We start from the raw sequence: 115,343 nt of genomic DNA, 5'->3' as shown, positions 1-115,343 counted from the left end.
TGCGCCGGGTCTCCGAATGGGGCGGGGACAGGTTGGATGCGGCGGCGGTCGAGCGGCTGACCGACCGATTCCTCGCCGATCCCCGCGTCGTCGTGCTTGTCGACGCCGCACCCGGCCAGCGCCGCCGGCAGGAACCAGAGCCGATCTACACGGTCGAAGGACTGCTCGCCGCGGAGGAGCGGCTCTCCGGACTGGTCCGCGCCGGCCAGGTCGCGTTTGGCGCGGCCCCGCGCAGGCTCGTGGACCGGCGCACGCTCACTGCTCACCTTGCGGCCGTCGGCGCAACCGCTGCGAGAGGCCCGGGTAGGGGCCGAGCCAGCGTGGAGGGCGCTCCTGTCCGCGCCGCGACGCCCGGCTTCCAAGGCGCCGACGCGCACGGCGACGCGGAGCCGCTCCTGTCGGGCGAGCAGGTGGCGCTGGTGCGCCGGCTGCTGGTCGGTGAGGACCTGGTGCGACTGGCGGTCGGTGCGGCCGGCACGGGGAAGACCGAGGCGATGCGGCTGCTGACCCGCATCGTGCGGGCCACGGGGCGGCAGATCTTCGCGACCGCGCACGGCGGGCGGCAGGCCGAAGAGCTGGCCGAGCGGATCGGGATCCCGGCGCGGGTCGTGGCGAGCTGGCTGGAGAAGCTCGCCCATGTCGACGACCCGGCCACGGTGTGGCCGCCGGGCTCGGTGCTGATCGTCGATGAGGCGACCCAGGTCGGGACCCGCGACGCCGAACGGCTTCTTCACTTCGCCAGCCGGACGGGGACGGTGGTCATCCTGCTCGGTGATCCGGCGCAGCTCGGTTCGGTCGCTGCCGGCGGCTGGTTCGCTCACCTCGTCGCCCAGACAGCCGACGTGCCGACGTTGACGACCGTGCGCCGGCAGGCCGGCGCGGACCTCACCGCGGTGCGCGCCGCGCTCGGCGCGCTACGCGCCGACACCGCGGCAGGCACCCGCGTGGCCCTGGAGCGGCTCGCCGCCGATGGCAAGATCCGTCTCGTCGACGACCCGGACGCGCTGCTCGCGCAGGCCGTTGCCGACTGGTACACCGAACGCCGCCAACACAGCCGCGCCGTTCGCGCCGACCGCGGCGCGGCCGGCAACGCGAACAGCGCGGATCTGGCGGCGGCCGCGAGCCGCAGCGGCGCCGTCGGCGCGAACGCTGGCGGAGCCACGCCGATGCCTGGGCACGGCGCGCCCCGGTCGGGCCGGCGCGGGCGCGCTTCCGGTCCGGCGGCGGCGCGGATGATGGCCGAGCGGCACCGGGACGTCGAGATGCTCAACCAGGCGGCCCGCGCGCTGCTCGCCGCCGACGGAACACTCACCGGACCGGTGCTGACCGTGGCGGGGAGGGACTTCCAGGCCGCCGACGAGGTCGTGACCCTCACCCAGACCGGCCACACCCTGGTACCCGACGGCCGACCCGGCTCGGCGTACATCCGGACCGGAACGACCGGGACCGTCACCGCCGTCCACAACGATCCGGATCACCCGGCGGCGCAGTCGGTCACGGTGTACTTCCCGAGCAAGGGCACGGTCCAGGTCCCGTGGGAGTACCTCACGCACCAGTTCGCCGACGGCCGCGACGGCGGCCTCGCCCACGCCTATGCACTCACCGCCGCGAAGGCCCAGGGCGCCACGATGGACACCGCCCGCGCCATCGTCCCCGACGACACCAGCCGCGCCGGCCTGTACGTCATGCTGTCGCGCGCCCGCAGCGACGTCGCGGCCTACGTACTGCGCCGCGACGACCTCGACGCTCGCGACGACGACGAAACCTGGCTACCCGCCGAACCCAGCGCGACCGGAGATCCACTCGACCGGCTYGCGGACCGGCTCGACCGATCCGAACAGGAACGACCGGCCGGCGCGCGTGACCCGATCGCGGCTGCCGCGCACCAGCTGTCCCGCCACCACGCTCTCGCGGAGCTCACCGCCCTGCGCCTCGGCGCCCTGCCCGGTCACGGCCAGGACGGGCCCGAGTCAGCGGCGACCGGCATGGGCGAGGTGTCTGGCGCGAGCGGCGCGCGCAACGCGCCGAGCAGCACCAAGCCGACAGCGCCCGTCGCGCCGTTCGCGCCGATGCGCGCCGCGCCGGACCCGCGGTCCGCGCCGGACGCGCCGACGCCCGAAGGCCCGGCGACCGCGGCGGGCCCGGCTGACGTTCCGCGCCAGGTGCTGCTGCGCCGCGCCGAGCTGGGCGCGGAAGCGGCGCTACGCAGCGCCGCGCTCGCGGACCCGCCCGCCGGCCTGGTCGCGCGGATCGGCCCCCGCCTGGAAGCCGGCCCGGACCAAGCCGTCTGGGACGACGCCGTCGCCGCTCTCACGATCTACCGCGCCCGCCATCAGCCCACAGCTCCCGCGCATCTGGCCGGGCCGCCGCCCGGCAGCCACGCCGACGACCAGGCGCGCGATCCCTGGCTACGGCATCGCGCGCAGGCAACCCGGCTCGCCGACGACTGGGCCGCTGCCCTCCCCGCCGCGATCCGGGCTCGATTCGCCGGCCCTGGCCAGGCCGTTCCCCGAGCACGCGCCATCGCCGGGCTGCACGCCCTCCTCGACGCCGGACATCCACCCACCGCGCTGGCTGACGCACTTCGCGCTGACTCTCTTGACGGGATCCGGGCCGGCGCGCCCGTTCTCGAGAGGCGTGTCAGCGACCTCTGTCAGCAGACCGGCATCGACCCGTCCCTGTACGACCTGCCCGCACCGCGCACCGCGCAGGAGGAATGGAACGAGGTCACCGACCTGCTCGCTCTCGCCGAGACCAACCACCTCGCGACCAGGCCGACAATGGATCTCACCGCCGAGCGCCACACCCTCACCCACGCGCTCGCCGCGGCCGTGAGTGTCCCGGTGACCATCACTTCGGACGGCGTTGCCGTCTTCGCGCCAGACTCCCCAGCCCCGGAGCGATTCGAGCAAACGGCACGGCTCGCGCGGCTCGACGCGGCGCTCGACCGCCAAGCCGTCGACGCGATGGCCCGTGCCAAGACCGAACCCGCCCGCTACCTGACCGCACTGCTCGGCCCCCGCCCCACCGGCCCGGACGCAGAGACCTGGGATCAGGCGGCCAGCCGGGTCGAGCGCTACCGCCACCGCCTCGCTGGCCTGCCCTACGGAGCTCCCGCCGCTCCACACGCGGCCGATCCCGCCCGCTACGCCCTCGGCGACCGGCCTGCCGACTCCACAGCTGCCGCTGACTACGACGAAGCCTGCGACGTCGCCAGCCTGCGCGACGGGCAGCTGACCATCTGACAAGCCCTCGAACCAGCGCCACTGGCCCCGGCCGGCGGACGGCGAATCAACTGCGAGGTCTGCCTCCTGGATGACCTGGCGGACGATCGTTTCAAGATGCCGTCCGCTGCCATCAGCACAGCCGGCCCGAGCCCAGGCTGAGCGAGGTTGTCACTCGCTCACCGGGCGATACGCGCGCGGCCCGGAGCCGGGAACGCGGGTACCTGAAACCCCGAGACTTGGGCTGCCCGCTGTCATCGCGGATGGCATCGCCGGGGACATCGCGAATGACACCGCGCCGTATTCGTGCTGGTGCACGCATCGCGCGGGACATCGTCAGGGACATCGCAGACCTGGAGATGGCACGGTTGCCCGTCGGCCGGCACCGAAGCGCCGAACGAACGGCCAGCCCAGCACGCCGCGTCAGCCTGCGCGCGCCACGACCATCCCGACGGCGGCCTCGGTCGCGTCGGCACGCCCGTCGCCACCATCGATGGCCAGGTTGACGGTGGTGTCGAACGCCAACGGGCTGACGAGGCTGTGCGCCAAGCCTCGGCGAAGCGCGTACGCACGAGCAGCGGCGGGCGACTCGAACGGCAGATGCACCGCCAACGCCCGCGTGCGGCCGGGGTCGGCGAAGCTCACCACCCCGAACAGACACCCCTCACTTTCGACGCCGGACACGGCGGTCTCAGCGGCGGGCTGCTCACTGAGGAGGACCTTCAAGAGCTGGTCGCCCGGCCAGTCCAACGCCCGGGACAAAGCGGCCAGGGTGTCAGTACGGGCGCGACGGCCGCCAGCCCCGCGCTGAAGGAGACGGATCGTCGCCACCGAGATCCCCGACACCTCGGCCAGCCGTTGTTGGCTCATCCGGCGGGCCGCCATCCGCTTGTTGAGCTCCGCAGCGACCGCGGCCCAGTCCTCACCGCCGGGCACGTCAGCGGCCAGCTCTCGGACGGCCACGCCCGCCGGGGCCGGCGTCACGCGGCCACCGCCGCTGGCAAGGCATCGGCAGGGACAGCAGCGGACCGCATGCTTGCGACCCGAAAACGGTCTGTCAGCTCCCACACGACCCGCAACTGCGCCGCCTGCGGCGTCACGACCGTGATCAGGTGCGGCAGAATGATCTCGCCGGCCTGCCACGCGCACCGCGGCCGAACCCCGCTGACCACGACCGGCACCGGACCAAGCCGGCCCGCCTCCCGCGCGCCGGCGAGCAGCCGACCCACCGCGAGCGCCAACCTCGTCAGCCCCGGCGAGACCAGCGGCGGACACGCCACCAGCACCCGCTCGCCGCCCATTGCCGCCAGCGACCGCGCCGCCGACTCCGCCGGGAACGGATGCGAGGCCACGAAGGCCGGCTCTATCTCGGGCAGCCGGTCGCAGACCACCCCCGGCCGCGCCGGCAACGGGAACGGCTTCAGGTCCACCGTGGCCAGGCCGCCTGGCCCGCCGTCCACATCGATCATCACCTGCATCGGGGACCTCCCGTTCCCGCGCCAGCGAGCCTGGCCGGGCCCGCCGCCAGGGATCGACGCCGGCCGACGGCAGGCCCGCACCGTCACCGTCGCCGCACCCGGCCCGCGCCCTTCCCAGCGACTCCTGCCCGCCGGCCATCCGACGCCAGGTCGACCCTGACGTAGTCATGCGGACGACGACCTTCGGCCTGCCGTCTTGGAGACGTCCGAGTGCCTTTCCAGGGACATCAGTACGCCGACTTGGCGACGTTTCGACACGCCGCGCAGCGGAGCCGTGACAGGACGTCCGAACATCCCGATCCTGGAGATGTCCGGATCCGCCCGATACCGAGGAGGCGCGGCATGACCCAGCCGCCCGCCCCCAGAACCCGTCTCGCCGAGCTTCTACGCGAACGGCACTGGACCGTCGACGACTTCGTCCGCGAGTTCAACCGCGCCGGCCGCCACTCCGGCCCGGACCGCCGCGACCACGCGATCAGTCACCGCCAAGCCACCCGCTGGCTATCCGGCCGCCTTCCCTCCCAGCCGCACCCGGCGTCGTGCCGCGTCCTGGAAGCGATGTTCAGCCTCGACGCCGCGAGCCTGTTGAATCCACCGACAGCCACGCCGGACCGTGACCTATCGGGCGACCCGGGTGACGATGAGAACGTCCCGCCGGCACCGCTGGAAGAGGTGAGTCCGACGCGTCGCCGAGATGTCCTGTCCGCCGGCGTACTGCTTACAGGCACCGCCGCCGTCGCCAGCCCAACAGAGCAGGCCGCGCGGATCTCCCGCGCGATCGCCGCGGCTACCCCCGACCCGCTCACCCTCGCGCAACTGCAGCACGGCATCCACGAGCTGACCACCCGCTACGCGCTCACCCCACACGCCGACCTCGTCGCCCCAATCGAACGCGCCTGGACCGACGCCGAAGCCCTCCTCGACACCCGGATCACCGGCCCCACCCGCACCGACCTCGAACTCGTCGCCGGTCAATACGCCTACTACCGCGGCCAACTCGCCTTCGACATGGGCGACAACAAAACCGCACTCACGTTCCTCGTGCTGGCCGCCCAGCACGCCCACGCTGTCGGCGACACTCTGCTCGCCGGCTCGGTCGCGGTGATGCGTTCCGCAGTGGCGTTCTTCGCCGGCGACTTCGCGGCGGCCGCGACCCTCGCCGGCCGAACCCTGCCCGGCGCCCACCCTTATGTCGTGCCCACCCTCGCCAGTTCTGTGGCCCGCTCGCTCGCCCAGACCGGCGACACCGAGGGAGCCCTCCAAGCACTGCGAACCATGCACGACAACATCTGGACCGGCCCATTCCTCCCCGGCCCCGAACCAGGTGACGAGGAGACCTATGAAGCCTTCAGCGCCGTTACCCTCGGCTACGTGGGCAGGGGCGAAGACGCCGAGCGTCACGGACTTCGCTCGCTCACGCTGCTCGCCGGTACAGGCCGGTTCGTCCAGCAGGCCGGCACACAACTCGCACTCGCCCGCGCCTTCCTGCGCCGCCAGACACCAGACCCCGAGCGGGCCGCTACAGCCGTTCAGGCTGCCCTGCGTGCGGCAGCCGGCAACAGTCATCCGCGCACCACATACCGCGCCGCAGCGATCTATCGCCACCTGACTGCCAACCCGGACTGGTCTCGCCTCTCGGTTGTATGCAACCTCGCAGCCCAACTGCCTGCCGGCCCGCGCGCTCTGCCCTCGACTTCGGTGATCTGAAACCTTCAGACGCGGCAGCCCCCGTGCTGCGACGGCTGCCCGGACTCGCTGGTAAGCAAAGAATCGCGCCCCGCACGCGAACGCCATCGGCTGTGAGATACCACAGGATCGATGCAGCGTGGACGGTATGGCAAAGAGCGTCGGCGGCCGACCCGAAATCAAGATCGTAGCGGGCCTTGGACCGGCCGTGTTCCCCAGGTCGGCACCGCCGCGTGGCACGCGACGACCTAGTCGTGGGACCGACCGCGGCCCATCGTGGATCTGTGGAAAGGAGGCATCTGGACCCGTGGATCTCGCTAGAATTGGCTCCGTTACCTAGCGTAAGGGTGGCCAATGACACCAAGTCACGGGGGTCCGTCGGACTGGCAGCGACGCCAGCAGGCTGCCGCGAGAGACGCGGAGCGCCAGCGCAAGGAGCAAATCCGCGCCAGGGCGAACGCCACAAAAGAGCGCGAGCAGGCTCGCCGGGAACAGCGTGCCGCGAAGGTCGCGCAGAAAAACGTGCGTCTGAACGAGACGGTTGACGAACTCCGCGAATTTCTGCGCCGCGGCCTCGACCGTTCCGCCCGGATCGACCTAGAACGAGATCGACGAACGCTGAAGGTAGAGCCGCTCAAGCTCGGAGGCATCGCTCAGCCCGTGCCTCAGCCGCGCTGGGAGGATTTCAAGCCGGCCGAACCATCGGCGCTTTCTCGCATGGCTGGTGGAGCGGCCCGCTATGAGCGTCGAACGGCCGAATCCAAGCAGAAGTTCGAAGAGGCCGAACGCCGAGCCAAGCAAGCCGAAGAAGCGCGATTGATACAAGTAAATGCCGCTCAAGTCGAGTACGCCGCACAGCTTACGAGCGAACGAGCCGAGGTTTCGAAGCACAACGCCGCGCTCAACAAGTACATGCAGGAGCTCAGCGAGCGAGAGCCGGCCAGCGTCGAAAGATACCTGCTGCGCGTACTGCGAGAGGCGCCACTCCCAGGCAATTTCCCCCGAAACGCGGAAGTATCCTTCAGTCGGCGCGCGGAACAAGCAGTAATCAGGTTCGAATTACCTCCACCAACTGTCGTTCCGACCGTGGCCGCGTATAAGTACCTGCCAACCAAGGATGAAGAACGCGAGACCCAGCGAAGCAAGTCTGATGTAGCCGACATATACCGAGGCGCAGTCAGCCAGACGGCGCTGCTCTGCTTGCGAGACCTCTTCGACTCTGATCCGTCGCTAAATTCTATAGGGTTCAATGGGCATGCCCATGTGATAAATCCCGCAACAGGCGTGCAAGAGTACCCGTGCTTCATCAGCTTGAACGTCGGGAGATCCGCGTTTCCTCGCGACGACAATCTCCGCAACGTCACGGCGGAAAAATGCGTTCGCCACCTTCGCGCAATCGTTTCAAATCATCCATACGAACTTGAGCCGATCGAACCGATCATCGACTTCGATCTGACCAAGTTTTCTTTCGTCGAAGGGCTGGATGCAGTCTCGACTCTCGACTCTCGCCCAGACCTGATGGACATGTCGTACACCAATTTCGAACATCTCGTGAGACAAATATTTGAGGCGCAGGGAGCTGAAGGCTGGACTACACAGCAGAGCAACGATGATGGCGTGGATGCTGTGATAGTTCAGCGTCGCGCCCTCATGGGTGGCCTAACGATAGTCCAGGCAAAGCACTACAGCAAAGTGATCGGAGTCAGCCACGTACGCGAACTTGCCGGTGCCATGGAAGAAAAGAAGGCTGGGTGGGGAATACTAATCACCACATCCTGGTTTACTTCGAACTGCTGGGACAAGGCGCGCGACCATGGCCGCATGGAGCTGATCGACGGAGAGAGGCTGATCTACCTGATCAAGGAATATCTCGGCAAGGACGTTCTAATCGGTATTCCAAACCGCCCTCGTCCTCGTCCCAACCCGTAGCCTCTACGCTGCCGCGTCGGTGCAGGTAAACGGGCTGCTACCGCGGCGAGGGCGTCAGTGCCGCACAGTCGAGGCAATTCCGGCGCGGCCCCACGGGTCGACTTGTCGTCCATCGCGCGTCAGTTCGCGCGGCGGTCGGCGAGCCGGCGGGCGGCGGACGCCATGCTCTGTTTCCAGGGCTGGGGGTCTGTTTCGGCGATCTCCGTCCACATCTGGGCAAGTGCTCCGGTGAAGGCGGTGACAGCCTCCGCGCGCGCGTCGCGCCAGCTGGAGAACTGTTCGCGGCCCCAGGCGTCCGCAGCGGCGGCCAAGTGGCCGGCGTCGATGAGCCTGATGAGGAGTGCGGCGGGGTCGGCCCAGGCGGGGCCGATGGTGGGCCAGGCCCAGTCGAGGAGCAGCGTCCGGTCGGCGCTGATGAGGATGTTGTCCGGGGCGAAGTCGGTGTGGAGCAGGTGGGTGCCGCGCAGGTGGTGGCGCTGCGTCGGCGGCACGTAGGCGGACCAGCGTTGCTCGACGGTCTTGATCGTCGGAACCTGCGGGCAGGGAAGGGCTGCGAGGTCGTTCAGGAGAGCCGCGACCCGCGGGAGGTCGGCCGATCCAGGCGTGTAGTCGGCGTGGCGCCCAGGGGCGTGTTCGAAGCAGAGCAGGCTCCAGCCTGCGGTTTCGAGGTCCCACAGCAGCCGTGGGGAGAGGGTGCGAACGGTCGGGTTGATGTCTCGTTCGCGCCGCTGCGAGCCGATCTGCGGATGGTCCAGCGGGATGCCCTTGACGAAGACCGGGCCGGCGGCAGTGTGCAGGGTCGCGGCGACCGCGGAGTTCACTCCGCCCGCCACCGAGGCGTGGGCAAGTACGGGCCCGATCTTGTCCTCGACCGCGGTCTGGACCTCGTCAGGCAGGTCAGCCCAGCCGATTCGCGCCATCGACACCGTTGTTGGATCCCTCTCGGTTCGCATGGTTCGGCCCGCCCGGGCGGCGCGGACGGGCGCCCGGGCGGGCCGGTTGATCGTCTCTAGTAGGGGTTGTTGTCGCCCGCGCTGCAGCTGCACATGTCCGACGCGGACAGTACGTCCAGGTCCTCGACGAGCTGCAGCTCGGTGCTGTCCTCGTCGACAGTGGCGGGACGTGGTCCGAGTTCGACCATCACGGCCGTCATGGTGTCACCTCCCTTCGGTGTGCTGGCAGTAGGCGGACGGGGATGCCGCCGCCTTGCGGTAGAGCGTCACGAGCGGCATGCAGGTACCGCAGGTGCCGCTGAGCGTGCAGCCCGAACAGCCGCCCTGACGGGCCAGCAGGCCGTCGGCGATGCCGCCGAGGCGGACGAGCCCGTYGACGCCCTCGGTCAGCAGGTCGACGTGCGGATCGCGGCCGACCTTGCAGATCGACGCCTTGCCGTGCGGGTCGACGTGGAAGAACGTGTGGCCGGCGTTGCAGCCGGTGAACGGCTTGCGTGCCCGCAGATGGGCACTGGACTGCGCGGGCAGTGTCTCGGCGCCGCCGTAGATCGTCGGGGAGATGTTCGTGTACTCATCGAACGGCAGCTCGTAGCCCTCCGCCAAGGCGCGCATCTCGTCGACCTCGTCGGCGTTGTGCCGGGCGACGATCAGGTTGAGGTGCAGCGGCAGACCGGCTTCATGCGCGGCGGCAATGCCTTGGCGGAACTTGCGGAAGGAGCCTGGGCGGCGGGTCAGGCCGTCGTAGCTCGTCTCGGTCGCGCCGTAGACGCTGACGACGATCTCGTAGGGCCGCGCCGAGGTGAACAGGTCGAGGATGGCGGGGTTCGCGAGCCTGAATCCGTTGGTGGAGATCGTGAGCATCATGCCCAGCTCGCTCGCGAGCCGGTAGACGTCCGGGAACAGTTTGTCTATCAGTGGCTCGCCGCCGGTCAGCTGCAGCCAGAGCACCCCGGCGTCCCGCAGCATGTGCAGCATCCGTTCCCGGTCCGGCCAGGCGAGACCCTCGAATCTTTTCAGGCCGAGGTAGCAGTGCTCGCAGTCGTAGTTGCAGCCGAGGTTCAGCTCGTAGGAGGCCCGGCCGAAGCCGTAGGCGGTCTCCCGCCGGACGAGTACCGCGTCGCGGACGCGTCKGCCGCCCAGGTCGACCTGCCAGGTCTGACGGGCGGCGACCGCCAGCCAGTCCGGGCAGATCAGGCCACCCGCAGACGCCTCCGCGAGTTCGGCGTACTGCTGTCGCGGAGCTTTGAAGCCCCGCCGGGAACCGGGGCGGACGAGAAGGAAATTGCCCAAGAACGGGCTCGCGATGACCTCGTGCATCCGGCTTCCTCCGTCTATGGCCAGGACAGCACGATGCGACTGTGCCGCCTGTCGATCACGCGGCCTGCGGGTAGCTGGCTGTCCTGGGTGTTTCTCGGGTGCAGGGTGACGCGGGGACCGGGTCCGTCGCGGTGGATGTCGTTCCAGTGGCGGACCTGTGCGGCGAACTCCTCTGCGAGCGTGGCGGCCTGCGGGCCGAAGCCATGGACTTCGAACCGGAACCAGTCGTGGTCGATCTTGTGCCCACCGAGGTAGGCGAGGGTGGTGCCGTCGACCGCGGCGTGGCCCATGCCGACCGGTGGCGGAATCAGGCCGGTCGTCTTCTCTTTGTCGACGGTGAGGTGGCAGTAGCCGTCGAAGGCGGTCGCCAGCCACAACTGCAACGTCTCGAACGACACCCGATTCGGAAAGATCACCCCCGTGTCGACATCAACCCGGGGCGTGCCCAGAACACCTGCCAGCTGGTCGGGATTGTCGGGAAGGTCGTCGTCGAAGACGAGCGTGATCCGTTCGCCGTCAAGCGCCAGGGTCGGTTTGTCGTGTGCGCTGGTTCCGCGCATCGGGACAAACCCGGAGTACAGCACCGACGTGCTCTCCAACCGGTCGCCGCGGAACTCGAAGGTGACGGTGCGGTTGAGCCCGCGCAGTCGCAACGGCACGACCAGCCGCCCACCTTCGACCAGCTGGTCGGTCCACGCGGGTGGTACGTCCCAGGCCTGGGCGGTGACCAGGACGACGTCGTAACGGGCCGACGTCGGTAGGCCGTCCTCGGCGTCGGCGAGGACGACCCGCACCTGGTCGTAGCCCGCGGCGGCCAGGCAGCGGCGGGCACGGTCGGTCACATCCGCGTCGATGTCCACGGTCGTCACGGCGCCGGCCGGGCCGACGAGCTCGGCCGTCAGCGCCGCGTTGTATCCGCCGGAGCCAATTTCCAGGCAACGCATTCCCGGGCCGACGCGGGCAGACTCGAGCATCCTGGCCTGCAGCCAGGGAGCGGACACCGAGCTGAGCGTCACCCCTTGATCGTCCAGCTTCGTCCGCACGATGTGATCGGCGTACGCGGCCTCCAGCGACACCTCCGGGGCGAACAGATGCCGCGGCACCGCGCGGAAAGCCGCCTCCACCACAGGCGTTGTGATCATCCCGTCCGCGAGTAGCTTGCCAACCAACGCCCTGCGGGCCTCCCCCGCCCCTTGCTCGTCATCCAGGACATCGACGCTCTCAGCCATTCCAGCCATGCACGTCCTCCCTTCCACTGGCATGGTTCCGCCGGGGATTGCCGAGAGGAAGGAGTTCGCTGTCCGGCGCTGTCCGCGGACACCAACGGACACCCGTCGCGATGGTGGCCGTGGCGCATCGCCGGGATGATGGCGGAATGGAGACCTTCGGCGAGGCCCTGCGCCGCTGGCGAGGCGAACTACCAATCCGTGAACTGGCCCGCCGGGCGCACTGCGGAAAATCCCACATCTCGACACTCGAAAGCGGCCGCAGCTTCCCCAGCCTGCGCATCGCCGCGGCGCTCGACAAGACGCTGAACGCCGGCGGCGAACTCGTCGAACTCGCGGGCAGACCCCCAGCCGCAGACGCCACGGACATCAGCACGTCCGTCGCCAGCCCCGCCCTGGCAGCGGGGCCGGTCACCGCCCGATCCGTCGATCCGGCGGTGACCGGCTACTTCGAATCCCAGCTCGAAGGGCACTACCGGGCCGACATGTTGCTCGGCCCGCGCGACCTCATCCGCATCGTCGCGACCCAGTTCGAACTCATCGACCGGCTGGCCCGCGCCGCCGCCGCGGACATCCGCCGAGACCTCCTGCGTATCGGCACCGCCTACGCCGCCCTCGTCGGCTGGCTCTACCAGGACGCTGGCGACCTCGCCGCCTCAGCCTTCTGGCGCGGCATCGCCCAGGAGTTCGCCCTGCGCTCCCGCGACCCGCACCTCACCGCCTACGCGCTGATCAACCACGCGTCGGTCCGCACCGACCTCGGCGACGGCGCGGGCGTACTCGATCTGTGCGACGCCGCCCTCGCCACGAGCGACACCCTCACGCCCAAGGTCCGACTCATGACGTTGCAGCAGCGGGCACACGGCGCTTCGCTACTTGGCGACCGCGTCACCGTCGACACCCTGCTCGACACCGCGAACACCCTCACCGACCGCCTCGACGACGACCTGCCCTGGGGCAACGCCTGCCGCCGCACCCCCGGATACCTTCAGATCCAACGCGCCACCTGCTACGGCCGCCTCGGTCTCGCCCACGAAGCCGCAGCACTCTGGGCGCAACTCCTCATGGACATCCCAAGCACCGCCCGCCGCGACCACGGCGTCTACCTCACCCGCTTCGCCACCGCCTGCGCCCAGGCAGGCCAACCCGACCAGGCTGTCCACCTCGCCCGCCAGGTCGTCCCCATCGCCGCCGAGACCGGATCCGCACGGCTACGACGAGAACTCACCGCCCTCCGCCACGGCATGCGGCCATGGAAAGATGCCCGCATCGCCACCGACCTCGCCGAGGTCCTCGCCGCAACGGAGGCGTGACCATGTCCGACGTGCCTGCCCTGCTCACCGACGACGAGATCACCACCCAGCTCGCGGACCATCCCGGCTGGACCCGGACCGGCGACGAAATCACCCGCACGTTCCGGCTCCGTTACCACGGCTCCGTCGCACTGATCGTCCACGTCGCCGACGTCGAACGCCTCATCGGCCACCACGCCGACATCGACCTACGCTGGGACACCATCCGCTTCGCCATCACCACCCACGACGCCGGCCACCGCCTCACCGCCGCCGACTTCGACCTCGCCACTCGCATCGACGCCATCGCCACCGCCCACGGCGCTTCGCCCATCTAACTCAGCAGAACGCCCTGAGTCCCAACGATTCTCAGCTGGTGGCCAAGAGGGAGCCGTTCGCCAGGATCGGCGGACAGCAGGCCCGCAGGCTGAGCGGTAGGCCTATCCATCCGGGCCACTAAATGCGAGCGGAACTCGGGTGATGATGTCCCAGTGATAGGACCTGCCTGCACGGCGTAGCTCAACCAGCGCGACAGCGTCCACTCGGACCGTCGCCGGGGGCAGGCGGCGTAGCCTCGCTACTTCGGAGACGATCGGCTGGGCCTCGTTGGCCCCGTTGCTGTAGGCGATGCCGATGTGTGGCCGAAACCCGGCAGACCCGGCGGCGAGCCGAGAAGGGCCGAGTACGACGCCCGTGACGTCGAGAACAGCCTCGCGGACCGCGATAACTGGCTTCCACGGCTGGACGCTGAAACGGACGGCACCCGGCGACCCCGCCAGTGGACCGACCGTCAGCGTGAAAGCAGAGAAGGACGCGAGGCGCCGATGTGTCTCCAGGACGGCCGCGTCGAGGTCAGCCAGGGTGATCTGGTCAGTGAACGCGAGGCGTTGCAGCGTGAGGTGCAACCCGTCGGCCGGGACCGGGTCAAGAACGGACAGGTGAAGCCGCTCCTGGCAGCGCGCCGCAAGGGCGTGCAGCTCCGGGGCTTCTTCAAAGGTCAGCATCCAGTGGTAGGAGCGGCGGCCCGGTGTCCAGCCGGGACGGTCCCAATGATCAACAAGCCGACTGAGCCTCGCGAACCGATCCCAGTCCTCGGCGACCTCGGAAGCCATATCCGCATATTCCGTCACCCGGCAATTCTTACCTGCCGAGACATAGAATGTGTCGGCGTTCACGACCACGGCAACTCGCCCGCCTACCTTGAAACCAGCTGCCTAACCGCCAGACGGACAAAAGGACGCGCGTGCATCCCCTCGCCGCCGAGGCCAGCCTCGCCGACCTGCAGCGCTACGTCGCCGCGATGGAAGTCGAACGAGGTTTCAGCGACCAATCCGTCTACGAGCAGACCTGGCGCCTTCTGGAGGAGGCGGGCGAACTCGCCCGCGCCGTTCGCAAGAACAACGGGCAACGCACTTTGACGGGCGAGCTGATCGGCAGCGTCGACGAGGAACTCGTCGACGTCCTCATCTTCGCCTGCTCGATCGCCAACCGCCTCGGCATCGACCTCACCGACGCCATCCGGGCGAAAGAAGCCCACAACGAGACCCGTACCTGGCCCGCCACGCCACGGGAGGCCTCCACGGCAGGCTCGTGACGACGCCGGACTGTCCGCGCCAGCCGTCAAGCTGTCAGCCGGCCGGATAACCCCAGGTCCGAAGTGTCCTCGCTCCGTGCCGGTCTCATCTCGGCACCGCCTCCACTTCTCCAGAGGAATAGCCAGATGATCGAAAACGTCCTGTTGATCACAGGGAACGAAGGCAAGGCCGCCGAGTACGCCACCCTCCTGGGCATCGACGTGCAGGCCGTCAAGCAGGACCTGATCGAGATCCAGTCCCTCGACGTTACGGCCGTCGTCGAACGGAAGGTCGCCGACGCCTACGCCAAGGTGCACGGCCCCGTACTCGTCGATGACACCGGCCTGACGGTGAACGCCTGGAATGGCCTGCCCGGCGCGCTCGTCGCCTGGTTCCTCGGCTCAGTCGGTACCCAGGGCATCCTCGACATGGCCGCCGGCCTGGCTGACCGGGCCGCGACCGTCACCGCCGCCCTCGGCTACGCCGACGCGAACGGCATCCGGGTTGTCACCGGCACCCTCCAGGGCACGCTCGCCACGGAACGGCGTGGCACGGGCGGCTTCGGCTACGACGAGATCTTCATCCCCGCCGGCGGGGATCTGACCTTTGCGGAGATGTCCAGCGAGCAGAAGAATCTCGTCTCCCACCGCCGACTCGCGGTCGACGCCCTGCGCGCCGAACTCGGGCTCTCTGGCGCCTGAGGGGCATCACACCGCATCGCGACAGGCACGGTGACATGTGATCCTGCGACGAGAGTTATCCAGCCGCCGGGCCTGATAGGCCGGTGATGCGACCGGCTTGGTGTCTCGCGATGCCTTCGGCGATGCGTTCCGGAGCGGCCGGCTTTCAGCGGTGTCATGCCCGGTGACCGGCGCGGTGTGCTCCGAGGTGCGCGTCCGCGACCGCCCCGCCGGCAGGAGACCTACGCCAAGATCCTCAGGAGTCCTGCTCGGCTGGTGGCTCGGGACGTTGGATGTATGCGGCGAGGCTGGCCAGCGCATCGTCGCGTGCGTGCTCGGCAGTCTGGCGAGTGGCCTCTGACCGTGCGGCGCGGTCGATGGCGTCGCGGGCTTCGGCGCGTGCCGCGTCGAGGAGGGTGATGGCCTGATCGGCGCGGGCCTGCTGCGCGGCGGCGGTTTCTCGGGCGGCGGCGAGGAGCTGTTCGGTGGTGGCGGCCCGTAGCTGTGCGAGTTCGCCGGCCTGGCGGGCGGCGGCTTCGTCTTCCCGGGCCGTGAGGAGTTGCCGGTCGGCATCCATACGGGCCCGGTTCGCCTTGTCCCGGCTCGCTTCGGCGGCGGTCATGCGCTCCGTTGTCCGATCGAGATCGGTTTGTAGGTGCGCCCGCTCGGTCTCGGCGATCTCGGCTCGGTGAACAGCCGCTTCTGCCGTGCGTTGGGCCTGATCGCGGTCGGCGAAGGCGGCGTCCCGGTCGGCGTCGGCGAGCTGCACGCGTCGCATCGCCTCGGCTGCGCGTTCGTCGGAGGCCTGCGCCCGGAGGGTCTGCTGAGCGGCTCGCTCGGTCGCGGCGGCGGCTTCCCGGCGTGCGTCCGCAGCGTCCGCGCGGACCCGTTCGAGCTCGGCCTGCATCTCGGCCGCGGCGTCCTCGGCGGTGAGCCGGGCCTGCTGCTCGGCGGCCAGGGCGACCTCGGCGTCCGCGACCGTCTTGAGCGCCTCGGCGCGGACCGCGGCGAGTTCCGCGGCAACCGCTTCCGGGTCCGTCGCGGTCCCCAGCAGTGCCCGGGCCGCACCGGCTGCCGCCTCGAATTCGGCGAGCAACTCCGCGAGACGGTCGACCGTGACCCGCAGCGACACGGCGGCCAGGCTCGCCGGCCGGCCGGCCTGTCCCGCTGTCTCGGCCGGGGCAGCGCTGGCGGGCTTGCGTGCCCGGCGGGCACGGAACGCGGTCTGCGCCGTGTGATCCTCGCGCACGCAGTACMGCGGCGCCGGCCCGCCCGTCGCCGGCGGTGCTGCCGCCGGTTCCTCGCATCCCGGGTAGGCGCATACCTCCCGGCTCGCTTCGACCATTCGTTCGTTCATTCGTCGATGATATGTACGGACATCGCCCGAGGCGCCGAGTCGTCCACAGCCGCGCCTACGCCGGGCTCGATCCGCCGAACACGGGCACCGTGGCTGGCCCTCTCCTGGCATCACGGCGTTCTGGGGCATCAGCGTGCGGAAGCCCGACATCCCTGCTGTCCTCGCCAAGGGCATCGCTGAAGCCTCCCGATTGCCTCGCCGACAGGGATGTGCTCGCTGATGGCGTGCTCGTGCACGCAGGCGTTCGGGTGAGTCCCCGGTGACGCGGTGATCGTGGCGGTGACGTCGGCGGTGGGCCGAATGGCGTCGATGCGGTGCCCGATGGCGTCCAGAAGGCCCGGGGCGATGACAGCGATTCGGAACGTGCGTTTCCATGACCACGATCCGGCCAAACGCGGGCGTCGGTACCGGCCGGCCCGCAAGGGCGCCACGATCTGATCGATCAGCAACAGGCAATGATCAGCGAGTTCTACTGACCCTCGACCAGGTCCTCGCCGAGCTCGGCGGTCCGGACTCGCCGCTGCCCCGATCGACCTGGCGTGACTGGCAGGCCAAGGGAACCGGTCCAAAGGTCATCAAGCTGCCCAACGGGCAGATCCGGGTAGCCCGCGACGACCTGAACGCCTGGCTCGACCGCCTGACCCGCGACCCGAGCGCCCCATGAACCGCGACGCGGTCGGGACAAGCCCCAGCAACGAGGAACGCCGAACGACCTTCGACGTCCGGGTCTGGTCACTCCGCGAGGTCCCGCAGAAGAAGGGCACAAGCTGGCAGGTCCGGTGGCAGGTCGCCGGCCGGCCGAGCGCGAACACCCGTAACTTCGCGTCGAAATTCGCTGCAGACTCACGGCGCGCCGAAATTCTGACCTCGGTCCGCAAGGGCGAAGCGTTCGACGTCGAGTCCGGCCTGCCGCTCTCGGAATGGCGAGCGCTGCCGAAGCCTGCGCCGGTACCGGCGCAGGTGCGGACGTGGCTCACGGTGGCGCGCGAGTTCGCCGACGCGAAATGGGCCGAGCATCAGGCGCCAGGCACTCGACGCACGATCGCCACGACGCTCGGCATCGTCACCCCTGCCCTTTTCGACGAGCGGCCGCCGGCCTCGCTCGCCGATTTGGTCCGCGAGTCCCTGGTCGGCTGGGTGTTCCTCACCGGGAGACGCACCACGCTGGGACCGGACGGCCGATTCGTCGAGAACGAACCGCCGGCCCAGTGGACCAACGTGCTCGCCTGGATGGAAGCGCACAGCCGACCCGTCGCCGACCTCGCCAACGCCGACATCRTCCGAGCCGCGCTGCGGGCGCTGTCGCACCGCCAGGACGGCAAACAGGCCGCACCGAATACGATCAGCTCCCGACGCATGTACTTCAGCCAGGCCCTGAGCTTCGCTGTCACCCGCGGCGATCTTGAGACCAACCCGCTGCCGAGCGTCCAGTGGACCCCACCGCGCAAGATCGTCGTCGTCGACCGGCGGGCTGTTGTCGACTACCGCCGGGCGCAACGGCTGCTGGCCGCGGTCGCCGAGATCCGCCCCGACCTCGAAGCCTGGTTCGCCTGCATCTACTACGCGGCGACCAGGCCCGGCGAGACCAACGAGCTGAACATCAACCAGCTCGTACTTCCCAAGACCGGCTGGGGCGAGGCCGCGCTCGAACGCAACAACCCCGAGATCTCCCCGCGCTGGTCCGACGAGCCCGACAAACCCCGCCAGGCCCGCCAGCTCAAACACCGCGAGAAGGGCGAAGTCCGGCCTGTCCCGCTCCACCCGAACCTGGTCGCTCTGCTACGCCGGCACATCGAGGAATTCGGCACAACGCCCGATGGCCGGATCTTCCGATCGACGACCGGCGKCCCCGTCAGGATGTCGACCTACCTCACCATCTGGCGCAGGGCTCGCCAGCAGGCACTCACCCCGGCCGAGGCCGCATCGCCGCTCGCCCGCCGACCCTACGACCTGCGGCACGCCGCGGTGTCGCGCTGGCTGAACGCCGGCGTGYCGCCCACCCAGGTCGCCGAATGGGCCGGGCACAGCGTCCGAGTCCTTCTCACCGTCTACGCGAAGTGCATCGTCGGCGAGGAACAGCGCGCCCTCCGCCTCATCGACGCCTCGTTCGCCGCCGAGCAGGACGACGCCGAGCCACCGGAGACCCCGGCGGCCACGCTCAGCGACGACCCGGCTGATCATGATCGGGTCCATGCCGAGTCCACAGACACCCGGCCAGAGCTGCCTCTAGCCGGCCGCGACCGGACACCCAGCGTCACCGACGCTGCTCCCGTCACCGAGCTTCCCGACGACGATTTCGGCCTCTGACCCGACAAACGCGCCGCCTGTTCACTCTTCGGCAGCTGACGGGACATAACTACCCGCTGTATCTGGACACGCCAGACCTCCAGCAGCCGCATCGGCGTCTCCGCCGGCGCAGCCCAGCCCTCGCGCGCGACGCCGTGCACGCTCTGTTGCCTGCCGGAAACACCGCCATGTCAACCCACACCGATGATCGACGCCTTCAACTACGAGCGCGCTGACGATGCCGCCCGCGGTGACCCCAAGGATGCCGGGACCGCACAGGCTGAAGGGTTGCCTCGACCTGCTCCGCCCTGAGGTACGTCGGTACCCTGCTGCCGGAGGCGGGGAGGCCATGACAGTCATGGGACCGAGCCGTCAGGCGCCGTTGAAGGTCGACCCGGCGACCGATGAGCTGATCTCGCAGGCGGCGCACTTCTTCGACATGTCGAAGAAGGACCTCGTCGCTGAAGCGGTCAAGGTCTACGTAGAGCAGCGCCGCGAGGAGATCGGTCGAGGAATGATCGCCTCCATGCAGGTCCTCGGCGGTTACCTCTCGGCGAGCGTCTCGGCGCTGACCGGGCTTTCCCCGGATCGGATCGAGCACCTGGGCGGCGCCGGAGACTGGGAGACCTGACCTCCATGCCCGTCCGATGCCCGGGCGGCTATTACCCCGGAGCACTGTTATAGCCGACTGCGCCTCACCCAGAAGTATTCGCCAAGGGGCGCGCGCCTCGCTCGACCGGGCGACGCTCCGCATTGTGAAGGCACCGACCGCAGGCGCTCGTTCCGGTAGAAATTCACACGGCCGCGTTGACGATTGATTGCAGAGCGATTCCGGTCCATCCGCGGGCGACAGGCTCGGCTTGAGCATTGCTGACGATGGTGCCACGGCCGCCCGGATGATAATGTAGACCGGTGTAACGTACTGTTTGATACCGCCCACCCTCGCGGGAAAGCTCGACGATGTTCCCGGTGCCAGGTGCATCGACGAGCTTCTTGTATGCCTGCGCACTGGCCTCGTCAGGCATCTCTACCCAGGAGATAGCGATGAGCACCGTGTCGCCTTTCCGATTCTTCAGCTCAAGCTGTGCTCGGTAAAGATCCGTGCACGGCTGTCGCTCGAAGAACGTCTGTACCAGACCGTAGGCGTGCTCGGCGCACGTAGCACCGTCATGCTCCAGTCGGCCATTGCCGTGCAGGCCTCTACGGGCGAGTTTGGTCTCGATAGACTGGAGGTCTTCCGTGCTGATCTCCAGGGTGGGACGCTCCGCGGATCCCCGTGAATTTCCTCGACCAGCTCTGTCTGCAGAAGTCGACGAGCCACCCGCGGTTCCGCTGGCCGTGACTGTGCCCGTCGTGGTGATCCCACCGACAGCTACCGCTACAGCCACCGTCACAGTGACGGCGACCCCCGGCCGACCCGCCCGTTCACTTCCCCCGTCGGGCCCACCTATTCGCCTGCCAGCCATGCTGACCCCCGTTCTGGCTTCGCTAAATAATACGGCCCGGAACTGAACGCCCCGGACCGGCCCCCGCCGCGACTGCCCGCTCTCGGGCCGCGTCGCCGGTCGAGTCCGTTCGCGAATCTCGGGTACTRCAGGACGAGGTCAGCACTCCTACTCGTCGGAGTGCTGGGGCGGTCCGGCACCGGGCCCGATCGTTGGGCCCACTCACGGAGGTTGGCTAGCTCGTTTGCCACTGCGACTGGCGGCCGGTTGACGTTCTCAAGCTGGCGGCGTGTCGACGGGCTAGCGAGGCAGAAACGGTGAGGGTGCGCCGGTCCAAAGGACGACGAGGGCGTCGCGGGCGCGAGACGCGGCGACATAGAGCAGGAAACGTTCGCGGGCCTCGCGGTCGGCGCGTTCGTCGGTTGTCTCGCCCGCCAGCGCCTGGGCCGAGGGGAGGTTGTCGCGGTCGACGCCGAAGAGGATGACTCGGCTGAACTCGAGGCCCTTGGCGCGGTGCATGGTCATCAGACGGGGGGCATCAGCGCGGCCGCTGTCCTGACCGGCGACTACCTGCACAGGAATTCCCCGGTCCCGCAGGCCCTGGGCGACCGTGTCCCGCTGCGCTGCGCCACGGGTCAGGATCCCCAGACTGCCAGGCTCGACCGCGGTCCCAAGGGCAGAGTCATCGCCCGCGGCCGCGTCGGTGCGCAGGCTCAGCCAGGCGCGCAGCGTGGCAGCGGCGAAGTCGAGTTCATCGGTCAGGCCGGTGCAGGCGCGGAGCACCGGGGCCGGGCCGGACATGGCTGACCGGTATCCGGCGACGCTGTCACTCTCGTCGTCGAGGTCGGTGACGGGCGCGTCGCCGAGGATGCTGACCGCTAGGCGCAGGTTCTGCGCAGTCGTGCGGTAGTTCAGGGTGAGCCGGCGGCTGCGGCCTCGGACCTGGATGCCGTAGCGCGACAGGACGACCTTCTCGCCGTAGATGCGTTGATGGGAGTCCTCGGCGATGAACAGGTCGTCGCCGCCTTCGGCGACGAGCGCGCGCAGTAGGCGCCAGTGGCCGGGGTGTAGGTCCTGAGCCTCGTCGACAACGACATGATCGGCAGGGCGAGTGCCACGGGCTTCTGCGACCGTGTCCGCGCAGCGGGCGGCGAGTACTGCGATCTCGGCGAAGCTGGCTTTATGACCAAGGGCTAGTTGGCGGCGGTAGGCCTCCACCGCATCCCAGATCGCCATCCGCTGTGCCCGCGAGAGCCGCGTGCCGCGCCCCGGACGCGGAGCGCGCGCGTAGTCAGCCCGCGTGGTCACGTCGCGGGCGAGGATGACCATCCGGTACTCGCCGAGCAGGAAGCTTGGGCGGCCGAGGTCGCCGGTCAGCCCGGCGACGCGGGCGGCGTCGGCCCAGGCCGCGCGTTCCTCGCGCTCGGTGAGCGGCTCGGGGATGGCGCCGCTGGACAGCAGGTCGTTGTCGGCCTTCGCCCGGATCTCCAGCGGGGTGCTGCTGAGGATCTCCAACGCCAGCTGGTCGATCCCGCGAACGGCGATGCCTGGCTGGCCGAGATGGACCTGGGGGACCGCCGGGTCGAGAACGCGCAGGTCGCGCACGAGGTTGTCGGCCAGCGTGCGGGTGAAGGTCGTCAGCACGACTCGCGGATCACGCCCGGCGGTGGCCAGGTGGCGAGCCCGGTGTAGTGCCACGACGGTCTTTCCGGTGCCGGCGCCGCCGGTCAGCCGGTAGGCACCGCCGGTCCGCAGGTAGGCATAGTGCCGCTGTTCGGGATGCAGGAAAACCCGCCAGTCCGCGAACGTGCCGTCGAGGACGCGGCGCAGCTGCTCGTCGGTCTGGATCCGGACGAAGTCCATCAGCGTGCCCGGGCGTTCGAGCGCGGCTTCGACCTCGGCGTCGCTCGCCGGCCGCGTGCCAGGCTCCGGTCCGGCCGCGGCGTTCTGGATGACCGCGTTCTGAATCACGGCGTTCTGGATGACCGCGTGCTCGATGACGACGTTCTGCATGATGCTGCGCGCTGGCGGTGCGGACGTGGCGGGCTCGTCCGGCTGAAGCTGTGCCAGGACCTCGGCGACCGAGGCGCCCGTGGCCAGCGACAGCAAGGCGTCGGCCTGCCACGAAGGAACGTGCTGATCCCCAGCAATGGCGATCAGCGCGTCCTCATCAGCGCAGGCGAGCGCGCGTCGCGTTAGCTCAGCGGGCAGTCCGACGGCTTCCAGATCCATGGCGGTGAACCGTGCCAGCGGCGGCTCCGCACCGCCTGGCGGAAGGATGTCGCGGTCCGCCGTCTGGTCGGCGGCCGCGCCTCGGATGGCTGGCGCGGGCGGCGGCTGGACCGGTGCCGCCGACGCCTCCTCGTGGACCTCAAGGATGCCGGTGACGGGGTTGGTGGTCAGGACGATCCGCTCGGCCAGCGCGTTCGCCTCGTCGTGCTTGGCGACGGCGGCCAGAACGAAGTGTGGTTCGGGCTGCTGGGCGACGAGGAACATGACCGCCCGGAAGTTGTCGTTGACCCGGCCCGTCCGCACCCGCGGATCCCGGGAGCCCTTGATCGGCTCGATGTGCAGCCCGGGGCTCGTCGGGTCGGTCATCAGCTTCGTCAGAAAGTCCCAGGCCCGCTGCTTCAGCGACCCGTCGATGTCGAGCCGCTTCCGGAACTGCCGAGACATCGTGATGTTGCTCATCTACGCCCCCGTCTCCCGTCCACCATCGGCGCCTCGCAGAGCCGATCTCGGCAAGGCGGCGGCGTGCCGAATCCCTCAGGAGAACGGCTCGGGCGGGCTTTGCGGCGAGGCAGGACGTCCATGTCAACGCTCCACGGCGTTCAGCAGGTCAACGAGGCGATCGAGATCGGGGCCGGTGACCTGCCAGCCGGCGTCCGCCAGGGTCGCGGCCAAAGGCGCGTCGGGAGTGATGAGGACGGCAACGTGGCGGTCGGGCCAGGCGAGATCGAGAGGGTAGCCGTCGTCTGTCTCATAGCCCTGTTCGGGAAGCGGGACGCCTGCGCCGGCGAGGCTGGCGAGCAGGGCCCGTTCGTCGTCGTCGGCGGCCGTGTCCACGAGCGCCTGCCAGGCGGGGGTCAGCGCCGCCGGGGTGGCGGCGCTCCCCTTCGCCCCGATGGGCGGTGCCGGCACCTTGGGGGCCGGGGCGAGGGCCTGGGAGAGCGCCAGCGGCCGGGCGCCGGCGGCATGGCCGAGGATGTTCGACAGGGCGAGCCACGCACGCCAGGCGGCGGCGCCCTCGTCGGTGCTGAGGGTGTCGTCGCGGTCGTCGACGACAATGAGCGATCCGACGTCGTAGGGCTGGGTCGCGCGGGCCGCGGTGGCGACCGCGAGCGGGCCGTGCCGCCAGCTCCAGCCGAGAAGGCCGGGACCCGTGGTGCTCGGGGTCGACTGCGGCGAGCCGGCGGTACGCGGCGCGGGTGCAATAGGCCGGGCACCGAGAACCTCGGCGGCGATCGGTGCCAGGTCGGCTCGGTCGCCGATGGGCACCGGTCGCGCGGTGATCAGGGCGAACGGCAGTCCTTCGGCGAGGGTCCGCCAGGCGTCGGGCCTGGGATCCATGATCCAGTCGACAAGCTGCGTGACGGCGTCGGCTGTCGCCGTCGCATCGGACATCGAACCGGCCGGGATGCGCTGCTGACGCAGTGCGGCGAGCCGTCCGCGGACCGCCTCGGTGTACCAGGATGCGCCGGCGGGGTGGGCGTGGTCGCCGCGGGCGAGCGCCTCGAACGTGGCGACGTCGTCGTCGGTGACCGCCCAGACGCGGTTGCCGGCGGAGCGCAGCACCGCCCGCTTCGCCGCGTCGTCGGCGAGCCGGTTGTGCGCGGGGCTGGCGTGCCAGAGCCGGCCGTCAGCGAAGATGTAGACCCGCGGAATCGCCGGGTCCTCGCAGAGCAGCTCGAAGTCGGGCCGGGAGCCGTGGGCGTGGACCTGGGGCCGCAGCGTCCAGCGGCGGTGGACCTGGCCGGGGACGCCGAACCGGACCTCGGTGCCGACGAGCTGCGGGATCTCCTGGACGGCGGCGCCGCGGGCCCGCAGCGCCTCGGTCAGCACGCGCCGGAACCGCAGTTCGAGCGCGCTGTCGAGCGAGGGCAGCGGAATGTCGGCGATGGAACGCAGGCGTTCGGGATGCCAGCCACGGCCGGCCTGGTCATCGGCGTCCGGGCTGGCGCCGACGCCTGCGATCGGCAGGCCGAGCAGCTCGCGCAGCACCTGTTCGGCGCGGGCGCGGGAGGTGCGTTCGACCTGCCTGGTGAACGGCAGGAGGCAGCGCGGGCAGGCGAGCAGCCCCTCGCCCCGGCACGGGCAGGCGGCGACGACGTCGAGCGCGGCGGTGAGGATCTCCCGGACCCGGCTGGGGCGGGCCAGGTCGGCCAGGTAGCCCGTGCCGCCGGGAACACGGTCGTGCAGGAGCAGGGCGGTGCGGTCTTGGCCGTCGACCGGCAGGTGCGCCTCGATCAGGTCGAGGTGGTCAGGGTTGCCGCCGAGGATCTCGCGCAGGCCGAGCAGCAGCGCGGCGCGCAGCGACGGGACGCCGAAATGGTCGTAGGTGACGTGCGGCGGCAGCAGCACCCGCACGGCCTGGGTCCGCAGGGTCCGGCCGAGGGCGAGTTCCGCCCAGGGAACGGCGATCGCGGCGCGGTACTGGCACCAGGCCCGGTGCCGCGCGCCGGGCAGGTCGCGCACGCCCGGCTGGGCGGCGGGGACGACCCCGCAGCCGGGGCAGACGGTGAACAGCGGGGCGCGGACCTCGACGCCGGCGAGCACCCGGGGCGCGCCCTGCTCGACGGCGCGGCCGGCGTTGACCCAGCGGATGTCGATCTGGCGGACGTATTCGGCACCGAACGGGTAGCCGCGCAGCTGCCACGCGTCGGTGACCTGGTCGGGGTCGACGTCGGCGGCCGGGACGACGGTGAACGCGAGCCGGTCGCGTTCGTCACGGGAGTCGGAGATCGCCGCGTTGTCCCGCGAGACCTGCGCGGAGACCCGTTCMAGGGGCAGGACGGGAAGCGCCTGCCCCGTGTCCGCGAGGCCGGTGTGCCCGCAACGCGGGCAGCTCGCCGGGACCGGCGGCGACGGCTCGGAGCTCCGAGAGGCCTGCGACCAGCCGCAGGCGGAGCACAGCCGCCAGGTCTGCACCAGCGCGTCGAGGTCGCGCCCGACGTCGACGGCGTCGATGCGGACGGCGAGGCCCTGTGCGTAGAAGGTGGAGCCGGGTGCCCATTCGGTGAGCGCGATGGCGCTGCCGCGTTGGTAGGCGCGGGCCTCCTCCCGGTACTCGGCGGTCTCGTGGTCGACCCAGCGCAGGGTGACGTCGAGGCTGACGGTGTCGTCGAGGAGGGTGTAGTTCGGCAGGACGCCGCGTTCCTCCAGCGCAGCGACCCAGAACTGGCCGCCGAGGTCGTGGCGGCGCTTCGCCAGGAACTTCAGCTCGGCTCCGGCGAGCCGGGCGGCGAGCCGGTCCTCGTCGGTGGCGGTCGGCCGGGCGGCGGCCTCGCGCAGGCCCGGGACCTGCTCGCTCAGCGCCGCGTGCCGGTGGCCCAGCTCGTCGATCTCCCGCCGGTAGTCGACGGCCGCATGGCGCACCAGCCGGCCCAGTCCCGCGGCCTCACCGTTGGCGAGGCCGGCGCCGGCCCAGCCGCGCAGGTCGTCGGCGGTGTCGGGACGGACCAGATCGCCGAACAGGGCGAGGAATGTCTCCACGTAGTCCGCCGCGTGCGCGGTGGCGTCGTCGAGAAGCTCGCCGAGCCAGGTACCCGGGCCGGCGTCGACGTCGGGGAAGACCCCGGCGGCGTTCGCCGGGTCCGGCACGCCGGCGCGCGCACGCCGGTCGACGAGCCAGGCGACGTACTGCCGGCGCAGGATCTCGATCGCGTCGAGGTAGGTCGCCGGCGGGCGGACCTCGCCGTCGAGCAGCGCCAGCGGGTCGTCGAGCAGCGCGGAGTTGCGGGCCTGGCCGGGGACGTAGGCCAGGATCAGTGCGTTGCCGGTGAGCCGGCCGGCCCGGCCGACCCGTTGCAGGTAGGACGCGACGGATCGGGGCAGCGAGCCGAGCAGCACCGTGGAAAGATCGCCGATGTCGATGCCGAGCTCCAGCGTCGGCGTCGCGGTGAGCACGTTCGGCACCGCGGGCCCGGTGCCCTCGCGGAAGGCGGTCTCGACGTCGAGGCGGACCTTGTCGGGCAGCAGCGAGGTGTGCTCGTGGGCGACGACCCGGCGCATGTCGCCGCTGCTGTAGAGGGCGCGGTAGTAGTCGTCGCCGCGGGGCGCGCGGCGCAGCGTCCCGGGGCAGAGCTGGCGCAGGCAGGCGGCGCCGTCGAGGTCGTCGATGGTCTGGCGCCGGCCGGGGGTGACGGTCTGGCAGACGTCGCAGCGCAGCGCCAGCGACCCGTTGGCCAGGCCCGCGTCGTCCGTGGTGGCGAGGGTGATCCGCTCCGGGTCGAGGGCGAACACAGTCGCTCCGGAGTTCGTCCGCCGCGTCCGCAGCCAGCCAACCGCGGCCGCCTCCTCCAGCAGCGCCCGCGCGACTAGGCCGCCGTCCCTGTTCGTCAGCCGCAGCTGCCGGGCCGACCAGCGGGCGTACCAGGCCCGGGTGCTGGTGACGGCGGCGAGCCGGTCGGCGCGGGCCGCCGTCGTCGGGAACGCGGGCGCGGGCCGGCCTGGCGGGAACGCGGGCAGGCCCTCGTTGCGGGCGCCCCCGCGGCCCCCGGTGAGGAACCAGCGGTTGCCGTCGTCGTCGACGTACCGGTCAAGCCAGTGGTGCGCGATCCCGCCCTGGGTGCGAACCCGTTCGAGCACGCCGCGAACCCAACCGGCGAGGCGCGCGTCGTCGAGGGTGGCGCCGAGCGCGTCGTCGATGTCCTGGGCAAGGCTCTGCTGCTCCCGGGCCTTCGTGATCGCCCGGCGGCCGACGTTGCGCAGCGCCCGTGTGGAGTCGGTGTCGACCTCGGCGACGACAGCGCCGGTGAGTTCCAGGGTGCGGCCGGTCCGGGCGTTGAGGCCGAACTCCAGGGCCGCGTCGAACAGCAGCCGGCGTTCGACCGCCCGCCGGGCGCCGGCGCGGTCGCGGGCGTTGCCGGCGGGATGCCAGTAGCGGTGGAAGGCCGCCCAGTCGGCCACCGCGGGCGGGACGAGCCGGTAGCGGCGGACGGGGTCGTCGCCGGCCCGGTTCATCGCCTCCCGGGGCAGGTCGGCCAGCGCCAGCGGCCCCTGGGCGTCGATCGTCTCGAACAGCGCGGCACGCAGGCTGAGCGCGTGCGAGCGGGCCTGCACGAAGCCGGCCATGTAGGCGGCGTCCTGCACCGAGTCGGTGAACAGCAGGCTCTTCTTCTCTGCCCGGTCCAAGTGCGTCGAGCCGAACAGCGCCGACAGGCTGACCGACGTCAGCGTCGACACGCCGGTGCCGAGGAACCGGATGCCGTCGGGCTGCTGGCAGGACGGGCAGGTCTGGTCGCGGGCCGCGGCGTCGTCATCCCAGTCGACGAGCACCGGTACAGATACCGATTCGTCGGCTCCGCCCTCGGCCGGCGGGGTGCCGAGGAGCTGGAGGCTCGCCACGTCCAGCCAAAGGAGGCCTTCGACGGGCGCCGCGTCGTCATCGGCGAGCGACGCTGCTTCGCCCGGGGCGTGCAGAAAGGCCCGGAACCGCTGGTCCCCCGCGCGGGACGCCTTGCGGATCGACGCGTCGGACACCTCGACGGACCGGCCGAGCACCGAGCGCAGCGCCCCCCAACCCGAGCGGCCGCAGTGCCGGCAGTACAGCGCCGGCAGGAACAGCTCCGCGTCGGCGTGCGCGCCGTCGTCGGACCAGCGAAACGCCGGCACCGCGCCGACCCGCCGGTCAACCCGCGTCACCTCTCGGATCCACAGCTGCGCGTCCACGCCGAGCAGCCGCCGGCCGGCGTCGCCGGCCGCGTCGCCACGGGCAGCGTCGGCGCGGGCCGCCGAGAGCAGGCCGAGGAGCGCCTCGACGACGAGCACGCCGTCGGCCCGGCCAGGGCTCGCGTCGTCCGGCAGGACCGCGGCGGCCAGCACCCGCGGCGGGGCCGGCCGCAGCGCCGCCGGCAGCAGACGTTCGACGAGCGGGTGGGCGGCCAGCAGCGCCGGTAGCCGGCCCCGGCCGCGCAGCCTTCGGATGTCCGCCGCCGACAGGCTCTCGCCGTCGCTCTCCCGGACGAACAGCTCCGCGAGCAGCGCGTGCGCCACGGCATCCGGGCCGCCGGTGGTCGCCGCGCGGACCGCGGCCGCCAGCAGCGCCGCCGACGCGACCGGCCGGGCCGCGATCCCCGGCGCGGTGCCGGCCGTCGCCGCCTGCCACTCGGCGGGCGACATCCGGTCCTCGACGACGACGGCCTCCGCGTCGAACGGGCAGCCGAACACCGTCTCGGCGAACGTCCGCATCGCCGCGAACGACGCCTCGTCGCCACCGCCGAGCGTCGCCGACGTCGCCACCGGCACGACATCGCCGAGCGGGGCGCCGTCGCGGGCGACGCCGAGCATCGAGCCGAGGCGGCGCAGCAGCATCGCCACATCGGTGCCCTGCGCGCCGTCGTAGGTGTGGAACTCGTCGAGCACGAGGTAGGTCAGCGACTCCTCGGCGCCGGCCCACAGGCCGCGGTCGTTCGCCCGCAGCAGCAGCTGGTCGAGCATCTTGTAGTTCGTCAGCAGCAGGTCCGGCGGGTCCGAGCGCAGCACCTCGCGCGACGTGATCAACCCCGCTGACGTCACCTGGGTGCGCTGCGGCTTGTCGTCTCCGGTATAGAGCCCGGCGGTCAGGCTCTTGAGGCGTTCGTCGCCGGTCAGCAGTTTCGCGAGCCGGCCCGCCTGGTCGTTCGCCAGGGCGTTCATCGGGTAGAGCAGCAGCGCCTTCAGCCCACGCTGGCCCTGCTGGCGCATCCGCAGGGCGTGGTCGAGAATCGGGATCAGGAACGCCTCGGTCTTACCCGAGCCGGTGCCGGTCGTGACCAGCGTCGGACGCGGTTTCGCGTGTTTCGACGACAGCCGCTCGAACGCCTGCGCCTGGTGGACGTACGGGGTGAAGTCCTGCTGCCACCAGTCCAGCGCGACCGTCCACGCGCCGTCCGCCGGGCGGAACGGCAGCCGCAGGCGAGCATACGGGCCGCGGAAGATGCCGGCGTCCGGGTCGGTCAGGAAGTCGGTCAGCGCCGCGCGGACGTCGTCGTCGGTCAGCGCGAACGTCGTCGACAGGTAGTCCGTCAACGCGCGGCGCAGATCCGCTGCCTGGAGCGAGGGCAGCAACGGGCCGCTCATGCCGAAGCGCCCCCGGCCGCCGGTCCGGTGCGAGCATCGGGGATCCTCGACGGAGGCTCCTCCGTGGCCGCCCGCTGCCGTTCGGCCGTGATCCGGGAGAAATGCTCGTGCGCCAGGCGCAGGTCCCGTTCGCGGTCGACGGTGAAGAACGGGCCGACATAGGTCCGCGTCGGCCCTTGGAGCGTGTGCACCGCCCGGCCGAGCGAACGCTGCTTGTCCAGCTCCTTCGCGAGTTCGGCCGGCAGCTCCCGTCCGAAGCTGTCGTACCGGGCCTTGCGCTCGTACTGCTGGAGCACCGGGAACTGCGTCCGGTAGACCGTCACCAGCTCCTCAGCCGTCAGCCCGAGCATCACGGCCACGATCGCGTCAATCTCCACCAAGGCCTGCCGCCGATCCGCCGCCCGCCGCAGCGGCGTCGCCCACTCCCAGACCGGAGCGACCTCCCCAATCTCTGGCCGGTCCCGGTAGTCAACGCCAACTCCTAATGCCCACGCGTCGATCGTCCAATCCGGCGAAAAAAGCTCCAGCCACAGCGGCGCATAGTCTCGGACCAGGCAGTTCAACCGCAGCGTCCGCAAGGCAAGCCGCGACTCCAACACATGTTGCCGAATGTGTGGCAGCTTACTGAAGACACCGACCGTGACGTCCGCGATCCCAGCAGCCTTGATAAAGAAGTCGGACGTTAGCGCACTCCAGAATCCAGCCGCGACTACGAGATCAAGATTATGGCCCACGGTGAGAGTATGGATCTGATTCATGTGCGTGGGCCCAGGCGGAAGGATCGCCGAATGAAGGCTGCGAACGGTAGCGGGATCGACTCTTCGACGCCACGCCAGACGAAAGTCATCACTACTGGGGTGAGAATTCCATTGGGGATAGGCAGCCCGAAATTCTTTCATTGGTCGACTGCGCACATAATTTGACTTCGAAATAAATCCCTCATCAATCTTCTCGAGATCTAGAAGGCTGTAATCCATCTGATTGCGGGCGGTCGGATTCGGMTGCTGGAACAATGGATTGCCGACGGTTAGATGTGGACCTTGCAATATTGCTTCGTCCCACGATGGCGGGGTCGATGGGCGACGCTCGAACCATCCGCGTTGACGGTCCGCCGTCTCGTGCCACCCCGGAACCCAAGAATAGGCAAGTCGCCCAAAGCGTGGCGCCCGCGCCATCTGCCCTAGCACGCCGGCGCTTGATCGGTTGACCGGGAAGAGCATTCTTGTACTTTCAGGCGACGCCTCAGGACCTTCGAGAAGGGCCGCCCACTGCCGAAGAACGTTCGTATCTACGGATGTAATTCGTGCCCGATGCGGTCGAGTGTCCCAGCGCCCGCCCTCGTCCCGCAATCCAGGCTCCGGCCCAGAGCCGTCGTGCACGAGGGACCGGTCGATAATGTCAGGCTGGTAGATCCATCCCGCATGGAAGAACGAAGGCTCCCTCATCCTTCCGTAGACATGGACCCCAAATCCCTGCTTGTGGCTAATTTCCGAGAAGATTTTCATGCTGTTCTGGAATCCCCAGTGCCGGCGCAGCCGACGGTAGGACTCCAGGCGAAGATCCGCCGCCCGAGACTCTGTATAGTGCGACTCGGGATGCAATAGGGAAACGACGCCATTCGAAGCGGCGGATCTCCAGGTTTGGTCCATGAAGCATCGATACAGATCTGGCTGAAGTCCATGCAGGCGCGGTCGGTCAACTGCGCTGCCAAAGTGCGCATTGGCGCCTTGCTGGTCAGCCCGCTGATCTATATACCAGGTTGCGGCGTCAGCCAAGGAAAAAGTGTACTCGCGACGCTCGATCTTCGTCTGCTCCGATGCGTCGGGAGCAAGAACCCACCACGGGTCGAACTCTGCCAGCACCCCGGCCTCGTCCCAGTCGGGGCGGACCCAGGGTGGGTTTCCAACCTGGAGGTCGAAGCCGCCCCGGGTGAAGACCTGGGGGAACTCCAGCTCCCAGTGGAAGAAGCCCTGCGTCTGAGCGATATCGGCGGCAACCGTCAGCCAGGGGTACTTGGCCAACGCCTCGTCGACGGGCAGTGAGAACGTGAATCCCAGGTCGAGCCTTTCGGCGGCGTCGAGGTCGCGCCAGGAGACGTCGCCGGTGAAGGTGGTCTGGCCGGCCTTCTCGGCGGCGAGCGTCCGGCGGTCCGCGGAGGTCACCCCGAGCAGGGCCTCCAGGCCGCCGAGCCAGGCTTGCCAGTCCGGCGGCGCGGTCGTCGTCGTCAGCGGCCACGACCAGAGCGCGCACCAGGCGTCCATGACCCGGCGAAGCCGCCGGTAGGCGTTGTCCTCGTCGCGCAGGAACGCCTCGACGTCCTCCCGGCGCACGGACTCGGCGGCGGTCCATTCTTCCCGGCGCTGCTCGTCGACGACCCGCGCCATACCGGTGAGCGCCGTCGGCTCGTCGGCCGTGCTGTCCGCTCCCCAGACCGCGGTGTCCCGCTGGATGCCCGCCTCGGCGAGGAGCAGCCGCCGGCGGGTCAGGTCCCAGAGCGCCTCTACTCGGAGAGCCAGTCTGCCGAGCCGCCCGCGGGTATGAGTGTCCGGGCTGCTGAGAATGCCCGAACGCCATTTCCGCAGCTCTTCGCGCTTCTCCGGGGCGTAGGTCTTCGCTTCGGGGGTGTCGATGACGGCGCCCCAGCCGGCGGCGGGGAGGAGGAAGTGGTGGATGCCCTCGCCAACGGAGGGAACGAAGCCGGGCGCGGTCGGGTCGTGCAGGCCGACGTCCTTGGGGACCGTCGTGAGCCATTTCTTGGCCTTGAGCAGGCCAGGGTCGTAGACGGCGCGGCGGGCGCCGATGAGGCTGTTGCCGCGGCGCAGGTGCAGGCCGAACCAGGGGGCGGCGAGGCCGGCCTGCATGGTGTCGAGCCACAGCGACACCTCGGCGAGCTCGACGGCGGTGGCGTTGAGGTCTACGCCGTAGACCTGGTGCAGCGCAAGGTAGGCCTTCACGCGTTGCAGCTCGGCTGGGTAGTCCTCCGCCGGGATGCGGACGCCGGCCTCGTCCTGGGCGCGGCGCAGGTATTCGGCGGCGAGCTGGCGGACGGYCTCGATGGCGAATGCGCCAGACCCGAGCGCTGGCTCGCAGATCGTCAGCCGCAGAATGTCGGCGGCCTTCGTCTGCACGCCGTCCTGGTCGAGCAGTTCGGCGAGCGCGTGGTGAAYGACGGAGCGGGTCAGCGACTCGGGCGTGTAGTAGGACGCGGACTGCTGGCGTTCCCGGCCGGCGAGGCGGAACACGAACGAGCCGCKCCGGTGCAGCACCGGCTTCGGCTCGCCGGTCTGCTCGTCCTTCTCCCGGACCAGGGAATCGGCGAGGACTTTGTCGTCCCAGACCCGGTCGGCGGGGACGAGCCAGGTGCCGCCGGACGGGTCGCCGCCCTTCGCGACCTCGTAAAGGTCGGTCTCGGCGATCATGCCGGACCAGGACATCAGACCCTCGTAGACCGCGCCGAGCTGGTTGATGCCCAGCTCGCCGTAGGAGATGAAGCCGCGGTCCTCGTTCTTCTTCACCGGGGTGAGCAGCAGATGGCCCAGCACCTGCTGCAGCGCCTCGTTCCCGAGCCCGACCTCGTCGATCAGCGCCGTCGCGGCCGGCGCGAACAGGTCGGACCGCAGTGCCTGGAACACCAGCCGATCCCCGACACTCACGGCGTCGTAGCCGCCGTCGTCCTCGGCCAGCTCGTCGGCGCCGGTGAGGAGGCTGCCGGCGCCGGCGGGGCCGCGCTCGGCGGCGCCGCCCGCGTGCCGCGCCGCGGAACTGTTGATCTCCGCGTTCCGCGGAACGCCACCGCCACCCGCGACGCGCCGGGCGACCGGGCCGTCGATCTCCGCGTTCCGCGGAACGCCGCCAGCGGCATTCCGCGCGGCGGCGCGGCGGGGGTCGAAGCCCTCCTCGACGAGGCGGAACAGCAGCGCGAGCGAGTCGTAGAGGTAGGTGCCGTTGCGGGAGCGGTCGCTGGACAGGTCGGTGAGGATCACGTCGCGCAGCCGGTCGAGGCCGTAGCCCGCCTGATACTCGGGCGCGCCGACGGGCAGCACCTCCAACTGCGGCGACGCCTCGGCGTAGAGCAGGAAGAGGATCCGGTAGAGGAAGCGCAGCGCCTGGCGGGCAAGATCGCGGCCGAGGCCGGGCACGCCCAGCACCGGCAGGCCGCGGGCGGCCCGCCGGGCGACCACGTCGTTCGCGAGGATCGAGATCGACAGCCGCACGCCGGTCCGCAGCCCGGCGGAGACGCCGACGGTGTGCTGGACGGACTTCTCCAGCAGGCCGAGCCACGGCGCCTGGCCGTCGTCGGCGGGCAGCAGCAGGTCGGGGCCGAGCATCGCGGCGGCGTGCTCCAGCTCGCCGGCGCGTTTCGTGTCGCGCCGGTCGGCGACGACGCCGAGGTCGACGGCGAGCCAGCGGCCCTCGGCCCAGCGGGCCCGTTCGGCGAGCATCAGCCAGCGGCCGGCCTGGACGAGCACGAACGGTGGCGCGTCGTCGGTCAGGAAGATCGTCGAAACGGTCTTCGCCAGTGCGTCCTGGGGCTTGCCGTCCACCGTCGCCGGGTCGAATAGCAGCCCGCTCGCCGCGTCGAGGAGCTCTTCGACGGCGGAGACAGGCCGGGCCTCGACGACGAGCAGCGCGGTTCCGGTCGCCGACGGGTGGACGACGGCGGTAGGTAGTCGCACCTCGTCGCCGGACCGGTCCGACTTCCAGGAGACCGGATTGCGATCCAGCAGTAACGCGCGCCGGACCTCGCGATGGGTCTCGCGGACCGAGTCGTCGGACGGGTCCTCGCCCAGCGCGCCGAACCGGCGGGCGAGTGTCGTCGCCGCGTCGCGCAGCGCCGACCGGGCACTCGGATGGCCGGCCGCCTCGGTCTCGTCCCAGCGGTCCCGCAGGGCGAGGACCTCGGCGAGGAAGGTGCCGCCGCGCCCGTCCGAGGTGAGGTAGTGCTCCGAGATCCAGGACTCGCCGACGACGATGGCGTCGAAGCTGGGCATCAGTTTGGTTCTCCCAGGGGCATGGGGATGACGACGGCCAGGGGGCGTAGCAGCCGCTGACTCGCCTTCAGGGACAGCGCGATCTCTTCTTCCAGGCTGACCCGGCGGGCGAGGCGGCGGACCTTGGCCCGCGCGGCGCCGGTGAGCTCCAGTTCGAGCTGCGCGGCCTGCGCCCGCCACCGCCCCTGCCGGCCGGACCACGCCTGCAGCCGGCGGTCGAGGTCGGCGTGCTGGGTCTGCTCGGCGAGGTCGAGCGCGGCGGACGCCGCGTCGAGCGCGGCAGGTACCAACGCCGCCAGTTCGGGGGTGACGGTCGCGGCACCTGGGTTGACCGGTGCCTGGTCGGTCAGGCCCGTGCTTTCGAATAGTTCCAGGCCGTCGACCACTTGTGCGAACGGCAACGCGGCGCTGCCGGTCGGGAACTCGACGGACACCAGCTGACGGGTGACGACCTGGCCGCGCCGGTTCATGAGCGTCGCGAGGACCAGCACCCGCGGGATGTCGACCGTTCCATGGACGAGGGGCACCTCGTTACGACCGGATGCGGCCAACACCTTGTCCGCGGCCCAGTCGAGGACGGGGTGCAGCGGGGAGAGGAAGTGCGCCTCCGGCCAGGTCGACCCATGGGGTGGGACCACCTCGCGCACGGTGACGGTGTCGCCCTTGGTCGACCTGGCCGCCGGCCGGCCGCGGCGTTTCGGCGCGGCGGCGCCTTCGCGGGCGGTGCGCAGGCTGTCGAGCGCGACCTCCGGCGCGGTGGCCAGCAGTAGCTGCTGACGGACGCCACGCTCGGTGACGTACGACGCGGGCAGCGCGTCGAGGCGGGTCCGCAGGTCACGCGGCGGGGTCAGCGAGACGAGCGCCGCGCCCTGGTGCACCGTCCAGCCGACGCCGCCGCTGCCCGGCGGGGCGCCCCGCTCCTCGGTCGGCGGGCGCGTCGGCTGGTCGTAGACCTCGGCGAGGGCGTCCTGCAAGAACGCGAGGTCGGTCGGGTAAAGCGATTCGCGCGCCCTGGTCGGCGGCGGTGGCGGCAGCTCGGTGGTCGCGGCAGCGGCGGCGAAGTCGGTGTCGAACTCGTCGCCGAACATCGCCATCAGGTCGTCGTCACCGGCCGCGGCGCCAGCGTCGGGGATGAGGTCGTCGAGATCGCGGTGGCGGGCCAGCGCGTCGCGGATCGCACCCTCTTCGGCCTTCGGCGAGTGCAGGTGCATCAGCGTCGCCGCGTCGCCGAGCGTGCTGTGCGCCAGATGCTCCTTGGCGAGCAGCTTTTCGAGCACGCGGACGTCGCCGCTGAAGTGCTCGTCGGACGGGGTGAGCGCGAGCGCGGCGATCTGCGGCGGGTACTGCTGGCCGTAGCGATCGATCCGGCCATTTCGCTGCTCTATGCGTATGAGCGACCACGGGATGTCGATGTGCACGAGGTGGTGGCACTGGGCGTGCAGGTTGACGCCCTCGCTGGCCACATCGCCGGTGATGAGGACGCGTATCGGGCTCGCGGCAGTCTTGAAATCGTCGACGATGCGTTCCTGCTCGATGTCCGGCAGCGCGCCGTGCATGACGGCGATTTGGTCACGGGTGAGGCCGAGCAGCGGCGCCAGGTTGGTCGCGAGCCAGCCGAGAGTGGCGACCCGCTCGGCGAACAGCACCGCCCGGGTCGGCGAGCCCGCACCGACGCCCACCTTGCGCAGATAGTCCGCGAGAACGGTCAGCTTGCCGTTGGTCTTGGTGCCCTGCCGGCTGACGGCGGTCTCCGCCAGCTCGCGTAGTCGTTCGAGCGCTTGGCGTTCCCGTTCGGTGTCGCGGTCGGTCAGCGCGCTGATCCGCTTCAGCCTGCCTTCGGTCGTCTCCAGCAGCGCGGCCGGGGACGACAGGAACGCCTTCGCCAACGTCCAAGGGAACAGTGCCGCTCCCTTGCCGGACACCGGGGAGGTCGCGCCGGGGCGCGGATAGAGCCACGTCGTCGACAGCTCGGTGGCGATCGCGTCCTCGGCCGGCGACGGGGTCACCGGGATGACCAGCGGTTCCGGCCGCGGCGCCCAGTCGGCGCCGACCTCCGCGGCGACCTCCGGGGAGTTGCGGTGCCGGCGGACGAACAGCCGGGTGACGTCCTGGACGTCATACTCGCCGTCCGGGCCGACCGCCGTCGGGTCGAGCAGTCGCAGCAGCTCGGCGAACGAGTCCTTCTTGCCGTTGTGCGGCGTTGCCGAAGCGAGGATCAGCGCCTCGGCGTTCGGCGCCAGCACCCGGGCCAGCTCGTTGTTCAGCGTGCCGACATTGGTCAGATTGTGGGACTCGTCGATGACGACGACGTCCCAGCGGTGCTTCTCCAGGAACGAGCGGTACCGCGGTGACTTCAACGTGTCGATCGAGACGATGATCCGCCGGTAGAAGGTGAACGGATTGCGGTTCGCCGGCAGCTTCTGGCGGACTCGCTGCAGCCCGTCGGAGTCCAGGCGGACCAGCGGCAGGCCGAACCGGCACCACAGCTCGTGCTGCATCTGCTCCAGCACATGGCGCGGAGTGACCACCAGGACCCGGTCGGCGCGTCCCCGCCTCGTCAGCTCGGCCAACAGCATGCCGATCTCCAGCGTCTTCCCGAGCCCGACCGCGTCGGCGATCAGCACCCGAGGGCGCAGGTTCTCCGGCGCCAATGCGTGCGCGACCGCCTGACGCTGGTAGTTCAGCCGGTTGACCAGCATCCCGTCGGACACGGTCAGCGCCGGGTCGCCGAACGGCATCGGCGTGCGCCGCAGCGTCGCCTCCAGCCACAGCCGGGTCCGGCGATGCTTCGGCGACGCGTCCGACCGCAGCACGGCCTTGCGCGGGTCGAGCACGGTGATGTCCCGGTCGAGCGCGGTGAAGAACGTTGCGGCTGTCTCGCGAACCAGCTCGCTCAGCCCGACGACGTCCAGCCGCCAGTCATCCCAGGCGGCCCGCTCCGCCGCCGTGACCAGCCATTCCTCATCCCGGGCAACAACCACACACCCCGGCGCAAACGTGACCATGCCCCCGCCCCCCTGGCCCAGGGGGTAATCAGCCCGTCTGCGCCGAAGCGTGAGCGTACTGCTACCTAGGCGATATTTGTTAGCGATGCGGCAATATTGTCCGCATCGTGCGCCGGTCTCCGGCTACACGCTGCGCCACGTCCATGAGCACAACCGGCCGGCTTGCCCAGGACAAATCCAAGCCGGCCAAGCACGTCGATGTTGATGATGAAGGTGTGCGGATAGGCGAGAGGGTAGAAAAGGCCGTAGCAGGGCTCGCCTTGCTGGTCGGCTCGGCAGTGGCGGTAGTCGTCGCGTGGCAGGCGGGGCAGGGTGTCGCGGCGACGGCGGTCGCGGTGCTGGTCGGAGCCCCAGGACTGGCCTTGGCATGGGCGACCTTCAGAGCCGACCGTCGGGACGCCGCTGCCGCGGACACCGAGGTTGCCGGCGTGGCGGATCGACTAGCCGACCAGACTCGACGGCAGTGGTCAGCAGAGGCGGGTCGACGCGATCTCAACCAGCCGACGCTGGACGTCGCGTGGGAGCCCGCCAGCACATCCCTGTCCCAGCCGTGGGCCTTGCTGCAGCGGCGGGCCCGGGCCAGCGTCGGCTGGCGTCCGCCAGAACAACCGGCTGAGAGCCCAGCGCAACTCGCCGGCGTCGGGAGCGAACTCGTCCAGGTGTTGGCCCGAGTGCCCACCGGCCGGGTGATCGTGCTCGGCGAGCCTGGAACAGGCAAGACGACGCTCCTCATCCGCCTCGTCCTGGACCTGCTCGACCGGCGCATGCCGGGCGGACCGGTGCCGCTACTCATTCCGCTCGCGTCGTTCGATCCCGACCGGGACACGTTCTCCCGCTGGTTGGAAGCCCAGATCATTCGTGAGAATCAGTGGCTAGAAACGCGCTCGGCCGCCAGGATCAGCCGCGCCCGTGCCCTCCTCGACGCCAGACTGGTCCTGCCAATACTGGACGGTCTTGACGAAGTCCGCGCGACTGGCCGCGATCGGGTCATCGCCGCCATCAACACCGCCGTCGCCGACGGCCAGCCACTCGTGCTTAGCAGCCGAGTAAAAGCATTTCGTCATGCCATTCGCCCAGGCCGAGGCCGGCTTATCCATGTCGACGGCGCCGTCGCGATCCGACTGCGCCCGCTGGATCCCGCACAGACAGCTGCATATCTCATCGACTCCGCTGGCGGCCACGGTCCTGAACGCTGGGCCTCTGTCCTCACTGCCGTGACCACCAGTCCGGCGTGTCCAGTTGCCGAGGCTCTCTCCACGCCGCTGATGGCCAATCTGGCCCGCGCCATCTACAACCCCCCGCGATGCGAGGCCGCTAGCGGCCTTCCCGACCCAGCCGAGCTGTGCGACGCGGCTCGTTTTCCCACTCGCGCCGCCATCGAGGAGCACCTCCTTGACGGACTCGTCCCCGCCGCCTACCGACCGCACCCAGAGCAGGCACGGCAGTGGTCAGCTGACCAAGCCATCGACTACCTTAGATTCTTGGCCCGCCATCTCGAACATCGCCAGCGCACCACCGGYCTCGCCTGGTGGGAAATACATCGCGCTACACCAAAAACATACATTTCCCTCACAGCCACCACCGCCTTCGGGCTCGCGCTCGGGCTCGCCTTTGGCGMTGTATGTGGACTCCAATACGGCTTCCTCTTCGGATTCCCATTTGGATTCACGACTGGACTAACATTCAGTGTTCCCCTCGGGCTCGCAGCCAGGGGGCGCAGCATGACTCCGAGAGGGATATTTCTACACCGCCCACGACTAGTCGATCTTTGCGGCAGGCTCGGGGGCCTGCTCACGGTTGGACTCGGAATCGGGGTCGCGGTGGGAATCGCGCTCGGAATTGGGGCCGAGACAGAGCTCGGACTCACGTTTGGAATCGTTTTCGGAATCGCGGGCGAAATCGCGTTTGTGCTGGCATTTGGACTCGGGCTCGACACAACGATTGATACCCCACGATCCGCAGACCCGCGATCCGTACTCGCCAAGGACCGATCGAATGCGTTCGCGTTAGGGCTCACAGTCGGCATAGTGTTCGGGCTTGCGATTGGGATTGCCTTCGCGATCATGTTCGGGCTTGCGACCGGGCTTGCGGCCGGGCTTGCCGTTGGGCTCGCATTCGGACTCACTATCCCACTCGCCTCAGCGTGGGCCCGGTTCCGTATCGCCTGTCTGTGGTTGGCCTGGCGCGGCCATCTACCCGTCCGGCTGATGGCTTTCCTGTCCGATAGCCACAAGCGGGGAATTCTCCGACAAGCCGGAGCAACATGGGAATTCCGCCATGCCAACCTTCAACATCGCCTCGCGACCCAGCGCTGAATCTGCCAAATGCTGGTCGCGGACGCTGATCCAGCTGCGAAGGTTCGTCCCGCCCGCGGATGCAAGGCACGTGCAGGCTGAAGCGTTGCCCGACTGGCACTCCGTGAGGTACTTAGGTACCCTGGTGCCGGGAGGTGAGCGGTTATGACGACCGCGGGACCGCGCCGTCAGGCGCCGCTGAAGGTCGACCCGGCGACGGACGAGCTGATCTCGCAGGCGGCGCACTTCCTTGGTATGTCGAAGAAGGACCTCGTCGCCGAGGCCGTGCAGATCTACCTGAAGCAGCGCCGCGAGGAGATCCGCCTGGGGATGGTCGCCTCGATGAGGGTCCTCGACGGCTCCCTCTCGGCGAGCGTCGCAGCGCTGACCGGGCTATCCCCTGAGCGGATCGAGCAACTCGGCGGCGCCGGAGACTGGGAGACCTGACCCCGATGCCCGTCCGACCCACCCTGCGCTGCCTCCGCGAGGATCTGCGCCTGCCCGTCCCACCGGCCAGCACACCGCTCGACCAGGTCGACCATCCCCTCCTGGCCAAGGCGACCGAGCAGTTCGCGGATCCAGACACCCCGCATGAACGGATCCGGGCCGTCGACGATGTCGTCCTGTTCAAGGTCAAGATCGGCCGTTGGCGTGGCGCGGCCTATTCCGATGACGCCACCGAGGTCCACGCTTGGCTGGTCGCGGCCGGCATCCGCGAGGACGGCTCATCCGAGGACTTCTACACGGCCCTGCACGCCCAGGCCCGCGCCGCTCGGCAGCGCTTTAACGCCGACCACGACAAACCGCTCACGACCGACACCCACAGCCACCACCTGCTCCCCGGACCCGACGACGAGGACCGCTACCGCCTCGAAGCCGGCACCCGGCTCGCACTCCGCCTCGACGCCACCGTCCGCGACCTCACCCGCGGCTCCCTACGCGACGGCCACGAACACGCCGCCGACCTCGCCGGCTTCCGCCTCGGCATCCTCATCCGCGCCGATCACGGCCACGAGACCTACGTCGCCGTCCGGATCACCGGCTCCGTCCCGGCCAACCTCACCGCGGTGATCCTCGCCCGCGTCCCCGGCTGCGCCCCCGACGGCTGGTTCCCCGAGTACGCCCTCCCTGAACGCCACCTGCTCCCCGCCGAACAAGCCTGGTCCAACCTCATGGACCCCAAAGCCGCCGCACACCTCCTCGACGACTAGCAATAGCCAGGCTCGACCTCCGCAGGGACGAACTGCCGGTCGCGCTCGCCCGGTCTACGGGGTGCTGGCGTCGCTGGGTTCCCGCTCGCCGACATATCAGCAGTACTGAGCCGCGCGGCGGCGCGTCGATCGACCCAGATCGCCACGCGGCTCTGTCGGCGTGGCCAGCCGATGGCCACGCCCCAGCAGCCACGCTCAGCGACGACACCCCCGACAATGATCGAGTCCACGCCGAGTCCACAGACACCCGCTCACAGCCACCTCTAGCCGGCCACGACCGGACACCCAGCGTCACGGAGATCGCTCCAGCCGCCGAGCTCCCCTACGGTGATTTTGGCCTCTGACCAGCACAGACGCCCCGCCAATCAGCCCTTCAGCAGCTGCCGGGCCATCACTACCCGCTGGATCTGGTTGGTGCCTTCGTAGATCTGGGTGATCTTGGCGTCGCGCATCATCCGTTCGACGGGGAAGTCGCGGGTGTAGCCGGCGCCGCCGAAGAGCTGGACGGCGTCGGTGGTCACCGACATCGCCGTGTCGGAGGCGAAGCATTTGGCGGCGGCGGTGATGAAGCCGAGGTTCGGCTCGCCGCGCTCGGCCCGGGCGGCGGCGACGTAGACCATGTGCCGCGCCGCCTCCACCCGCATCGCCATGTCCGCGAGCATGAACGCCACGGCCTGGTTGTCGGCGATCGGCCGGCCGAACTGCTTGCGGTCCTTCGTGTAGGCGATCGACGCGTCCAGCGCTCCCTGGGCGATGCCGACCGCCTGCGCGCCGATCGTCGGGCGGGTGTGGTCGAGGGTGGCCAGCGCGGTGCGCAGGCCGGTGCCGGGGGCGCCGATGATCCGGTCGCCGGGGATCCGGCAGTCGGTGAAGTGGATCTCCCGGGTCGGCGAGCCCTTGATACCGAGCTTGCGTTCCTTGGAGCCGACCTCGAAGCCCGGGTCGTCCTTGTGCACGACGAACGCCGAGATCCCGTCGACCTTGCGGGCCGCGTCCGGATCGGTCACCACCATCACCGTGTACCAGGTCGAGATCCCGGCGTTGGTGATCCAGCACTTGGTGCCGGAAAGGATCCAGTCCGACCCGTCGCGGGTGGCGCGTGCCCGCATCGAGGCGGTGTCCGAGCCGGCTTCCCGCTCGGACAGGGCGTAGGAGACCATCGCCTCGCCGGCGGCGACCGACGGCAGCACCTGCTTCTTCAGCTCCTCCGATCCGGCGAGCAGGATCGGCATGGTGCCGAGCTTGTTCACCGCCGGGATCAGCGAGCTCGACGCGCAGCCGCGGGCGACCTCCTCGATCACGATGCAGGTCGCGACCGAGTCCGCACCCTCGCCGCCGTACTCGGCCGGGACGTGCACGGCGGCGAACCCGGCCCGGTTCAGCGCGTCGAGCGCCTCCTGCGGGAAGCGCTCGTGCTCGTCGACGTCCGCCGCATGCGGAACGATCTCGGACTCGACGAGGTCACGCACCGCCTCGCGCAGCGCGACGTGCTCGTCCGGCAGCCGGTACAGATCGAAACCGGAGTCCACCTTTGGCCTTCTTCCTGCCTCGCTCATGAAGCGCTCGCCGTGCCACCCGGGCGGCCCCCGCGACTCACGTCCCGCGGCGCCAGCCCTGGCCTTAGCCGCGGTAGTCGTGGAAGCCGCGACCGCTCTTCTTGCCAAGCAGACCCGCGTCCACCATCCGTGCGAGCAGCGGCGGCGACGAGTACAGCGGCTCCTTGAACTCGTCGTACATCGACTCGGCGACGGCCTTGACCGTGTCCAGGCCGATCAGGTCGGACAGCCGAAGCGGGCCCATCGGGTGGCTGCAGCCGAGCACCATGCCGTTGTCGATGTCGTCAGCCGAGGCGAAGCCGGACTCAAACATCCGGATCGCCGATAGCAGGTACGGGATGAGCAGCGCGTTCACCACGAAGCCGGCCCGGTCCTGCGACGAGATCACCTGCTTGCCGAGCAGGCCGGTGACGAAGGCCCGCGCGCTGTCCTTCGTGGCCTCGGTGGTCAGCAGCGACGGGACCAGCTCGACGAGCGGCATCACCGGCACGGGGTTGAAGAAGTGGATCCCGATGACCCGGTCGGGCCGGCTCGTCGCCATGCCCAGCTTCATGATCGGGATGGACGACGTGTTCGACGCGAAGATGGCCTCAGGGGTCGCGATGACCTTGTCGAGCGTCGAGAAGATCTCGGTCTTGAGCTGCTCGTTCTCGGCGATCGCCTCGATCACCAGCTGCCGGTCGCCGAAGTCACCCAGGTCGGTCGTGAAGGCCACCCGGCCCCAGGTCGCGTCCCGGTCCTCGGCGGACAGCTTGCCCCGCTTGACCGCCCGGTCCAGCGACGTGGCGACCCGCGACCGTCCGGCCTCCACCGCGCCGGCGTCGACCTCGCGTACCAGCACGTCGACGCCAGCCCGCGCGGCGATCTCGACGATGCCGGACCCCATCAGGCCACAGCCGACGACCCCCAGACGATCAACCGCCGGCAACTCGACCTGCTCGCCGTCCACCACGAGTCCTCCTCCGCTCGCGCGCCCTGCCTCGGGTTTCCGCGCTCATGCCGACCTGGCCCGGTCGTCCATCTTCCCTGTTAGGAAGACCGACTTTAGGACGTCCAGCCAAATGGGCTCGACGTCACCCCAGGGTGACCGTCCGGCGCGACCCGCCTGGTCCCATCCCCTCGAGAACCTGGTCCCATCCCCTCGAAGACCTGGCGCCCAATCCACCCTAGCCCCGGTCGACAGGACCGTCAGCCGCGTGGGCGAGCGCCCGAGGCTCCCCGCTCCGCGCCGCCGGCGTTTTCTCCGCCGCCGCCTCCGAAATCGGCGCGGGAGCCGGCGCGGGGGCGGAAGCCGGGTGTTCCAGCGCCCATGCGCAGATGGCGGCCAACGGCTCACGCAGGGTCAGGCCGAGGTCGGTGAGGGCGTACTCGACGTGCTGGGGCGCGGCCTGCCGGACCACGGTGCGGGCGACCAGCCCGTCCGACTCCATCCCGCGCAGCGTCTCGGTCAGCACCTTCTGGGTGATGCCCGGCAGCCGGCGGCGCAGCTCGGCGTGCCGCTGCGGCCCGGCGAGCAGGGCGTAGACGACCAGCACCCGCCACTTCGCCGCGAGCCGTTCCAGCGCCTGCCTGGTCGCGCAGGACTCCTCCAGCACGTCCGGGACCACGAGGGCCATTGACCGCTCCTCCGCCTTGGATCTGGGGCTCGACGTGCTCCAGCATCGCGCGGGCGCCGCGCCGGCGAGAAGCCGCACGGCCGCCACCGACGTCCGGCCGCTCCTGGTCCCACCGAGCCCGGCCCATGGGTACTTGAAAGTTCCGTATGGCCCGCGCCACCCGCCGCGTCCTACGGTGACGCCGCGGCGACTCCCACCGCTGATCCATACCGCCGCTTCCCAGCAGTTCGCGCCGGGTTCCGCCGGCCGCGTAGACGAGGACGCTGATGAGTTCCGCCCCGAGCACGGAGACCACCGACACCGCCCGCGTCGACACCGAGCTCATCGACGCCGAGCGCGTCGAGTTCGCCAGCGAGGGCCTCCCCCTCGTCGGCGAGCTTCGCCTGCCCGCCGCCGCTGCCGCGGGCGGCGATGCCGGCGATGCCGGCGGCGCCGGCGGCGCCGGCGCAGACCGTGCCGTTGGAGTCGTGCTGACCGGTCCGTTCACGGGGGTGAAGGAACAGGTCGTCGGCCGGTACGCCGATCGGCTCGCCGCCGCCGGATTCGCCACGCTCGCGTTCGACCATCGGGGATTCGGCGAGAGCGGCGGACGCCGTGGCCACGAGGACAGCCAGGGCAAGCTGGCCGACCTGCGGGCGGCCGTGGACCTGCTGGCCAGCCGGCCGGAGGTCGACGCGAAGCGGATCGCCGTCGTCGGCGTGTGCCTGGGTGGTGGCTACGCCGTCCGGGCGGCGGCGACCGACCCGCGGCTGCGAGCCGTGGCCGGCATCGCCGGCGCCTACAACAGCCCGGCGTGGTTCGCCGAGCGCATGGGGCTGCCCGCCTACCGGACGGCGCTCACGTCGTTCCTGGACGGCTATGACGAGCCGATGCCGGCGGTCGCGCCCGACGGCGGTGAGGCGGCGATGGGCGGCCCGGAGCCCTATGCGTACTACGGAACCGCACGCTCGGCGTCGCCGCACTGGCGCAACGAGGTCACCCGGGGCTCGCTGCACTCGCTGATGACGCTGGACGCTCTCAGCGCGGCCCCACTGCTGGCGAGCGTCCCGCTGCTCATCGTGCACGGCCGGGCCGACGACTACTGCTCCCCCGAGCTGGCCGCCGAGATGCACCGGCGAACCGCCGCCGCCACCAGTGCCGGCGCCGGCGCCGGCACTGGCACTGGCACTGGCACTGCTGAGATCGTCTGGCTCGACACCACGTCGCACATCGACCTCTACGACGTGGAGCCCTACGTCAGCGAGGCGGTCGCCGCCACCGCCGCCTTCCTGCGCCGCCACTGCTGAGCGCACCGCCCCGAACCGCTGCCCGGACGCGGCGGACACGGCGCTGGAGAGGCCGGGACGGGTCCAGGCCGGTGGACCTCAGGTCGCGGGCTTGACGGGGATGGAGGTGAGGGTCGCGAAGCCGGCGTTGAAGGCGGCGACCTCGTCGGCCGGGGTCTCGGTGGACGAGCAGTTCTGGCCGTTCGTGATGGCCGTGGACATGTCCGTCACCTTCGGCTCGGTGGCCAGCTCACGCTCACCACGGATCTTGGCGGTGCCGCAGTTCGGGATGTTCAGGTTCGGGATGGTGTCCAGCGCCGTGCCGGAGCCGGTGCCGGTGAACTCACCGCGGTGCTCCTTCACCCAGGCGACCACCAGGTCGGCGCCCTGCGTGTAGTCGTAGGTCGGCCCGAGGCCCATGCTCGAGGCGATCGACGGGATGCCACGGCTGGCGGCGGCCCTGGCGGCGCCGACGGTGCCGGACAGATCGACGAACGGGCCGAGGTTCTGGCCCTGGTTGATGCCGGAGACGACCAGGTTCGGCTTCACCCCGAGGGTGTCGAGGGCGACGTTGACGCTGTCCGCGGGGAAGCCGTCGACGGCGGTCGCGGCGGTGCCGCTGGCCGTGGTCGCGTCATGGTGCGCCGGCGGCTGGGGCGACGTCTTGCCGCCCGTCCCGCTCTGGTTGGTGGCGGGCGCGACGATCGTCACCGTCACCGCGGRCAACGCGGCTAGGGCCTTCGCGACGGCGTCGATGCCGGCGGCGCCGACACCGTCGTCGTTGGTCACCAGAATGGTGAGGGGCGCGGGCGCGGCGCTGGTCGCCACCGCGGGGGCGCTCGTCGCCGCGATGGGCGCATCGTCATCGCCTCCGCCGCCACAGGCCGCTGCGCCGACGAACAGCACGCCCGCGGCCCCGGCCGCCAGCCCCGTGCGCGCCAGAGCCCGCCATCCACCGACCATCGCCGCATCCTCCTCACCTGAGGTCCGGCGACCCGATGACCGGCCGGACTCGCCGTCACCGCCCGGCTTGGAGCGCCGTAGGCGGAGCAGCGGGCGCCATTTTTACCATCGTGGGGGGTCGATGGACAGAGCGGACCAAGATGTCACCTCCCGCTCGTCCGCCGTTCAGGCCCGGTCCCGCCGAGCCGCGGGGAGCCGAGCACGCACAGGCTCGGAAGGCGCCTACAGGCGCAGCTACAGGTGCAACAGGAAGGACCAGCCGGCGCAGGTGAGGATCGAGGCGGGGACGCCGACGCCGACGAGCATGCTCGGCAGCGGCGTCGCCAGGTCGTGCCGGGACGCCATCAGCGCGGCGGCGACCATCGGCGGCATCGTGGCCTCGAACAGGGCCACCTGCAGCGCCCGGTCACCCAGGGCGCCGAACAGCGCGTAGCCCGCTATCACCACGGCCGGCGCGACCAGCAGCTTCACCGTGAGGCCGACGGCCAGCTCGCGCCGCCACCGCCGGGCGGCGCTCACCTCCAGCTGCAGGCCGATCGCGAACAGCGCCAGCGGGGTGAGCGTGTCGCCCAGCCGGGTGAGCACCTCGGTCAGCCAGCCCGGGTAGCCGACGGGCCGCAGCGCGAGCCCGGTGACCAGGGCGAGCAGCGGTGGCGCGGTCAGGATCCGGCGGGCGATCTCGCGCGGCACCACCCGGGCCCCGTCCGCCGCGGCGACAGCGACCAGCGTGGTCACGACGGTGTTGAGCAGGACGAACGAGCCGAGCTGGTCGACGATCACGGCGATCGGCACGTCGTCCGCGCCGAAGAACGCGGTCACCATCGGGATGCCGACGAAGGACGTGTTCGCCACGGCCGTCGTGGCGATGAGCGCGTAGACCACCTCTCGGCCCAGTCGCAGCGGCCGGGCGAGGAGCAGGTACAGGGCGACCGTGAGGGCGAACAGCAGGTAGGGGACGGCGACGACGGCGACGATGCTGCCGGGGAAGTGGACCTCGTGCATCACCCGCAGCGCGAGCGCGGGCAGCGCGATGTTGAGCACCCAGAACGTGACGGCGTGCTGCGCGTCCGCCCCGACCTTCCCCGTGCGTCGGCAGGCGACCCCCGCCGCGAGGCCCGCCAGCAGGACGACAAGGGCGGACACGGACGACCATGCTCCCGGCCTGTGGCGACGCAGGAACGGGTGCGGGCGCGGATGTGGGTGGACTCACCCGCCAACCGCGCCCACACCGTCACCCAGCGCTACGGCTACCGCGCCTGGCCGCCACTTCCACGCCGTGGGAAGCGCAGGCGCAGGGTGGTCTCACGGCCGAGGGAGACAGCCCCCGGCAGGCGCAGGGTCGTCTCACCGGCGGGTGCGGCGACGGGCGCCGACCGGGCCGCCGGGACCGCTGCCCCCGACGCCTGGGCGGGAGCGGACCGGCCGGAGGCCCATTTCGGCCGCCGGCGCTGGACGGGCCGCTCGAGCAGGTAGTACGACGCCGCGGCGAGGCCGATCGCCAGCAGGCCGGCGACCACCGTCGCCGGGCCTCGGCCGAGCCGTGCCACCAGCTTGTCGCCCGCGAACCCGGTGACGGGGAAGTGCCACAGGTAGAAGCCGTAGGAGATCCGGCCGAGCCAGGCGAGCGGGCCGCACCCGATCGCCCGGAAGAGCCACGCGGGCCGGCCCTGGTCCAGCGCGAGGATCAGGGCGGCGGCGAGCAGCGCGACTCCGGTGTAGCCACCGCGATCCATGATCGTCGTACGTGCGCCGTTCTCGGGCACGGTCAGCACGAGCACGGCGAGCGCGATCAGCGCGAGCGGCCCGGCGACCGGCAGCGCGGCCAGGATCCGCGCGAGCACCCGCTCCCCGGTGCCAGCGGCGGTGCCGGTGCCAGCGGCGGTGCCGGTCGCGACACCCGGGGCGCCATCGGCGCGTGACCCGCGCGCCCGAGCTTCCAGCCGCGACGCGCGCAGCCAGGCCGCGAGCGCGCAACCGATCAGCAGGCTGTCCGACCGGGTGTCCAGCGCGAAGTAGGTCCGGTTGCCGGACGTGCCGAGGTCGGCCAGCGCGGCCCGCCAGACGGCGACGGCGACCGCCCCGCCGAGCAGGATCGCGGGCAGCCGGCGGGCGAGCGCCTCGCGGCGGCAGATCGCGACCAGCACGACCGGCCACAGCAGGTAGAACTGCTCCTCCAGCGACAGCGACCAGACATGCCCGAACCAGGCACCGCCGGAGTCGGGCCGAAACACCCGGAAGTAGTCGTTGACGTAGAGCAGGGAGGTGACGGCGTTGTCGAGAAAGTCGAGCTGGTCGGCGCGGGTCTTGAGCAGCACGACCAGGACGGCGCCGATCACGACGAACGCGTAGTACGCCGGCATCAGGCGGAAGGCACGCCGGACGTAGAACGCCTTCAGCGAGATGCCGCCCGTCCGGTCCCGCTCGGCGAGAAGCAGGCCGGTGATCAGGAAACCGCTGAGTACGAGGAAGACGTCCACCCCGAGGTAGCCACCGCCGAGTGCGGCCATGTGGTAGCAGAGCACGCACAGGACCGCGATGGCGCGCAGCCCGTCGAGCGCCGGGTTGTAGCCGCCTGGCCGGGTGCCACCCCGCGCCTCACCGCCCCGGCCGACGTCACCAGCCGGGGCGCCCTGGCTGGTCCGACCGTCCTGGCTGGTCCGACCGTCCTGGCCCGCGGAGGTGCTCCGCCGGTCGGGCCGCCCGCCCGGCCCACCGCGCCGCCGCGTCACCGCCGCGGTCATCGCGCCCGCCGGTGCCGCGTGCCGGTGCCGCGGGTTCCCGCCGGGCTCCGGCCAGGGCGGCGGGCCCGACGGCGGCGGCGCGGCCGGCCAGGGCACAGGAATGCCCCCGGTGTCACCGAGATCCTCCAGACCGATGTCGACGAATGCCGACGAGCCGGCTCCAGAGGAACCACCCAAGGAACTATCAATACGGCCGAGATCCTGAAGACCGTCATGGCCCAGATCCCGAAGACCGTTATCTACAGCGGAGTACTGGTTGGATTCCACATCCGTGTAGATTTGATCTCGAGCCGCATTTTGCCCGGCGGGCCCCTCCCCTGGTTCGCGCATATTCGCCCCCACGCGCCGCTCTTCCAGTCGCCAGCCGTCAGCCCGATCGGCCGCCCCCGGCCAGCCCATTTCATTGAGTTGATTCTGTGCGCAGAGGTTCCGCACAGACGGTTCACAGTAGCGGCACATGCGGTGCGCACCCGGGTGCGGTGGACGGCGATTCGAGGACGTCACCCGGAGTTAACAGAAACGCGAAGAGGCGATCTGGCGGCCAACACGAAGCGTCGTTAGTCGACCACGTAGCCAACAGATTCCTCACCCAAAGTGAAGAACCTGGCACACAAAGCGGCAACGAAGAGTCCACCGTCGGCCATGACCGACGGGCATCACCGTTCGTCCACCAGCGATCCCTTGGCCGGCGGCGAATCGCCCGGTCGAATCCTCGCCCTCCCCGAGACGGGGCGTAGCGATGGAATCGTCAGGAGGCGCCGTCGGCGGCGGTCAGCTCGTCGACGAGACCGTCGATCAGCCGGGCCTGCTCCAGGTCGAGGAAGGTGACGCCGCCGGCGTCATGGGTCGCGAGCGCGAACGTGACCCGCCGCCAACGGATGTCGATGTCCGGGTGGTGGTTCATGCCCTCGGCCACCTCGGCGACCTGCYGGACCAGCTCGACGCCGGCGAGGAAGGTCGGCGCCGTCACCGTGCGGCGGATCGCCCCGTCCACCAGCGACCAGGCGGGCAGCCCCCGCAGCCCTTCGGCGATCTGCTCGGCGGACAGCGCGTCGGGAACGTCGGCCATCGCGGACTCCTCCCGCTGACACCCGGAATGGCGACCTGGAACGGGTCTCGGGACCCCAGGACTGCGCCGTAGGTGCGCGACCACAAGGTACGCCAGGACCCGGCGCGCGGACCGGCCATCGGCGCGTCGGCCCGAGCCGGCCCACTACTTGATGCAGCGCCCGGTGGCCGAGACCGGCGCCTGGGTGTAGTACGGCGTGGGCGCCGCCGTGGCGCCGCTGGACGACCCGCCCGTCGCGGCGGCGATGACGGTCGTGTCGCCGTCGGCGATGTCCTGCCCGACGACCAGGGTGATCCCGCCGGCGGCGGCCCCGCCCGCGCTCGTGTCGGCCGTGGCACTCGCGGCCGCGCTCGCCGGGAGCTCGGCCGGCACGGCCTGAGCGCCGGGGATGTCCGCGAGCAGCCGGCTGCCGGCGGCGGCGTCGGCCGCGGGATAACGGATCTCGGTGCGGGCCAGGTCCCGGCTGTCGGCGGTGTCGACCTTGACCACCTGATACCCGGCCGCGCGCAGCTTGCTCGCCACCGTCGAGGCCGCCCCGGCCTTGCGGCTGCCGTTCAGGACGGTCACCTGGACCTGGCTCGGAGCCAGCGTCGGGCTGGCGGCGGGAGTCGGGGTCGGTGGCTCGCCGCCCGCGGCGGTGTCGCTCTCGGCGACGATCTGATGGAAGAAGCCGCGCACCATCGCGGGGTCGTAGAGCGCGTAGTAGGCCTGCCCGTTGCCTCCGGTCGCGCCGGACAGCGGGATCGTCGTGAACTGCACCTGGCCGGTGCTCAGTCCCTGCATCCGCTCGGCCAGCGCCCTCAGATCCGTCAGATCGGTCTCCGAGTCGACCACCATCGAGCTGGTGACGGCGTTCAGGAGGCCGGTGACCTTGCCCGGGCTGGTGAGCAGGCCGGTGCTCTTGGCCTTGCGGAAGACGGCGGCGAGGAAGGCCTGCTGGCGCTGGATCCGGGAGTAGTCGCCGTTGGCGAAGCCGTGCCGCTGGCGGACGAAGGCGAGGGCGTTGTCGCCCGTCAGCACGTTCGTCCCCTCCTGGCCGACGAACCCGGACATCGGGTCGTTGAGGTTGGTCGACCGGTGGCCGTTCTCGGACACGTACTCACTGAAGCGGTCCTTGACCAGGCAGACCTCGACGCCACCGAGCACGGTGCTCATCTGCCGGAAGCCGTTGAAGTCGATCTCCGCGAAGTGGTCGATCCGCAGGTCGCTGATGTTCTCCAGGGTGCGCAGCAGCAGCGCGGGCCCGCCGAGGTTGAACGCCGTGTTGACCCGGTCCTTGCGCGCGGAGTGGCGCTTGCCCTTGGAGTCGGTGTAGGCCGGGATGGTCACCTTCAGGTCACGCGGGATGGAGACCAGCGTCGTCTTCCCGTTCGACCCGAGGTAGGCGATCATCATCGTGTCCGAGCGGGCGCCGCCGACCTCGGCCGCGTCCGAGCCGGTCCGCACGTCCGAGCCGACCAGGAGCCAGACCTCGTTGCCATGCGCGACCCGCGGCGGGCGGGTGCCCTCGACGTCGCCGTCGCTCAGGTCGGTCCTGTCCACCCGCGAGTCGTAGTACTTCGTCGCGCCGTAGCCGAGACCGATGACGAGGAACAACGCGCAGGACACGATCGCCGCGAGCCCGAGGAAGAGCGCTCCGAACAGCCCGCGGCGGCGGCGCTCGTCGTTCGGCCCGCGGGGGCTCAGCCCAGGCGGAAGGTCCGAGTCGTCGCCGCCGTCGCCAGCGCCGGTCTCGGCTTCGTGGTCCGGCCCGGCRCCCGGGCCCTCGGGCGCCGCGCCCGCGTCGTCGGCGAGGGCAGGCTCGTCGGCCAGGCCGACACCCTCGGCGCCAGCCGTGGCGACGGCGACGGCGACGGCGCCCGCGCCCGCAGCGTGGGCATCGGCCGCGACCGGCTCCGCGACCGCGGCGGGCCTGGCGAGCAGGTCCGGCCGGGTGGACGCGCCGCGCGCTGACCTGGAGCCGCCCTGGGCTAGGCCGCGGCGCGGGCGTGGGAGGGCGGTCGTGGCCGGCGCGTCGACGGGGCGTTCCCGCGTCTCGGCGTCCGCCGTCGCGGCCGGCTCCTGCTCCCCTTCGGGACCGCCGGCCAGGCGCGCGAGCCGCGCCCGCGGCGAGAGCCGCTCCTGGGCGAGGGCTGCCCCGCCCGGGGGCGGGGGCGCGGCACCGGCCGCCTCGGCACCATCGGCCAGGCCCGCCGCCGCGGCGTCAGGCGCGACTCGCCCGTCCCTGGCCCCGGGCGACCCATCGGACCGAGCAGTCGCCACTGGCGGGATCCAGCCTCCGAGCCGCAGGGTGCCGCCGGGGGCGCGGCCGTGGGAGCGGCTCGCGCGGCCATGGGCGACGGATGAATTCGCTCGACGTTCGTAAGTCGCTCAACACGACTACAACGCGACTGTACCGACTGTAGCCGCCGGTGAAACGTCCCAAACGGGAACAGCCCGGTCGTGCCCTGTGCCCGCAGGGGGCTGGCGGGCTGCCCCACCTGGAGACAGCGCACCGACCACCCGACGGAGAGTGACCGGATCGTTCCGGCGGGCGGCGGCGGGCGGCCGGTGGCCGGGCGCCCGCCGCCGCCGCGGGTACTGGCGGGAGTACTAGCGGCGACGCCCCAGCGAGGCGCGCAGGTACTCCTTGTTGAGCCGGGCGATGCTCGCCTGCGGGATGCCCTTCGGGCAGGCGTTGGTGCACTCTCCGGTGTTGGTGCAGCCGCCGAAGCCCTCGACGTCCATCTGCTCGACCATGCTCACGACCCGGGACTCACGCTCCGGCTGGCCCTGCGGCAGCACGTTGAGGTGCGAGACCTTGGCCGAGACGAACAGCATCGACGAGCCGTTGGGGCAGGCGGCGACGCAGGCGCCGCAGCCGATGCACTCGGCGTTCTCGAATGCGAGGTCCGCGTCCGGCTTCGGCACCAGCTGGGTGTTCGCCTCGGGCGCGCTGCCGGTGGTGACGCTGACGTAGCCGCCTGCCTGGATGATCCGGTCGAACGCCGACCGGTCCACCATCAGGTCCTTGACCACCGGGAACGCCGCCGACCGCCACGGCTCGATGACGATGGTGTCGCCGTCGGAGAACGTGCGCATGTGCAGCTGGCAGGTGGTGGTCAGGGTCTGCGGACCGTGCGGCGCGCCGTTGACCACCATGCCGCAGGCGCCGCAGATGCCCTCGCGGCAGTCGTGGTCGAAGGTGACCGGGATGTCCCCGTCGAGGATGAGCTTCTCGTTGAGGACGTCGAGCATCTCCAGGAACGACATCTCGGGGCTGACGTCGTCCAGCACGTAGTCGACGAGCGTGCCCTTCGCGTCGGGACCGCTCTGCCGCCAGATGCGCAGGGTGAGTTTCATGCGTAGCTCCGCTGGGCGAGGTGCACTTCGTCGAACTCGAGGGCTTCCTTGTGCAGCACGGGCGGGCTGCCGACGCCGGTGAACTCCCAGGCGGCCGCGTAGGCGAAGCCGTCGTCGTCGCGCAGCGCCTCACCGTCCGGCGTCTGGCTCTCCTCCCGGAAGTGGCCGCCGCAGGACTCGGCGCGGTGCAGCGCGTCCAGGCACATCAGCTCGCCGAACTCGATGAAGTCCAGGATCCGGTTCGCCTTCTCCAGCGACTGGTTGAGCTCGTCGCCCGTGCCCGGCACCTTGACCCGCGACCAGAACTCCTCACGCAGCTCGCCGATGCGGGCCAGCGCCTTGCGCAGGCCGGCGTCGTTGCGGGCCATGCCGCAGTTGTCCCAGAGCAGCTCGCCGAGCTCCTTGTGGAAGGAGTCCGGGGTCCGGTCGCCGTTCACGGCGAGCAGCCTCTCGAGCCGCTCGGCGCTCTCGGTGTGCGCCGCGACCGCCTCGGGAGCGGACGCGTCGACCGGGGCCAGCTTGGTCGACGCCAGGTAGTTGCCCAGCATGGGAGGCAGGACGAAGTAGCCGTCCGCGAGGCCCTGCATGAGCGCCGACGCGCCGAGGCGGTTCGCGCCGTGGTCGGAGAAGTTCGCCTCGCCGATCACGAACATGCCGGGGATCGTCGACTGCAGGTCGTAGTCGACCCACAGCCCGCCCATCGTGTAGTGGATCGCCGGGTAGATCCGCATCGGGACCTTGTACGGGTTCTCGCCGGTGATCCGCTGGTACATGTCGAACAGGTTGCCGTACTTCTCGCGGACGCTGGCCTCGCCCAGACGCCGGATCGCGTCGGCGAAGTCCAGGTACACGCCGAGCCCGCCGGGGCCGACGCCGCGGCCCTCGTCGCAGACGTTCTTGGCCGCGCGCGACGCGATGTCACGCGGGACCAGGTTGCCGAACGCCGGGTAGATCCGCTCGAGGTAGTAGTCGCGCTCGTCCTCGGGGATCACGTCGGGGCTGCGGGTGTCGCCCGCGTTCTTCGGCACCCAGATCCGGCCGTCATTACGCAGCGACTCGCTCATCAGGGTGAGCTTCGACTGGTAGTCGCCGGAGCGCGGGATGCAGGTCGGGTGGATCTGGGTGTAGCACGGGTTGGCGAGGTACGCGCCGCGCTTGTGTGCCCGCCAGATCGCGCTCGCGTTGGAGTTCATGGCGTTCGTCGACAGGTAGAACACGTTGCCGTAGCCGCCGGTGGCGAGCACCACCGCGTCGGCCAGGTAGGTCGAGACCTCGCCGGTGACCAGGTCGCGGGCGACGATGCCGCGGGCCCGGCCGTCGATGACGACCAGGTCGAGCATCTCGGTACGGGCGTGCATCTCGACGTTGCCGGCGTCGATCTGCCGCGACAGCGCCTGGTAGGCGCCGAGCAGCAGTTGCTGGCCCGTCTGGCCCCGGGCGTAGAAGGTGCGCTGTACCTGGACCCCGCCGAACGAGCGGGTGTCGAGCAGGCCCGAGTACTCGCGGGCGAACGGGACGCCCTGGGCTACGCACTGGTCGATGATCTGGACCGAGACCTCGGCGAGCCGGTGCACGTTCGACTCGCGGGCCCGGAAGTCGCCGCCCTTGATCGTGTCGTAGAACAGCCGGCGGACCGAGTCACCGTCGTTGCGGTAGTTCTTGGCCGCGTTGATGCCGCCCTGCGCGGCGATCGAGTGCGCCCGGCGCGGCGAGTCCTGGAAGCAGAACTGGATGACGTGGTAGCCCTGCTCGGCCAGCGTCGCGCCAGCGGAGCCGCCTGCGAGCCCGGTGCCGACGACGATGACGCGGTGCTTGCGGCGGTTGGCCGGGTTGACCAGCTTCGCCTCGAACTTGCGCCGGCTCCAGCGGGTCTCGATCGGGCCGTCCGGGGCGGCCTTGTCGACGAGGTCCGAGCCGAGGGTGTATCCGAACGTGTCAGACATGCTCAATCCACCAAACCGGCCATGACGGCGATCGGGACAGACAGGAAGCCGAGCGTGATCACGACGGCGAGGACCCCGGCGGTCGCCTTGTAGGCGGTGGCCCGGGTCGCGCTGGTGACGGCACCGAGGGTGCGCGCCGCGCTCCAGAAGCCGTGCGCGATGTGCAGGCAGAGGGCGAGCATCGCGACGATGTAGGCGAGCGCGATGTACCAGTGCGAGAAGTCCGCGACGACGTTGTCGTAGGCCTCGCCCTCGACCCCGTTCGGGTTCGCGACCAGCGCGGTCAGGTCGAGGATGTGGTAGATCACGAACAGGCCGATGATGATGCCGCCGAAGCGCATCGTGTTGGTGGCGTAGCTCGCGGTCGGGCGCAGCCGGTGGGCGTACTTCGCCGGGCGAGCCTTGAGGTCCCGCCTGCTCAGCTGGTAGGCGCTGATCGCGTGCAGCGCGATGGCGACCAGCAGCACGAAACGCTGGATCCAGAGGAACCAGGCGTTGTGCAGAACCGGGCTGCCGATCGTCCGCAGCCAGTGGGCATACGAGTCGAACTCGTCCCTTCCAAAGAAAATCTTGAGGTTGCCCGCCATATGGAGGATCAGGAAGAGCAACATGATGATGCCTGTGACGGCCATCACTGCCTTCTTGCCGATGTTCGACCGCCAGAGGGTCGTCACGGCCGAGGTGCGCCCTACCTGGGTCGCCGGAGTCGCTACTGCCACGAATGAGCAACGTACGGACCGTCAAGCCCCCGGTCCAAGACATGAAAGTGCTCGTGTCAATAGTCGAGGACTATCGTCTGGGCGTGCAGTTGCATCAGCTCGCTTACTTCGTCGCTGTGGCCGAGACAAAACACTTCACCAGGGCCGCTACACGCGTTCACGTAGCCCAGCCGTCACTGTCCGCACAGATCCGGGCGTTGGAGACCGAGCTTGGAAGCCCGCTGTTCAACCGGGCTAGGGGGAATATCACACTGACCGCGGCCGGCGAGGCGCTGCTACCGCTGGCCCGGCGGATCCTCGCCGATACCGACACCGCCCGCCGCGAGGTCCAGGAGCTGACCGACCTGCGCCGCGGGAAGGTCCGCGTCGGCGCCACCCCGAGCCTGTGCACCGGGATGCTGCCCGAGGTGCTGCGGTTGTTCCGCCAGCGCTACCCAGGCATCCAGCTGCTCGTCGAGGAGGGCGGCTCGCGCGACCTGGTCGGCGAGCTCGCCGTCGGCGCGCTCGACCTCGCGCTGATCATCCTTCCGTTGCAGGGCAGCGACCCGGCGCTGGCGACGACGCCGCTGCTGCGGGAGGACCTCGTCGTCATCTCCTCCCCCGACGGCCCGCCGCCGGTGCGGGGTGCCCTGATGGCGGTGGGCGATCTGCGCGACCGGCCGATGGTGATGTTCCGCCGGGGCTACGACCTGCGTGACTTCACGGTGGGCGCGTGCCGGGCGGCCGGGTTCGAGCCACGGTTCGCCGTCGAGGGCGGGGAGATGGACGCCGTGTGCGGGTTCGTGATGGCCGGTCTCGGGATCGCCGTCATCCCGAGCATGGTGGCCTTCCGCCAGCCGCTGCGGACGACGCCGTTCGCCCCGCCCGGCCTACACCGCACGATCGGCCTGGCGCACCGGCGCGACGTCGAGCCGCCGCGGGCAGCCCGCGAGCTGCGCGCGACCCTCGTCGACTTCGTCGCCAACGCCGCCGCGGCCGACATGCTCCCCCCGGGCGTCCGCCCGGCCCCGAACATCCATCGCGGGGCCGCGGCGGTCGACCTGGTCCCCGAGGTGGTCGGCGGCCCGTCGGACGCCCTCGGACACGCGGGCCCTGACCAGGACCGCCACTAGCCAGGATCGCCGCTGCGGACGACCGGCATGAGGACGTAGCGGAAGCCGTCGTCGTCCTTGCCGGTGAGGATGGCCGGCGAGCTGGCTGCCTCGGCCGGGTCGGTGGAGGCGAAGCCGATCGTCACCTCGTCGCCGTCGATCGCGCCCAGCCCGTCCAGCAGGTACCCGGGGTTGTACCAGGCCACCAGGTCGGGTCCGTAGTAGTCGATCGGCACCGAGTCGGTGGCCGAGGCGAGGCCCAGCGGGCCGGAGTCGGTCTCGGCCGTGGTGCCCGCGTCGGGGCCGACGTCGGCGGTGAGGGTGCCCCCCGAGAGCGTGACGCGCACGACCGGGCCGGTGCGCGGCGCGACGACGGACACCCGGCGGATCGCGGCGGCCAACGGAGCGATCTGGGCGCTCGCGACCAGTGGGACCGAGTCGGGGAACAGCCGCCGGTAGTGCGGGAACGCGCCCTCGACGAGCCGGACCACCACCCGGCGCGACCCGGTCGACAACCCGAACCGCGGGCCGCTGTCGTCGTCGGCGCCGAGGCCGAGCGCGAGCCGGGAGGCCGCGGTGGGGATGCGGACGAGATCGGAGAGGATCCGGGCGGGCACGTGCGCCACCGCCTCGGGCGCCCGTACCGACGGCTGCCACGGGATCGCGCGCACCGCGAGGCGGTAGCGGTCGGTGGCGACCAGCGTGAGGCCCCGACCGGTGAGCTCGAGGCGCAGTGCCGTGAGCACCGGGAACGTCTCGTCCCTGGCCGCCGCCGGGGCGACCTGGCTGACGGCGGCGGCGAAACCAAGCGTGTCCACCTGGCCGACCGGAGGGGGGAACGCGGGCAGCGCCGGGTAGTCGTCCAGCGGCAGGGTCGGCACCCGGTAGTGGGCGCCGGCGGCGCGGACCAGCAACCAGCCCTCGTCGACGGTGAGCCGCACCGACTCGTCGGGCAGGCTGCGCACGATCTCGGCGACCAGCCGGCCGGGCAGCAGCGCCCTTCCGGGCACCGCCGCGGCCACGTCGACGGTCGCGGTCACGGCCACCTGGTAGTCGAACGCGGACAGCGTCAGCTGGTCCGCGGCGTCCACCAGCAGGCCGCCGCCCACCGCCGACCCGGGCGCCGTCCGCGCCGGCAGATGGCGCGCCACCCAGCCGGCGGCCTCCGCGAACTCCGCGCGCGGCACCGTCAGCCTCACGACGTCAACCTCACGACGTCATCCTCATGGTGCCGTCCTCACGCTGCCATCCTCACCGGGCTGTCATCACGACTGGGCTGTCATCACGCAGCCAACCTCAGAGCGGCCGCCGTCAAGCTGACCGTCATGGTGAAATTCTGACGCGTCACGAGCCGATTTCCCGGTATATCGCCCGTGTCGCCGGCAGTACACGGTGACCACGCTGCGCCACCGCGCTCACCTCGCTCACCCAGCGCGCTCCCACCACGCCCGCCAGAGCGGTGGATCCGCACTCGCGGCCTCGGCCGTCGCTCGCCGGGAGCCCACCGAGAGCAGCCGGAGGCGACGGAACGCGGGCCGACGACCGCCGACCGACGATCGGGAACGGTCGCCATCGAAGGCTCTGATCGTGGTCCCCCCGATCGACCAGTTCCACTCCTCAATCACAGCGTGGAAGCTGACAGAAGCCAAAGGACTACCACCAGAGACCCACTTGACGGCCCTCTGCCATCACGATCCCAACAGATCCGCACCGCGATGGCGCGATTCGGGCCATTGTGAGGGACGTGAGGACGAGCCTGGACCACCCGTCCCGATCCCTGACCCACCAGCCCTCTGATCGCCGAACTTCGGATCGGCGGTCTCGGGACCATCGGCCTCCGGGCCACCGGGACGCGAGCCACCGGCCCGGGCGCCGGCGCCGGGCGCGGGCCCTCGCGGCCCTGTTCCTCGCCGCCGTGGGCGCCCTCGTCGGCTGCGGGACGTCCAGCGAGACCGGCTCGGCGCAGGTGGGCGGCGCGTGCGGATCACCCGGCGTCACCGCCGACAAGGTTCGGCTCGGCCTGCTCTTCCCGGACTCCGGCAGCGCGCAGTCGCTGTTCGGTCCGTTCCGCGCCGGGGTGGACGCCCGGCTCGGCGTCGCCAACGCCGCCGGCGGCGTCCACGGCCGACAGGTGATCTACGACTGGGAGGACGACGCGTCGGACCCGAAGACGAACCTCGCCGGCGCGGCGACGCTGGTCGATCGAGGAGTGTTCGCCGTCCTCGAGTCCACCTCGGCGTCCAGCGGATCTGCCGAGTTCCTGCACAGCAGGGGCATACCGGTGACGGGAACATCGCTGGAGGAGCCCTGGACCGTCTACGACAACATGTTCAGCTACTCGAACCTGCTGTCCGACTCGGGATCGGTGTCCACCTACGGCGATTTCGTGGCCGAACACGGCGGGCACAGCGCGGTCATGGTCGTCTCCCAGTTCACCGAGACATCGCTGGACTTCGCCGCCGAACTGACCGCGAGCCTGAAGGCGGCTGGCATCCCGGTGGTCGCCACCGTGGACGCGACGGCACCGATCAACTTCGAGGGTCTCGGCCGCAAGATCAAGGACAGCGGCGCGGACGTCCTCATCGGCGCCGTCACCGGCAGCTCGTTCGGGCAGGCCGTGCTCGCCGCCCGCGGCGCCCAGGCGAACCTCCAGGTGATCCTCTCGCCGGCGGGCTACGACGAGCGGATGCTCAACGTGTTCAAGGGGATCATCGCGGGCGCCTACTTCGTCGCTGACTTCCTGCCGTTCGAGGCGGCCCGCCCGGCACACCGCGAGTTCCTGCAGGCGATGGCGCGGTATGCCCCCGAGACGCAGCCGGCCGGCCAGCAGGCGGCCCTGTCCGGTTGGATCTCGGCCGACATCATGCTGCGCGGCCTACAGGTCTCGGGCGACTGTCCGACCCGCGCCGGCTTCATCTCGGCGTTGCGGGCGGTGCGCGGCTACACCGCCGACGGCCTGCTCACGCAGCCGATTGACTTCCGGGCCGATTTCGGCAAACTCACCCGTTGTCTCGCTTTCGTCCAGGTCAACGCGGACGGAACGCGGTTCACCCCGGTGGACCCACTCCCCCGGTGCGGCCAGCCGGTGGCCCGATGACCCGGCCGACGTCTGGCACTACCTGGCACTACCTGGCACTACCCGGCACTACCCGGCACGTACGGTGCCCGGTTCGCCGATCGCCGAACGGGTCCGCGATCGGCGAACCGGGCCGAGGCTCGGAGCGAAGCCACGGAGACACAATCGGTGACGATGGAGTCACTGACCCTGCGTGGCGATCCCACGGCCGGGTGCGACCAAGCGCCGCCGGCCAGCGACAACCCGTCCGCAACCTCCGCTCGGTGACGCGGGTCACTCGCCCATCACCTCACGGACGGTGACCACAGCTCACCATCAGCCGACCCGACGAGCAACCACGCCACCCGCGATACACACCGCCCACCGACGGTCAAGCCACACCCAGCCCAAATCTCCGTCGTTACACGACCGACATGGAAGTGTCACCACACCGGAACGGGTAATGCGCAACCTGCCCCCTTGGGTCCCCTGTCGGTGTGATGATCCGGTACCGCGCCGTCCAGGAGGCCGGCCGTTATCGAATCCCCTCAAGCCCCAGGACAGGCGGGACATGCCGTTCGACTTCGGCGGGCTCGACTCCGGCGACACCGCGTGGCTGCTGGCCAGCTCCGCGCTCGTGCTCGTGATGACGCCCGGTCTGGCGTTCTTCTACGGCGGAATGGTCCGCGTAGAGAATGTTCTCGGCATGCTGATGCAGAACTTCTTCTGCATGGGGATCGTCAGCCTGCTGTGGGTGAGCTGTACCTACAGCATCGCCTTCGGCGGCCAGAATGCCTACTTCGGTGGGCTGCACTTCGCCGGCCTGCAGCACATGAACCAGCAGGTCCCCGGCTACGCCGGCCCGCTCGCGCAGAGCATCCCGCCGATCGTCTTCGCCGCGTTCCAGCTGATGTTCGCCATCATCACCCCGGCGCTGATCACCGGCGGCCCGGCGGACAGGTTCCGCTTCGGGCCGTTCGCGACGTTCATCATCCTGTGGTCGGTCTTCGTGTACGCGCCGGTGGCGCACTGGGTCTTCTCACCGACCGGCTGGCTGTTCGAGCACGGCGCCGAGGACTTCGCCGGCGGGACCGTGGTACACGCCAACGCCGGTGCCGCCGCCATCGCCATCGCCATCGTGATCGGCAAGCGGCGCGGCTGGCCGGACGGCAACTTCCGGCCGCACAACGTGCCGTTCGTGCTGCTCGGAGCGGGTCTGCTGTGGTTCGGCTGGTTCGGGTTCAACGCGGGCTCCGCGCTGAAGGCGAACGAGCTCGCCGGCTTCGCGTTCATGAACACCAACACCGCCACCGCCTGCGCGCTGCTCGGCTGGATCCTCACCGAGAAGCTGCGTGACGGGCGCGCGACCACCCTGGGCGCGGCCTCCGGCGCGGTCGCCGGCCTGGTCGCGATCACACCGGCGGCCGGATACGTGACGCCGGTGGGCTCGATCTTCATCGGCCTCATCGCCGGCATCGTGTGCGCATCGGTCACCGGGATCAAGGGCAAGGTCGGCATCGACGACGCCCTCGACGTCGGCGCGGTCCACCTCGTCGGCGGCAGCCTCGGCGCGCTGCTGATCGGCTTCTGGGGCTCGTCCGACACCGGTGGCCAGGACGGCGCCTTCTACGGCGGCGGGTTCGACCTGCTCAGCAAACAGGCGCTCGCGGTCGCCGCGGTGGTCACCTACTCATTCGTCGTCACCCTCGTCATCGGCTATCTGATCCGCATGTTCGTGCGGATACGCCTGTCCGTCGACGAGGAGCGCGAGGGCATGGACATCGCCCTGCACGGCGAGCGGGCCTACGACTTCTGACCTCTCACCTCACCGCTTCGCGTCCTCGCCGGCGCCAGGCGTCCGGCCGGCCAGGCATCCGGCCGCCTGGCCGGCCGGACGCCGATTGCCGGCCGGTTTCGACCGCGGCGCCCCATCTGGGCCATCCGCATGGGAACGGGTAGGGTCCGCGGGCGACGGGCCAGCGACGAGGGGCCGTCCCTGACCCAGGAGGAGGCACGTTGAGCGTCGGCATGCAGGTGGTCGTCGGCGTCCTCATGGTCGTCGGCCTGGTCGGGGTCGTCCTGCCGGTGCTGCCCGGCCTGCTGATCATTCTCGGCGCCGGGCTGTGGTGGACCATCGCGGACGGCGGCGGGGGCCGCTGGGCGGTCTTCGCGGTGATGGTGGTGCTCGCCGCCATCGGCACGGTGGCCAAGTACGTGCTGCCCGCCAAGGCCACCGCCGGCCGCGGCGCGCCGCCGACGACGCTGCTGCTCGGCGTCGCCGGCGCCATCGTCGGCTTCTTCGTGATCCCGGTGCTCGGAGTCCTGATTGGCGGTCTGCTCGGCATCTACCTGGCGGAGGTGGTCCGGCTCAAGGACTGGCGGGCCGCCCTCGGCTCGACCTGGGCCGCCCTCGTCGCGATCGGCATCGGCATGGTCATCGAGCTGGCCGCCGGTGTCCTCGCCTCGCTCTCCTGGCTCATCGCCGCCCTCGTCTTCTAGGCGGATGATCGTGGATCTTGCTCGGCCGTCCATGGATGCGAACGGGCATCCACGGTAGGCAGCGGCGGCTCCCGGGACTCCACCTGAGACGCCGGTCACTCTGAGCATGTGGACGGCCACCCTAGCTAGCGCCGTGACGGCCACCCGGCAGAATGACCCTGCCGGGCTGGTCGTCGCCCGGCCCGGGATTGTGGACGGGCGTTCGGCCACGCTGGCTTCGCCACTGTCGTGCGGCCTTCGGGCGCGGGCTCCGACTCGATCGTCCAATCCAGGCGGACATCGACGTCGGGGTGGAGGACGCGCGTGGGTAGGACAACCAGCCCCTTCGCCGCCTTCAGCGCGCTCGTCGCCCTCGCCGCGGCCGTGCTGGTCGCCGGCTGTGCCGGCGACGCCGCCCAAGGCCGCCCGGCCGCGGCCTCCCCGCCCCGACAGCGAGTCATGATCGTCGGAGACTCGATCACGCACGAGTCCGCCGGCGACTACACCTGGCGCTATCGGCTAGCCGAGCACCTCACCCACACGGCGCCGGGACGGGTGGACTTCGTCGGCGATCGCGACGACATCTGGGACAACGTCGCCGACAAGGGCGGCTCACACGACTACGCCGATCCCGACTTCGACAGCGAACACCACGCCCGATGGGGCGACTCTCTGCGGGAAGAGGTGCCGCGGATCGAGGCCGTCGTCCGGGCGCACCCGGCCGACGTCATGCTCATCGCGATCGGCGCCAACGACCTGACCTACTGGACCCAGCCACCCGACACCGCCGTGCTGATGAGGCAGCTCATCGACAACGCGCGCCGGGTGAATCCGAACATGACCTTCGTCGTCGGTCACGTGCTCACCAGGGCCGACTTCCGCGACAACAGCATGAACCTGCCGGGCGCGCCGCCGTTCAACGCGATCCTCGACGCGCAGGCACCCGGCTGGTCGACGCCTACGTCCAGGGTGGTCGTCGCCCAGACGGACGTCGGCTGGGACCCACTCCGCGACGCCTGGGACGGCTCGCACCCGACTCCGGACGGGGAAGTGATCATCGCGCGCGGCTTCGCCGACGCGCTCGCCGGTCTGGGCATCGGCGCCCCCTACGGCCCGCTGCCCGCCCACATCCCGTGGCCGGGGACCGGCCGCAGACCCACTGTGGTCCGGACCGCCCTCGGCGGCACCCGCGTCACCGTGTCCTGGCCGGCCACCCCGGGCGCGACCCAGTACTTCGTCGAACGCCAGGTCATCTCCTGGCAGGAGCCGGACTTCGTCCGGGCGCCGGCATCGGTCACCGGCTACAGCTGGACCAGCGAGCCGCTGCTCCCCAACGTCACCGTGGCCTACCGCGTCGTCCCCATGAAGGGCCGCATGGCCGGCGCCCCCAGCCCGGCCACGACCTTCACCGTCAGCGCGTTACCATGATCGCCCCGTCCGGCCGTCGGGAATGAGACGCGCGTGCTGGGCGAGCAGCGCCATCAGGGCCGGGCGGCCGGCCGCGTCCACCGCCTTGAGCGGAAGGATCAGAGCCTGGGCATACCGGCCGGGTCCGGTCAGCAGCAGCACGAACCCGTCGGTCTCGATCCGGAACGGGTAGTGCTGCCAGCTCATCGACGCGGTTGCCGTCGCCGTCTGGGTACGTACCCCCTCCGGCCAGAGCTCTACGGTGATGGGACTCGCGAGCCACGGGTTGTCGCGCAGCTGGTTGCCCACGGCCTTGTCGGCCAGCCGCCGGGGCGTGAGCAGCGCGAACAGCATGAGGCACATCGGCACCAGGAGGATCGCCGTGATCACGGCGCCGACCACGGTCGGGCCACCCTCACTGACGTACACGACCAGCAGCGAGCAGACGACCACGACGATCATCACGATCCGCTGCCGGGCGACCAGCCCATGGACCCGGGCCGCCGTCGCGGCGGCGATGTCGTCGGGACTCAGGAAGAACATCAACCGGATGACCCCGGGCGAGACTCCGATTTCGCTCATATCGGACACCGCGTCGAGTATAGGAGCAGCCGCGCACCGCACCCGTGCTGCTCGCCAGCCATCCGACTCGCCCCTGGGGGGAGGGGGAGGAGGAGGTCAGTACCAGATGAGGATCGGCTCCGCGCGGTCGTCGAGCTGGACGGGGTCGGTGGCGGGCAGCCGGCCGGCCTGGCCGGTGGCGATCCGGTGCGCGCTCCAGGCGGCGGCCGCGGCGTCGAGGACGTCGACCGGCGGTACGAGGTTCGCGCCGCCGAGGTCGTCGGGCAGCACGATGCCGGCGGCGCGCAGCAGGGCCCGCCGGCGCGCCGCGCCCGCCCAGGTCGTCTTGGCATGGGCGAGCGGGGCGTGTGCGGGCACGGCCGGGACGCTGCCGCGGGCGACGACCGCGCGCACGTCGCTGCCCAGGATGTCGCCGGGGATGAGGTCGCCGGTCTCCCGACCCGCGGCGACCATCGCCAGCCAGGCCTCGGCCGGATCGGTGCGCGGGCGGACGGCCATCGCGGCGAACGCGACCTCCGGATGCACCTCGTAGAGGCGGCCGGGCATCGACTCGCGCAGCACGTCGGCCTCGAGGACCTTGTGGCGCAGGCCCCAGGTCTGCTGGGTGAGGCCGGCGCCGGTCAGCGCCCGGCAGTGCGCGTTCGCGGCCGCGAAGTCGGCGTGCGCCCACACCGGGCGAGGCGGGACCAGGAAGACGCTCGCCCGGCGCGGGCCGAGTACCGCGCGGGCGGCATGGTCAGCGGCCCGCCAGCCCTGCTGGAGCAGGCCGAGCGGCATGTCGACGCCGATCACCGCGACCGTCGTCGTGTCGACGAGGGTGCGCAGCTCGGCGGCGAAGCGGGCGCCGACGAACGCGCCGTCGGCCAGCTCGATGGCCACCCATCCGCCGGGGCAGGCGTCCACGCCGAGCACCCTGACCGGACCGGCCAGTCCGCCCGCTGACGACGACATGCCGGTCACCCTGCCAGACAACGAGTGCCAGGTACACCGAACCCGTCGGCCGGCCCGGACGGCGGCCGGCCCGGACGGCGGCCGGCCGACGCAGCGAGTGGCGGACGCCGGCGCGTGCCCGGCGAGCGGCCCACGGCGTGGATCCCGCTGCACGCCGATCTGACCTCCTACACTCGGAGTTCGGGCCGTCATCGGCCGGCTCGACGAGAAAGAAACAGAAATCCGGGCTGCGCCGCCGCTCCGCTGGCGCCGGGCCTGGTGTCTCGGGCGCCCCGCTCCCGACCAGGATCCGGGAAATCCTGGTCGGGAGCGGGGGTAACACGGCGGCGCTCAGCCGACCGATTTCTCGACGCTTCCCGCGACGGCACGGTATTGGCATCCGCCCGCGCGGCGAACAGCGCCGGCAATGCGGCGAGCGGCCGGGAATTCGGCCGAGGCCGGGAATGGCCCGCCGCGCCGTCACCGCCGCGTCGCCAGGAAGCCCCGGCTGCGAGGCGACAGCCCGGTGCCAAGGGTGTCAGGCGCCGGTCGGCCGATCGCAGTGGGCCCGACACAGCAACAGAAGCGTGCGCCGCGCGTCTAACCCCTCGACGGCCAGAGGGGCCGTCACCCCCGGGCGCGGCTGTCGCGGGTATGACAGGTCGTGGAAAACCCTGAAAATGATGGTGCTCGGGGCCGTATCACGCCAGCATGGGGACGACCCGTGAGTCTCCGGGTGGGCGGTGTGAGGGGGGACGGCAATGCCGTACGCAGGAGGCTGGCCCGGTGGCCGGTATCAGCTTGTGGGTGTGAGCGGGCCTGGTGCGCCCGTTTCGCCGAGGTCAGTCGCTGTTTTGGGCGTGTTCCCGGYCGCCCCGTCCGTGGCGTCGTAGCGCCATGTCCGAAGGACTGACGATCAGTGTCGGCGGTCAGGCCGTCTCCGTGCCGCCGGACAGGCCCTTCGTCGTGGGCCGCGCGGCGGCCTGCGACCTGGTGGTCGCCAACACCAAGGTGTCACGCCGTCACCTGCTGCTGGAGCCCGCGCCGGACGGCTGGGCCGCCGTCGACATCAGCACGAACGGGACGTGGCTGACCGGACGGCGCATGCACCGGGTGCGCATCCACGAGGAGTGCCGCTTCCAGCTCGGCGCGGAGGACGGCCCGGAGGTCGTGGTGATGCTGGCGGCGGCGCCCACCGCCCCGACCGACCTGCGCGCCGCACCCGCGGCGGGCGGCCGGGCTCCCGCGGCCCAGCCGGCGCGGCCACGCGTCGCCGACGACCCGCCGCTGGCGCCCGCCGCGCCCGCCAGGACCGCGACGACGCCGGCCGCTCCCGCCGCGCGGCCGGGAGCGGCGGCCCCGCGGACACCCGCGCCGCCGCCCGCCCCGCCGAGAGCTCCCCGCCCGCCCCGGCAGGCCGACGCGGGCGACGTCTGGTCCGAGCGGCCGACGCTGTTCCCCCACGGCCAGCAGGTGGGCCCGATCCTCCCGCCGACCGACTGGGACGACGCCGACGACCGGGACGGCCAGGCCCGCACGCACCCGCTGCAGATGGGCCGGATGTCGATCGGCCGGGGACTATCCAACGACATCGTGGTCAACGACCTGCTGGCGTCCCGGGAGCACGCGGAGCTGCTGGTCGGCCGCGGCGGTGCCCAGATCGTCGACCTGGGCTCGGCGAACGGGACGTTCGTCAACGGTCAGCGCGTCGACCGGGCGGTTCTCAAGCCCGGCGACGTGATCGCGATCGGCCACCACATGTTCTACGTGGCCGACCAGTACCTGGCCGAGCACATCGAGACCGGCGACGTGGAGTTCGAGGTCGACGGCGTCTCCGTCGACCGCGACGGGAACCGGCTGCTGCACGACCTGACGTTCAAGCTGCCGGCCCGGTCCCTGCTGGGCGTGATCGGCCCGAGCGGGGCGGGCAAGTCGACGTTGCTGGGCGCGCTGACCGGCTTCCGCCCGGCGAACATCGGCACGGTGCGCTACGCCGGCCGTGACCTCTACACCGAGTACGACGAGCTGCGCCGCCGGATCGGCTACGTGCCGCAGGACGACATCCTGCACACCTCGCTGACCGTCCGGCAGGCCCTCGAGTACGGCGCCAAGCTGCGGTTCCCGGCCGACACGACCAGCGAGGAGCGCCGCAGGCGGATCGACGAGGTGCTGGCCGAGCTCAGCCTCACGAACCGGGGCTCGAGCGGGGCCGGCGGGCCGAACGGGCTCGCCGCCGACCCGGCACAGCTGCGCTTCCTCGACGACGACGACGCGTCCGCGACGAGCGGCGGTGACCTCGCCGACCGGCAGGTCGCCAAGCTGTCCGGGGGACAGCGCAAGCGCACCAGCGTCGCCCTGGAGCTGCTCACCCAGCCGACGCTGCTCTTCCTCGACGAGCCGACGTCCGGCCTCGACCCGGGCCTGGACAAGGAGGTCATGGAGACGCTGCGCCGGCTCGCCGACGGCGGCCGGACGGTCGTCGTCGTCACCCACAGCGTCGCCCAGCTGAACCTGTGCGACTACCTGCTGGTACTGGCCAAGGGCGGCCACGTCGCCTACTTCGGGCCGCCGCAGCACGCGCTGGAGTTCTTCGACGAGGCCGACTGGGCCGACGCCTTCCGCGTCCTGCAGACGAACAAGGGCGCGAAGCAGCTCGCGAACCAGTTCCGGGCCTCGGACCTGTTCATGCGGGGCTCGGCGGTCGTGCCGTTCGCGCGGCCGGCGCCGGCCGCGCTGCCGAGCATCCGCCAACAGTCGGTGCTGTCCCAGCTGGTCACGCTGTCCCGGCGATATATGAAGGTCATCGCCTCCGACAAGTCCTACCTGCGGCTGCTCATCGCCTACCCGATCGTCCTCGGGGCGATCCCGTGGACGATCAAGACAAGCGCCAAGTTCGGACTGCCGCCCGGCGGCAAACCGAACCTGGACGCGCCCCGGGCGCTGCTCGTGCTGATCCTGATGGCCTGCTTCATGGGCATGTCCAACGCGGTCCGCGAGCTCGTCAAGGAACGGGAGATCTACCGCCGAGAACGGTCGATCGGCCTGTCCACCACCGCCTACCTCGGCTCCAAGGTCGTCGTCCTGACGCTGATCACCGGGCTGCAGGGTGCCCTGCTGACGGCCATCGCGCTGGTCACCCGGTTCCCACCGGAGGGCGCGGTGTTCAGGCACGCCGCGTGGGCGGAGATGCTCATCGCCGTCGGCCTCACCGCGGTCGTCTCGACGATGGTGGGCCTGATCGTCTCCGCGGTGGTGGACAACGCGGACAAGACCATGCCGCCGCTGGTCGTGCTGACGATCTCGCAGTTGGTCTTCACCGGGGCGCTGCTGGTGCTGCCCGGCGCGAAGGGCCTGGAGCAGCTGTCCTGGCTGTTCCCCGGCCGGTGGGGCTACGCCGCGGCGGCGTCGACGGCCGACCTCAACAACATCCAGCTGTCCGGCACCGAGGCGAACCCGGCCGTCAAGGTCGACCCGCTGTGGAAACACACCGCGTCGACCTATGTCGGTGACCTGGTGGGTCTGCTGATCATCGGGTTCGTCGCCCTGATCGTGACGGCCCTGCTGCTGCGCCGGCTCGACCCGCGCCGCGCCCGCAACCGCCGCTGAACCAGCCAGGCACGGACCAACACCGCGCGGCGGGCGCCTGGCCAACCCGGGCGCCCGCCCTCGCGCCCGCAGCCCGTCGCCGTCGCCCGTCGCAGGACAGGACAGCGCCCGTACCCGGCCGGGCCGTCAAAGGACCGCGCCGCGCTCCTTCAGGTCCGTGATCTCCTGCCAGGTCAGGCCGAGCTCGAGCAGCACGGTCTCGGTGTGCTCGCCGTGCTCGGGCGCGCGGGTCGGCTGGCCTGGCTGGCCGTCGAACTGCACGGGTGTGGTCACCATCGGCAGTCCGAACCCGGCGCCCATCTCGACGTCCGCGATATAGCCGTTGGCGAGCACCTGCGGGTCGTCGTGGACCTCGCGCGGGGTCTGCACAGGTGTCCACTCCCCCGCGAACTGGGCCAGTGCCGCCTGCCAGGCCGCGAGCGGCCGGGTCGCGAAGAGGGCGTCGAGCTCCTCGACGCAGGCGGCGGCGTTGCGGCGCCGGGCCGCCAGGTCGGCGAACCGCGGGTCGACGGCGAGCTCCGGGTGCCCGAGCGCGGCGCACAGGTCGGGCCAGTGCCGGTCGGGCGAGAGCATCATCAGCGCGACGTAGCGGTCGTCGGCGGTGCGGTAGGTGAGCATCAGTGGGTTCCAGACCGCCTGCCGGTCGATCCGGGTTCCGGTGCGGCCGGCCGCGTCGAGCCGGGCGTTGACGACGTCGGGCTGGACCTGCCAGAGCCCCGCGGCGAGCAGCGACGAGTCGATGACCGACGGCTCCCCCGTCGTCGCCCGCCGGTAGAGGGCGGTGCTCACGGCGCCGGCGAGCGCGAGGCCCGCGACGAGGTCGCCGAAGGCGGGGCGCGGCGACCCCGGCCACTCGTCCGGCGCGGTGTGCAGGTGCTGCATCCCGCTGCGCGCCCAGTAGGCGCCCGTGTCGTAGCCACCGCGGTCCGCGTCCGGCCCGCGGGCGCCGAAGGCGGTGCCGCGCACGTAGATGACCGACGGCGCGTCGGCCCGCACGTCGTCGACGTCGACGCGCAGCCGGCGGCGGGCGCCCGCGCGCAGACTGGTCACGAAGACGTCGGTGTCGGCGAGGAGCCGCCCGAGCAGCGCGCGCCCGTCGGGGTGCCCGAGGTCGACACCGACCGACCGCTTGCCCCGGTTGGCGGACTGGAAGAAGGGGTCCACCCCGCGGTAGACGTTGTGCAGCCCGACGGTGGTCAGCGCCCGGTACGGGTCGCCCGTCACGGGATGCTCCACCTTGACCACCCGGGCGCCCCACTCGGCGAGCACGGCGCTGGCCATCGGCACGAACACGTGCGTCGCGACCTCGAGCACCCGCACCCCGACCAGTGGAGCCACCTCAGGCAAGATCGAGCCCTCTCCGCCAGGCCAACTGCCAAGTAACCGCTCACTAAGTATCACCGAGCCCGCCGACCAGCGCCACGGGTGCGCCGGTCCGAGGTCCACCCGTCCGCCCGGTGCCAGGACCGGGCAGCCGAGCGGACGGGCGGACGGGCAGACGGGCAGACGCCGCCCAGGACGGGTCAGGTGCCGTTGGCCGGCTGGCGGTAGGCGTGGCCGTCGACCGTGGTGGTCAGGGTCCCGGCCGCGTCGAAGATGTTGGTGAGCACGTCGATCGTGAGGTGGAACCCGTCAGGGCTGGACTTCTTGGTGACGGTCTCGCCGCCGCCCGTCTCCGTGAGGTCCGAGAACCAGTCGACCTTGTTGATGGTCAGGCTCGGGTTGGCCAGGGTGACCTTTTCCGTGCCGTTCAGGATGTGGACCCCGTCGTCGGAATAGCCCGTGTAGGTGACGGCGACCGTCTGGATGGCGACCTTGTCCGGTGTCTCGGTGATCTCGACCTCGGCGAAGCCGGCCTTCGCGCCGGGCAGCGTGTAGGTGCCGGCCGGCGGGTGCGGGCGGGTCGGGGTCGGGCTGCCCGGCACGTACTTCACGCCCCAGGGGACGTCGTCCGAGATCGGCGCGACCCTCGGCGCCGGGCTTGCCTGACGGCTGGTGAACCGCGCGATCATCATCCGGGCGGTCCGGCCGCCGGGCTCGGTGGACGTCTCGCAGGGCAGCGGGTTCGCGCCGCCGCAGGCGGGCGCGACCGCCAGCGCCTGCCAGTAGACGACGGCGGTGCCGTCGGGCGACCAGCGCGGGTCGGCCATGCCGTTCCAGTTCGGGTCGTCGACGGCGCCCGGGGAGCCGTCACCCGAGCCGTTGATCCGCTGGCCCTGGTAATCGCCGCGGTCGCCGTACCGGTCGATCAGGATCGGCTGGAAGAACCGGCGCACGCCGTTGTTGCGAGTCGACGAGGTGGCGCTGGTGGTGACCAGGTCGGTGAGCGGCGGGATGTTCCGCATCCCGGCGAGGAACATCTGCCGGTCCGAGCCGCGAGTGTCCATGGCGACGAGCCATTTCCCGTCGGGGGACAGGTCGATCGGGTCGACGTACTCGGGGTTGGCGGTCAGCCGGCGCACCTTCCCGGTGGTCAGGTCGGCGGCGAACACGTCGATGTTCGACGACTCGGCCGGGGACCCGATGTAGGCGACCTCCTTGCCGTCCCTGCTGAAGCCGCGCAGCTCTCCGACGGAGAGGGCATCCAGGTTGACGCGCAGCCGGGTCGGGTCGGCCGGGTCGACCTCGACCGGCTGCCGGTCCGCCGGGTCGAACAGCCGGGTGACGTCGGTGAGGTCGTAGCGGGGCGCGAGCGGGACGCCCGTCCTTGGGGCCGGATCGAAGGCGAGCCGGCCGAGGTAGGCGAACTGGCCCAGCTTGCCGTTCGTGAGCGTGAAGCTGTTGAACCCGAGGTGGACGCCGTCGGGGTGGATGCGCAGCTCCCGCAGGTTTCCGCCCTTGCCCGAGTCGTCGGCGGTGTTCTGCCACCGGATCGGGTAGACGTGCGTCTCGGCCGGGGTGCAGGCCGGGTCCGCGAGCGGATGCGTCCCACAGTCGACGACGTTGGTGCCGACGAGCACACGCCTGCCGTCGTTGAACGGCTGCGGGTAGTCCATCGGCTCGTTGCGGCCCGCCGCGTTCGCGTCCGGGAGGCCGCAGGTCACGCACTTCCACGCGTCGCCGTTCGGGAACGTGGTGCCGTCCGTCTTCACGAGGATCAGCTGATGGCCGGTGTAGACGCTCGCCGGGTCGGGAGCCGCCGGCGCGCCCACGAAGGTGACGACGGCGCTGACGGCCTTGCCGTCCGGCAGGTAGCCGCCGGACTGGAGGCCGACCTGCCTGCCGACGCAGCCGGTGCCCCGAGAGTTGATCTCCTTGGTACAGGCGCCCGGGTCCTCGCTCGGGGCGACGGGCGGCAGCGGCAGTTCACTCACCGAGACCGGCTCCGGCCTAGGCGGCGCGGGCACCCCACCCGCCGCGCCGGCCGATCCGGAGGCCGCGGGCGACCCGGTGGGGCCGTCCGAGCCCGAGCACGCCGCCAGGGCGAGCGCCAGCCCCACGGCCACGCCGGGCAATAATCTCCGGCAATGCCGGCGCGCACCGCCCGCCCCAGCAGCACGCTTTGGTTTCCCACTCGTTCCCATCAGCATTTCCACTCGCATTCTGGCCCGGCTTTCCACTCAWTTTTCTCGGCCGTCCGCCGAGGTCACAGCTCAGGAAGAAGAATTTCCGGCCCGACGGTCGCGGCCGACAGAAAAGACACGTCAGAACCCTGCCGAGGGCCTGGAGGGCCGTCAATCGGCTGTTTGCAGTACATGCGTCGCACGGCATACTGCGATCGCAGTAGTCCACGCCCGCGCCATAGCAGGAACCGACAGCCGCCAAGCCGAGGAGGAGCGGGCCCATGAGCACCGCCTGGTCACTCACCCGCCGCCAGCTCACCACCGCGGCCGTGGCCGCGGCGGCCTTCGCGACTGCCGTCGTCGGCAGCAGGATCCAGGGGCCGCACCATTCCGACACGCGGGTGTGGTGGCCGGCGGCCGTCACCCTGGCCGGGGTCGCGAGCGCCGCGCTGCCGCTGCATCGCCATCACCCGCGGGCGGCCGCCGCGCTCGTCGGCGCCTGCACGCTGGCGCTGGCGGTGCTGGGCGCGCTGCTCACGCCGATGCTGCTGACGCCGTTACTGGTCGCGCTGTACTGCCTGGCCAGCCAGTCCGGGTGGCGAACCGCCGCCGGGTTCGGCGCGGTACTGGGCGCCCTGCTCGCCACCGCGGCGGTGGCCGCCGGCCCGGCCGAGYGCCCCTGGCAGCTGGAGACCATCGCGCCGCTGTCCTGGCTGACCGAGCCGGTGATCCTCGGCGGCTGGGCGCGGCTGCGACGCGCGTACCTGCGGGTCGAGCGGACCCGCGCCGAGCAGGCCGAGCGCACCCGCGAGCAGGAGGCCCGCGTCCGCGTGACCGAGGAGCGCGCCCGGATCGCCCGCGAGCTGCACGACGCCGTCACCCATCACCTGGCGCTCGCCAACGCCCAGGCAGGCACCGCCGCACATCTGATGCGCACCCATCCCGACAAGGCCGCGGCGATCCTGACCGAGCTCACTCGCGGCACCTCGGCGGCGCTGCGCGACCTGAAGGCAGCCGTCGGCGTGCTGCGCCGGCCCGAGGATCCGGACGCCCCGCTGGAGCCGGCGCCTGGGCTCGCCCGGCTGGCCGACCTGACCTCCGCCTGCGCCTCCGCCGGGCTCGCCGTCACGGTCAGCACCGAGGGCAGGCCGCGACCGCTGTCCGCCGGCGTGGACCTGACGGCGTTCCGCGTCGTCCAGGAGGCGCTCACCAACGTCAGCAGACACGCCGCCACCCCAGCCGCGCACGTCCGCCTGGCCTACGCGCGCGACCGGCTCACCGTCACCGTCACCGACGCCGGCCCCGCCGTCGCGCGCACCCGCGCGCAGGTCGCCGCGGGCACGGACACCGGCCTGGCCACCCGGGTGGACGCCGGTTTCGGCCTCGTCGGTCTGCGCGAACGCACCCGCTCCGTCGGCGGCCAGCTGCGCGCCGGTCACCGCGCGGGCGGCGGCTTCGAGGTACGCGCCGAGCTTCCACTGCCGCCCGACGACGCCCTGTCCGCCGGCGACCCCGCGAGATCCCCCGCCGACCCGGTGTGGCCTGGCCACGGAACGGGGTGGGCACGATGACGGTCCGGGTGCTGCTCGCCGACGACCAGGCGCTGCTGACGGCGACCTTCCGGCTGCTGATCGACGCCCAGGACGACCTGGAGGTGGTCGCCGAGGCGGCCGACGGGGCGGAGGCGGTCGCGCTCGCCCGCGCCCACCGGCCCGACGTCGCCGTCCTGGACATCCGGATGCCGGGCACCGACGGCCTGGCCGCCACCGCCGCGATCCACGACGACCCGGCGCTCGCCCACACCCGCGTGCTGATCCTGACCACCTTCGAGACCGACGAGTACGTCGCCCTGGCGCTGCGCGCCGGCGCCAGCGGGTTCGTAGGCAAGGACATCAGCGCGGACGGGCTGCTGGCCGCGATCCGGACGGTGGCGACCGGCGAGGCGCTCCTGTCGCCCACCGCGACCCGGGCGCTGATCGCCCGTTTCCTCGCCGCCCCCGATCCGGAGGCGCACGCGGACGGCGCCGCCGCGACCGACCGGCTCGCCGGTCTTACCAGCAGGGAACGGGAGGTGCTGACCCTCGTCGCGCGCGGGCATCCGAACGGCGAGATCGCCGGGCTGCTCTCCATCAGCCCGTTCACCGTGCGCACCCACGTCCAGCGGGCCATGGCAAAGTTGGACGCCCGTGACCGAGCCCAGCTCGTCGTCATCGCCTACGAGTCCGGCCTCGTTCGGCCAGAAAAGTCAGAAATCCGATAAGGCTACCCAACGCCGCGACTCCACCCTATTCCGGCGATAAGTTCTGGCCCGTCGGCCGCCAAGGCAGGAATTTCGGACAAAAACGGGCTTGGCGGTCGCCGAAATGTTGTCCGGGCAACAATGCTCCTCGGCCACGAAAGCGAGCCTGCCGGTGGCAAAGGCACAGAGCACAAGGTCGACGACGCCCGGGTCTGGCCCCGAGGGGCGTGGCCGGCGGCGTTGGCTCGCGAGGGCGCGACCGCGGCCGGCCTTCGCCCTGGTCCTGGCGGCGGCGTTGGTCACCATCGGCATCGCCGGCTGTTCCGGCTCGAGCGAGTCGCCGGCACCCCCTTCGTCGACGGGCACCGCCGCGTCTGGCGCCGAGGGCTCGGCGGGCGGGCCGGCGCGGCCGCGCATGTTGGCGGCCGTCACCACCGACGGCGCCCTGGTGCTGCTCGACCCGGAGACCGGCAAGCCGGCTCGCACGCTGCGCCCGAACGGCGTCGCCGGCGACGCGCTCGCGCTCACCGCCGACGGCAAGACGGTGTACTACGAGGTCGGTACCGGCTGCGAGCACGAGATCTGGCGGATGGGCACGGACGGCGGCACCCCGGCGAAGATCACTTCGATGGGCAGCAGGCCGGCGCTGAGCCCGGACGGCACCCGGCTCGCGTACGCCTCGCAGTACTTCCTCTCCGACGGCTTCGACTGCGTCCCCGACGGCAACTCGGCCACGCATTTCCAGGTCGTGGTCGTCGACCTGGCGACGGACAAGACCCAGCACTATCCGATGCCGCCCGAGCTGGTCTCGTCGGGACTGCCCGCTCCGGTCGGTCACCTGTCCTGGTCCCCGGACGGCACGCGCCTGGTCGTGTCGATCACCTCGGTCCAGGACAACGAGGGCTGGCGGCTGTCCGTCATGAATCCGTCCACCGACAAGAGCTATTTCCGCGAGGACGGATCGACCGACGTCCCGCTGCCCGGCGTCGACTCGAACGACTACTTCTACAGCGAGGGAATCTTCCTGCCGAACGGGCACCTGTTCGCGGTGCGGCAGTGCTGCGACGGGTATCCCCCGCACACGACGTCGGTGGACATGCTGGAGATCGACCCGGCGAGCGGCGCGCACATCCGCCAGGTCGCGATCGGCCTGACCGACCGCACGCACACCAGCCTGTCCGCTAGCGCCGACGGGCACTGGCTGCTCTACCTGTCCGGAACCGACCTCCAGATCTCCCAGGACGGAGCCCGACCGACGACCCTCGCCTCCGGCTTCCAGGCCGCCGCCTGGTAGCCACTCATCGGCCGGCCGTCAGGGGACGGCCAGCCGTCAGCCGCGACGGGTGCGGCCGCCGGCGACGTGGCTGACGAACTCGTCGAGGCGGCCCCACAGCGTCGCGCGGGTGGCGGCGAAGTTGTGCATGTGGGCCATGCGGCGCACGACGAGGACCGAGAGGTCGGTGGCGGCCCTGAAGCCGGCGATCTCCTCGGCGGGCGGGCGGCAGACGTCGCGCTCGCCGCTCGCCAGCAGGATGGGGACGTCGATCAGCGCGGTCTGCTCCGCCAGGGCCCCCGGTGCCATCAGCGCCATGCTGAAACCCGGGTAGGAGGCCGTGCCCCATGGCGGGGGCGTGTGGCGGGCGGGTACCCCGGCGGCGACGTCGGCCGCGACGAGGGCCGCGCGCGCGGCGTGCTCGCCGCCATCCGGCGTCTCGGACCCGGCGGGCGCCGACGGCTGCTCCCAGTGGAAGATCCAGGCCCAGTCGGCGCCAGCCATCCGGGCAAGCGTGGCCTGCTCGGCGGTCGCGCCGTCCGGGACCCGCACGGTGAGGCCCGGCCGCAGCGGCAGAGTCGTGCCCGCCATGCTGCTGCCGAGCATCGCCACGCCGTCGAAGGTGCGGTGGTAGGCCTGCATGCCGGCGAGCGCGTGGCCGCCCAGCGACTGGCCGGCGCCGACGACGGCCACTGGCTGGAACGGCGCGACGCCCTCGGCCAGGGAGCCGGCCCGCATGCGGTCGAGGATCGTCACGACCGCGGCGTGGTTCGCCGCTGCGACCGTCGCCAGGGTCGTCACCTCGGCCGGCAGGATGGTGCTTTCGCCGACGCCGAGATGGTCGATCGCCACGACGACCGTCCCACGCGAGGCGTGGTGCTCGGCCTGGCTGAATCCCGGAGCCGGCAGGTCGAAGTAACGCCGGTTGTACCCGCCGCCCGGCATCAGGACGAGCACGGGCGGGCCGGCCGCCAGCGCCTCGCCCGCCGGCAGGTGGACGCTCGCCGCGATCCGCCAGTCCTCGCCGCCGTCCGCCGACGCGACGGCCACCTTCAGGTCCATGCGCCGCGCGGGCGTCATCCCGTTCCTCCTCTGCTTCCGCTGCTTCTCGGACGTTCCTTCCGCCGCGGGAACATGTGCTCAGGCGTCGGCGGGAGCCGCGGCGGCGGCCCGCACGGCCGCGGCGAAGTCCGCGATCAGGTCGTCACCGGCCTGGTAGCCGGGGAAGTAGGCGCAGATACGGTCGCAGTCGCCATAGCGGGCGACGATCTCGGCCGCCACCTGGTCGGGAGTGCCGTACACCCCGAGCGTGCGCAGCATGTCGTCGTCGATCAGCTTCGTCATCGCCGCCCATTCACCGCGCTTGGACAGGGCGTTGAGTTCGGGTTGCAGGTCACCCCAGCCCTCGACGTCGAGAACGGGCCGGTAGGCGGGGGTCGAGCCGTAGAACGCGAGCAGGAACGTCGCCGCCCGCGCCGCGGCCAGCTCCTGGTCGGTCCGGCCGACGGCGACGATGACCTCGGCCGTCACCTCGAGGTCGCCGCGGGCGCGGCCAGCCGCCACGAGGCCGGCCTCGATGGCGGGCATCGTGCGGGTGCGCATGTGCCGGTCGCTGTTGAACGGCATGACGAGAATGCCGTCGGCGACCTCTGCGGCCATCTGGTTCATCCGCGGCCCGAGCGCGCCGACGAGCACCTTCGGCACGCCGTACGGGTTCGGGCCCGGGTTGAACGCCGGCGTCATCAGCGTGTGGGTGGTGTACTCACCGCGGAAGTCCAGCCGGGTGCCGTGCTGCCAGCTGTCCAGGATCGCCTTGGTCGCTAGCACCCACTCGCGCATCTGGCCGACGGGCCGCCCCCAGCGGGCACCGAACCGCTTCTCGACGTGCGCCCGCACCTGCGAGCCGAGGCCGAGGCGGAACCGGCCCTTTGAGAGAAGCTGCAAATCGTAGGCGGCGTGCGCGAGGTGCATCGGGCTGCGCGGGAACGCGATCGCGACGTTCGTCATCAGGTCGAGCGAGCACACCGGCGCCGCCGCGACCAGTGGGAAGAACAGGTCGTGGGAGTTCTCGAAGGTGAAGACCCCGTCGACGCCGGCCTTCTCCAGCGCCCTGGCCCGCTCGGCGGCCTCCACGACCGAGTTCGCCAGCATCACGTCGATCTTTAACGGCATACGCGACAAGCTCCTCCGCCAACCCCACCGCCGGCCCTGGCAGTGGTCGTCACGGTGGCACCAGCTCCGCCGTGGCCGCAACAGGTAGCGGCACTCCCTGCCCGGCCGGCCTCGCGAAGCCCGCCGGCTCGAATCCGACCAGGTCGAAGCCGGTCCTGGTCGAAGCCGGTCCTCGTCGAAGCCGGTCCTCGTCGAGACCGGCCGGGATTCGGCGCGGCTATTGCGCCGCTGGCCGCGCGACCGGCAGGTTGCGGGCGCCGGCGAGCAGCAGGGCGGCGCGTTCACGCAGCACGTCACACAGGTCGGCGGGGTCGGCCAGCGCCCAGTCCCGGATCGCGTCCATGACGAGCGAGGTCAGCATCAGTGCCAACGACCGCGCCGCGGGATGTCCGGGAAGCCCACCGGTCTCCTGGGCGTGGGCGAACACGGCCGCGAACGCCCGCTCGAAGCCGAACCGCGCCCCGTCCTCCGGCTGGTGACAGACGTCGCCCACGTTCTGCGCGGCGAGCATCCGACGCACCGCCACCCGCGGCACCTTCTCGACCCGCCGGCCGATGCCCGCCATCAGCTCGGCCAGGACCTCGTCGACGGCGTGGTTCCCGGCGAGCTCGCGCCGCGCGTCCTCATAGGCGACCCGAGYGGTCAGCCAGCCGGTTTCCAGGAGGATGTCTTCCTTGCGCGCGAAATGAAAATAGAAGGTGGCCTTCGAGATACCGGCGCGGGCCGCGATCTCCTCGGCGGTCGTCTCGTCGATGCCGGTCTCGTACCCGCGCTGCGCCCACAGGTCGAGCGCGGCCTTGACGATGGCGCGCCGGGTGTCGCGTGACCGTTCCTGGACCAGCAACGACCGCTTCGGTCCCGGACGTTGTGCGGGCACGCCTTTATCACCTCCGAAAGGCCGAGCGTAGCCCAACCGACACCGCGCGAACATCCGTCCGCGACCGCGGAGCCCAGGTCCGGGCGGGGCGGTGAGGCCCGGGCGCAGGGGTGTCGGGGAGGGGTACCGCGCGGGAGGCGAGTCCGGACGAGGGCGCCCACGATGGCTCGCATTTCCCGACGTGGACGTCAATACTCCGATAGCACGCACCATGGACCGGATCCGGCCCGCCCAGCTGCCCCACCTCGCGACGACGGGAGAAACGGATGACGACTGTAGGAATCGCGACCGGAGCGGGCCGCGGCATGGGCCTGGCCTGCGCGCGGCGGCTCGCCGACTCGGTGGACGCGCTGGTGCTCGTCGACCGCGACGAGACCACCGTGACGGCGGCGGCGGCCGACCTCGCGGCGCAGGGCCGCCGGGCCGCCGTCGAGCCGTTCGTCGTCGACGTCACCGACGCCGAGGGCCTCGGCCGGCTCGCGGCTCGCGTCGGCGAGCTCGGCACGCTGCGGTCGGTCGCGCACGTGGCCGGCATCTCGCCGACGATGGCCGACTGGCGCCGGATCTTCACCGTCGACCTCGTCGGTACCGCCCTGCTGACCGAGGCACTGCGGCCGCTGTTCACGGCGGGCAGCGCCATGGTGTGCTTCGCGTCGCTGGCCGCGCACCTCGCCGGCCCCGGCCCGCACCCGACGATCGACCCGGTGCTGGACGAGCCGCTCGACCCGCGCTTCCTCGACCGGGTCCACGAGGCCCTCGGCTCGTCGGTCGAGGACACCGGCGTCGCCTACACCTTCGCCAAGCGCGGCGTGCACCGGTTCGTCCAGCGGGAGGCGGTGCGGCTCGGCCCGCTGGGGACGCGCATCGTCTCCCTCTCCCCCGGCCTCATCGACACCCCGCAGGGCCGCCAGGAGGCGGCCGAGCACACCGCGATGGCCACCATGGTGAAGGCGACCCCGCTCGGCGCCCGGGAGGGGAACGCGGACGAGATCGCCGCCGTCGTCGCCTTCCTGCTCTCGGACGAGGCCAGCTTCGTCACCGGTATCGACGTCCTCGTCGACGGCGGGGTCCTCGCCGCCCTGCGCAGCCCCGGAGCCCCCACGCTCGGCTAGCCATGGGCCGCCACCGGCGGGGGCTCGCGCGGCGGTCCTGACCACGCAGCGCAGGCCAGGGAACGCGGCGCGACGCGGGACGGTCGCGGTGGGCTCTGTTTCGGACGCGTTAAGCACTGTCAGCTAGCTGTCAGGTTTCGAGCCGGTCCGTCCGGGTCGCCCTAAGATCATGAATGTGACCCTCGCCACGGCACTGCCGCCGACGTCGGGCAGCGCCACCGACCGGGCGTCCGGCCCGGCGCGGGCGGCGGCCTGGCTGCGGGCGCGGGCCGGGACGACCCCCGGCCTGCTGCGCATCCTGTCGGTGGCACTGGGCGTGTCCATCGCCCTGTTGTGGGCGGCCGCCCTGGCCGCGGTCCTCGTCCGCGACGACGCGGTCCACGCGGTGAGCGCCGACGCCGCCCCGGCCTTCGCCGCCGCTCAGCGCCTGCACGCCGACCTGTCGGAGGCGGACGCCACGATCGTCAGCGCCTTCCTCGCGGGCCCGGTCGAGCCACCCGAGCAGCGCAAGGCCTACGACGACAGCATCGCGGCGGCCGAGGGCGAGTTGCGCACGCTCGCCAGGGCTGGCGACGGTTCGCCCGCGGCGCGCGGCGCGCTGGACACCCTGCACCAGAAGATCCCGGCCTACACGGAGCTGGTCGGCCAGGCCCGTGCCAACAACCGGCAGGAATACGTCGTCGGTGGCGCCTACCTGCGGCAGGCGTCCCTGCTCATGCAGGGGACGATCCTGCCCGCCGCGGACAGTCTCGCCGTAAGCAGTGCCGAGCAGGTCGACGACGGGTACCGGCGGGCGACGTCCTCGGTCCATGTCGCGCTGGTCTCGGCGGCGGGCGTCATTAGCCTGGTCGCGCTGGCCGGCGTGCAGCTCTGGCTCTTCCGGCGAACCCACCGGCTGCTGAACGTCCCGCTGCTCGTCGCGACCGGGCTCGTCATGGTGGTCTTCGCCGTCACGCTGAGCGCCTTCTCGGCCGAGCGAGCCCGGCTGCTCGACGGCCGCGACGACGGCTTCGTCCCGATGTCCGAGATCGCCCAGGCCAGGGTGCTCGGGCTGCGGGCCTGGGGCGACGAGGGACTGTCGCTGATCGCGCGCGGCGACGGCGCGGCCCTCGACGCGGACGCGGACGCCGCCATCGCGCGGCTCGGCTACACCCCGGACGGCCGGCCGACGGGCTCGGGAATCCTCCCGACGATCACGGCCTACCTTCACGGCGAAGGCTTCCGCGAGGGCGACCTCGACGCGCTGTGGCGGGACTACCAGTCCACCAGCATCGAGGTACGCAGGCAGGTGACGAGCGCGGGCGGCTTCGACAAGGCGCTGGAGCTCGCGCAGGGCGACGGCGCGGAGGCCTTCGGGCGGTTCGACCAGGCGGCGGACCAGGCGCTGACCGCGAGCCAGCAGCGCTTCGGCGAGCGGCTCTCGGCCGCGGGCGACCGGCTCGGCGGCCTCGCGGCCGTCGTCATCGTGCTCTCGGCGCTGGCGATCGCGCTGGCGCTGGCCGGGATCCAGGCACGGATCAACGAGTACCGGTGAGGGGGCTACCGATGACGCGCGGCCATCAGCTCCCACCCGCCCGTCGCGCGTGGCCCGCCGGCAGGCGCACGAGCCTCGGCTTCGCCCTGGCCTCGGCGCTGGTCGCGATGCTGGTCGCGGCCTGCGGCACGGTCGCGAGCCCGCTGCCCGACGCCGGCCGGCCGCTGCCGCTGGCCACCGCGCCCGGCGACGACCCGGCCTCGGCCGGGCCCACCCCGGACTGCGGCAACCCCGAGGTCAGCCTGCGCCCACCCGCGGTCCTGCCCGGGCCGGGCACGATCCCCGCCGGCGGCCACCTGGCGAAGATCGTCCAGAACGGCTACCTCACCGCGGGAGTGCTGTCCGGCGCGCCTCCGTTCGGCTCGATCAACCCGAAGACCGGGAAGTTCGAGGGATTCGACGTCGACATCGCCAGGGAGATCGCGAAGGCGATCTTCGGCCCCAACGGAGACGACCCCGCGCACCTGAGGTTCCGGGCCATCACCACCGCGGAGCGCATCCCGGTGATCCGTGACCACGAGGTGGACATCGTCGTCGCCACGATGACGACGAACTGCGCGCGGCGCACCCTGGTCGACTTCTCCGTGCCCTACTACCGGGCGGTCGCGAGGGTGCTCGTCCTGCGGGACTCGGACTACCAGGGGATCGACGACCTGGGCGGCAAGCGGGTGTGCGCGCCGGCGAACACCACCTCGTTGCAGCACATCGCGGACGCCCCGTCGCACCCGATCCCGGTCGGGCTGCCGAACGACTCCGACTGCCTGCTCGCGCTGCAGAACGGCGACGTGGCGGGCATCCTCACCGACGACACGATCCTCATCGGGATGGCCCAGCAGGATCCGCAGACGCGGCTGACCGGCGACGTCGTCCTCGACGGCAAGGTGGTCGAGGAGCCGGACGCGGTCGCGGTCAGCCTGGACCATCCCGACCTGACACGGTTCGTCAACGGCGTGCTCGCGCGCATCGCCGCGAACGGCCGCTGGAACCAGATCGCCGACACCTGGCTCGGCTCGCTCGATCCTCCGCTGCTCCCGGCCCCGACGCAGCCGACGCCGCTCTACCGGGACTGAGGGCGTGATGGCGGCCGGGTCGCTGTCCGCGCTGGACAGGACGCTCGACCAGCTGCGCGCCGGCGCGGCCGGGCTCGCCGTCGCGCTCCTCGAGCTCGACACCGACGCCAACCGGGCCCTGCTCGACCCGGCGGCGCGGACCGGCGCCGCGGCCGTGCGCGCTGGGGCGGTGCGTGCCCGGCTCGACTGGCTGTGGGAACGTCACCGGCTGCTGTCCGACGTCATCCGCCGGGCCGAGACACTGCGGGGCGACCGGCCCTGGCTCAGCCCGCGCCGGCTCGCGGACCTGGAGGCCCTCCTGCACCGCGCGTCCCAGCCGACCCCGCCGCCCCCACCGCCCCTGCCGGCCGTGGCCGCCGCCCCGCCGCCGGCTGGTGCCGCCGCCGGCATCGCCGTCTACCCCGAGGACCTGCTGGACGGGACGAACGAGGTCGTCGAGGCAGTCCGGGTGGACGTGAACGCGATCGTCGCGGCCTGGGCGTCGAGCGTCGGGCAGCTGTCGAGCGCCGAACGGCGGCTGGCCGAGCTCGCCGTCACCGCCACCCGGCTGGGCCTGGCCGATCTGCCGGAGCTCACCGCCGCGCGCGCCGCGGTACGCGCGTACGGGTCGGCCATCGGCGCCGACCCGCTGTCGGCCCAGGCGACCGAGCTCGCCGCCGTCACCGCGGCGGTGGACGAGGCCGGCGCGGTCCTCACCGCGCTCGCGCGGGCCCGCGGCTCGCTCCCCGCGGACCTGCGCGCCGCCGAGACGCTGCTGGCCGAGATCCTCACCGTCGCGGCGGAGGGGGAACGCCAGGCGCGCAGGACGGTGGAACGGATCTCGGGGGCGCGGGCGGGACTGGCACGGCTGGACGACGGCTGGCTGGCCGACCCGCGCCACGGCCTGCGCCCCTGGCTGGACCGGCTCGTCGACGCGGCGGCCCGCGGCGACTGGCCGGACGCGGCCCGCGGGCTGCTGGCCTGGCGCGGCTCCGCCGAGACGACCCTGACGAGGGCCCGCGAGGTCGCCGAGAGGAATGCCGCGCCGCTGCGCCGGCGCGACGAGCTGCGGGGGCTGCTCGGGGCGCTGCACGCGAAGGCCGCCGCCGACGGCAGCGCCGAGGACCCGGATCTCACGGCGCTCCACCGGCGGGCCCATGATTCGCTTTACATCGCTCCCAGCGACCTGGACGTCGCCGGCGAGCTCGTCCACCGGTTCGCGGTTCGGGTCACCGCCGGCCCGAACGGCTCCGCCGGGAAGCGGGGCCGGGTGTCATCCGCCGCGCCGTCGGCCCGCTCCGGCGGACGGACAGAGGGCACCGCGGACGAGGGCGGCGTGACCAGCGGCGGCGCGCGGCACGGCGTCGCCAGGGACCACGGCGTCGCCAGGGACACGGAGGAGGCGGGATGACAGCCAGCGGCATTCCCTGTCCGCAGGGAGACTGCCCGGACGGCACGATCGACGCCGACGGCTACTGCGACACGTGCGGTACCGCCTACCAGCCGCCCGCCACGGCCGGCCCGGCGTCAGTAGCGCCAGGCCAGCCCAGCGCCCAGGGCCCCAACGGCTGCCCGGACCCCACCTGCGAGGGGCGCATCGTCGACGGCTACTGCGACGTCTGCGGGCTCGCCGCGGGCCCGGCCGGTGGCGGGAGCGCGCAGGCGGGCGCGGGCTCCGCCGTCCCCGCGAGCACCACCCCCGGCGCCGGCGCCAGCGCCAGTGAGAGCGGCACCGGAAGCTCCAGCGGGTCCGGGGCCAGCCGGTCCGGCCGCTCCCGCCGCTCGACGCGCACGACCGGGCCGCGCAGCCGGCTCGGCGCCGGCCTCGTCCAGGTGCCGGAGCTGCCCGCGCCCGACCCGACCTCGATGCTGCTCGACGACCCGCAGGTTCCGGAGGACCACCGATACTGCCCGAACCCCGACTGCAAGCAGCCGGTCGGCCGCGCCAGCGCCAAGCGGCCGGCCAGGGCCAAGGGGTTCTGCGGCAAGTGCCGGACGCCGTTCTCGTTCGTGCCGGCGCTCACCAAGGGCGACCGGGTGGGCCAGTACCAGATCGAGGGCGCGATCGCGCACGGCGGCCAGGGCTGGATCTACCTCGCCCGCGACACCGGCGTGCACGAGACCTTCTGGGTCGTGCTCAAGGGCATCCTCGGCACGGGCGACGCCGACGCCTACGCCGCGGCCGTCGCCGAGCGCCGGTTCCTCGCCTCGGTCAACCATCCCGCGATCGTCAAGATCTACACGTTCGTGGAGCACGCGGGCAGCGGCTACATCGTCATGGAGTACGTCGGCGGGACGTCGCTGCGCGCGCTGCTCAAGGCGCGGCGCGACGAGGCCGACGGCACGCCGAACCCCCTGCCAGCCGCCGAGGCGATCTCCTACGTCCTCGCGATGCTGCCCGCGTTCGCCTACCTGCACCGGGGCGGCCTGGTGTTCTGCGACCTGAAGCCCGACAACGTCATGCTCGCCGGGGACTCGGTGAAGCTCATCGACCTCGGCGCCGTCCGCCGGCTCGACGACGACGGTGGAGTGATCTACGGCACGCCCGGCTACCAGGGGCCGGAGGTGGCCAGGCAGGGGCCGTCGGTCGCCTCCGACCTGTACACGGTCGGGCGCACGCTCGCGGCGCTGATCCTGAACTTCCGCGGCAACACCTCCACCTACCGGTACCGCCTCCCGCCCGCCTCGGAGCACCCGCCGCTGAACGAGTGCGACTCGCTCTACCGGTTCCTGCGCAAGGCGACCGCGCCCGTGCCCGACGACCGGTTCACCAGCGCGGACGAGATGCACGACGAGCTGCTGGGTGTGCTGCGCGAGATCGTCGCCAGGAAGGACGGCAGGCCGCTGCCGGCGCCAAGCCGGCTGTTCGCCGGCGACAGCCACCTCACCGGCGAGGAACTGGACGGCACCAGGGCCGGGCCGCCGTGGGCGGTGCTGCCGGCGCTGCGGGTCGACCCCGCCGACCAGGCGGCGAGCACCCTGGCGGCCCTGCCGGACAGCGACCCCGCCACGCTCGCCCAGCTGCTCGCCGCGATCAGCCCCCAGACAGTCGAAGTACGGCTGCGTCGGGCCCGTGTCCTGATGGAGGCGGGCGAGGCGGCCGAGGCCGGCCGCGTGCTCGACGAGGTCGCGGACGAGGACCCCTGGGAGTGGCGGGTCGAGTACTACCGCGGGCTGCTCGCGCTCACGGGAGGCGAGGCGGCGACGGCCAGGGGCGCCTTCGACCGGGTCTACTCCGAGGCACCGGGGGAGCTCGCGCCCAAGCTCGCGCTCGCGCTCGCCGCCGAGGTCGACGGCGCCCTGGCGGCCGCCGAGGCGATGTACGACATCGTGTCGCGCACCGACGACGGGTACACCAGCGCGGCGTTCGGGCTCGCCAGGGTCCGCGCCGCCCGGGACGACCGGACGGGGGCGGTGGAGGCCTACCAGCGGGTTCCGCCGTCCTCCGCGGCATACCTGGACGCGCAGATCCGGCTGGCGAGGGTGCTCGGCACGGTGAAGCCCAGCCGGGACGACATCGCCGCGGCGGCACGGGTGTTCGACCGCCTCAGCGGCGGCCAGGGGCTCAGGCTCGACGAGGTACGGCGCGCGGCGCTCGCCCGCGACCTGCTCGACGCCGCGCTCAAGCTGGTCATCGCGGACGCGGGGATGGGCGCCGACGACGTCCGGGTCGCCGGAGCCCGACTGCGGGAGCCCGACCTGCGGTTCGCCCTGGAGCGGGTCTACCGCGAGATGGCCAAGCAGGCGCCGACCGCCGCCATCCGGTACGAGCTGGTCGACCTGGCGAACAGCTTCCGTCCCAGGACGCTGGTCTGATGGCGGGCACGAGGACCACGGCGGCGCGGCTCTGCCCGGTCTGCTCGGCGGAGGCGGCCGACGCGGACGTCTACTGCGAGGAGTGCGGAGCCGACCTGCCCGCGACCGATCTACCTCCGACCGACCTGCCCGCGACCGACCTGCCGGCTGCCGACCTGCCGGCTGCCGACCCCTCCGGGGTCTCCGACGAGCCGCGGGGCGCCGCCAGCCGACCCGCGCCGCCTGCCCAGGACGCGGCGCCCGGGACCGGTGCGGCGGGCGATGCCAACGGGACACCGCGCGCCCCGGCGCCGCCGGAGCCGACCGTCTCGCTGGGCTCCACCGCCTCCCTCGGGTCGACGGTGTCACTGGAGACCCCAACACCCGCCGCCAGTCCCCGGTTCGCCAGTCCGGGCAGGTCGTGCCCGGCGTGCTCCTCGGCCGCGGTCGGCGACGACGGTTACTGCCTCGACTGCGGCCTGTGGCTGGGCTCGGCCCACCCCGGCGACCACGTCGAGGTGGACCTCGGACGGCTCGCCGGTGTCAGCGACCGCGGACTCGTCCACCGGCACAACGAGGACGCGATGGGCCTGCGCCTCGTCGCCTGGCCGGATCCCGCGACGGCGGACGGAACCGGGACGGCCGCCATCGCCGTCGTCTGCGACGGCGTCTCCACCGTGCCCGGCTCGGGACCGGCCGCCGCGCTGGCGGCTCAGGCGGCGACGACCACGCTCGCGGACTGGCTCGCCGCGGCGCGGCCGCACGCCCCGGCGGTGCAGGGCGCGCTGCGCGCGGCGACCGAGCGGGCCCAGCGGGCCATGCCCGCCGCGCCGGCCGGCGACCCGGCGCCGTCGTGCACCTTCGCCGCGGCCATCGTCACCGGCACCGACCTCACGGTCGGCTGGCTGGGTGACAGCCGGGTCTACCTGCTCGGCTCGGACGGCGGCGCGCTGCGGCTGACCGCCGACGACACGCTCGCCGCCGAGGCCGTACGTGCCGGCATCATCCCGCCCGAGGCCGCCGACACCGCCCCTGGCGCGCACACCATCACCCGGTGGCTCAGCCCCGACCGCGTCGAGGCGCGACCGAGTGTCGCCTTCGTACCGGTCACCGGCCCCGGCCGGATCGTGGTGTGCACGGACGGGCTGTGGAACTACGCCTCCGGTGTCAGCGAGCTGGCCGCGCACGTCGCGGACCTGCCACCCGGCGCGTCCGCGCTCGCGGTCGCCCGCCACCTGACCAAGGTCGCGCTGCGGGCCGGCGGCCGCGACAACATCACCGTCGTCGTCATCGACATGCCGGGGAGAGGCTGATGCTCGACTTCACCTCCGAGGTCAACCAGAACAAGTACCTGTCCACGGGCGGGACGGATGTGCACGCGGTGGTCACGGTCACCGCGTCGACCGGCAAGCCGGGCCAGGGCCAGGGCCGGCAGGTCGGGCGAACGGCGGCGGAGGTGATCATAATGGACTGCTCCGGGTCGATGGGCGGCAACAAGATCATCGAGGCGCGCCGGGCGGCGAAGGCCGCGATCGACACGCTGAGCGACGGGGTGCTGTTCGCGGTCGTGCAGGGCGAGCACTTCGCCAAGAAGCTCTACCCGCCGAGGGACGGCCTGGCCGCCGCCTCCGCCACCACCCGGGAGGAGGCCAAGCTGGCGGTGAGCCGGATGCAGGCCGGCGGCGGGACGGCGATCGGCAAGTGGCTGCTGCTCGCGCGCGAGCTGATGCTGACCAGGCCGGACGCGATCCACCACGCGATCCTGCTTACCGACGGCCAGAACGGCCAGACCGAGGCGGAGCTCGACCAGGCGCTGGACAAGTGCGAGGGAGTGTTCCAGTGCGACTGCCGCGGTGTCGGCGCGGACTGGGAGGTGGCCCAGCTGCGGCGGATCGCGAAGCGGCTGCTCGGCGGCGTCGCTCTCATCCGCAAGCCGCGGGAGATGGCCGACGACTTCCGCGCCGTCGTCGAGGCGGCCCTCGGCCGGGGGATCGACAAGGTGACGCTGCGGGTGTGGACGCCGCGGGGCGCCGAGGTGCTGTTCATGCGGCAGGTGCTCCCGGACGTCGCGGAACTGACCGGCAGCGCCATCCCGGTGGACGCGCTGACCAGGGACTACCCGACCGGCGCGTGGGGCGAGGAGAAGCGCGTGTACCACCTGGGCGTCAAGATCCTCCCAGGCCCTGTCGGTGTCGAGAAGCTGGCGGCCCGGGTGCGTCTGGTCGTCGGTGACGAGCCGCTCGCGGAGGCGAAGGTGCTCGCGGCGTGGACCGACGACATCGAGCTGAGCACCCAGATCGACGGCACGGTCGCGCACTACACCGGACAGGCCGAACTCGCCGACGCTATACAGAAGGGTCTCAAGGCGCACAAGGACGGCGACGAGCAGACCGCCGCGACACTGCTCGGGCGGGCGGCTCGGCTCGCCACCGAGGCCCGGGACACCGACAGGCTGGCGTTGCTGGAGAAGGTGATCGAGATCGAGGACGCCGCGACGGGCAGGGTGAAGCTGCGCGCGAACGTGGAGAAGCTGGACGAGATGGATCTCGACGCCCAGTCGACGAAGACGGTCCCCGCGCCGCGGTGAGCGTCCGCTGCCCGCTGGGTCACCTTTCGGCCACCGACGACTGGTGTGACGAGTGCGGTGCCCGGATCGAGGCCGCGGCGAACATCGGTGGCGCCCCCGATGGGGGCGGCGCGGGCGGTGCCACGCAGGTGGCGACCACGCCGCTGCCGGCCGACGGCACTGCGGCGCCGTCGTCGCGGCCACCGCTTGGCTGGGTCACCGGTCCGTGGCCGGTGCCCCGGCCAGCGGCCGACGAGCGCCTCCTGGGCGCGGGCGGACAGCCGGGCCCTCCCGTGGCCGGCGTTCCGCTGGCCGGTACTCCGTCTGCCACCCCGGCCGGGCCGGGGCCGTCCCCGGCCGCGGCGGCCGCGGGACCCATGCCGCCGGAGAAGATCTGCCCACTGTGCGAGACGCCGCGTGAGCCCGGCCAGCGCTTCTGCGAGGAGTGCGGCTACGACTACGTCACCCGGACCGCGCCGCCCGGCTGGGTGCGCCCGAGCCCGCGCGGCCCGACCCAGCCGACTCCCCCGCCGGCGCCGCCATCCGTGCCGCCGCGCCAGGACCCGCCCGTCGGCGTATCCGCCGCCTGGCTGGCCGAGATCGTGCCCGACCGGGCCTACTTCGACCGCGGCGACGACGGCTCGGCGCCGTTCCCGGCCGACACGCCGCCCCGGCTCGTCGCGCTGCTGGGGAACCGGACGCTGATCGGCCGGCGCAGCCGGTCCCGAGGGATCTTCCCGGAGATCGACCTGTCGCTCCCGCCGGAGGACATCGGCATCTCCCGCACCCACGCCCTGCTCGAACACCCCGCGGGCCGCCCGCTCACCATCATCGACCTCGGTTCCGCGAACGGCACCTGGCTCGGGGACGGGCTGCGCCGGGTGGAACGCGGCGTCGCGGTCGAACTCGCCGACGGCGCGCACATCTACCTCGGCTCGTGGACCCGGATCACGCTACGAGCCCGCTGACCGGCCCCGCCCACCGACCTGCCCGCCAGGCGGCCCCGCCCACGAGGCTGCGCCGCCCGCGGGCGGGCCAGGCCGTGTGCCGTGGCGAGGGCGGCGACCCGCCGAAACCGGTACCGGGTGGCTGAAACGGCCAGAGCGGGACCGAGGGCCACATCACCACCGGCGTTTGTCAGGGGCGACGACGGGTACGCGGACTCAACGTCCGACCCACGTCAGCAGCGGCCTGCCAACACCAAGAACCCTCAATACCGGCAGGCCAGCGCCGCGTGTGTGGCGCCGGTGGCGTCCCGGTACCACGACCATTTCGGGCAGCGGCGTCCCGACATACGCAAAGGAGCGCGCGCGTGACCACCCAGGAACGCCCTTGGACGACGACCGACGCCGGCGCGCCGGCCCCCAGTGACGAGCACTCGCTTTCCGTCGGACCGAACGGTCCCCTGCTGCTGCAGGACCACTATCTGATCGAGCAGATGGCGAACTTCAACCGGGAGCGCATCCCGGAGCGCCAGCCACATGCCAAGGGAGGTGGCGCGTTCGGCACCTTCGAGGTCACCCAGGACGTGAGTGCCTACACCCGGGCGGCGATGTTCCAGCCCGGCGCCAGGACGGAGGCCATCGCCCGGTTCTCCACGGTGGCCGGGGAGCGCGGCAGCCCCGACACCTGGCGCGACCCGCGCGGCTTCGCGCTGAAGTTCTACACGAGCGAGGGCAATTTCGACCTCGTCTGCAACAACACCCCGGTGTTCTTCATGCGTGACCCGATGAAGTTCCAGCACTTCATCCGCTCGCAGAAGCGGYGGGCCGACAACAACATGCGCGACAACGACATGCAGTGGGATTTCTGGACACTGTCCCCCGAGTCCGCCCACCAGGTCACCTGGCTGATGGGCGACCGCGGCATCCCGAAGACCTGGCGCTACATGAACGGCTACTCGAGCCACACCTACATGTGGATCAACGCCGCCGGCGAGAAGTTCTGGGTGAAGTACCACTTCAAGACCGACCAGGGCGTCGACTTCCTCACCCAGGAGGACGCCGACCGGCTCGCCGGGTCGGACGGCGACTACCACCAGCGCGACCTGTACGCGGCGATCAAGGCCGGCGACTTCCCAAGCTGGACCCTGAAGATGCAGATCATGCCGTTCGAGGAGGCCAAGACCTACCGGTTCAACCCCTTCGACCTGACCAAGGTGTGGCCGCACGGCGACTACCCGCTGCACGAGGTCGGCCGGCTGACCCTCGACCGCAACGTCACCGACTACCACACCGAGATCGAGCAGCTCGCGTTCGAGCCGAACAACCTCGTCCCCGGCACCGGCCTCTCGCCCGACAAGATGCTGCTCGCGCGCGGGTTCAGCTACTCCGACGCCCACCGCGCCCRCCTCGGCGTCAACTACAAGCAGATCCCGGTGAACGCGCCGCACGTGCCCGTCCACAGCTATGCCAAGGACGGCGCGATGCGCATCCAGAACGCCACCGACCCGGTGTACGCGCCGAACTCCTACGGCGGCCCGAAGGCCGACCCGGCGCTGACCGGCGACGACGGCCTCTGGTACTCCGACGGCGAGATGATGCGCACCGCGTACACCCTGCGCCCGGACGACGACGACTGGGGCCAGGCCGGCACGATGGTCCACGAGGTCCTGGACGACGCGGCCCGGGCCCGCCTGGTCAGCAACATCGTCGGCCACTTGCTCAAGGGCGTGAGCGAGCCGGTCCTCGTCCGCGCCTTCGAGTACTGGCGCAACGTCGACAAGAACCTCGGCGACGCGGTCGAGGCCGGCGTCCGCGCCCAGCGGCAGGCGTAGGCGGGTACCACGGGCCGCCGACGGGCGGCTGGCCCGCACCCGCCTGATCATCCCTGGCCTGGCCACCACCCGGTGGCCAGGCCAGGGTCCTACGGGACACGGTCACCCCCCGATGCAAAGGCCGGAACCGGTCTCCGGAGACCGGCCTGGGCCACCCGCACATCTCGCGATAGCGTCTGAAAACGCACACCGCTCAGGATGGGGCAGGGGACCGCCGGGCGTGGAACCGCTCGACGACAGCGACCCGACAAGGCTCGCGCGGCGCACCCGTTTGGGCCAGGCGAACTCGGGCCGAGGTGGCCGCGGCGGTCAGCTGGTCGGGTCCAGAGCCACCTTGAGCCARCCGGGGCGGCGCAGGTCGAACTCCTCGTAGGCGGCGAGCACGTCCCGCATCGGCTCGTGCTGGGTGACCAGCCTCTCCGGGCTCACCACGCCGGACTCCACCATGGCCAACAGCTTCGGGATGTACCGCGGGTGGTTGCCGACTCCCGTCTTGACGGTCAGGTTCTTGTTCATCGCGGTGCCGATCGGGAAGAACCGGTCGGTCGGCGGATACACACCGATGATGCCGAGCGTGCCCGCCTTGGCCAGGCTCTCGACCGCCCAGAAGTGAGCCTGCGTCGGCGCGTCGCCGGGCTTCCAGTGCCCGTCGTGCTCGTTCGTCTCGGGGGCGATCTGCCGCAGCTCCTCGCGGTGCTGGTCATCCTGCTCGCGGGCCCTGGCGGCGGCCGGGCCGGACTTCGGGCTTTCCGCGTCCACCCCCACGGCGTCGATGGCCCGGTCGGGACCGATACCGCGCGTAAGGTCCAGGATCGCCTCGACCGGGTCTTCTTCGTTGAAGTTGACCACCTCGGCTCCCAGCGTCTGGGCGCGTTCCAGTCGATCGGCATGGCCATCGATCGCGATCACCCTCGCCGCGCCGCACTGGAACGACGACAGGATCGCGAACTGTCCCACCGGCCCGCAGCCCCAGACCGCCACCACGTCGCCGTCGGACACTTCAGCGATGACCGCACCGAAGTATCCGGTGKGGTAGATGTCCGACAGCGGGATCGCCTGATCATCGGAGATCGAGTCCGGCAGCCGGAACAGATTGGTGTGGGCATAGGGCACGCGAGCGTACTCGGCCTGCAACCCGTCGAACGAGCCGTTGTCCATCGGAGCGCCGTAGAAGGCCGATCCGGCCCTGCGGCCGCGCGGGTTTATGTCGTCGCACTGAGCGAAATAGCCGCTGCGGCAGTAGGAGCAGGAGCCGCAACCGAGCACGGCGGACAGCAATACCCGATCACCGCGCCTGAAGTTGCGGACGCCGTGGCCGACCTCTTCGACTACGCCGACGCCCTCGTGCCCGACGATGACGCCCGGCTTCATCCCCGGTACCGTGCCCCGGACAAAATGCAGGTCCGTGCCACAGATCGCCGCGGTGGTGACACGAACGACGGCGTCGGTCGGCTGCTCGATCTTCGGTTCGGTGACGGTGTCAAGGCGGATGTCGCCGACGCCGTGCCATACGACTGCTCTCATCACCTTCCGCTCCTTCCCTGCCCGGCGGTTCGCGATATCGACCGCGAGCGCCCGCCGGTCCGATTCACGGCGGACCTCCAGTCCGCTGTCCGATGCGCCAACATCTACGACACGACGGGCTCATCCCATCGCTACAGGTAACTATCACCCGGGCGAGGCGCCGGCGCCTGGCGAGGCGAATGGGTGGGAGAGGAAAAGAGCGGCATTCCTGAAATAGATATCGGCACCCGACCGGTTCCGCGCCCCGGGCCGGGTCGACACAGAACGACGCACACCCGTCAGGTCAGGCTCACCACCGGGACCACCTCGACGGTTGGCTGGGTCGGGGTGGCCTCGGGGAGGAACCAGCGCAACCAGATGCGGCCCCTGCGGTGGCCGGCCGTGGAGACCCAGTTCGGATGGGCGTTGGGCGTGGGAGCGACGACGATCTCCCAGGAGCCGTCGGGCTCGTGGGCGACCTGGGCGCCGTTGATCGTCACCCGCTCGTAGTCGTAGTTGTAGGTGTGCAGGAACGGGTTCCACAGGCACAGGTTCCAGAAGGCGCAGCGCGGCGACCGGCCGCGGATGACGAGTGCCTGGTCGTCGTCGAGGTCGAACGAACCCATCGCGTAGGCGGCGTCGCCGGCGGCCCAGCCGAAGGTGGCCGTCGGCACCGGGTAGGGCGGGTCGATCGTGTTCGGCGCGCCGAGCCCGAGCGGGACCATCGCCGCCTGCTCGCGCAGCCAGGTGAGCGCGGCCCGCAGCCGCCGGGACAGATCCTCGTCCGACTCGCGGAACGTGGCCGGCGGGTCGTCGGCGCTGATGTCCCAGCGAGCCTGGCGGCCGCGCACCGGGTCCTCCAGGTAGTCGCGGGTGATCGCGGCGACGGCGTCGGGCTCCAGCCTGATCCAGACCGCGCCGGGCTCGTCCGGCTCCTCGGCGGACAGGACGATCCGTATGACCCCGTCCGCGTCCGGCCCGGCGGTGGTGCTGTTCACCGTGCCGACGATGCGCTCGGAGTAGCGCCCGTCGCGCGGACCGCCGTAGACGGTGAGGGAAAGATAGACGGCGTCCCCGGGCTCGACCGTGACCCGGTAGGTGCGGGCCGGGTCGATGGGGGCGTACTTGTAGAACGCGTCCGCGTTGTCGCCGCCCCACTTCTTGTAGGAGCCGACGATGTCGATGAAACGCGGGCGGGCCGGGTCGGCCCAGACGTTGACGTCGGACGCGACCTGCAGGATCGACAGGATCCACTTGTGCGCTTCTAACACTGTCTGTTCGTCGCCGAAATCCGCGAGCTGCTCGACGAACCGTTTCTGGAGCACGCCGAGCTCCGCCAACAGCTCCGCGAACACCAGCTCCGTCTGTGTGGCCATGGGCTCTCCCGCGTCCGGTCCGCCGCGCGGCGAGCGACCGCCGCCGCGCCGCGGCGAACGCTACTGGTAGGTACTGCTCGGACGCCAGGGGCAGGAAGGACACCGACAATGTTCGGGCAACGCGGCCGGGTCGACATTCCAGCGCCGCGGCGGAGACCGGGCCGGGCCGCTCGTCTCCGCCGCGACGCGGACCACCCCGCCGCCCGCCGTTCGCCGCGTCGGCGAACGGGCCGGGGCCGGCGCACTCGCCCAATGCTCCAGCGCGGTGCCGAGTTTCATGATCTGGTGGGATTTTCGGAGCTGTAGCGCCGAAAATCCCACCAGATCATGAACGGCTCGCGCGTTCGAGCCAAGGGGCACGGCGCGGACGTCCGGCCGGCCAGCCATTCGGCCGACCAGTCGACCAGTCGGCCCAAAACAAGGCAAAGCGCGAATATGCCGGAGCCCGACGCCCTTACCCGGCCTTACGCGCGAGACCGCGGGCGATGTCGAGGATCCAGGGGTGGCGGCCGGCCACGGTGTTCACGAAGTCGTCGACGTCGTGGGCACCCAGCAGGAGGCGGCCGACAGCGCCGACGGGGACGGTCGGCTGGGCCCCGCAGGGACGGACACCGGCCTGCCGGAGGTAGCCCGCGCGCAGGGCCTCGTTGAGTTCACGGTGGCGCCCGGTCTCGAGGACGGCCCGCAGGTCGGTGGCGAGCTGGTCGTGCTCACGGCGCCGGCGGGCGTCCTGTTCGGCCCGGTAGGAGCGCCAGTAGCCGGGGCGCGCGCGGTACTCCAGCGCGAACTCGATGTGCTGGACGGCGTGCCGGCCGATCAGGTTGTCGGGCAGCAGGCGGGCGAAGTACTGGATCTGCTCGTCGACCGACGCCTCCCGCAGGCTGTCGTCGCGGTCGACCCGGCTGCCCGCCCAGCGGACCAGCGAGCCGGTCTTGTCGGCGCCCCGGCGGTCCCACACCATCTGGGAGATGTCCCGACGACGGAACACCTCACGAAAGTCGGCGTCGCCGTCGTCATGTTCCGCGCTGCCACGGACGACCACCATAAGGTTCCGCTCACGGGCGCGCTGACGCTGATGAATCCGACGCCGCTCCTGCCGGGCCGACCGGCGCGCGGTCGAGGGCAGCACGGACTCGGCCATGTCCTTCGTCTTCTCGCCGTGGTTGCGCACGACGCACACTCCTCCTGGCCGCCAGCGCCGGGCACCGTATGGCCCGGCTGGCTGACTGGCGGCTATCTCATTCGCTTCGTCATGGCTTCACCTCCTCCATGCGAACACTCGAGAATTTCACCGGATAGGCCCGCCGTTCGCAACGCAATTTCTAAGGGAATCCGCGCCGTCGGGCACCGTCGCGAGGTCAGACCGGCGACGGCATTCCCGCGCGCAGCATGAGCAGCGCTCCAACCCCGATGACCATCAGAGCGCTCACGACCGGCCCCGCGGCCAGGGCCGACGCGGCAAGCCGTGGCGCCCTGCGCGACAGCCGGAGCAGCAGCGGGCGCAGCGACCGATCAAGCAGGTACCCGACACCGACGAGGGTGAAAGCCATGCCCAGGCCGTAGGCGATGACCAGCAGCACCCCGAACGACGCCCGCCCGAGGCTGATCGCGCCCAGCAACACAACGACCGCCGATGGCGTCGGCACCATGCCGCCGGCGAGGCCGGTCAGCAGCAGCGAGCGCAGACGCGGTGGAGTCCCGTCGGCCGCCAGCAGCGGTGCGTGGCTGTGCCACCGGCCACCGTGCCGATGCCCGTGCGGGTGGTCGTGCCCGCGGCCGTCCGCGTGATCGTGGTGCCCGTGCGCATCGCCACCATCGCCGGCATCGGCATCGCTGTGGCTGTGGCCAGGCGTTCCAGCGTGGTCGTGCGCATGGCCGTGGCCGTGGCCGTCGCCGTGGTCGGGCGTGTGGCTGTGGCTGTGGCTGTGCGCGTGGTCGTGGTCGTGCGCGTGCCCGTGGTCGTGGCCGTGCGGGTGGTCATCACCGCGGTGGTCGAGATCCAGGACGCCCGTGAGGCGGGGGGCGCCCCGGCCGAACCGCGAGCGCAGGAGCCCGAGCCCGAGGCCGATCATGAGCAGGCCGCTGGCGGCACCGAGCCACGGGTAGAGGCGTTCGGGCGCGAGGCCGGCCGATGCGGACAGTGCCAGGGCCAGCACGAAGACCCCGACAGTGTGGGTCAGCGTGACGGCGCCCGCCATTCCGGCGAGCTGCCGGCGGGTCGCCCGTCGCCCGATGATCATGGCTGCCATCAGGGTCTTGCCGTGGCCGGGCGCGAACGCGTGCGCCGCGCCGAGGCCGAGCGCCACGACGAGGGCGACGGCGGCGGCGCCGACGGTCAGCGCCGAGTCCGGGCCGACGAGTCCGGTGAACCGTGCGGTCAGCCCGCCGTTCCCTGGCCGGGAGACGGACTGGCCGCCGCGGGACGCCTCGCCCGCCGGGCCGGCGGTGYCGTCGTCGGGGACGTCCGGGAACGCGTCGGTGGCCACCGGGCCACCGGGCCGGGCGCGCAGCGACGCATGGGTGACGTCGGACCGGCCGGCGAGCGGGTCGGTCGGGTAGGCGGTGAGCAGGGCGCTCGGCGACTGGTCGGGGACATCGCCGCGGACGAGTGTGGCCGCGTCGCCAGCCGCGATCGTCTCCCGCCAGCCGGAACGGTCGGTGTAGGCGCTCAGCGTGTACTCGACGTCGGTGCCGCCCGGGTCCAGCAGCCCCCGCGTCGTGGCGGTGCTGTATCGGCAGACCAGCCGCATCGTGGACAGGCCGCCCTGGCCCGGGGGGAAGGTCAGTGCTCCCCCGGTGGGGGACAGCCTGGCCGGTGCGCCAGCCACGGCCACCCTCAGGTCGCTGGTGATCCTGGCGCACTCCGCGTCCCGCCACGCCGCCGGGCCGGCCGCGTCGACGTCGGGCCGCAGCTGGGTCGTCGGGATCTCGGCGAAGTCGACGACCACATCGACACGGACCCGGTCGGGCGCCACCCGCAACACGCTCGCGGTGTTCACGGTGAAGCTGCCGAGGGGGTGGGCGGAGGCCACCCCGGCCGCGAGCGACAGGAAGAGGGCCACCAGGCAGACGAGCATTGCCGGGCGGCGCAGGCGACCGCGTGCGCGCCACCGCGGCCGCGGGGCGCCGGCCGGCCGTGGGCCGGCGACCAGCAGCGCGCGGGCGCCGCGCAACGGACGGGCGCCGTGCAGCGAGCCGCCGGCCGGCAACCGGCGGGCGGTCATCGGTCGCCGCCCGTCGGGCGCGGGTCGTCGAGCGAGGCCAGCAGCGCGGTGGCCCGCGGCGCCTGCAGCGGGGAGAAGTGCGGGTCGAGGTCGAGCGCGGCCCGCAGGTCGACGACGGCGGCGTCACGCTGGCCGAGGGCCGCCTCGATGACGCCGACGTGGTAGCGGAACAGCGCTCGTGGCGTGCCGAGCGCGACGGCGGAGCGCGCATAGCCGAGCGCTTCGCCGTCGCGGCCGAGCCGGTGCAGAGCCCAGGCGTGGGCGTCGTCGACGAACACGCCGGCGCGGCGCGGCTGGGCGGGAGTGAGCGCGGCCAGCGCCGCCGCCGGGTCGCCGTGGTCGGCCTCGAACAACGCGAGCTCCACGTCGACGTCGACGCCCTGCGCGCGGAACAGGGCCGCGGTCGCCCGGGCGAGCGTGTACTGCTCCTGGGCCTCGGGCAGCCGGCCCAGCGACTCGAGCAGTTCGCCGTACTCGATGACGAGCGCCGGCTGCGGCGAGCGGCCGACGGCCGCCCGGTAGTCGGCCAACGCCGCGTCGGTCTGCCCGCGGGCGGCGGCGACGCGCGCCCGGCCGGCGAGCAGCGGGGCCGACACCGGGTCGGCGGCGAGGCCTCGGCGGTAGGCGTCATCGGCGCCGGCCAGATCACCGGTGTCGCGGGCGAGCTCGCCAAGGTGCAGCCAGGCGAAGGCGGCGTCGGCCGGCGAGGTGGCGTCGACCAGCAACCGCCGCAGCGTCTGCCTGGCGGGTTCGACCTCGCCGCGCAGCTCGAAGGCATAGGACGCCCTGGCCAGCGACGACACGTCCGGGCGTAGGTCGACCATCCGCTGCACCGCCTGCCAGGCCTCGGGGTAGCGGCCCAGCTCGACGAGCGCGTCGGCGCGCACGCCCTGGGCGGGTGCGCTGAACTCGTTGACGGCGATCGCGGCGTCGGCGAGGCGCAGCGCCGCCGGGAAGTCGTGCCGGGCGGCGGCCAGCGATGCCTGTCCGGCGAGCGCGAGGTCGTTGCCGCCGGGGTGGACCCGCAACGACTGGGCGAAGGCGTTCTCGGCCCGCGGGTAGGAGGTCGGGTCCCCGGTGACCCTCGCCTGCTCCACGTAGGCGGCGCCGAGCGCCGCCCAGCCCGGCCAGTCTCCGGGCAGGGTGCGCAGCCGCGCGGTCAGCGCGTCGATCTGACGGCCGACCTGGGCCGCCGGATCGGCGCTTCGCCCGCTGGCGGCGGCGCTGTCCCCTGCCGCCCGCCGGCCATCGCCGCCGGTCGGGCCCCAGCCCACCAGCACCGCGGCGGTTGCCGCCCCGGCCAGCACGGCCACGGTGAGCGCGGCGCCGACTGCGGCGCGGCCTGCTCGTCGTCTCATCGTTCGCCCCTTGACGTCCGCGACGGTGGCCGTCGGGCGCGAGTTGGCCCGGCCGGCCAGCCGACGGTTGCCGACGGTCTGCCGATTGCTTCTTCGGCGCCGAGCCGGTCGTGGACCGGTCACCTGACGTGTCAGCCACGCGACACGGCGCATCCACCGACGCGCACCCATCCGCGCCATGACCGGCCTCGAACAGCCCTTGCGAGGCCGGCGAAGAGCCGGCCCGGCGACCCTTCGAGGTGATCCGTGAACCGACAGGCAACCGACCGCGATGTTTCCCCCGATCCACGCCCCCGTTCTCGCCCGCGGCGCGACCCGCGGCGCCGCCTGGCGGGTGTCGCCGCGCTCGCCCTGGGCGTGGCGTCCGCCGTCGTCGCGACCCCGCTCGCCGGCCAGGCGTCCAGCCACCGGGAGGCGCCGCTGATCGCCGCCGACCCGACCGTGGACAACACGGACACCTATGCGTTCGTGAGCCCGGACGCGCCGGACACGGTGACCCTGGTGGCCAACTGGTCACCGTTCTCCGAGCCGGCCGGCGGCCCGAACTTCTTCCCGTTCGCGACCGACGCCCGTTACAACCTGCACGTCGACGCGGACGGCGACGCGAAGGCGGACTCGACCTACCGGTGGACGTTCACGTCCCACTACAAGAACCCGAACACGTTCCTGTACAACACCGGCTCGGTCACGGCGTTGAACGATCCGGACCTGAACTTCACCCAGACGTACAAGCTGGAGCTGGTCCGAGGCGGGAAGACCACGGTGCTGGCCGACAACGTGCCAGTGGCGCCGTCGAACGTCGGTGTCGCCTCGATGCCGGACTACGCGAAGCTGCGGTCCGACGCGGTACGCACCMTGCCCGGCGGCCTGAAGACCTTCGCTGGCCAGGCCGACGACCCGTTCTTCCTGGACCTGCGGGTGTTCGACCTGCTCTACGGCGGTAACGCGACGGAGATCGGGAAGGACACCCTCGCCGGATACAACGTGAACTCGATCGTGCTGCAGGTGCCGAAGAAGGACCTGGCGCTGAAGGGTGACCCGGCCCGAAACCCGGTGATCGGGGCCTGGAGCACCACCGACCGGCGCAGCCTGCGCGTCCTGCCCGGCACAGGCGGGAACGGCCAGCCGGCGAGCGGTGGCGGCTGGTCGCAGGTGTCCCGGCTCGGCTCGCCGCTCGTCAACGAGGTGGTCGTCCCGGTCGGGCAGAAGGACCGGTTCAACAACTCCAACCCGGACCGCGACGCACAGTTCCTGCGCTACGTCACCAACCCGGAGCTACCCAAGCTGATCGAGGCCATCTACCACGTCCCCGCGCCGAAGGAGCCGCGCAATGACCTGGTCGCGGCCTTCCTGACCGGGGTGAGCAAGGCGAACCTCGGCGTCGACCTGAACGCGCACACGCTGAACAAGGACGCCACCCCAAGCAGGATCGTCCCCTATGAGGCGCTGCGGCTGAACATGTCGGTCCCGCCGACGGCGCACCCGCATCGGCTTGGCGTGGTCGGCGGTGACACCGCCGGGTTCCCGAACGGGCGGCGGCTGACCGACGACGTCGTCGACATCGAGCTGCAGGCCGTCCAGGGCGTCCTGCTGCCGAACCCGCCGGCGGCGGCCAAGGCTCTCGGCGACGCGGTGAACGCCAACAACGTGCCCTTCGCCGCCGCGTTCCCCTACGTCGCCCTGCCCACTCCCGGCTCCCGCTGACCCGCGGCTGAGCCACCGCGGGCCTCATCGCGACACCGGACAGGGCCGCGACGCCACAGCGTCGCGGCCCTCGTTCCGGTCATGGACCGAAGGTGTGACCTGGTCGTCGTTCGTCGTTCGTCACGCGTCGCGGAAACGGAGGAGCAGCGCGCCGGTGAGGAGGGCCGCGGCGGCCCAGGCAGCGAGCACTCCCAGGCCGGACCACGGCGCGATGGGCAGGGCACTCAGGTTTGTGGTGGCCTGGATCTCCAGGCCGGCGGTCATGGGGCTGAGCTGCTCGATACGGCGTTGCCAGTGGGGGTTGGCGGTGGCCGCCGCGATGATCGGGAACAGGTACAGCAGGCCGAGGACGACGCCGATCGCGACGGCGGAGTCCCGGACGGCCGCTGCGACACCCAGAGCCAGCAGCGCAACCAGCTCCAGGTAGAGGATCGATCCGCCAGCGGCTCGCAGGACCGACCCGTCCGTCAGGGTCAGCGCCGTGAAACCGTGCGACGGGCCCAGGCCATGGCCGGGCAGCAGCAGCCCGCCGGCCAGCACCGAGCCGAGGACCCCCGCGGTCGCGGCGACCAGGACCGGGACCGTGACCGTGACGGCCTTCGCGGCCAGCAGCGTCAGCCGGCCGGGAACCGCCGTCAGGGTCACCCGGATCAGGCCGGTGCCGTACTCGGCACCGACGGCCGTCGTGGCGAGGACGGCGACCACCGCCTGGCCGAGCTGGACACCCGTGAGGCTCAGCTTCGCGGTGTCGACGGGGCATTCGCCGCCCGGCCTGCAGTGGGTGGCGGCCGCCGCCGCCACGCTGACCGCGATGGTCAGCACGGCGGCGGCGACGAGCAACCAGCCGGGCCCGGCTACGGTCCGCTGCTTGGTCCACTCCGCGCGCAACGCGCGCCGGCCGGTGAGCCAGGCATCTCGCGGCGATGGCCGCTGGTCCTGAGCCGTCAGGACCGGTGCCGTCGCCGTCATGCGTCGCGCCGGCGCAGCAGGACGTACGCGACGGCCAACGCGGCCACGGCGTAGCCACACAGAACGGCGAAGCCGGCCCACGGCGAGAGCGGGAAATAGGCCGGCGGCGAGTACTCGGCCGTGACCTGGGCATAGCGCGGGATGCTCTGCTCGATCGCGAAGCCGGCGGCCGGGGTGACCCGCAGAACCCATTCGCGGGCCTCGACGGGCAGCGCGGGTACCACGCCCAGCAGGTAGGGCAGCACGATCCCGACGACGACGGCGGCGACCGCGCCGGCGCCGCGCCGCAGGATCACCCCGACGGCGAGGGCGAGGACCGCGCAGACGGCGACGAGCAGCGCGGTCCCGACGATCACCCGTACCTCGGTCGGTCCGCTGACGGGCAGCACGTACGACCCCTCGTCGCGGGAGATCCGCGTGCCCATCAGGACCGCGATGGCGACCGCCACCAGCGCGGCGGCGAACGTGGCCGCGCCGATCACGACCGCCTTCGCGGCCAGCACCCGGCCCCGGTTCGGCATCGCGGCCAGGGTGACGCGGACCAGGCCGCGCCGGTACTCGGCGGTCGCGAACATCGCGGCGACGACGACCAGCGTGATCAGCCCGAKGAAGACGCCCGCGAGATGGTCCTCGACCGCCGCGGTCGGGGCGGGGCTGCTGCTCATGCCGGGCACCGCCGGCGCGATGTCGCCGGCCCCGGTGACCGTGATCTGGTCGCCGGCCCGCTCGTAGGAGCCCCGCTGATCGCCGCCCGGCCCCGCCCTCGGTGTGCCGGCGCCGATGCCGGCCCCAGCGCCGTCGCCAGTCCCAGCGCCGTCGCGGTCGCCGGCGATGGCCTGGCCGGTCCAGTCCGTGCCTGGCGTCGCGCCGGACAGGGAGACGTGGTCGAACGTGCCGGTCGCCGTGCTCGAGGTGCCGATCGCGGACGAACCGCCGAAGGACTCGGTGACGACCAGGACGCCGGGTGAGGTGGCGAACAGCCCGACCTGGACCGTCGCCGGCAGGCCGGCCAGGTGGGCGGTGGCCACCTTGGTCCAGGTGACGCCGTCGGCCGAGTCGTAGCCGGTGACCGTGTCGCCGGTGCGGGTGAGCCGCAGCCAGTGCGGTGACGCGGCGGCGACCTCGCCGGGCAGGCCGGCGGCGTCGTGGGTGTAGTTCCACTGCATCCGGGTGCCGTGGCCGCCGGTGGCCGTCATCGCGGCGTAGGCCGACCCGGGGGTCGTGCTCGCCTTGATGATGATGCCGGCCTTGGACCAGGGCTGGGTCGCGTCGACCTCGTCGGCCTGCTGCCCCGGGCTCGCCGGGGCGGTGGGAGGCGCCGAGTACTGGCCGGTCAGTGCGGTCATCCGGACGGTGATCCCGCCGTCTCCGGCGAGCGGCTGGCGCACGAAGTAGAAGGAGTCGGTGACCGCCTGGCCGCCCGGCCCGGTGGGCAGCGGCTGGTAGCAGTCCCGGCCGGATCCCTGTTCGCAGGAGATCGTGCTGTGGACGGCGAACAGCCCGATCACGTCGATGAGCGCGGCGCCGATCAGGAGGGCGAGGACCCAGCCGCGCAGCGTTCGGAACTTGGTCCATTCGGCCCGCAGTAGCCAGCCGAACGTGGACCGCCCATGCGGCCTGGCCGGCGTGGCGACGGGCGGCGACAGCGTGTCGGTCATCGGGTCAGGTCCCTTTCCGTCGCGTCCGCCGGGACGGCCGGCGTCGGGACTGCGGACGTTGGGACGACGGACGTTGGGACGACGGGCGTTGGGGACGCGGGCCGCGCGGCGTACTCGACGGACTCGCGGGTGAGGTCCAGGTAGGCCCGTTCGAGGCTGGCCTGCTCGGCGGCGACCTCGGCGAACGGGACACCGGCCGCGCTCAGCGCCGCGACGACCTCGGCGGCCCGAAGACCGGCGATGGTCAGCGTCTCCGCGCCCGTGGGCATCACCGACGCGCCCGCGCGTTCGAGCGCCACCGCCGCCGCCGGCGGGGCGCTCGTGCGCAGCCGGACCCTGTTTCCGGCCGCGGCCGCGAGCAGCGCCGCCGTGGACGTGTCCGCGATCAGCCGGCCGCGCCCGACGATGAGCAGGTGGTCGGCGGTGTCCTGCAGCTCGCCCATCAGATGGCTGGAGACCAGCACGGTCCGGCCGTCGGCCGCGAGCCCCCGCAGGAAGCCGCGCATCCACACGATCCCCTCGGGATCCATCCCGTTGAACGGCTCGTCGAACATCAGCACCGGCGGGTCGCCGAGCAGCGCCGCGGCGATCCCGAGCCGCTGGCGCATCCCCAGCGAGTAGCCCCCGGCCTTGCGCCGCGCCGCGCTGGCGAGGCCGACGAGGTCGAGCACCTCGTCGACGCGGCGACCGGTGAGGCCCTGCGAGTGGGCCAGCCAGAGCAGGTGGTTGCGGGCGCTGCGCCCCGGCTGCGGCGCCGCGGCGTCCAGCAGCGACCCGACGTGGCTCAGCGGGCGCGGCAGGGTCGCGTACCGCCGGCCGCCGACCAGCGCGGTGCCGGCGTCGGGTGCGTCCAGGCCGACGATCACCCGCATCGTCGTGGACTTGCCGGCCCCGTTGGGGCCGACGAACCCGGTGACCCGGCCGGGCGACACCGTGAACGTCATCCCGTCCAACGCTGTCGTCGACCMGAACCGTTTACGCAGGCTGTCGACCTCAATGCTTGTTCCCATCCGAGTAGCCCTCCCATGCCGTATGCCGTCGGTGGCATGACGGGGTTCTATGGAGCGGGCACTGACATGGGCCGAACGGCGACCGTTATCTCGCTGTTAGGGCCGGTCGGCCATCGTGGGCGGTCGGGGCCGCAGGCGGCGCAGGAGGCGACGATGATCCGGGTACGCCGCACCGTGCGGCTGCGGCTGACGGCGCTGTACAGCGGGCTGTTCGTGGTCTCGGCGATCGTGCTGCTGGCGATCACCAACGGCGTCGGTTCCTCGTCGTCGGCCACGGTCGCCGTGTCGATCTCCCCTGACAGATCCGTCCCGCCGACACAGGAGGCTGCCACCCAGGCCGTTTCCCACGGCTACCTGCTCGGGTCGGCTGTCGCCCTGGCGGTGATGGYGGTCGCGTCGCTCGTGGTCGGCTGGGTCGCCGCCGGTCGGGTGCTGCGCCCGCTGCGGGTGATCACGGCGGYCACCCGGCGGATCTCCGCCGACAGCCTGCACGAGCGGCTCGCCATGACCCGCCCAGATGGCGAGCTCAAGGACCTCTCCGACACCATCGACGCCCTGCTGGAACGCCTTGACGGCGCGTTCACCGCGCAGCGCCGCTTCGTGGCCAACGCCTCTCACGAGCTGCGCACCCCGCTGGCGACCGTCCGCGCGCTCGTCGACGTCGCCGCGGCCAAACCGGGCCCGGTCCCAGCCGAGACGCTCCTGCTCGCCGACCGGGTACGCGTCGAGCTCGACCGGGTCGACGAGCTGCTCGACGGGCTGCTCGCGCTCGCCCGCGGCCAGCACGGGGAGCTGCCCGACCGGGCGACCGTCTCCCTCGACGCGGCCGTCTCGGCGCGACTCGCCCCGCGCGCCGACGCGATTGGCGGCGCCGGCCTGGTGCTGCATCGCGTCCACAGCCTCGACGACGCCTGGGTCGTCGCCAGCCAGCCGCTGCTGTGCCGAATGATCGACAACCTGCTCGACAACGCGATCCGGCACAACCATGACGGAGGCTGGATCGGCGTCACCACCGCCGTGTCCGGCACGACTGCCCGGCTGGTCGTCGAGAACGGCGGCGACGTGCTGGACCAGGCGCAGGTAGCCGAGCTGGCCCAGCCGTTCCGCCGGCTCGGCGTCGAACGGACCGGTTCGGACGCCGCCGGCGCCGGGCTCGGCCTGTCGATCGTCGCCGCGATCACGGCGGCGCACGGCGGCACGCTCGAGCTGCGTGCCCGGGGCGACGGCGGCCTGCTGGTCATCGTCGCGCTGCCGCGGGTGGCCGCGCCAGGCCCGGCGGCCGCGGCGTGAGGGTCCTGGTCGTCGAGGACGCGCGCCGGCTCGCCGCCGTGCTCGTCGAAGGGCTGCGCGACCAGGCGATCGCCGCCGACGTCGCGCACGACGGCCTGGAGGCCGCCGCCAAGCTCGCCGCCACCAGCTACGACGTGGTCGTCCTCGACCGGGACCTGCCCGGCATCCACGGTGACACCCTCTGCCAGCTGATCCTGCAACGCGCCGAGCGGGCGATGGTGCTGATGCTCACCGCCGCGGACTCGCCCGTCGACCGGGTCAGCGGCCTGTCGATCGGTGCCGACGACTACCTCACCAAGCCGTTCCACTTCCCCGAGCTGGTGCTGCGCATCCGCGCGCTCGCGCGCCGCCGGCCCACCGTCCAGCCGGCGACGCTGCGAGCCGCCGGCCTCGAGCTCGACACGATCCGCCGGACCGTCACCCGCGACGGCCGCCCCCTCGACCTGTCCGTCAAGGAGTTCGCGGTCCTGGAGGCGCTGCTACGGGCCAGCCCCGCGTATCTGAGCGCCGAGGACCTCCTCGAACAGGTCTGGGACGAGCACGCCGACCCGTTCACCAACACCGTCCTCGTCACGATCGGCCGCCTGCGCCRCAAGCTCGGCGACCCCCCGGTCATCACCACCACCCCCCGCGTCGGCTACCGGATCGCCGCCGGGGACGGGGCCGGTGACTGACGACAGCGACCACACGGCGGTCATCGCCGGATCGTGCCGGCTCGTGATCAGCTGCGATGCCGGGCCTTCGCCGGCCCGGACAGGTCTGCGCGGGAGGCTCCGTCGTCTCCTCCGCCCAGACCCACTGGACGCACGGGTCGGATGGCAGACCACTAGTGGTGGTGCCCCGGATGGCGCCCGGTGGCCGAGGTCCGCGCGCGGGCTACGCGAAACGATCGCCGCCGAGCTCGGCGCCGACCAGGTTCCCGCCGAGCCAGCCCGCTTCAAGCCCCACGTCAGCGTCACCTACGGCAATGCCACCCCGCCGCCACCGAGGTCATCCGCAGGTTGACCGACCTTCTCCAGCTCCCGTCCATCGAGGTCCCGGTAGCCAGCGTGAGCCTGCTCGAACTCCGCCGCGAACGCCACACCTGCCGCTGGACCACCCGCCACGCTGCCACCTTCACCAACCGGTAGAAGGTCCGCCGCCACCCGAGGCCCGCACGTTGCCGAAAATCTCGTTCTGAGATCAGGTGGCTTCGCCGCGCCGCGTGCCGGCTGCGCGGCGCCGGCACGCTGTGCTCGCCGGCGCGTCGCAGACCCCGATTCGATGGAGCTAGTATTGCGTCCATTCGTGCCAGGGGAGCCCGGGGAACAGACTGTTGGAAGACACGAGAGAGCCCGACCAGGTTGGACCAGTGGATCTAACCTCAGCAAACTCCACAGAAACACGGTGGGACTATTTTGTCTCGTATACAAAAGAGGATCTGGCGTGGGCCGAGTGGATCGCCTGGAATATTGAGTCGACCGACAACAGCGTCCTACTTCAAGCATGGGATGTAGTTCCCGGCAGTCACTGGGCCACGGCGATGCAAGAGGCAATGGCAAAGTCGGATAGAACTATTGCCGTTGTGTCGAGGAACTACCTTGCGTCGGCCTACGGGCGCGTCGAGTGGCAGGCGGCCTTCAGCAAGGATCCCGCCGGGTTCAATCGCAAACTTGTTCCAATTCGGATAGATCGGTGCGATCTCCCCGGCGTACTAGGACAGGTCGTTCACCTTGACCTGTGCGGACTTACCGAAGAAAGTGCTCGAAGTACACTTATTACCAAACTTCGCGCGATTCGAACCGGTCGGGCGAAGYCTAGCGATCCGCCGATATTCCCGGGGCTCTCAAGTTCCCATGAAAGCAGTGAGAATACGAGCATCCTCGCTGCCGCAGGATCAGTATCCGCGAACCAGGTCCACACCATTGGATTCACATCCGACGGTCGGCGGCTAGTTGCCGGCTACCGCGATGGCACGTTCGCATCATGGGTGAGGGGTTACCGAAAAGACAAAGTCGCATGGCTGGAGAAGACCGGAGTTCAGATACCCTCCTTCGACTACACGTCCGATATTGTCGCGATTGCCGGTACGCAAAAATTTGTCGCCAACAGTGAAGAAAACGATGTCTGCCTGATCGACTTTGAGGGCGTTGGAGCTCCGAGGGTGCAGCGCAGTTTCATCCCTGTGACGTGGGCTCAAAACATATCGATCTCCGCCGACGGCACGCTGCTTGGCGCATCAGGGGAAAGGCCTTCTCTCTGGAACATAGAAGATCTCTCCAAACCCAGGCTAATTTTCCAGCTGGCGGAAGCGCCGGAGGTAGAATCCAGGGCCAGGTACATCGACGCGGCCGTGTCCCCGAGTGGCCGGCTATTTTGCTACGCCGACCACGAGGGCGCCATCAATGTGTCAAATATTGCATATAATTCAGTGCACAGCGCACGATGCTTCCGCCCAGCCCGGCCGGATGACGACGTTCCACACATTGTTTTTTCGGCCGACTCGGATAGGTATCTTTTTATCGCGAACTGCAAGGAACTTGAGATCTGGGCGTCCCATGGTCAAAATCCTCAGAGCGTGGGTGCTCTAAAATCCACCGTCGGCGACATTCTCCATGTCGCCTCCTCCCCGAGATCACCTCTGCTGGCAATCTCAGGATACAACGGATTTCAGATATGGGAATTTCGTAACCCCGCATCTCCCGTTCTTCGGTTTACCTTCGATTCTGACGATATGGTATGGTGCACCAGTTTCAGCCCCGATGGCACCCTTCTCGCAACATCCGACGTAGGTGTTGTGAGAAGTTGGAAAATCAATGAATGATCCAGCCGACGCAGGCTGACGGCGGTAAACAGGGCAGGGCTGTGACGGGAACGACGGGAGCAACCCGTTCAAGGGCGCCGGACTGGACCTGTCGAGACAGTGTCGACCCAGCGGGCAGCGGTCGCGGGCGGAGCGCGTCAGCGCAGGCCGCGGGCGAAGACGGGCGGACGGCGCTCGGTGAACGCCTTCACGGCCTCGAGATGGTCCGCGCTGCGGAAGGTGACCGCCTCCATGGCCAGCGCCATCTCGTAGATCCGGTCGACGCGGTCCTCCAGGTCCTTGTTGACCAGCCGCTTGGTGAAGCGCAGCGCGAGGGCGGCGCCCTTGGCGAGCCGGCGCGCGGTCGCGGTCGCCGCCGCCAGGACCTCGCCGGCCGGCACGGCGTGGTTGACCAGGCCGATGCGCTCCGCCTCGACGCCGGTGAGCAGGTCGCCGGTGAGCAGGTACTCCTTCGCCCGGTTCGCGCCGATCAGCATCGGCCACAGCACGACCCCGCCGTCGGCGGCCACGAGGCCCGCCTGCACGTGTGGGTCGCCGATCCGCGCCGTCTCGGAGATGTAGACGATGTCGCAGAACAGCGCGAGCGTCGCGCCGAGGCCGATCGCGTCGCCGTTCACGGCGGCGATCAGCGGCTGGCGCACGGCGAGGATGTTGCGGGCCATCGCGACCGCGTCGACGAACAGCTGGGAGAACCCGTCGTCATAGCCGGCGTCGTTGTTCGCAGCCATCTGGGTGAAGTCGCCGCCGGCGCAGAACCCGCGGCCCTCTCCGGTCAGCACGACGACCTCCGCCTCGGAGTCCGCGGCGATGCGCGCGTACAGCTCGATGAGCTCGCGGTGCATGACGTCGTTGATGGCGTTCCTGCGCTCGGGCCGCGCGAGCGTGACCAGCAGGACGCCGTCCGCCAGCTCGGTCCGGATCGTCGTCAGGCCGTACCTGTCCACCCCAGCCCCATCCCGGCGCCGGCCGCCCGCGCCACGCGGCGGCGGACCCTGGCGCCTGGTCGTCGTAACCCTCGGTCGTGACTCTGGCCGCGCGGCACCGTGCGGCACGGCACCGTGCGGTCCGGCGCGGGAGCGCCGTCAGCCGGCGGCGGCCACCGCCGGCGCGTCGTCGCCGTGCCCGAACAGCCCGCGCCTCTCGAACAGCTCGACGACGAGATCGCCCTGGCGGCCCATCATGTCGGCGTAGGCGGCGGCCGCGCCCTCGCCGTCCTGGCGCTCCACGCACCGCAGGATCGCCGCGGTGCCTACCAGCTCGACGTCGATCGATCCGGGCACGAGCTCGAAGAAGTTGCCCGGGATGATCCCCGACATCGCGCGCAGCAGCGGCGCCAGCCGCGGCGAGCGGGCCAGCTCGACGATCGTGGTGTGGAACTGCCGGTTGTGCCGCCAGACGGCGTAGGGGCGCGGGTCGGCGAGCAGCTCCCGGCGCTGGTCCACCAGCCTCGCGATGATCTCGGGCGTCTGGCGGGCGGCGGCGCGGCGGGCGGCGAAGCCGTAGAGCAGGCCGTACAGCTCGTAGTGGTCGCGGACGATGCTCTCGTCGATGGCGGCGATGAAGGTGCCGCGACGCGGCCGGACCGTCACCCAGCCCTCGTGCTTGAGGGTCAGCAGCGCCTCGCGCACCGGGATCCGGCTGATCCCGAGCGCCGCGGCGATGTCGTCCTGGGGCACGCGGTCTCCCTGGCGCAGCACGCCGTCGAAGACGAGCCGGCGCAGGTAGAGCACGGCCTCCTCGGCGACGGTCCGCTGGCCGCCGACGTCGTCCGGCGGCGGCAGGGCGATCCCGTCGGGGTCCCGCGTCGAAGGTGTCATCGCGCCGCCGTCCTCACCCGTGCCGCCCGCCGCACTCGACCGGTGAACCCGACGGCGACCATAAACGCATCATATATATTTGATCCGGTCGTGCCCAGTCCGACCGGGCACCTTCACCACCGACCGCCCGACCGACGGAGATCCCGACATGCGCCTGGACGACGTCGGCGAGGCCCGCCAGCCCACCCTCGGCAGACCGCTCGACGGCGTCCGGGTGCTCGCGCTGGAGCAGATGCAGGCGGTGCCGTCGGCCACGCTGCTGCTCGCCCGGCTCGGCGCGGACGTCGTCAAGGTCGAGCCGCTCGCGGGCGAGTCGGGCCGCGGGGCGCAGCCGGCCGTGACCGACCCGGCCGGGCGGCCGGCGGGCGCGACGTTCCTGCGCTACAACCTGGGCAAACGCGCCATCGCGCTCGACCTCAAGCGCGAGCGGGGTCGCGACCTGCTGCTGGAGCTGGCCGGGTCGTTCGACGTCGTCGCCGAGAACCTCGGGCCCGGCCGGGCGGACCGCCTCGGCGTCGGCTACGAGGCGATGGCGGCGCGCGACCCGCGGCTGATCTACCTGTCGGTGACCGGCTTCGGCGCGCGGGGAGACTCCCCGTACGCGTCCTGGCCGGCCTACGCCGCGGTGGCCGAGGCGATGTCGGGGATCTACGAGTACTCCCGCCGGCCACACCAGCCACCGGTGATCAACCCGGTGGGTGGCCTCGGCGACAACGGCTCGGGCCTGTACGGCGTCATCGGCGTCCTCGCCGCGCTGCGCCACCGGGACCGGACCGGCCTCGGCCAGCTCGTCGACGTGGCCATGTTCGACGCCATGGTGGCGATCTGCGACGTCGTCGCCAACTACTGGTCGCTGGGCATCCGCCCTGAGCCGGACACGGAGCGCCGCGCCCCCTACCTGGTCAACTCCTTCCGCGCCCGGGATGGCTGGTGCGTGGTCCAGCTGCTGCGCGACCACCAGTTCCCGCGCCTCGCCGAGCTGCTGGGGCACCCGGAGTGGCTGACGGACGACCGCTTCGCCACCCGCTGGGGCTGGCACGACCACTGGGCGGACGTGCTGTGCCCGGCGCTGGAGTCCTGGGCGGCGGACCGGTCCATGTTGTCCGCGGCCGGCGAGCTCGCCGCCGTCGGCGTCACCGCCGCGCCCTGCTTCGGTCCCGAGGACGTGGTGTCCGACCCGCACGTCACCGCGCGGCGCATGCTCGTCGAGATCCCCCGGACGGACGGGGTGGCCCAGCCGGTCCTGGTGGCCGGCAACCCGGTGAAGCTCTCCCGCGTGCCCGACGAGCCCGAGCCGGCGCCGCCGACGCTCGGCCAGCACACCGCCGAGCTGCTCACCGAGGTCCTGGGCCTCGACGCCGCCGCCATCGCCAGCCTCCACGAGGACGGCGTCATCGGCCTCGGCTGATCACGGCCGCAACGGCAGGTCGAAGAGGCGGATGGCGTTACCGCGGGCGATCTTGTGAATGTCGGCGGGGTCGAGGTGGCCGAACTGGGTGGCGGCGGCCTGGCGGCTGTGGGGCCAGGTGCCGTCCTGGTGGGGGTAGTCGGTCTCGAAGAGGATGTTGTCGACGCCGACGCGGTCGAGCAGCTCGATGCCGACCGAGTCCTTGAAGAAGCAGGCGTGGATCTGCCGGTAGTAGTAGGTCGACGGGCGTTCGGGGCACTTCAGCTGGGAGTTGCTCCAGCCGCGGTGGGTCTCCCAGACGTCGTCGATCCGCTCCAGCAGGTACGGGATCCAGCCGATCTGGCACTCCGCGTAGAGGAGCTTCAGGTCCGGCAGGCGGTCGAGGACGCCGGAGAAGGCGAAGTCGGTCAGGCTCGCGGCCGAGTTGCCGAAGATGATCGTCGCCGGGACGGCGTCGGGCGCGTCCGGTGAGGCCTGCGGCGTCTTCGTGCCCGAGCCGATGTGCATGCACAGCACGGTGCCGGTCTCGGCGCAGGCGCGGAAGAACGGGTCCCAGTAGCCGGTGTGGATGCTCGGCAGGCCCAGGTACGTGGGCAGCTCGGTGAACGCGACCGCCCGCACGCCACGGGCCGCGTTGCGTCGCACCTCGGCGGCGGCGAGCTCGGCGTCCCACAGCGGCACCAGGCACAGCGGCACCAGCCGGCCGCAGCCTCCACTACCGCTACTGCCGCCGCCGCACCACTCCTCCACCATCCAGTCGTTGTAGGCGCGCACGGACAGCAGCGCGAGATCGCGGTCCTTGCCCCACAGGAAGATCTGGCCGGCGAACCGCGGGTAGTTCGGGTAGCACAGCTGCGCCTCGACGCCGTTGAGCTCGTTGTCCGCGACCCGCGCGGCCGGGTCCCAGCAGCCGCGCCGCATCTCGTCGAAGGTCACGCCCGCCAGGCTGATCTCGTCGGCCGGGTAGCCGGCGGCCGCGATCAGTCGCTTCACCGAGTACCGGTGGTCCTCGTAGAACCACCAGGCGACCGGCGGGCCCTCCGTGCCCGGCTCCTCGATGTAGCTGCCGCCGTCGAGCTTCGGGCGCCCGGACGGGAGGTACCGGACGTGGGGCCCCGTCTCCCGGTAGCGCGCCGGCAGCCGCGAGGTCCACAGGTCCGGCGGCTCGACGACGTGCGCGTCCACGTCGATGATCATCGGGATCGCAGCGGCCCCCCGGCCGTCGCCGCCGGGATCGTCACGTCCGTCGGTCATCCGGGCTCCTCCCAGCACGCGACCAGCCAGCCGGCGACCAGGACCAGCCACGACCCGATCAGCCCACGATCTTGATCAGGCCATAGGCCTGGTCTGGTCGCGAGCTCGACCGCGAGCAATGATCGTATGTTTGATACATGATATTAGCGAGAGTGGTGAGCTCGCAATGGAGGAAGGCCGACCATGCTTGACCGACGGCTGCTCGCGCCGCATGCCCTGGCCACCTGGGCGGCGAGAACCCCGGACGCGCCAGCGCTGATCCACGTGGACGGCGCACGCCTGACCTACGCCGAGTTACTCGCCGAAAGCCACCGCTGGGCCACCTGCTTACGCGGGCTCGGAGTCGGCGCGGGCACCCACGTGGCGACGATGCTCCCCGACGGGTTCGATCCGCACCTGGCGATGCTCGGCCTGTCGTGGCTGCGCGCGGTCGAGGTCCCGCTCAACACCGCCTACGTCGGCCCGATGCTGCGGCACGCGCTGGCGGTGTCCGAGTCGACGGTCCTGATCACGACCAGCGCGATGCTGCCCCGGGTCGCGGCAGCCGCGGGCGCGGGCCCACGGGCGCTGCCGCTGCTCGCCACCGTGCTCCTCGCTGACGGCGCGGACGGTCTCGCTGACGACGCAGCCGGTCTCGATCGGGGCAGCGCCGGGTCRCTGCCATCCACTGTGGCGGTCGTCGACCTCGGCGCGGCGCTCGCCACCACCGAATCGGCGGCCGGTTTCGAGGGCCCAGCCGTGTCCGACGTCAGCAGCCTGCTGTTCACGTCCGGCACGACCGGCCCATCCAAGGCGGTGATCACTCCCTGGGGCCTGACCTACCAGATGTGGTCCTGGGTACCGGAGGACACGCTCGCCGCCGGGGAGGCGCTGTTCTCGGCCATGGCGCTGTTCCACAACTCCGGCCGGTCCGGCTTCAACTACGTGCTCGGCCGCGGCGGCTGCCTGGTGACGCGGCAGAAGTTCAGCGCCGCGCGGGTGTGGGACGACGTGCGCCGTCACGGCTGCGTCGCGCTCGCCCTCGTCGGCCCGCTGACCGCGCTGCTGCGCGCCGCGCCGCCCCGCCCGGATGACGCCGACAACCCGGTGCGCGGCGTCATCCTCGGCCCGATGATCCCGCGGATGGCCGACTTCGAGCGCCGCTTCGGCGTCCGGGTGGCGACCTGCTACGGCCAGACGGAGGTGGGCGCGCCGCTGGCCACCGGCTGGGACCACGGCCCGTGGGAGAACACCGGCACCCGCCGCGCGAGCTGGCCGGACTTCGAGGCGCGCGTCGTGGACGAGCGCGACGAGCCGGTCCCCGCCGGCCGGGTGGGCGAGCTCGTCGTGCGTGCCCGGGAGCCGTGGTCGCTGTGCCTCGGCTACCACGGGATGCCCGAGGCGACGGCCGAGGCCTGGCGCGGCGGCTGGTTCCACACCGGCGACGCGTTCCGCGCCGACGAGGCCGGCCACTACTACTTCGTCGACCGGCTGCGCGACACCA

At 71.6% G+C, this 115,343-nt stretch carries 82 protein-coding genes (2 of these 82 running past the window's edge); 38 read left to right on the top strand and 44 right to left on the bottom strand.

What is annotated here, in order from left to right; translation table 11 throughout:
• Window positions 1-3,245: the 3' portion of a MobF family relaxase gene (gene mobF / locus BCD49_RS22715; RefSeq protein WP_007514898.1), read on the top strand. It extends 1,552 nt beyond the left edge of the window; only the last 3,245 of its 4,797 coding nucleotides appear in the window; the start codon falls outside the window, past its left edge; it ends in the stop codon at window positions 3,243-3,245.
• A 402-nt stretch (window positions 3,246-3,647) separates the two neighbouring features.
• Here mobF and BCD49_RS46175 read toward each other — a convergent pair whose 3' ends face one another.
• On the bottom strand, window positions 3,648-4,208 hold the full coding sequence (locus BCD49_RS46175; protein WP_007514899.1) for a helix-turn-helix domain-containing protein: 561 nt from the start codon (window positions 4,206-4,208) through the stop codon (window positions 3,648-3,650).
• The gene (locus tag BCD49_RS45210) at window positions 4,205-4,702 is read right to left on the bottom strand and encodes a hypothetical protein (protein ID WP_007514900.1); all 498 of its coding nucleotides are present in this window, start codon (window positions 4,700-4,702) and stop codon (window positions 4,205-4,207) included. Before BCD49_RS45210 ends, BCD49_RS46175 begins: the two co-directional genes overlap by 4 nt.
• Before the next feature lie 342 nt (window positions 4,703-5,044).
• On the opposite strand from BCD49_RS45210, the gene BCD49_RS22700 reads away from it, so the two are divergent.
• Window positions 5,045-6,409, top strand: a complete 1,365-nt coding sequence (locus BCD49_RS22700) for a hypothetical protein (protein ID WP_007514901.1) — start codon at window positions 5,045-5,047, stop codon at window positions 6,407-6,409.
• A gap of 333 nt (window positions 6,410-6,742) precedes the next feature.
• Window positions 6,743-8,317: a restriction endonuclease gene (locus BCD49_RS40915; protein ID WP_007514902.1), complete on the top strand. Its 1,575-nt coding sequence runs from the start codon at window positions 6,743-6,745 to the stop codon at window positions 8,315-8,317.
• 119 nt (window positions 8,318-8,436) lie between these two features.
• Here BCD49_RS40915 and BCD49_RS22690 read toward each other — a convergent pair whose 3' ends face one another.
• The 4 genes from BCD49_RS22690 to fxlM form a co-directional block, all read right to left on the bottom strand.
• Window positions 8,437-9,237, bottom strand: a complete 801-nt coding sequence (locus BCD49_RS22690; protein WP_232794319.1) for a phosphotransferase — start codon at window positions 9,235-9,237, stop codon at window positions 8,437-8,439.
• An 89-nt stretch (window positions 9,238-9,326) separates the two neighbouring features.
• Window positions 9,327-9,470 (bottom strand): hypothetical protein, encoded by a 144-nt coding sequence (locus tag BCD49_RS44225; RefSeq protein WP_007514905.1) that lies wholly within the window; start codon window positions 9,468-9,470, stop codon window positions 9,327-9,329.
• A 4-nt stretch (window positions 9,471-9,474) separates the two neighbouring features.
• Window positions 9,475-10,587, bottom strand: coding sequence for a radical SAM protein (locus BCD49_RS22685; RefSeq protein ID WP_071041875.1), 1,113 nt, complete (start codon window positions 10,585-10,587; stop codon window positions 9,475-9,477).
• 14 nt (window positions 10,588-10,601) lie between these two features.
• Window positions 10,602-11,825, bottom strand: a complete 1,224-nt coding sequence (fxlM, locus tag BCD49_RS22680) for a methyltransferase, FxLD system (protein WP_007514908.1) — start codon at window positions 11,823-11,825, stop codon at window positions 10,602-10,604.
• A gap of 137 nt (window positions 11,826-11,962) precedes the next feature.
• Between fxlM and BCD49_RS45920 the strand changes: the two genes are divergently transcribed.
• Window positions 11,963-13,126, top strand: coding sequence for a helix-turn-helix domain-containing protein (locus BCD49_RS45920; RefSeq protein ID WP_158072960.1), 1,164 nt, complete (start codon window positions 11,963-11,965; stop codon window positions 13,124-13,126).
• A 2-nt stretch (window positions 13,127-13,128) separates the two neighbouring features.
• Window positions 13,129-13,443 (top strand): 4a-hydroxytetrahydrobiopterin dehydratase, encoded by a 315-nt coding sequence (locus tag BCD49_RS22670; protein ID WP_007514910.1) that lies wholly within the window; start codon window positions 13,129-13,131, stop codon window positions 13,441-13,443.
• Between the two features lie 102 nt (window positions 13,444-13,545).
• Here the strand turns inward: BCD49_RS22670 and BCD49_RS22665 are convergent, their stop codons facing one another.
• The gene (locus tag BCD49_RS22665; RefSeq protein WP_007514911.1) at window positions 13,546-14,286 is read right to left on the bottom strand and encodes a 2'-5' RNA ligase family protein; all 741 of its coding nucleotides are present in this window, start codon (window positions 14,284-14,286) and stop codon (window positions 13,546-13,548) included.
• Between the two features lie 62 nt (window positions 14,287-14,348).
• Between BCD49_RS22665 and BCD49_RS22660 the strand changes: the two genes are divergently transcribed.
• Both BCD49_RS22660 and BCD49_RS22655 read left to right on the top strand, forming a co-directional pair.
• The gene (locus BCD49_RS22660; RefSeq protein ID WP_007514912.1) at window positions 14,349-14,699 is read left to right on the top strand and encodes a MazG nucleotide pyrophosphohydrolase domain-containing protein; all 351 of its coding nucleotides are present in this window, start codon (window positions 14,349-14,351) and stop codon (window positions 14,697-14,699) included.
• A 126-nt stretch (window positions 14,700-14,825) separates the two neighbouring features.
• The gene (locus tag BCD49_RS22655) at window positions 14,826-15,380 is read left to right on the top strand and encodes a non-canonical purine NTP pyrophosphatase (RefSeq protein WP_007514913.1); all 555 of its coding nucleotides are present in this window, start codon (window positions 14,826-14,828) and stop codon (window positions 15,378-15,380) included.
• A 235-nt stretch (window positions 15,381-15,615) separates the two neighbouring features.
• Here the strand turns inward: BCD49_RS22655 and BCD49_RS22650 are convergent, their stop codons facing one another.
• Window positions 15,616-16,491 carry a hypothetical protein gene (locus tag BCD49_RS22650; protein WP_241832378.1) on the bottom strand — a complete coding sequence of 292 codons (876 nt, stop codon included), beginning with the start codon at window positions 16,489-16,491 and terminating at the stop codon, window positions 15,616-15,618.
• 598 nt (window positions 16,492-17,089) lie between these two features.
• Here BCD49_RS22650 and BCD49_RS22645 point away from each other — a divergent pair.
• The 3 genes from BCD49_RS22645 (at window position 17,090) to BCD49_RS22635 (ending at window position 19,633) form a co-directional block, all read left to right on the top strand.
• Window positions 17,090-17,380 (top strand): helix-turn-helix transcriptional regulator, encoded by a 291-nt coding sequence (locus BCD49_RS22645; protein ID WP_007514915.1) that lies wholly within the window; start codon window positions 17,090-17,092, stop codon window positions 17,378-17,380.
• Window positions 17,377-19,023 (top strand): tyrosine-type recombinase/integrase, encoded by a 1,647-nt coding sequence (locus BCD49_RS22640; RefSeq protein WP_071041873.1) that lies wholly within the window; start codon window positions 17,377-17,379, stop codon window positions 19,021-19,023. Before BCD49_RS22645 ends, BCD49_RS22640 begins: the two co-directional genes overlap by 4 nt.
• A gap of 328 nt (window positions 19,024-19,351) precedes the next feature.
• Entirely contained in the window at window positions 19,352-19,633 is a 282-nt protein-coding gene (locus tag BCD49_RS22635) for a hypothetical protein (protein WP_007514917.1), read from the top strand.
• Window positions 19,634-19,796: 163 nt separating this feature from the next.
• Here BCD49_RS22635 and BCD49_RS43200 read toward each other — a convergent pair whose 3' ends face one another.
• The 5 genes from BCD49_RS43200 to BCD49_RS22610 form a co-directional block, all read right to left on the bottom strand.
• The gene (locus BCD49_RS43200) at window positions 19,797-20,054 is read right to left on the bottom strand and encodes a hypothetical protein (protein ID WP_007514919.1); all 258 of its coding nucleotides are present in this window, start codon (window positions 20,052-20,054) and stop codon (window positions 19,797-19,799) included.
• Between the two features lie 693 nt (window positions 20,055-20,747).
• On the bottom strand, window positions 20,748-23,138 hold the full coding sequence (locus tag BCD49_RS22625; RefSeq protein ID WP_007514920.1) for a 3'-5' exonuclease: 2,391 nt from the start codon (window positions 23,136-23,138) through the stop codon (window positions 20,748-20,750).
• Window positions 23,139-23,261: 123 nt separating this feature from the next.
• The gene (locus BCD49_RS45915; RefSeq protein ID WP_071041871.1) at window positions 23,262-29,726 is read right to left on the bottom strand and encodes a DEAD/DEAH box helicase; all 6,465 of its coding nucleotides are present in this window, start codon (window positions 29,724-29,726) and stop codon (window positions 23,262-23,264) included.
• Window positions 29,723-34,717 (bottom strand): Eco57I restriction-modification methylase domain-containing protein, encoded by a 4,995-nt coding sequence (locus BCD49_RS22615; RefSeq protein ID WP_071041870.1) that lies wholly within the window; start codon window positions 34,715-34,717, stop codon window positions 29,723-29,725. The genes BCD49_RS45915 and BCD49_RS22615 overlap by 4 nt, the downstream gene beginning before the upstream one ends.
• A complete protein-coding gene (locus BCD49_RS22610) occupies window positions 34,717-37,722 on the bottom strand; it encodes a helicase-related protein (RefSeq protein WP_007514923.1) in 3,006 nt (1,001 codons plus the stop codon). Before BCD49_RS22610 ends, BCD49_RS22615 begins: the two co-directional genes overlap by 1 nt.
• Before the next feature lie 143 nt (window positions 37,723-37,865).
• Between BCD49_RS22610 and BCD49_RS45190 the strand changes: the two genes are divergently transcribed.
• The 3 genes from BCD49_RS45190 (at window position 37,866) to BCD49_RS43195 (ending at window position 41,227) form a co-directional block, all read left to right on the top strand.
• Entirely contained in the window at window positions 37,866-40,037 is a 2,172-nt protein-coding gene (locus tag BCD49_RS45190) for an NACHT domain-containing protein (protein ID WP_083401628.1), read from the top strand.
• 144 nt (window positions 40,038-40,181) lie between these two features.
• Window positions 40,182-40,463 (top strand): hypothetical protein, encoded by a 282-nt coding sequence (locus BCD49_RS22600; RefSeq protein ID WP_007514925.1) that lies wholly within the window; start codon window positions 40,182-40,184, stop codon window positions 40,461-40,463.
• 5 nt (window positions 40,464-40,468) lie between these two features.
• Complete coding sequence (locus BCD49_RS43195) at window positions 40,469-41,227, top strand: hypothetical protein (RefSeq protein WP_007514926.1); 759 nt, start codon at window positions 40,469-40,471, stop codon at window positions 41,225-41,227.
• 365 nt (window positions 41,228-41,592) lie between these two features.
• Here the strand turns inward: BCD49_RS43195 and BCD49_RS22590 are convergent, their stop codons facing one another.
• From BCD49_RS22590 to BCD49_RS22580, 3 genes are all read right to left on the bottom strand, one after another.
• Entirely contained in the window at window positions 41,593-42,756 is a 1,164-nt protein-coding gene (locus BCD49_RS22590; RefSeq protein WP_007514927.1) for an acyl-CoA dehydrogenase family protein, read from the bottom strand.
• Between the two features lie 91 nt (window positions 42,757-42,847).
• Window positions 42,848-43,735, bottom strand: coding sequence for a 3-hydroxybutyryl-CoA dehydrogenase (locus tag BCD49_RS22585; RefSeq protein ID WP_007514928.1), 888 nt, complete (start codon window positions 43,733-43,735; stop codon window positions 42,848-42,850).
• Between the two features lie 214 nt (window positions 43,736-43,949).
• The gene (locus tag BCD49_RS22580) at window positions 43,950-44,399 is read right to left on the bottom strand and encodes a winged helix-turn-helix transcriptional regulator (protein ID WP_007514929.1); all 450 of its coding nucleotides are present in this window, start codon (window positions 44,397-44,399) and stop codon (window positions 43,950-43,952) included.
• Between the two features lie 266 nt (window positions 44,400-44,665).
• On the opposite strand from BCD49_RS22580, the gene BCD49_RS22575 reads away from it, so the two are divergent.
• Window positions 44,666-45,685 carry an alpha/beta hydrolase gene (locus tag BCD49_RS22575; protein ID WP_007514930.1) on the top strand — a complete coding sequence of 340 codons (1,020 nt, stop codon included), beginning with the start codon at window positions 44,666-44,668 and terminating at the stop codon, window positions 45,683-45,685.
• Between the two features lie 78 nt (window positions 45,686-45,763).
• Here BCD49_RS22575 and BCD49_RS22570 read toward each other — a convergent pair whose 3' ends face one another.
• The 8 genes from BCD49_RS22570 to BCD49_RS22535 all read right to left on the bottom strand — a co-directional run bounded on the left by BCD49_RS22570 (window position 45,764) and on the right by BCD49_RS22535 (window position 56,441).
• Window positions 45,764-46,627 (bottom strand): 5'/3'-nucleotidase SurE, encoded by an 864-nt coding sequence (locus BCD49_RS22570; protein ID WP_071041869.1) that lies wholly within the window; start codon window positions 46,625-46,627, stop codon window positions 45,764-45,766.
• 234 nt (window positions 46,628-46,861) lie between these two features.
• The gene (locus BCD49_RS22565; RefSeq protein ID WP_007514932.1) at window positions 46,862-47,770 is read right to left on the bottom strand and encodes an AEC family transporter; all 909 of its coding nucleotides are present in this window, start codon (window positions 47,768-47,770) and stop codon (window positions 46,862-46,864) included.
• A 104-nt stretch (window positions 47,771-47,874) separates the two neighbouring features.
• The gene (locus BCD49_RS22560; protein ID WP_241832377.1) at window positions 47,875-49,545 is read right to left on the bottom strand and encodes an acyltransferase family protein; all 1,671 of its coding nucleotides are present in this window, start codon (window positions 49,543-49,545) and stop codon (window positions 47,875-47,877) included.
• 571 nt (window positions 49,546-50,116) lie between these two features.
• On the bottom strand, window positions 50,117-50,437 hold the full coding sequence (locus tag BCD49_RS22555; protein WP_071041867.1) for a 4a-hydroxytetrahydrobiopterin dehydratase: 321 nt from the start codon (window positions 50,435-50,437) through the stop codon (window positions 50,117-50,119).
• Between the two features lie 144 nt (window positions 50,438-50,581).
• Window positions 50,582-52,699, bottom strand: coding sequence for an LCP family protein (locus BCD49_RS22550; RefSeq protein ID WP_071041866.1), 2,118 nt, complete (start codon window positions 52,697-52,699; stop codon window positions 50,582-50,584).
• 330 nt (window positions 52,700-53,029) lie between these two features.
• A complete protein-coding gene (locus tag BCD49_RS22545) occupies window positions 53,030-53,779 on the bottom strand; it encodes a succinate dehydrogenase/fumarate reductase iron-sulfur subunit (protein WP_007519571.1) in 750 nt (249 codons plus the stop codon).
• A complete protein-coding gene (locus BCD49_RS22540) occupies window positions 53,776-55,722 on the bottom strand; it encodes a fumarate reductase/succinate dehydrogenase flavoprotein subunit (RefSeq protein ID WP_007519572.1) in 1,947 nt (648 codons plus the stop codon). Before BCD49_RS22540 ends, BCD49_RS22545 begins: the two co-directional genes overlap by 4 nt.
• 2 nt (window positions 55,723-55,724) lie before the next feature.
• Window positions 55,725-56,441, bottom strand: a complete 717-nt coding sequence (locus BCD49_RS22535; RefSeq protein ID WP_083401627.1) for a succinate dehydrogenase cytochrome b subunit — start codon at window positions 56,439-56,441, stop codon at window positions 55,725-55,727.
• A gap of 83 nt (window positions 56,442-56,524) precedes the next feature.
• Here BCD49_RS22535 and BCD49_RS22530 point away from each other — a divergent pair, with 83 nt between their 5' ends.
• Window positions 56,525-57,553 (top strand): LysR family transcriptional regulator, encoded by a 1,029-nt coding sequence (locus BCD49_RS22530; protein WP_035925324.1) that lies wholly within the window; start codon window positions 56,525-56,527, stop codon window positions 57,551-57,553.
• On the opposite strand, the gene dnaN is transcribed toward BCD49_RS22530, so the two are convergent.
• Window positions 57,550-58,731: a DNA polymerase III subunit beta gene (gene dnaN / locus BCD49_RS22525; RefSeq protein ID WP_007519578.1), complete on the bottom strand. Its 1,182-nt coding sequence runs from the start codon at window positions 58,729-58,731 to the stop codon at window positions 57,550-57,552. The two genes, BCD49_RS22530 and dnaN, sit on opposite strands and share 4 nt — an antisense overlap.
• Window positions 58,732-59,447: 716 nt before the next feature.
• On the opposite strand from dnaN, the gene BCD49_RS22520 reads away from it, so the two are divergent.
• The 4 genes from BCD49_RS22520 (at window position 59,448) to BCD49_RS22505 (ending at window position 64,493) form a co-directional block, all read left to right on the top strand.
• Window positions 59,448-60,629, top strand: coding sequence for an ABC transporter substrate-binding protein (locus BCD49_RS22520; protein ID WP_007519579.1), 1,182 nt, complete (start codon window positions 59,448-59,450; stop codon window positions 60,627-60,629).
• Between the two features lie 529 nt (window positions 60,630-61,158).
• Window positions 61,159-62,403, top strand: coding sequence for an ammonium transporter (locus tag BCD49_RS22515; protein WP_007519581.1), 1,245 nt, complete (start codon window positions 61,159-61,161; stop codon window positions 62,401-62,403).
• A 212-nt stretch (window positions 62,404-62,615) separates the two neighbouring features.
• Complete coding sequence (locus BCD49_RS22510) at window positions 62,616-63,086, top strand: DUF456 domain-containing protein (protein WP_007519583.1); 471 nt, start codon at window positions 62,616-62,618, stop codon at window positions 63,084-63,086.
• Window positions 63,087-63,389: 303 nt separating this feature from the next.
• Window positions 63,390-64,493, top strand: a complete 1,104-nt coding sequence (locus tag BCD49_RS22505; RefSeq protein WP_007519585.1) for a GDSL-type esterase/lipase family protein — start codon at window positions 63,390-63,392, stop codon at window positions 64,491-64,493.
• On the opposite strand, the gene BCD49_RS22500 is transcribed toward BCD49_RS22505, so the two are convergent.
• A complete protein-coding gene (locus tag BCD49_RS22500; protein ID WP_007519587.1) occupies window positions 64,485-65,054 on the bottom strand; it encodes a YcxB family protein in 570 nt (189 codons plus the stop codon). The two genes, BCD49_RS22505 and BCD49_RS22500, sit on opposite strands and share 9 nt — an antisense overlap.
• 96 nt (window positions 65,055-65,150) lie before the next feature.
• A complete protein-coding gene (locus tag BCD49_RS22495) occupies window positions 65,151-66,005 on the bottom strand; it encodes a DUF429 domain-containing protein (RefSeq protein ID WP_035925327.1) in 855 nt (284 codons plus the stop codon).
• A gap of 876 nt (window positions 66,006-66,881) precedes the next feature.
• On the opposite strand from BCD49_RS22495, the gene BCD49_RS22490 reads away from it, so the two are divergent.
• Window positions 66,882-69,590 carry an FHA domain-containing protein gene (locus tag BCD49_RS22490; protein ID WP_051466394.1) on the top strand — a complete coding sequence of 903 codons (2,709 nt, stop codon included), beginning with the start codon at window positions 66,882-66,884 and terminating at the stop codon, window positions 69,588-69,590.
• 126 nt (window positions 69,591-69,716) lie between these two features.
• Here the strand turns inward: BCD49_RS22490 and BCD49_RS22485 are convergent, their stop codons facing one another.
• Window positions 69,717-70,937 (bottom strand): CaiB/BaiF CoA transferase family protein, encoded by a 1,221-nt coding sequence (locus BCD49_RS22485; protein WP_007518929.1) that lies wholly within the window; start codon window positions 70,935-70,937, stop codon window positions 69,717-69,719.
• 176 nt (window positions 70,938-71,113) lie between these two features.
• Window positions 71,114-73,036 (bottom strand): TolB family protein, encoded by a 1,923-nt coding sequence (locus BCD49_RS22480; protein ID WP_232794179.1) that lies wholly within the window; start codon window positions 73,034-73,036, stop codon window positions 71,114-71,116.
• Window positions 73,037-73,374: 338 nt separating this feature from the next.
• Here BCD49_RS22480 and BCD49_RS22475 point away from each other — a divergent pair, with 338 nt between their 5' ends.
• From BCD49_RS22475 to BCD49_RS22465, 3 genes are all read left to right on the top strand, one after another.
• The gene (locus BCD49_RS22475) at window positions 73,375-74,664 is read left to right on the top strand and encodes a sensor histidine kinase (protein ID WP_071041865.1); all 1,290 of its coding nucleotides are present in this window, start codon (window positions 73,375-73,377) and stop codon (window positions 74,662-74,664) included.
• On the top strand, window positions 74,661-75,353 hold the full coding sequence (locus BCD49_RS22470; protein WP_007518926.1) for a response regulator: 693 nt from the start codon (window positions 74,661-74,663) through the stop codon (window positions 75,351-75,353). The genes BCD49_RS22475 and BCD49_RS22470 overlap by 4 nt, the downstream gene beginning before the upstream one ends.
• A 151-nt stretch (window positions 75,354-75,504) precedes the next feature.
• Window positions 75,505-76,626 carry a TolB family protein gene (locus BCD49_RS22465; protein ID WP_051466395.1) on the top strand — a complete coding sequence of 374 codons (1,122 nt, stop codon included), beginning with the start codon at window positions 75,505-75,507 and terminating at the stop codon, window positions 76,624-76,626.
• A gap of 36 nt (window positions 76,627-76,662) precedes the next feature.
• Here the strand turns inward: BCD49_RS22465 and BCD49_RS22460 are convergent, their stop codons facing one another.
• The 3 genes from BCD49_RS22460 to BCD49_RS22450 form a co-directional block, all read right to left on the bottom strand.
• Complete coding sequence (locus tag BCD49_RS22460; protein WP_007518924.1) at window positions 76,663-77,685, bottom strand: alpha/beta hydrolase; 1,023 nt, start codon at window positions 77,683-77,685, stop codon at window positions 76,663-76,665.
• A gap of 60 nt (window positions 77,686-77,745) precedes the next feature.
• Window positions 77,746-78,777, bottom strand: a complete 1,032-nt coding sequence (locus tag BCD49_RS22455; RefSeq protein WP_007518923.1) for a TIGR03617 family F420-dependent LLM class oxidoreductase — start codon at window positions 78,775-78,777, stop codon at window positions 77,746-77,748.
• A 217-nt stretch (window positions 78,778-78,994) separates the two neighbouring features.
• On the bottom strand, window positions 78,995-79,654 hold the full coding sequence (locus BCD49_RS22450) for a TetR/AcrR family transcriptional regulator (RefSeq protein ID WP_071041864.1): 660 nt from the start codon (window positions 79,652-79,654) through the stop codon (window positions 78,995-78,997).
• A 266-nt stretch (window positions 79,655-79,920) separates the two neighbouring features.
• On the opposite strand from BCD49_RS22450, the gene BCD49_RS22445 reads away from it, so the two are divergent.
• The 9 genes from BCD49_RS22445 (at window position 79,921) to BCD49_RS22405 (ending at window position 92,486) form a co-directional block, all read left to right on the top strand.
• Window positions 79,921-80,766 carry an SDR family oxidoreductase gene (locus BCD49_RS22445; RefSeq protein ID WP_007518921.1) on the top strand — a complete coding sequence of 282 codons (846 nt, stop codon included), beginning with the start codon at window positions 79,921-79,923 and terminating at the stop codon, window positions 80,764-80,766.
• Window positions 80,767-80,941: 175 nt separating this feature from the next.
• On the top strand, window positions 80,942-82,300 hold the full coding sequence (locus BCD49_RS22440) for a hypothetical protein (protein WP_083401624.1): 1,359 nt from the start codon (window positions 80,942-80,944) through the stop codon (window positions 82,298-82,300).
• Between the two features lie 11 nt (window positions 82,301-82,311).
• Window positions 82,312-83,370, top strand: a complete 1,059-nt coding sequence (locus BCD49_RS22435) for a glutamate ABC transporter substrate-binding protein (RefSeq protein ID WP_007518919.1) — start codon at window positions 82,312-82,314, stop codon at window positions 83,368-83,370.
• A gap of 7 nt (window positions 83,371-83,377) precedes the next feature.
• Window positions 83,378-84,760 carry a hypothetical protein gene (locus BCD49_RS22430; RefSeq protein WP_007518918.1) on the top strand — a complete coding sequence of 461 codons (1,383 nt, stop codon included), beginning with the start codon at window positions 83,378-83,380 and terminating at the stop codon, window positions 84,758-84,760.
• A gap of 47 nt (window positions 84,761-84,807) precedes the next feature.
• Window positions 84,808-87,165, top strand: a complete 2,358-nt coding sequence (locus BCD49_RS22425) for a tetratricopeptide repeat protein (RefSeq protein ID WP_442960520.1) — start codon at window positions 84,808-84,810, stop codon at window positions 87,163-87,165.
• Window positions 87,165-88,457 carry a PP2C family protein-serine/threonine phosphatase gene (locus BCD49_RS22420; protein ID WP_116439423.1) on the top strand — a complete coding sequence of 431 codons (1,293 nt, stop codon included), beginning with the start codon at window positions 87,165-87,167 and terminating at the stop codon, window positions 88,455-88,457. Before BCD49_RS22425 ends, BCD49_RS22420 begins: the two co-directional genes overlap by 1 nt.
• Entirely contained in the window at window positions 88,457-89,731 is a 1,275-nt protein-coding gene (locus BCD49_RS22415; protein WP_007520085.1) for a VWA domain-containing protein, read from the top strand. The genes BCD49_RS22420 and BCD49_RS22415 overlap by 1 nt, the downstream gene beginning before the upstream one ends.
• Window positions 89,728-90,678, top strand: coding sequence for an FHA domain-containing protein (locus tag BCD49_RS40905; RefSeq protein WP_007520083.1), 951 nt, complete (start codon window positions 89,728-89,730; stop codon window positions 90,676-90,678). The genes BCD49_RS22415 and BCD49_RS40905 overlap by 4 nt, the downstream gene beginning before the upstream one ends.
• A 344-nt stretch (window positions 90,679-91,022) precedes the next feature.
• On the top strand, window positions 91,023-92,486 hold the full coding sequence (locus BCD49_RS22405; protein WP_071041863.1) for a catalase: 1,464 nt from the start codon (window positions 91,023-91,025) through the stop codon (window positions 92,484-92,486).
• A 309-nt stretch (window positions 92,487-92,795) separates the two neighbouring features.
• Here the strand turns inward: BCD49_RS22405 and BCD49_RS22400 are convergent, their stop codons facing one another.
• The 5 genes from BCD49_RS22400 to BCD49_RS22380 form a co-directional block, all read right to left on the bottom strand.
• On the bottom strand, window positions 92,796-94,010 hold the full coding sequence (locus tag BCD49_RS22400) for an alcohol dehydrogenase catalytic domain-containing protein (RefSeq protein ID WP_071041862.1): 1,215 nt from the start codon (window positions 94,008-94,010) through the stop codon (window positions 92,796-92,798).
• Window positions 94,011-94,288: 278 nt separating this feature from the next.
• On the bottom strand, window positions 94,289-95,365 hold the full coding sequence (locus BCD49_RS22395; RefSeq protein WP_007520078.1) for a DUF1214 domain-containing protein: 1,077 nt from the start codon (window positions 95,363-95,365) through the stop codon (window positions 94,289-94,291).
• A gap of 454 nt (window positions 95,366-95,819) precedes the next feature.
• On the bottom strand, window positions 95,820-96,536 hold the full coding sequence (locus BCD49_RS22390; protein ID WP_007520077.1) for a hypothetical protein: 717 nt from the start codon (window positions 96,534-96,536) through the stop codon (window positions 95,820-95,822).
• 187 nt (window positions 96,537-96,723) lie between these two features.
• On the bottom strand, window positions 96,724-98,589 hold the full coding sequence (locus BCD49_RS22385; protein WP_241832376.1) for a high frequency lysogenization protein HflD: 1,866 nt from the start codon (window positions 98,587-98,589) through the stop codon (window positions 96,724-96,726).
• Window positions 98,586-99,947 carry a tetratricopeptide repeat protein gene (locus BCD49_RS22380; protein ID WP_035929934.1) on the bottom strand — a complete coding sequence of 454 codons (1,362 nt, stop codon included), beginning with the start codon at window positions 99,945-99,947 and terminating at the stop codon, window positions 98,586-98,588. Before BCD49_RS22380 ends, BCD49_RS22385 begins: the two co-directional genes overlap by 4 nt.
• 246 nt (window positions 99,948-100,193) lie before the next feature.
• Between BCD49_RS22380 and BCD49_RS22375 the strand changes: the two genes are divergently transcribed.
• A complete protein-coding gene (locus BCD49_RS22375) occupies window positions 100,194-101,651 on the top strand; it encodes a DUF4331 domain-containing protein (protein ID WP_071041860.1) in 1,458 nt (485 codons plus the stop codon).
• 120 nt (window positions 101,652-101,771) lie between these two features.
• Here BCD49_RS22375 and BCD49_RS43650 read toward each other — a convergent pair whose 3' ends face one another.
• From BCD49_RS43650 to BCD49_RS22360, 3 genes are read right to left on the bottom strand one after another with little or no spacing between them, the layout of a single operon-like run.
• Entirely contained in the window at window positions 101,772-102,620 is an 849-nt protein-coding gene (locus tag BCD49_RS43650) for a hypothetical protein (protein WP_007513927.1), read from the bottom strand.
• Window positions 102,617-104,278: an ABC transporter permease subunit gene (locus BCD49_RS22365; protein WP_071041859.1), complete on the bottom strand. Its 1,662-nt coding sequence runs from the start codon at window positions 104,276-104,278 to the stop codon at window positions 102,617-102,619. The genes BCD49_RS43650 and BCD49_RS22365 overlap by 4 nt, the downstream gene beginning before the upstream one ends.
• Window positions 104,275-105,288 carry an ABC transporter ATP-binding protein gene (locus tag BCD49_RS22360; protein ID WP_083401623.1) on the bottom strand — a complete coding sequence of 338 codons (1,014 nt, stop codon included), beginning with the start codon at window positions 105,286-105,288 and terminating at the stop codon, window positions 104,275-104,277. The genes BCD49_RS22365 and BCD49_RS22360 overlap by 4 nt, the downstream gene beginning before the upstream one ends.
• A 153-nt stretch (window positions 105,289-105,441) precedes the next feature.
• On the opposite strand from BCD49_RS22360, the gene BCD49_RS22355 reads away from it, so the two are divergent.
• Window positions 105,442-106,578 carry a sensor histidine kinase gene (locus BCD49_RS22355; RefSeq protein WP_071041858.1) on the top strand — a complete coding sequence of 379 codons (1,137 nt, stop codon included), beginning with the start codon at window positions 105,442-105,444 and terminating at the stop codon, window positions 106,576-106,578.
• Window positions 106,575-107,252, top strand: coding sequence for a response regulator transcription factor (locus BCD49_RS22350; protein ID WP_071041857.1), 678 nt, complete (start codon window positions 106,575-106,577; stop codon window positions 107,250-107,252). Before BCD49_RS22355 ends, BCD49_RS22350 begins: the two co-directional genes overlap by 4 nt.
• Window positions 107,253-107,537: 285 nt before the next feature.
• On the opposite strand, the gene BCD49_RS43645 is transcribed toward BCD49_RS22350, so the two are convergent.
• A complete protein-coding gene (locus BCD49_RS43645) occupies window positions 107,538-107,684 on the bottom strand; it encodes a hypothetical protein (RefSeq protein ID WP_157845271.1) in 147 nt (48 codons plus the stop codon).
• Window positions 107,685-107,929: 245 nt separating this feature from the next.
• On the opposite strand from BCD49_RS43645, the gene BCD49_RS40895 reads away from it, so the two are divergent.
• Entirely contained in the window at window positions 107,930-109,381 is a 1,452-nt protein-coding gene (locus BCD49_RS40895) for a toll/interleukin-1 receptor domain-containing protein (RefSeq protein WP_083401622.1), read from the top strand.
• Window positions 109,382-109,518: 137 nt separating this feature from the next.
• Here the strand turns inward: BCD49_RS40895 and BCD49_RS22345 are convergent, their stop codons facing one another.
• Entirely contained in the window at window positions 109,519-110,325 is an 807-nt protein-coding gene (locus tag BCD49_RS22345) for an enoyl-CoA hydratase/isomerase family protein (protein WP_007513939.1), read from the bottom strand.
• A 138-nt stretch (window positions 110,326-110,463) separates the two neighbouring features.
• On the bottom strand, window positions 110,464-111,198 hold the full coding sequence (locus BCD49_RS22340) for a GntR family transcriptional regulator (RefSeq protein WP_007513941.1): 735 nt from the start codon (window positions 111,196-111,198) through the stop codon (window positions 110,464-110,466).
• 148 nt (window positions 111,199-111,346) lie between these two features.
• Here BCD49_RS22340 and BCD49_RS22335 point away from each other — a divergent pair, with 148 nt between their 5' ends.
• Window positions 111,347-112,606: a CaiB/BaiF CoA transferase family protein gene (locus BCD49_RS22335; protein WP_007513942.1), complete on the top strand. Its 1,260-nt coding sequence runs from the start codon at window positions 111,347-111,349 to the stop codon at window positions 112,604-112,606.
• On the opposite strand, the gene BCD49_RS22330 is transcribed toward BCD49_RS22335, so the two are convergent.
• Window positions 112,607-113,860: an amidohydrolase family protein gene (locus tag BCD49_RS22330; RefSeq protein WP_007513944.1), complete on the bottom strand. Its 1,254-nt coding sequence runs from the start codon at window positions 113,858-113,860 to the stop codon at window positions 112,607-112,609. It abuts the gene before it with no gap.
• Between the two features lie 183 nt (window positions 113,861-114,043).
• On the opposite strand from BCD49_RS22330, the gene BCD49_RS22325 reads away from it, so the two are divergent.
• Window positions 114,044-115,343, top strand: partial view of an AMP-binding protein gene (locus BCD49_RS22325; RefSeq protein WP_007513945.1) — the 5' portion only. The gene runs 398 nt beyond the window's last position; 1,300 of the gene's 1,698 nt are visible here — the first part of the coding sequence; it begins with the start codon at window positions 114,044-114,046; the stop codon falls past the right edge of the window.

Origin of the sequence: Pseudofrankia sp. EUN1h (assembly GCF_001854645.1) — a bacterium.
GTDB classification, from domain to species: Bacteria; Actinomycetota; Actinomycetes; order Frankiales; family Frankiaceae; genus Pseudofrankia; species Pseudofrankia saprophytica.
The sequence above is the reverse complement of the archived record's forward strand: the minus strand, read 5'-3'. Positions and strand labels throughout refer to the sequence as shown.

What these genes read in the sequence shown, in the direction of transcription:
- BCD49_RS43195 (WP_007514926.1), top strand. Translation starts at nt 40,469, where the DNA reads ATGCCCGTCCGACCCACCCTGCGCTGCCTCCGCGAGGATCTGCGCCTG.
- BCD49_RS22575 (WP_007514930.1), top strand. Translation starts at nt 44,666, where the DNA reads ATGAGTTCCGCCCCGAGCACGGAGACCACCGACACCGCCCGCGTCGAC.
- BCD49_RS22545 (WP_007519571.1), bottom strand. Translation starts at nt 53,779, where the DNA reads ATGAAACTCACCCTGCGCATCTGGCGGCAGAGCGGTCCCGACGCGAAG.
- BCD49_RS22340 (WP_007513941.1), bottom strand. Translation starts at nt 111,198, where the DNA reads ATGACACCTTCGACGCGGGACCCCGACGGGATCGCCCTGCCGCCGCCG.
- BCD49_RS22380 (WP_035929934.1), bottom strand. Translation starts at nt 99,947, where the DNA reads ATGAGACGACGAGCAGGCCGCGCCGCAGTCGGCGCCGCGCTCACCGTG.
- BCD49_RS22420 (WP_116439423.1), top strand. Translation starts at nt 87,165, where the DNA reads ATGGCGGGCACGAGGACCACGGCGGCGCGGCTCTGCCCGGTCTGCTCG.
- BCD49_RS22430 (WP_007518918.1), top strand. Translation starts at nt 83,378, where the DNA reads ATGGCGGCCGGGTCGCTGTCCGCGCTGGACAGGACGCTCGACCAGCTG.
- BCD49_RS22645 (WP_007514915.1), top strand. Translation starts at nt 17,090, where the DNA reads ATGACCACGATCCGGCCAAACGCGGGCGTCGGTACCGGCCGGCCCGCA.
- BCD49_RS45210 (WP_007514900.1), bottom strand. Translation starts at nt 4,702, where the DNA reads ATGCAGGTGATGATCGATGTGGACGGCGGGCCAGGCGGCCTGGCCACG.
- BCD49_RS22500 (WP_007519587.1), bottom strand. Translation starts at nt 65,054, where the DNA reads ATGAGCGAAATCGGAGTCTCGCCCGGGGTCATCCGGTTGATGTTCTTC.
- BCD49_RS22540 (WP_007519572.1), bottom strand. Translation starts at nt 55,722, where the DNA reads ATGTCTGACACGTTCGGATACACCCTCGGCTCGGACCTCGTCGACAAG.
- BCD49_RS40915 (WP_007514902.1), top strand. Translation starts at nt 6,743, where the DNA reads ATGACACCAAGTCACGGGGGTCCGTCGGACTGGCAGCGACGCCAGCAG.
- BCD49_RS22510 (WP_007519583.1), top strand. Translation starts at nt 62,616, where the DNA reads ATGCAGGTGGTCGTCGGCGTCCTCATGGTCGTCGGCCTGGTCGGGGTC.
- BCD49_RS22455 (WP_007518923.1), bottom strand. Translation starts at nt 78,777, where the DNA reads ATGCCGTTAAAGATCGACGTGATGCTGGCGAACTCGGTCGTGGAGGCC.
- BCD49_RS43650 (WP_007513927.1), bottom strand. Translation starts at nt 102,620, where the DNA reads ATGACGGCGACGGCACCGGTCCTGACGGCTCAGGACCAGCGGCCATCG.
- BCD49_RS22655 (WP_007514913.1), top strand. Translation starts at nt 14,826, where the DNA reads ATGATCGAAAACGTCCTGTTGATCACAGGGAACGAAGGCAAGGCCGCC.
- BCD49_RS22435 (WP_007518919.1), top strand. Translation starts at nt 82,312, where the DNA reads ATGACGCGCGGCCATCAGCTCCCACCCGCCCGTCGCGCGTGGCCCGCC.
- BCD49_RS22515 (WP_007519581.1), top strand. Translation starts at nt 61,159, where the DNA reads ATGCCGTTCGACTTCGGCGGGCTCGACTCCGGCGACACCGCGTGGCTG.
- BCD49_RS22610 (WP_007514923.1), bottom strand. Translation starts at nt 37,722, where the DNA reads ATGGTCACGTTTGCGCCGGGGTGTGTGGTTGTTGCCCGGGATGAGGAA.
- BCD49_RS22335 (WP_007513942.1), top strand. Translation starts at nt 111,347, where the DNA reads ATGCGCCTGGACGACGTCGGCGAGGCCCGCCAGCCCACCCTCGGCAGA.
- BCD49_RS45920 (WP_158072960.1), top strand. Translation starts at nt 11,963, where the DNA reads ATGGAGACCTTCGGCGAGGCCCTGCGCCGCTGGCGAGGCGAACTACCA.
- BCD49_RS22490 (WP_051466394.1), top strand. Translation starts at nt 66,882, where the DNA reads ATGTCCGAAGGACTGACGATCAGTGTCGGCGGTCAGGCCGTCTCCGTG.
- BCD49_RS22495 (WP_035925327.1), bottom strand. Translation starts at nt 66,005, where the DNA reads ATGTCGTCGTCAGCGGGCGGACTGGCCGGTCCGGTCAGGGTGCTCGGC.
- BCD49_RS22330 (WP_007513944.1), bottom strand. Translation starts at nt 113,860, where the DNA reads ATGACCGACGGACGTGACGATCCCGGCGGCGACGGCCGGGGGGCCGCT.
- BCD49_RS22460 (WP_007518924.1), bottom strand. Translation starts at nt 77,685, where the DNA reads ATGACGCCCGCGCGGCGCATGGACCTGAAGGTGGCCGTCGCGTCGGCG.
- BCD49_RS22415 (WP_007520085.1), top strand. Translation starts at nt 88,457, where the DNA reads ATGCTCGACTTCACCTCCGAGGTCAACCAGAACAAGTACCTGTCCACG.
- BCD49_RS22635 (WP_007514917.1), top strand. Translation starts at nt 19,352, where the DNA reads ATGACAGTCATGGGACCGAGCCGTCAGGCGCCGTTGAAGGTCGACCCG.
- BCD49_RS22690 (WP_232794319.1), bottom strand. Translation starts at nt 9,237, where the DNA reads ATGGCGCGAATCGGCTGGGCTGACCTGCCTGACGAGGTCCAGACCGCG.
- BCD49_RS22670 (WP_007514910.1), top strand. Translation starts at nt 13,129, where the DNA reads ATGTCCGACGTGCCTGCCCTGCTCACCGACGACGAGATCACCACCCAG.
- BCD49_RS22470 (WP_007518926.1), top strand. Translation starts at nt 74,661, where the DNA reads ATGACGGTCCGGGTGCTGCTCGCCGACGACCAGGCGCTGCTGACGGCG.
- BCD49_RS22600 (WP_007514925.1), top strand. Translation starts at nt 40,182, where the DNA reads ATGACGACCGCGGGACCGCGCCGTCAGGCGCCGCTGAAGGTCGACCCG.
- BCD49_RS44225 (WP_007514905.1), bottom strand. Translation starts at nt 9,470, where the DNA reads ATGACGGCCGTGATGGTCGAACTCGGACCACGTCCCGCCACTGTCGAC.
- BCD49_RS22700 (WP_007514901.1), top strand. Translation starts at nt 5,045, where the DNA reads ATGACCCAGCCGCCCGCCCCCAGAACCCGTCTCGCCGAGCTTCTACGC.
- fxlM (WP_007514908.1), bottom strand. Translation starts at nt 11,825, where the DNA reads ATGGCTGGAATGGCTGAGAGCGTCGATGTCCTGGATGACGAGCAAGGG.
- BCD49_RS22625 (WP_007514920.1), bottom strand. Translation starts at nt 23,138, where the DNA reads ATGAGCAACATCACGATGTCTCGGCAGTTCCGGAAGCGGCTCGACATC.
- BCD49_RS22445 (WP_007518921.1), top strand. Translation starts at nt 79,921, where the DNA reads ATGACGACTGTAGGAATCGCGACCGGAGCGGGCCGCGGCATGGGCCTG.
- BCD49_RS22395 (WP_007520078.1), bottom strand. Translation starts at nt 95,365, where the DNA reads ATGGCCACACAGACGGAGCTGGTGTTCGCGGAGCTGTTGGCGGAGCTC.
- BCD49_RS22580 (WP_007514929.1), bottom strand. Translation starts at nt 44,399, where the DNA reads ATGGCCCTCGTGGTCCCGGACGTGCTGGAGGAGTCCTGCGCGACCAGG.